Below are 115,343 nucleotides of genomic sequence, written 5' to 3' on the forward strand. Positions count from 1 at the left end.
TAGGATCAGCTGTCGGTGATTTCCACCAGAGTTCGTGATCGATGACCACTGAGAATGGAAGACCTAACATGTTAGATACAAAGATGTACATAATCAATGTTATACCGAGGATATGGAACCTTCCTCCGGTTTTCCAGTCCATATTGCTTTTGATGATATTTTTGACGAAGTCCATGATCCATTCCATGAAATTTTGAATACCAGTTGGTTTCATGGCCATTCGCCGGGTTGATACAACGGCAAGCAGGAACACTATCGCACTTGCTACTGTGATCATTAATACATTTGCCAAGTTAAAGGTTAGTCCCAGAAACTCAGCAGTAGGATTTTCATGATGCAATGAAATTCACCTCTCTTCCCCGCTATTTATGAAGTTGAAGCTGCTGAATCAAATAATCTATCATAATGACAAGATAGGATGTCATTAATCCAATAACAACGCTCAGAAGATGAAATGTGTCCGGGTATTCCATCGCAACGATCACTGCGAAAGCCGCGCCGGCCATGCGTGAAAACGTTCCCAAAGAACGAACTTTTTCTCCTGCCAGGACCTTATCCCCGAATCTGACTGTCCTTTTGACCATGACCCAGTGATTGAACAAGCTGATGCCAGTCCCGAGTATGAGTCCGAGGAAGACTGATTGATAGTCTGTGAATCCCCAGCCAAGAACATAGATAGAGAGCAGGAAGAGTATGTACTTGCGATGTCTGATGAACATCTGTTGAATTTCCGGCATATTAGTCTCCTGAAAAGTAAGTACGGACTGTACGGAGCATTGCATATATTCCTGTTGCTAGTCCAAGGAGTAGTCCGATTACTAAAAAAAGTGGTGCGGTATCCAGGTAGCTGTCGAGCCATCTTCCTCCGAAGATACCAATCAGCATGGATCCGACAAGTTGCGAGAGAATGGCTGTGTATAAAGCCATGGCTTGTAACGGGCGTCTATTACGTTGACGCATAGGCATCCCTACATTTCCGGGGATTTGCGGTAAATCTTTTACACTGGCAAAGCTAGAATAAAAGACCTTATTGAATATGGTGATGGTTGTGAAAACCCTATCATTTCATATCCTTTGTAAGCATACAATAGGGTAGAAATGATGTCAATGAGTTAGAGTGAAAAAGTTCACAACCTTGCCACGCGTTCCTGAATTGTTCACAAAATCATCAAATTTGTGAAAAAACACTGAATTCATGTGACTATTTCATTATATAGGAATAGGATGAATGTTTTAAAGAATAAGTTGGATTGTAAAAAATTCCACTTATGCTGTTCGGTGGAAGATTTAGCGGAGGATTGCCTGTTCCAGGATCCTTAGTGATAAAAAATTTCATAAAAATAATTAACTGTTATCGCATAGATTCCCCATAGGTGCTACAAGTTCTCACACTCACCAGGGAGAGTAGTTCTTTTCTTTCCCAAATAAAATGGAAGCAGATTGCCTACTTCCATTACCGGTACCATTCTATCAAGTTCTTCTGATAATCCTCCTCACCGCTTTCCCTTACAAATGCGACGGCGTAGAAAGGCTTCCCTTTTATATAAGAAGGAAGTTTTATTTGGTTGCTGTTCATTCCGTGGCCAGCCTGGCGTCTTTGTTCCAGGATCGTTAGCAGCTGCATGGTTTCCTGATCATATAGCGCGAGTGTGAACTCTTCCGCACCGCCTGGCAGATAGGCTTCGTATCGCAGCGTATCGGGAGCATCACCCGGGACAGCAGCGAATCCCATGATCCGGGGGTAATCCGGTGTACCTGCTGCAATGAGATAGGGAAGTGAATATTCATTGCTCCCTTCTTCAAGTAAGAGCCTTCCTTCCCACAGAGCATGTTCTTCCGGGAGTTTTTTTACGATTGCCCGCACTGTTACGATTTTTTCCTCACCAGGCTTTAAGTCGAAGCTTAAAGGCAGTTCCCAGCGCAGGGGAGTTCTGGACTCAGCAGGTTTTAACGAATAGGTTTTTGTTTCGTTTCCTTTATTGATGATCGTCAGCTGCTTTTCTAGAAACTTTTTCTTTTTGCCTTCAAGTACGCCCATGGAAATGGTTGATGGAAAGACGAAGGTCTCCAGTCCCAGGGCCTTATCCACTTGTATCCTCCCCGCCCCCTGTTCATATACCTTGTAGGGAACGCCTTTTTCGTTTGTGATTTCTTTCGAGGTCAGCATGAGGGCCGTTTTAAGTTCTTCAGCTCCCCAATCCGGATGCGCCTGTTTTAAAATCGCTGCGGCTCCGCTTACATGGGGAGCAGCCATGCTGGTTCCTTGCAGGGACATATATCCATCGGGAATCGTGCTTTTGATGTCCACCCCCGGCGCAGTCAAGTCCGGCTTGATCGACCAGTTCACAGTGACAGGACCTTTTGAACTGAAGGGGGCGAGCTTATCCTGCTCCATTTTAATACTGATGGAAATAGGCTTTTTGGTCTTCAAGAGTTTCTTCCCGTCTTCCATGGAGACCACAGCGCCAGGGATCCCTTTCTCTGCCTGGATCATCGCGGCAAACAGATCCTTCGTATTGTTGTAGAGGATCACCCCTCTGGCCCCAGCTTTTTCGGCGTTATCGATTTTTTCGTCAAACGTAAAATGGCCTCTTTGGATGACTGCTATTTTGCCGAAGCTGCCTTGCAATTCTTCAGGGGAGCCCAGTCCCCCATCGAATATATCTATATTTCTTTTTTGCCTCCACCTTTCTGTCTTAGCTATAGAAAGAAGAGGGATTTTTTCTTTCCCTATGGAGAGGTAAGGAACTTCTGTTGGAGGGGTTGAAGCTCCTACAGCCAATGCTTTTGCAGAAGTAGCGGGTGTGCCGATCGTCCAGTCCCCCGGTCCGGAGTTTCCGCTTGCCACAACAGGAAGGATCCCTTTTTCAGCTACCTTGTCCAATGCTTTACTCAAGGGCAGATCCGGTCCGTTTACTTCACTTCCCAGAGAAAGATTGATAATGTCGACTTTATCTTTGATGGCGGCTTCAATGGCAGCAAGGACCTGGTCTGTCGATCCACGGCCGCCTGGACCGAGGGCACGGTATATATACAGGTCAGCATTGGGCGCCATTCCCTGGAGAGAGCCGTTGGCACCGATGATCCCTGCGACATGGGTTCCATGGATGGTTGAATAGCCTTGTGCAGACTGGGTTTCCATCGGTTCTTCATCACCGTCGACAACATCCTTTCCTCCTTTGAAGTTGCGTGCAAGATCGCGGTGATGGAGGTCCATTCCGGTGTCAATGATTCCAACCTTCACTCCTTCCCCGGTAAGACGTCGTTCGTTTTCATCGAAGTACCCCCTGGTCTTTTCGGCTCCAACGAACGGGATGGACGTGTCTCTTTTGATTGTGTAGGTTTGTGCTTTTGAGGTAGTGATGGGTTTTGTTTCGGGATGGGAGGCAATGAAGTCTGCTAGTTCTGCTTTCCGACCCTGGATGGAGTAACCGCTTATGACTTCAGAGAAGGTATATCTTAACTTGATGCCGTGATGCTTCTTTAGCTCTTTTGTTATTTCGGCGGACTGGACAGGTTCTGCCGTCTCGATGATCAGGATCTCCTGTTGGTTTGGATTTTCTTTTAGCGGCGGCATCTTGAAATTCTGTGCTTCAACCGGCTGGGAAATGAATAAAAATAGAATGAGGACGATTAATTTCCGCATTTCGCTGCTCCCTCCTTTTCCCGTTAGCTTATCTCGCGGGTGGGGAAGGTATGCATGGCGGTGGGATTGGAGGTTGGAGAATGTGTGCGCTTTAGCGCTTTAAAGCAGCCGGGGACAGTCCCCGGTTGCTTTAAAGCACTAAAGAAGCCCGCCTCTAGGCGAGCTTCTTAGGTTATTATTGAGGTTCGAAGGATAATGGCCTTTCTTCAAGCTCATTGAAGTAGTAACGGATGGCTTCTGTGATTCTTAAGGAAGCGTAACCGTCACCATACGGGTTGGCCGCTTTGGACATTTTTTCATAAGCTGATGGGTCTGTTAATAATTCTTTGGCCAAAATATAGATGTCCTCTTCTTCTATACCGGCAAGTTTAAGTGTTCCTGCCGCGATTCCTTCAGGTCTTTCGGTCGTATCCCGAAGTACCAGAACCGGCACTCCAAGAGATGGAGCTTCTTCCTGGACTCCGCCTGAATCAGTTAGGATAAGATGGGAACGGGAAGCGAAGTTATGAAAATCTATAACATCAAGGGGTTCAATCAAATGAATTCTTGGATCATTACCCAATACCTCCTCAGCCACTTCACGAACAGCAGGGTTAAGATGCACCGGGTACACAACCTGAACATCATCATGCTCTTCCACCAGACGCTTGATGGCACGGAACATGTTTCTCATCGGCTGACCAAGATTTTCACGGCGGTGGGCAGTCAATAAGATCAACCTGTCATCTCCCACTTTGTCCAGTACTTCGTGAGAGTACTCCCCTTTTACAGTGGTTCTAAGTGCATCGATTGCTGTATTACCCGTAATAAAGATGCTGTCCTCCTTTTTATTTTCGTTTAAAAGATTCTGCGCTGACTTCTCTGTAGGTGAAAAATGCAAATCTGCCATTATTCCAGTTAATTGACGGTTCATCTCTTCAGGGAACGGAGAATATTTATTCCACGTACGAAGGCCCGCTTCAACATGTCCAACTGCAATTTGATTGTAGAACGCAGCAAGGCTGGCGATAAAGGTTGTCGTTGTGTCACCATGGACAAGTACAATATCCGGCTTGACTTCTTTCATTACTTTATCGAGACCTTCTAGGCCCCGTGTCGTTACATCTACAAGAGTCTGCCTGTCCTTCATAATGTTCAAATCATGGTCTGGGTTCACACCAAATATTTCAAGCACCTGGTCCAGCATTTGGCGGTGCTGTGCAGTCACTGCTACCACGGTTTCAAATTGCTCTGGATATTTTTTAAGTTCCAGTACGAGAGGGGCCATCTTAATTGCCTCAGGTCTTGTACCAAAGATCGTCATTACTTTTATCGGCTTTTTCATAATTTCACCTACTTTTCGTTATTTTGTTCCATACAAACGGTCGCCAGCATCGCCAAGACCAGGAACGATGTAGCCTTTTTCGTTCAGCTTTTCATCAAGGGCTGCGATGTAGATATCAACATCCGGATGCGCACTCTTAATCGCGTCCACACCTTCAGGACATGCCACTAAGCACATGAACTTGATGTTTTTGGCACCTCGCTTTTTAATGGAGTTGATCGCTTCGACAGCTGACCCGCCTGTAGCAAGCATCGGATCGACGACGATGAAATCACGCTCTTCGACATCGGTTGGAAGTTTTACATAGTATTCTACCGGCTGAAGTGTTTCCGGATCACGGTACAAACCGACATGTCCCACTTTTGCAGCTGGGATCAGCTTGAGGATTCCATCCACCATCCCGAGTCCTGCACGAAGAATGGGTACGATTCCCAGTTTTTTACCAGCCAGTGTCTTTGTCACTGCTTTGCTTACTGGTGTATCGATTTCAATTTCCTCTAGAGGAAGATCACGGGTGATTTCAAAGGCCATCAGGGAAGCGACCTCATCTACAAGTTCGCGGAATTCTTTTGTTCCCGTTTCTTTTTGCCTGATGAATGTCAGCTTATGCTGGATTAACGGATGGTCGAACACGTATACTTTTCCCACTTTAATCTCTCCTTTTTATGTAAAGATTACGTACTTTTTCATTTCACACTCCGTCCTATTTTACCTAAAAGAACATTGAGTGGCAACGTTTGTACAGAGATGTCATTATCTCGTAAAAAAACCGCCAAATGTGCCGGCGGTTTTTCGATTAAACATTATTTATCAGCATATAAAGGGAATCTGGCAGTCAGTGCTTCCACACGTTTCTGTGCTTCTTCAAGCTTCTGCCCATCTTCCTGGTTTTTAAGTGTGAATGCAATGATGGATGCAATTTCGTCCATCTCTTCTGGCCCAAATCCACGCGATGTCACAGCTGCCGTACCGATGCGGATACCGCTTGTGACAAATGGGCTTTCAGGATCGAATGGGATTGTGTTTTTATTTGTCGTGATGCCGATTTCATCCAACACTTTTTCAGCGACTTTTCCTGTAAGATTCATCGAACGCAGGTCGATCAGCAGAAGGTGGTTATCCGTTCCGCCCGATACAAGCTGCAATCCTTCCTTTACAAGGCCTTCACCGAGACGTTTCGCATTATCAATGACATTTTGGGCGTATGTCTTAAAATCATCCTGGAGAGCTTCTCCGAAGGCAACCGCTTTAGCGGCAATGACATGCATCAGAGGTCCGCCCTGGATTCCCGGGAAGATCGATTTATCAATTTTCTTCGCATACTCTTCCTTGCAAAGGATCATACCGCCGCGGGGTCCGCGAAGTGTTTTGTGAGTCGTCGTTGTGACAAAGTCCGCGTGCGGAACCGGATTTGGATGGAGTCCGGCTGCGACAAGGCCTGCAATATGAGCCATATCGACCATTAAATATGCTCCGACTTCATCCGCAATTTCACGGAACTTGGCAAAGTCAATTTGTCTCGGATACGCAGAAGCACCGGCGACAATCAATTTCGGCTTATGCTCGATCGCTTTTTGGCGCACGTCATCATAGTCGATGACCTGCTTGTCTTTATCAACACCATACTCAACAAAGTTATATTGGATTCCGCTGAAGTTCACGTGGCTTCCGTGAGTCAAGTGGCCGCCGTGAGACAAGTTCATTCCAAGGACTGTATCCCCTTGCTCCAAAATTGTGAAGTAAACCGCCATGTTTGCCTGTGCACCAGAGTGCGGCTGAACGTTGGCATGTTCTGCACCGAAGATTTTCTTGGCACGGTCACGGGCAAGGTTCTCAGCAACGTCGACATATTCACATCCGCCATAATAGCGGCGTCCAGGATAGCCTTCAGCATATTTATTTGTTAAAACCGAACCCTGTGCTTCCATGACAGCTTCGCTTACGAAGTTCTCTGAAGCAATCAGTTCGATTTTCGTCTGCTGGCGATGCAATTCATCTTGAATAGCTTGGTATAATTCTTGATCTTGTGCTGCAATCTTGCTCATACGGATCCCCCTTCAAATTACGGAAACGTTAACCATCCCGTTTCGTTTCTATCAAACTCGAAAAATTTCAAATTCCTTCTATATTCTAACATGATTCTACAGGAGAATACACGTGAAAAATGGCGTGTTTCGCGTGTGGAGGCTTTAACGCGGTGAAGCAGTGGGGGACAGTCCCCCGGCGCTTTAACGCGGTGAAGCAACCGGGGACTGTCCCCGGTTGAGTTAGTGTGTTAAAGCATTAGTCAATAGGCATCCCAGTTCCAGTATTCCATCCGGCCGACCTGTGCACCGTGGATTCCTTCAATTTCTTTTAGTTTCAACAGTTCTTTTACAGGACCTGTCACAACCGCTCCATATACAGTGAAGCCTTCCTTTTTTAGATAATTATATCTTTCCTGCAAATGGTCAAGACCAAGGAAGCTTTCATAATAGCTTTTACTCTCTTTTTCAAGCAAGTCATTCATATTTTGAAGCATTGCCTCTTGCAGTTCATCCATATGTCTGGAACTCAGCAGCATTTGCGATTGGGACATATAATCTTTATCGTGCTCCCTGCCGCTGGATAGTCCGTAAATCCCGGACAATTGCCTATCATTCCCTGACGATCCATACCCCGCTTTGAATTCCTTCATTTCCCCTGTATACAGAGGCATCCACAAGACTTGCAAATCATAGTTTTCAAGGACCTTTTGGAGTTCCAACGGTTCCATAAATTCTGTCATGGAGAAGGCCATCTCAGCAACTGTTCCTTCATGCACTTTTTCCAAAGAAGACCAGGCAGGATCAGAATTTTGGGGGCTGTATTTTTTTCCCGAAACAGGGTCCTTCGGCAAGTAGAATCTGAAATGCTCATCCGGCTGGTCCACGTTCCAATCAAATTGAAGATAAGAGCTTAACGGCAGTATTCCTTTTTTCATATCGATGATTCCTGTTGAGTAGTCCTCCTTGCCCACCTGCTCGAACAGGGGCACCTCCATCCTCTGCGTCCACAGAGCGTCCGTTGCACTGATGGGTGATTCCATAGGCGTTTTCACATTAGGGAACTTCCAATCCAGCATCAGGCTGATATTATAAAGATGTTTCCGATCCCATTTCAACGTATCTGCAATGATATTTACCCCCATCATATAAAAAGTATAAAGTAAAAAAATCACAATGATCACCTGGACAATCCGGGCAGTGAATTTAAAACGGTAATTTTTCATGATTTTATTTTCCAACCCTTTATTCCATTCAGCCACGGTCATCACTCCCTTCCTTTTTCACGTAGATATCTTTCAATCTTGTTCTTGCCCTGAACAGCTCTGATTTCACCTGGGATTCCGATAAGTCCAATGCAGATTGAAGTTCCTTATAGGAGAACTGTTCATATTCCCGCAAGTATAAAAGAGTTCTCTGTTTCTCAGGAAGATGTGACAGCAGTTCATTCATCTCTCTCACGTCAGATTGCTGGATGGCTTCCTCTTCCGGCAAACCATACGGACTGATCATTTCCCTTTCCTTCATTAATCTTGATAAGAACGGAATCTTTTCTCTCCTTTTCCGCTTCCTCCATTCATCAAGGTATACATTTCTGGCTACCTTATACAACCAGGCCTTCGCATTATCTGTCTTTGAAAATTCCAGGGAGACCGTGGCACGGATGAACGTCTCCTGGACGAGGTCTTCTGCGGTTTCCCTGCTTCCGGACAGTTTTACGAGAAAATAGTATAACTGCTCGGCATAGTTCCGATATAAAGTGTCCAGGTTATGCCTCTTTTCATCATGCACCAGCTCCCCTCCTTTTTCTCTCTAGTAACACAACGTCTGAGTTTCTGGAATGTTGCAGATTTTTTATAGAAATTTTGGTTATTCGCTTTACCGCTTTAAAGCAGCCGGGGACTGTCCCCGGATGCTTTAAAGCGGTAAAGTGCTACCTCACTGCATATAAAAAATGACGGACGAGTTGTCCGCCATTTTGCTTCTTCAGCATGATTTATTTTCGGGTTTGGGTTCATAGACTGCGCGGGTGCCGCCGATCAGTTTCGGTCTTGTTTTTGCCAGGGTAACATGTGCTTCCCCAAGCCATTTTTGCGAAACCCGGATTGGCACGGCTACATGCTTCAGATGCATTCCAATGAATGTTTGTCCGATATCGATTCCGGCTTCTGCTTTGATGAATTCGACGACCACGGGATCCTCGAATTTTTCATAGGCATGGGTAGCCATTGCCCCGCCGGCTGTTCTCACAGGAATGACAGAGACTTCTTCGTACCCTCGCTTTTCCGCCCAGGCCCTTTCCATGACCAATGCACGGTTGAGATGTTCACAGCATTGGAAAGCCACCCCTGCCTCCAGCTCATCAGCAAAATTCTTCATCTTTTCGAAGATGATTTCTGCTGCTTCTGAGGTGCCAGCCGTTCCAATCCTCCTGCCGATCACTTCTGATGTTGAACAGCCGACCACCAGCAGGTTTCCTTTTTTCAAAGGCGACTGCTCTTTAAACTCTGCTAAGATAGATTCCAATTGGTTATTGAGAACTTCGACATCCATGGCTGCTGCCTCCTTCTCTAATTTGTATTATCTATGTTTCTCTTCATATTCAGCAATTTTCCCAATACGGCGTTCGTGTCGTCCGCCTTCGTATTCCGTTTCCAGCCAAACCTTCGCGATTTCCCTTGCCAGGCCGGGGCCGATCACTCTCTCTCCCATTGTCAGCACATTGGTGTTATTATGTTGGCGGGTCGCTTTGGCACTAAACAAATCGTGTACGAGCGCACAGCGGATCCCCTTCACTTTATTTGCGGAAATGCTCATGCCAATTCCTGTTCCGCATATCAAGATTCCACGGTCATACTCGCCGCTTGCCACTTTTTCTGCGACTGGCTGAGCGTAATCAGGGTAATCGACAGATGCATCACATTCACATCCAAAATCATCGAATTCAATTCCTAATTCATTGAGCAAATCTTTTATTTCTTCACGAATATTCATACCGCCATGATCTGATGCAATCGCGACTTTCATGCCGTATTCCTCCTGCCATATTGTGTGTTATAGTTTAATTTTTACATACCCTCAAAATATTATAAAGTTTATCGTCTATCTTTTATATAAAAGTTTTTTGTGGAACTGATAAAGCGCAGAAGAAGGTATTCTTACGTTCCGCAAAGAATTCAGTAAAAAAAACAATTTGTTAGGAGAATAGTATGCCCGAGAAGAATCATCTACGAGTAGTAATAGGTAGTGGTGAACACAATAACAATCCTGATTGGCTGCAAACACAGGAATCGGATTTGAACCTGCTCCATCGGACCGACTGGGAAAACTCGTTCCCCCCTCACTCCCTGGAAGCCATCCTCGCTGAACATGTTTGGGAGCATTTAAGCTTTGAAGAAGGAGTTCAGGCAGCAAAAATATGTTTTAGCTTTTTACAGTCTGGCGGTTACATCCGCTGTGCCGTTCCTGACGGGCACTTTCCGGATAAGGATTATCAAAAGGTAGTGCAAGTAGGTGGACCGGGGCATGCCGATCATCCGGCTTCCAGCCATAAAATTGTCCATACGTATAAAACGATCATCTCGATGTTTGAAGAAGCGGGATTCCAAGTAAACCTGCTTGAGTTCTGTGATGAAGACGGGGAATTCCATTACAATGACTGGGATGAGAAGGCTGGGTTTATCTACCGTTCAATGCGTTTTGATCATCGAAACAAGGGGGCAGATTTGAGATTTGTATCCCTTATTGTGGATGCAGTCAAGCCAAAGCAATAAACTGATTTACCTTGATTACCCATAAAAAAATCCGCCATCCAATCTGGCGGATTTCTTTTTTATAAGTGAAAACGTGTAATTGTATTTTTCAAACTCTCTGCCTGCTTTTGCAGATCACAGGCAAGCTGTTCGACATTCTCCATGACTGTTGCCTGGCCTTTGGTGGCAGCTGCCACTTCTACTGCTCCTGCTGATGTTTCTTCTGCGATGGCGGCTACTTCCTGAGACTGCATGGAAGTAGATTCAATGTACTCCATCTGCTCGTCCACAAGACCTGAAATCTGCTGAACGGATTCAGCCATTTCGTTGATCGTCACGGTCATTTCCTCAATGACCGTATTGGTTTGTGTTCCTTTTTTCACTTCATTATTGGCACTCTCGACCTGTGTTGTAATCCTGCCGACGACATTACCAACTTCTGATTGAATGTTTTTAATCAGCTCAGATATACCCTGAACGGCTTTTCCGCTTTCATCCGCAAGTTTCCGCACCTCTTCCGCCACGACAGCAAAGCCTTTTCCGTGCTCACCGGCTCTTGCTGCTTCAATTGAAGCGTTCAGTGCAAGCAAATTCGTCTGCGCCGCAATATCCCCGACGAGCTGGATGATCTGCTCTACTTTTTTTGCGTTGTCTTCTAAACGGCGGACAGCTTCTAGAGAGTCCTCATTATCTTTTGCCAGCCCCTCAATCCCTTCAACAAGGGAATTGATGACCTTTTTGCTTTCGGTAAGATCCTTCAGCATTTCAGTTGAAATGGTTTCTGAAGATTTGGAGCGGTTTTGCACTTCCTGCGCGATCCTGATTACATCATCAACCGATTCTGCCGTCGATTGGATCGAAACAGCAGAACTTTCGGCGCCTGCAGAGATTTCATTGATTGTCACTGCGATGCCTTCCGCTTGTTTGGAGGCTTTGGATGAAGCACTTGAAATGCTGATCACGGTATCATTCGTTTTATTAAAATTATCATCAATGTTATGGACCATTTCCCTGAGGTTCGCAAGCATAGAATTGAACGCGGCGCCTAACGAGCGTATCTCATCATCGGATTTCGGCAGCAGCACATCATCATGGATATTTCCTTGTGATGCCTGGATTGCTGCTCTTTCCAGGTTTTGCAGCGGCTTGGTGATAAAACTAGCCACAAAAAACGCTAATACCCCTGACCAAAATATCCCTAATGCCAATGTCGCCGTCGTAAAGACTGCTTCGTTCATATCAGCTGCAAATGCGGGCCGGATATAATAAATGAAAAATGCACTGGTGGAGTAGGTTATAACTGCCAGCAGTGTGATAAATAAGACCAGTTTCTTCCTCAACCCGAATTTGTAGCTTTTTTTCTTTTCCCTTTCCATGCCTAGTTCCCCTTCCATACTGCTCATGAATTCTTGAGTTTTTCAATCAGCCTGTCGATCAGTTCATCCAGCTCCTGATAGGTTCCACGGTAGATTTCAAGGCTGCCGCCAAATGGGTCTGTCACATCACGGTCAAAGCCGTGTCCTGTGACATACTCTTTTAATGTAAACATCTTGTCCGCTGCCTGAGGATGCATTGCCGCAATCGTCTGTTTATGTCCCTCTGTCATGGTAAAAATATATTCTGCCCACTGAATATCTACAGGGGTCAGCGAACTGGATTTGTGCTCATGTATTATATCGTTCTCTTTTAGAACTTCTTGAGTCTGAATCGAGGGTTTTTGTCCATCTGCCGCAAAAACACCGGCCGACTTCACCTTGAAGCGGTCTTTTCCTTTATGTCTTAAAATCGCTTCCGCCATGGGGCTCCGGCATGTATTTCCCGTACAAACAAATAAAATATTCATAAATACCATCTCCTTACCCCTATTATAAGCCATTATTCGACAACTCTATAGCCGGGGTCCGGAAAAAAATTCAAAACAATCCTTCAGCGCTTTAAAGCCCTGGGGGACAGTCCCCACTTGCATTAACGCATTAACGCGGTGGGGGACTGTCCCCCACCGCGCTAAAGTACTAAAGGGCCTCTGCCTCTTAGAATGGCAGCAGCAGTTTAATTCCAAAGGCAAAAAGGATGCAGCCTCCCAGCGCCTCACTGTAGGAACCGAGCCATCCCTGCACTCTCCGGCCGACCAACAGGCCGCACCATGTCAAAATCGTTGCTGCCACTCCAAAGCAAATCACCGCCGCAGCTGTCCGAGCGCCGAATATCCCCAAAGTCAGTCCAACCGAAAAACTGTCCAGGCTGACACTTAATGCAAACAACAGAAGCCCGAATCCGACCGGGGTCATCACCGGCCCTTCATCACTTTTAAAGCTGGCCAGCACCATCTGGATCCCAAGCACGATCAACAGAATCCCGCCTGCATAAGCTGCGAATGAACCGAACTTTTCAGAAAGGAACTTTCCTGTCATCATCCCCAGCAGCGGCATCCATACATGAAATAATCCGACCGTGATACCTATGTAGAAAATCTGCCGCAGCCGCAGCTTTACCATTCCCATTCCGATTCCTATCGAAAAGGCATCCATCCCGAGGGCAAATGCCATCAACATCAACGTGAACAATTCCGCTAAAACCGCCGTCATTTCAATTCCTCCCTTGGACGTGCCTTCATCAAACTCTATGCAGCTCCAAAGGAGAATATTTCATTTTATTAAAGACTCTCTTCTTAAACTTTTTTGCCCTCCCAAAAAAGAAGGGCGGCCATTCACCAGTTTTCGCATTGATTGTTGCTTTCGAAAAAAATCACAAGGTTTCCCTGACTGAGCCCCAGTCACTTTCACAGGAAGAGCACCTCTTCTCCTTCCAGCCATTAAGAAAGAGCAGCAGTCCTCAAAACTGCCGCTCTTTCTAACTTTCTTTTATCACATTATGTCCTGCCGCTTTCTGGAGCCTGTTCATGACTGCCATCCCGACCCCTTCCGTCGGAAACGTCTCGGAAAAAATAATATCTACATTACTTTCATTGAAAGAACGCAGAACATCGTACAACGAATGGGCAACAGAGCTGAGGTCCAAACGTGAGCCGCAAACAAGAATTTTATCTGCTTGATAAAAATTCTTGTTTTCTTCCGTTGTCAGCATGCCGACTTTCAATCCATCACTTCTTTTACCATCAATCACCGATTGGATCCATTCTTTTTTGCCTTCTGCTAAAATTAATGGCGCGTCCGGCGCATAATGGGTGTATTTCATCCCCGGTGATTTTGGGGCTCCTTCCCCTTCAGCCAGAGACGGGTCGACTGCCACAGGACCTGCAGCCTCTTCCAGCTGCTCCCTGGTGACACCTCCCGGCCTCAAGATGACAGGAATTTCAGACGTACAGTCGATCACAGTTGACTCTACACCGACGCCTGTTTCTCCGCCATCAATGATTCCGCTGATTTTCCCATCCAAATCGTGGGCCACATGATGGGCGGTTGTCGGGCTCGGTCTCCCTGAAACGTTCGCACTCGGTGCAGCAATTGGAAGGTCCGCCGCTTCTATCAGTGCCAGAGCCACTGGATGGTCGGGCATTCTGATCCCCACAGAATCAAGCCCTGCCGTCACCCTTTCCGAAAGTACCCCTTCTTTTTTATTTAAAATGATCGTCAAAGGACCCGGCCAGAATTGTTTCATGAAAGTCTGAGCAGCAGCAGGGATATCCCTGACCAGCTCATTCAATTGCTCCTTGTTGGCAATGTGGACAATCAGGGGATTATCGCTCGGCCTTCCTTTTGCGGTAAAAATTTTATCCACCGCCTCATCCGATTTTGCATTGGCCCCAAGCCCATAAACCGTCTCTGTTGGAAACGCAATAACTTCATTCTTCCTTAAATATTGAGATGCTTCCACAATTTGTGGACAACTTTTTTTAATATCCACATTGTTCTCCACAGTCCAGTAATTCATCTTCATTGTGATCCACCTTTATCTTTTCGAACAAGATTTATGTCGAGAAAGCTCGTTTCCCGCTGAAATTTAACTATCCTATATCATTTCTACTTTTGCAAGTATATAAAAACTGAGCCACTTATTCAAACCTTATCCACAAAATGTGTATAACTCTACTAATAATGTGCATAACTATGTGTACATCTTGGGTAAATTACTTTAATACATTAAAGCAGTGAAAGGGACAGTCCCTTTCACCGCTTTACAGCGTTAGTTTAGTAAAGTTCAATAGTCAAACTTCATGATTGTACAGTTATCCACTGTGGATAAGGCTCTTGCATGTGTAAAGTGTTCAAGTTCTTCAGGATATTCCGACTTATCCACTTGTGTAAAGCCGAGCAGGTGGAAAAACTGAACGGATGCCTGTTTATTGGAGACGAGAAAAAGAGTGGATAACTGCTTATCCCTGCCCAATTGAAGTATATCCTGAAATAGGGCATATAAATCCTCTTCACCCACAGTTGGTTTAACCACAAGAGATCTCAGCAATCCTGTACGCTCCTGAATCTCCAGTCCGAGAGTCCCGTCGAGCTCACCTTTTTCATTCTCCACAAATAAAAAGTTATCAACAGTTTCTTCGACTCCCAGTGAACTTAATCCCGCCAGTTCGAGAAACCCCTTAATGGTTTGTACATCTTTTTCCACAGCTCTTCTGATTGTTTTCACTGCCCACTGTACCCCTCTCGTTTTTTTCTTTATGTTTAATAGATATGTATTGAGAGAGTAAATAGAACAAAAAAAGAGATTCTTTTTGTTGAAAGAATCCCTTTTCAGTACAGGTGTTAAGGAATCAGCTTTTTGAAGAAGTCTACTACAAAGAACCTGACTTCCACTTCAGCTTCTTCTTCTTCCTCTTCCACAAACAGCTTTTCATCCGCAGCGGCTGCCTCAGTTTCTATTGTTGCATCCCTATTATCCACAACTTGCCCACTTACTGTTTTTTCAGAACCTCCTTCCATCCCCTGAGCCTCTCTGACTTCGACCGTTTTGTCTGAAGCAGACTCCGTACCCTCGCCCTCTTCTTCAAGTGGAAGAGCATCCGCTTCGCTTACTGCAGGTTCAACTGATTCTTCCTCTACTTCACTAGCTTCTGCCGTAGTTTCAAAGCCCGGGCTCCTCACTGCTGTCCCGCTAGAGAAATCAAGGAAACATAACGGCGGGTAAAGGACACACCACCAGTTGGCACCTTTGCCGCTGCCCAGAGTGATCAGAATCGCTTCATATTCGCCGGCAGGATATAAAAACTGTCCATAAAGCTTTGTAGGGAAATCGACCTTCCCAAACTCTACATTCACCGATTGTGACAGGCCTTCCTCTTCCATTACAGTTTCTGCGATTTCTTGGAGCTCCGGCAATCCCGCTTTGATTGTCGAACGCGCTTCTTCAACAGAAGTCAGTTTTTCAACCCAGGCAGTAATTTCTTCATTGACTCGGTCACGGATTAAGCGTTTGACAGCCTGATCCTCTTCCCTGTCGCTGTCTGCCAGGATTCTCAACCGGATCGCTTCATTTGGAATGACCTGTACCTCCTGCTGTGCAGAGATAGATTCCTGTTTCGGTATATATAAACTTAAGATAGTTCCAATGCTCAAAGTGATAATGTACATCCAAGCTAATTTAGTTGATTTCATTTCCTCCACCGTCCCTTCAGTAAAACAGTGTGGACAGAAATGCGCTTTCTTAAACTAGCAAAATCAAATAAATTACAAAATGACATACTACTAGAATCATAGCTTTACTCTGCTGCGTTAAAGTAACAGGGGACTGTCCCCGGGTGCGATAACGCGTTAATGCGTCACCGCACTAAGAGGGACAGTCCCTTTTAGTGCGGCAGTGTACGAAAGCAGCCGCCGCAGCATCAGCCTTTCGTACAGAATACCATCCTGTCTTTGCCATTAATGTCATGGATGATTTCCGTATTGGCATCCGGGAACGCAGCCCGCAGCATCTCTGCCACGGCTTCCCCCTGTCCAGCTCCGATTTCGAATCCAACCACAAATCGGTCTTTCATGACAAGCGGAAGCTCTTCCATAAAGCGCTGATAAAATTCCAACCCGCTCTCACCGCCGAAAAGGGCCGAATGAGGTTCATGATCTTTCACGACTTCCGATAAAGAAGGCAAATCGCCCAAAGGAATATATGGTGGATTGGATACCAGAACATCCACCTTCAATCCCTGGGAAATCAATGGCTCCAGCAAATCACCCTCAAAAAATGCCACTTCCGCTTGAAGTTCCTCCGCATTCTTCCAGGCAATGCCCAAGGCCTCTCCTGAAATATCCACTGCATAAACAGACAAATCAGGTTCCTCCGATTTCAATGTAACGGCAATTGCACCGCTCCCGGTTCCGATATCCGCCAGCTGAAGCTCATCCGCCGCCTCAAAATGCTTCCGGATTTTCTCCAGCGTATGATACACCAGTTCCTCAGTTTCCGGACGCGGAATCAATACATGTTCATTGACCGAAAATCTTCTGCCGTAGAATTCCTCTGAACCGATAATATGCTGAATCGGCGTGCCGTGAATATGATCGGTGACACCGCGGACAAACTCCAGTTTCACTTCATCTTTCAGCACCAGCCTCTGATTCGCAAGCAGCTGCGACCTATCCATCTTCAAAAGATGCCTCATCAACAGTTCTCCCGCATTTTCATCCCGCTTATTTTCTTTCAAAAAAGAAGAAGCCCATTTAAGGGCTTCAAAAACAGTGTTGCAACTGCTCATTATTCTTCCAATCTTTCAAGCAGCTTAGATTGGTCTTCAAGGATGAGTGCGTCGATGACTTCATCCATCTTACCTTCTAAGATCTGGTCGAGTTTTTGGATTGTCAAGCCGATGCGGTGATCCGTTACGCGGTTTTGCGGGAAGTTGTACGTACGGATACGCTCGGAGCGGTCACCAGTACCGACTGCAGATTTACGGTTTGCATCGTATTCTGCCTGTACCTCTCTCTGGAACTTATCATATACACGGGCACGAAGGACTTTCATCGCTTTCTCTTTGTTCTTGATCTGGGATTTTTCATCCTGACAAGAAACAACAACACCTGTCGGCATATGCGTTAGACGTACAGCTGACATGGTCGTGTTAACGCTCTGTCCACCCGGTCCGCTGGATGCGAATGTGTCAACACGGATATCTTTTTCATGAATATCAATTTCCACTTCTTCTGCTTCCGGAAGACACGCAACGGTTGCTGTTGACGTATGGATACGTCCGCCGGATTCTGTTTCTGGAACACGCTGGACACGGTGGGCGCCATTCTCATATTTCATTTTCGAATAAGCGCCATTTCCAGTAATCATAAAGATGATCTCTTTATAACCGCCGACACCAGTAGAATTGGCTTCCATGACTTCTGTCTTCCAGCCCTGTGCCTCAGCGAAACGGCTGTACATACGGTAAAGATCGCCGGCAAACAAAGCGGCCTCGTCTCCGCCTGCTGCTCCGCGGACCTCCATAATAACGTTCTTGTCATCATTCGGGTCTTTCGGGATAAGAAGAATCTTCATTCTCTCTTCCAGCTTCTCAATTTGCTCTTCCAATTCGGAAACTTCCTCTTTGACCATTTCACGCATCTCCGCATCAAGCTTTTCTTCAAGCATTGATTTGGCGTCTTTGAACTGGGAAGTCGCTTCCTTATATTCTCGATATGCTTCAACAGTTTCCTGGATGTTAGATTGTTCTTTTGAATATTCTCTTAGCTTCTTTGGGTCATTCACAATTTCCGGGTCGCTCAAAAGCTCATTCAGCTTTTCATAACGATCTTCAACTGCTTGTAAACGATCGAACACAGCTATTCACCTCAATTTTAATCCATAACAGTCTAATTATATTATATGCACGCCTTAAACACAAGAAGCGGTAAAAGGGGCTGATCCCTTTTACCGCTCTTGGATTTTGACATTGATTTTATATCTTGGAAGTGCCCTCGTCAGGCGCTTACGGAGTTCTGCTTCTTTATCATCCCTCTTGTCCTGAGACAATTCGTCATGGGTGTAAGCTGTGACCCACATCTGCTGGCCGTTCACCCATACCTGGCCGGGCTCATAATCTGTATAGACATTTATGACTTCCCTTGCTTTATCGACATCCGTGCCTTTATTTGGCTGTGTCTCCGATAAATCGATAAAGTTCGGGTTTTGATTGGTCTCCATCGGCTGGTCGACATTCTGATTAGTGTCCACGTCGTTTAAGTCATTGTTAACGAACCTTCTGCCGTTTTGATCCTCATCCTGCACGTAAAGATTATCGCCATCTTGCACACCGCAGGCTGCCAATAAAGTAGTCAGTGCAACTAAACTTAAGACTTTTTTCATCTCAAAACACCTCCTGACCATAGGTTGTCCTATGGATTCGGGGTTATTCAGATGATTTTCCCTTCAAATCTGCCAGACCAAAAAACCGAGAACCATAAGGTTCCCGGCATATATCATATTTTCTTTACGATCGATTCCTGACTGACGCTGACACCCTTCGGCACCTGATGATGGTGGCGGCATCTTGGTTCATACGCCTCGGAAGCCCCCACAAGGATGATTGGATCATCGTATCCTGCAGGCTTACCATCAATCAGGCGCTGAGTACGGCTTGCCGGCGACCCGCAAACAGAACAGACCGCCTGAAGCTTTGTCACTTGTTCAGCGGCAGCCATCAGTTTGGGCATTGGACCAAATGGTTCTCCACGGAAGTCCTGGTCAAGTCCTGCAGTGACGACCCGATGACCGCTGTCAGCAAGCTTTTGCACAACTTCCACGATACCCTCGTCAAAAAATTGAACTTCATCAATGGCAACGATATCAACACTTGCAGTCACTTCTTCAAGTATATCCAAAGATGATTCCACTGGCCTGGCAATGACAGACGCTCCATTATGGGAAACCACGGCTTCCTCGCTGTAACGGTTATCTAATTTTGGTTTGAAAACCATGATTTCCTGTTTGGCAAATTGCGCTCTTCTGACGCGACGAATCAATTCTTCTGATTTCCCTGAGAACATGCTTCCGCAAATTACTTCCAACCAACCGGTCTGTTTCATGATATACATGAAATTAGCCCTCTCCTTCCTCGATCGTACTGAATTTCATCATGCATTCTATGTAATAATCCTCACCTGGTATAATAAGAAAAAATAAGTGCCATTACGTGGTGATTTGCTTAAAAAGAATGCTTCGATACGTTTTATTTCAGAAAAAAAGTGGCACAGTCCTAATCGTACTGCTCCACTAATTTCTTACTTATTTTCTCATAAAAGAGAAATTAAAAACAGGCAAGCATAATTCCTTGCCTGTTTTCTTTAAAACTTAGAAAGGGGCACAGAACCCGAAATCTGTTAAGCACAGAGCTTACAGGTCACCGGACTCAAGCAGCCGCTTTTCTAAAAGGTTTATTGATTGTTGTTTTTAAGGCCGTATTTCTTGTTGAAACGATCAACACGTCCGCCGGCATCAGCGAATTTTTGACGACCAGTGTAGAAAGGATGGCACTCAGAGCAAACCTCTACTTTCACTTCGTTCTCAACAGAACCTGTTTCGAACTCGTTACCGCAAGCACATGTAACCATCACTTTTTTGTATTCTGGATGAATTCCTTGTTTCATTCTTTTTCAGCTCCTTCCGCCCTGAATCATCTGAGACAGAGTTATATATTCCATCAATATGCGATATGAGCATTAGCCGTTTGACCAGCCCCTTACCGCATCCACTTTAAAAACACATTGACAATATTATAACAAGTCCAGCCCCCAAATGCAACCTGGTTTTTGAGCTGGATGGGATTCCCTTTACCGCTCTAAAGCAATAGGGGACTGTCCCCACATGCTTTAAAGGGGTAAAGCGTCAGCCCCTTTTTCCTTTGGATTCTTCGTGCAACACCTCGAAGAACTCATCATTGGTCTTCGACTTTTTCAGCTTGCGCAGGAATTTCTCAGCGAAATCAGGCGCATCCGACATCGCTTTGCGGATTGCCCAAAGTTTATCAAGATTTTCAGCTGGGATAAGGAGCTCTTCCTTCCTTGTTCCGGAACGTCGGATATCGATTGCAGGGAAAATTCTTCTTTCCGCAAGCGCACGATCAAGGTGAAGCTCCATGTTTCCAGTTCCTTTGAATTCCTCATAAATCACATCATCCATACGGGAGCCTGTGTCAACAAGTGCAGTTGCAAGAACTGTCAAGCTTCCACCCTCTTCAATATTACGTGCAGCACCGAAGAAGCGTTTTGGACGGTGGAACGCAGCCGGATCGATACCGCCTGACAGGGTTCTTCCGCTTGGCGGGATGACAAGGTTATAAGCACGGGCCAAACGAGTGATACTATCCATAAGGATGATGACATCACGCTTGTGCTCAACCAAACGCATCGCTCGTTCCAATACCAATTCCGCAACCTTGATATGATTTTCAGGCACTTCATCGAAAGTCGAGCTGACCACTTCCGCTTCAACTGAACGTTCGATATCCGTTACTTCCTCAGGACGCTCATCAATCAACAGGATGATTAATTCAGCTTCAGGGTTATTGGTTGTAATCGAATTGGCGATCTCTTTCAAGAGCATTGTTTTACCTGCTTTAGGAGGTGCTACAATCAAACCACGCTGTCCAAATCCAACAGGGGAGATAAGATCCATGATTCGCGTGGAAATTTTGTTTGGTGTTGTTTCCAGTTTGATCTGGCGGTCCGGATATAAAGGCGTCAGTGCCGGAAAATGAACGCGTTCCTTGGAAGCTTCCGGCTCCTCGCCATTAACCATCTCTACATGGAGGAGCCCGAAATAGCGCTCGTTTTCTTTCGGCGGACGTACCTTACCGGATACCTTGTCCCCGTTTCTGAGATCAAAACGGCGGATTTGTGAAGCAGAAATATAGATATCTTCAGCACTTGGTGAATAATTGATCGGGCGCAGGAATCCAAATCCTTCTGACTGGATGATTTCCAATACACCTTCCATAAAGAAATAGCCTTCTTTTTCAGCTCTCACTTTTAAAATCGCAAAGATAAGTTCTTTTTTTGTCAGCTTGCTGTAATAGGAAATTTTGTACTCTCTGGCTAATTCATATAGTTCTTTCAGTTTCATGTTTTCTAGACTTTTAATCGTTAGTTCCATAATGACACCACTCTTCAATTATTTGAAATCTACCATATGGAGAACGTTATGATAGGAAAAATTGCTGGAAAATGTAAATAGAAGAAATAAGAAGCAATTTCTTGTGAAGTTTTTATACTATAGACGAAAATAAAACAACTACTATCTAATCATATTTTTCTGTTGAAATCAACAAAGGAATTTAAAGGGAAGGTAAAAGTCCGCGGGCAGAGGAATACCCGGGTTAATTTTCTCTCTGTATACAGGAAATGTCAGCTTCAAGGGACCGAAACCATTGAAGCTGACTTGAAATTCATGTTCACTTAAAAACTTACAAATAGGCATTTCCACTTGAAAACACGCAGACCCTCGGAACCAGCGTAGAGCCCAGCCGGCTGTTCAGCCCCCTGCAGATTGGCGGGCTCTTCCAAGAAATCAAGAAAGGCACTCAATGCGTACGGACTGGACCGGCTCCGCCTTGAGATAAAGAAAACCCAACGAACATGAGGGTTGAGATTAACTTATCTAAAGAAAAGGCCGGAAAGTACGCTCTCCTTTGGGCTTTGCAGCTTGATTCATAAGGAAAGAGCCTGAACCCTGCCAGTTGCTGGCTGCTGGAGCCCGATTGGCATGTAGGGTTGGGGTTCCAGTGGTTACGCAGCCCTGATACCTGCGGGAAGTCACGACCTTCCGTTTCATCCAGTTCTTTGAAAAAATTTTACTTCATAACCAAATTAGGTTTCTTTTGCAAGCTGTGGCGGCCATCGATGAATCTTACAGTTCCGGACTTGGCTCTCATGACGATGGAATGTGTCAGGCCGTGGGTGCCCTTCAGTTGGACACCGCGTAATAGCTCACCATCTGTCACACCGGTTGCCGCAAAGATGGCGTCATCTCCAGTCACCAGGTCTTCCATACGGAGGATTTTGCTGCAATCAAGTCCCATACTTTCACATCGTTCCGCTTCTTCTTCGTTCTGCGGCAGAAGTTTTCCTTGGATCTCTCCTCCGAGACATTTCAGCGCAACAGCTGCCAGTACGCCTTCAGGAGCACCACCCGAACCGAAAAGGATATCCACACCTGTATGATCAAATGCTGTATTCATTGCTCCTGCAACATCACCGTCATTGATCAGCTTGATCCTTGCCCCCGCTTCTCTCAACTGGGCAATGATATGGGCATGGCGTTCACGGTTCAGTACTGTTGCCACCACGTCTTCGATGTCTTTATTTTTCGCACGCGCAACGGCTTTAAGGTTATCCAGCACGGACGCATTTATATCGATCTGGCCCACCGCTTCTGGTCCAACCGCGATTTTGTCCATATACATATCCGGTGCATTCAGCAGATTGCCATGGTCAGCAACAGCCAAAACGGCAAGGGCATTCCAGCCGCCCGAAGCAACGATATTGGTACCTTCCAAAGGGTCTACTGCCACGTCTACACGCGGACCATAGCCTGTCCCTAATTTTTCACCGATGTAGAGCATTGGGGCTTCATCCATTTCCCCTTCCCCAATCACTACGGTTCCTTTCATCGGTACTGTATCAAAAACGTCTCTCATCGCAGAAGTTGCAGCGTCATCCGCTTCGTTTTTCTTTCCTCTTCCCATCCAGCGGGCTGATGCAAGTGCTGCACCTTCTGTTACGCGTACAAGTTCCATTGATAAACTTCTTTCCATCGATTTCTGCCTCCTGTGTCACAAATATATTTTTATATGCGAATGGTATAACATAATAATGAATATATTGTAACACATTAAGCGTTAAGCGACAGGATTATTTTAAAAGTTGTTTGATGACCGATCTAGGTATACCTCTCAGCGGGCAGTTTCGATGAATTAAAAGCAGAATCTGCCTTTCAGTCTCATTTCAGATGTGATTCAATGATGGATTGATCGCATGCAGCCAGCCCGATAACAGCTGGGCACTGGACGTTGGAGCTGGATCGACCGTCGCCATAGGGATTAATCTCACCTATTCCCGCATTTCCTGCAAAAGGTTCCTCAACCTTCGGCTACATCAAACCTCTATCTGTTTTGCTCGAAGAATATTAGGAATATCAGGAACTTTTCAACTGCTCTAGTTCTTCAGCCGTCATCTTTTCACGCCAGATTGTCGCGCCGAGGCCTTCCAGTTTTTCAACCAGGTTGCTGTAGCCGCGATCAATATGCTCAAGGCCCGTTACTTCAGTAACACCTTCAGCCATAAGCCCCGCTACCACAAGGGCGGCTCCGGCTCTCAAGTCACTTGCTTTCACTTTTGCCCCCTGCAGCTGGATTGGCCCGTTGACGATGGCAGAACGGCCTTCCACTTTAATGTTGGCATTCATCCGGCGCAGTTCATCAATATGCTTGAAACGTGCAGAATAAATGGTATCCGTCACGACAGCAGACCCTTTCGCTTTGGTTAAAAGCGATGTGAACGGCTGCTGTAAGTCCGTCGGAAATCCTGGATACACCAGGGTTTTGATATCGACCGCGTTCAGGTTTTCAGCCTTGCCGATGAAGATTTCATCATCACCTGTTTCTATCGGAACACCCATCTCACGCAATTTTGCAATCAAGGATTCCATATGAAGCGGAATGACATTATCAATCAGCACACCTTCACCTGCGGCAGCGCCCAAAATCATGAATGTACCCGCTTCTATGCGGTCAGGGATGATGGTATGGCGGCACCCACTCAGATTATCGACCCCATCAATACGGATGACATCCGTTCCAGCACCTTTGATCCTGGCTCCCATATTCGTGAGCAATGTAGCGACATCAATGATTTCAGGTTCTTTTGCTGCATTTTCTATTATGGTCTGGCCTTTTGCCCTGACAGCAGCCAGCATAATGTTGATTGTTGCCCCTACGCTGACAACATCCAGATAGATGCGTGCCCCGCGCAGTTCTTCGGCTCTCAAGTAAATTGCGCCCTGCTCATTGGTCACTTCAGCACCTAATGCCTCAAAGCCTTTAATGTGCTGGTCAATCGGACGCGGACCAAGATGGCAGCCGCCAGGAAGTCCGATGGCTGCCTTTTTGAAGCGCCCAAGCATAGCACCCATCAAATAATAGGAGGCTCTTAATTTCTTTACTTTTCCGCTTGGCAAAGGCATCGAAATCATTTGGGACGGGTCGACTCTCATTTCTCCGTCTTCACCAAAAGAGACTTCACCGCCGATTTCCTCAAGAAGAGACTTCAGCGTCTGTACATCCGATATATCAGGTAGACCTTCGATTGTTACTGGAGAGTCGGCAAGAATGGTTGCCGGGATAAGGGCCACAGCGCTGTTTTTCGCTCCACTTACCTTAATTGTGCCTTTAAGTGGATAACCGCCTGCAATTTTTAGCTTTTCCATTTTAGACTCCCTTCCATTGTTTCTTGATGAATTTTTCATAAACTAAGAGACAATTTATCTGGATGATCATTTATGGTTATTTTTACCAATAAAAATGGTTCTAAGAAGTATTGTCTACTAGTTTAAACATAATTCGTCAAAACATGTATAGGTTGATAGATTTTTTTATAAATTATACCATTTTTACTATATAAAGCGGAAGCGGCCGCTCAGCTCCGTACAGATTGGAGGGCTCTCGCATGAGATATAGGAATCACGAAGAGCGACAGCGATTCGATGATGACTAATCGCAAGGAGAGAGACCGAAATCTGCTAGGCGCTGGCCGCTGGAGCTGGATTGACTATAAAGCGCATGCGCCTTGTTCAGCCCCGACAGGCATAAGACGAGCCGGCGGGAAGGTTGCTCTTTAACCTTCTTGACGGATTGGCTTATGACCCCGAGGGGCTAGGCGCTGGAGCTGGATTGATATAAAGCGGAATGGCCCCGCTCAGCGGCGTACAAACTGGAAGGCTTCCGCATGAGATATAGGAAACACAACGAACAACGTGAGTTGATGTTGACTAATCGCAAGGAGGAAGTCTGAAGTTTGATAGCCGCTGGGGCCATGAAGCTGGATTAATATAAAGCGCAAGCGGCCGCTTAACACCGTACAGATTGAGGGCTCTCGCATGAGATAAAGGAAACACCGCAAGCGAAGCGAGCCGATGACTTATCGCAAGGAGAAGCCGGGAAGTACGCTAGCCGCTGGGCCTTGAAGCTGGATTCGCAAGAAGAGAGACCGAAACTGATAGATGCTAAGGCCGTGCCAGCAGTTACCGCTCCTTGGCGGCTCGAACAGGACTGAATCTCCTCAGCTGCCTCCCGCAAGAGGTTCGCAACTCCCGCCCCAATCGACAAAAGAGCATGTCGATAAGGACAAATCTATTGGTTCCTTACTTTGCTGATGAAAAAATCATTGCCCTGTGCGCTTGCCCCAGTCATCTAGGAACGCCTGGATCCCCTTGTCTGTCAGCGGATGCTTAAACATCTGGCTCAAGACTTTGAATGGTGTTGTCGAAATATGCGCGCCCCTTAGTGCCGCATCTGTAATATGCTGCGGATGTCTGATGGAAGCTGCGATGATTTCTGTTTCTATGCCGTGAATGGCAAAGATTTCAGCGATTTTTTCAATCAGTTCCATTCCGTCATGGCCGATATCATCCAATCTTCCAAGGAAAGGAGAAACATATGTCGCACCTGCTCTCGCTGCCAGCAATGCCTGGTTGGCGCTGAAGATAAGGGTTACGTTTGTTTTGATTCCTTCTTTGGCGAATACAGCAACGGCTTTCAGGCCATCTGGAGTCATCGGTACTTTCACCGTGATATTTGGAGCGATTGCTGCCAGCTCGCGTCCTTCCTTAATCATGCCTTCTGCATCAAGAGCAATGACTTCACCGGATATGGATCCCGGTACAAGATTGGCAATTTCCTTTAAACGGTCGTGAAAAGAAATCCCTTCTTCTTTGGCAACCAGTGAAGGATTTGTTGTCACTCCTGAAAGGATGCCCCATTCAAATGCTTCGCGAATTTCTTCCATGTTTGCTGTATCAATAAAAAATTTCATCATAACTTCCCCTTTTTCGACTAAATTTTCAAAACAGTTAAAATGAACGGAAACCGCCTTATAGTGTAAGGCGGTTTCTATAATGGTTTATTTAATTCTAAAGGAAATGGTAGAGCTTTGTAAAATTAAGCTTGGTTTGAAGAACCAAATTCACGCATTTTTCCGATTACGGTCTGCTTGATTGCTTCACGTGCAGGTCCAAGATATTTACGTGGATCGTACACTTCTGCATCCTCTGCAAGGACTTCGCGAACTTTCTTAGCAGAAGCAATTTGGTTTTCAGTGTTTACATTGATTTTGGCAGTACCATAAGAAACGGCTCTTTGGATATCTTTTGTCGGGATACCAGTACCGCCGTGAAGTACAAGAGGTACTCCAGTAGCTGCGCCGATTTCTTCCATTTCTTTGAATCCAAGGTTTGGCTCGCCTTTGTAAGGTCCGTGAACAGAACCAAGTGCAGGTGCCAATGTATCGATACCAGTGCGCTCAACAAGCTCCTGGCATTCTTTAGGGTCAGCATAGATAACGCCGTCAGCCACTACATCGTCTTCTTGTCCGCCGACTACACCAAGTTCAGCTTCAACTGAAACGCCTTTGGAGTGAGCATACTCAACCACTTTTGAAGTGATTTCAATGTTTTCCTCGAAAGGACCATGGGAAGCGTCGATCATGACAGAAGTGAATCCTGCGTCGATTGCTTCTTTACATTTATCATAGCTTGAACCGTGGTCAAGGTGGATGGCAACAGGAACAGTGATATTGTAGTCTTCCATAAGGCCTTCTACTATCTTAACAACTGTCTTGAATCCACCCATGTAACGTCCTGCTCCTTCAGAGACACCAAGGATTACCGGTGATTTCTCTTCTTCTGCAGCCTGAAGGATTGCTTGAGTGAACTCAAGGTTATTTAGGTTAAATTGCCCAACAGCATAGCTGTTTTCTTTTGCTTTAATAAGCATTTCTTTCATTGAAACTAAAGGCATAGTGTATTTCCTCCTTTTATTGAGTCAGTATGTAACTGTTTACCCGTTATCAGTGTTTGCAATTTCATCTGTATAATACCAAAAAGGTCAACAATTTACCAACTGACCGGCCTCATTTCATAAAAAGAAGTACTATTCCGTATTTTCAAATTTATGGAAGGGGTTACATCGTCGCGTACTGTTTCACCGCCTGTCTAATATCATCAATATCGAACGGCTTGGCAAAGTGAGTAATCGCACCCAGGTCTTTCGCCTCCTGAATCATATCCAATTCACCATATGCCGTCATGATGATGACGCGGATATCCGGTTCCTTTTCTTTCATTCTTTTTAATATTTCAATACCGTCCATTCCCGGTATTTTCATATCAAGCAATACCAGATCAAGGTCATGCTTATCCACGATATCAAGGGCTTGAATTCCATTGGCCGCTTGAAACGTGTTGTACCCTTCCTTCTGCAATACTTCGTTCAATAAAATCCGGATCCCAAATTGATCATCAACAATGAGGATTTTTTCCTTCATCTAACCCACCTCTTCCCCTCTTATTCTTACGTGAAACGTGGTAAAAGCTTCCGCTGACGGCAGCTCTTCTCCACGGTTTTTGCTGTCTTATCTTTCTTCCGGACTTATCCGGGGTTTGTTACAGGAAATGATTAGTAAATGATATATTAATCCAAAAGTATACTTCAACATAGGACAGGCAAATTCCTTCTTTTCACGATAATTTTACATCATGCGCTGTGGGAATTATAATTTAAAGTGACCTAAATTGTAAATTCTCATAACACCTTTTTACTAGAAAGGAGTACCTACCATGATTAAAATGTTCACAACCCAGCTTTCGGGTCTTTTTAACCGGATTGCTGATAAGGAGGAGTTTTCTATAGAGGATGGTGCCCGTCTTCTTGCTCAAGCTTCTGTCGGTGAAGGGGATATTTATATAAAAGGGTTTCAGGAAATGGAAAGCATCACTCTTGAAGCACTGTATGGGCAGGAGCCGCTGAACACTGCTAAGGCACTGGATAATTCGGATACATTGACGGAAGCTGACCGCGTCCTTTTGGTTACCCGTTTTTCTAATGATGAAGAACCGCTGGCACTGGCAAAGCAGCTTATTGATAAAGGAATACCCTTTACCGCGGTTTCAGGGGTGGCGGCTGGTGAAGGGGAAAGCCTTGCAGAGCTCGCCGATATCCACATTGATACAAGGCTGGTCAAAGGCATGCTGCCGGGAGAGGAATTGGGCGAACGTGTCGGGTTCCCCTCCAGTATTGCGGCTTTATATATTTATCACCTGCTTAAGTTTTCGCTTGAGGAAATGCTCCAGGAATATTGAGGTTGCAAGGAAGTCCCGGTTTTATTCTGGGACTTTTCATTTTGGTTCCATGAGCGCTCCATGAGGCACCCTGATCCTCCTAATCACTACAGAATTCGGTCCATGAACACTTCATGTGTCACCCTGACTCTCATAATCACCACAAAATTGGTTCCATGATTTCCTCATTGAGCCAGTAGATGCACTGTTCGACGTTTTACCGCCCCGCAAATACACAAAAAGAGCTGCTCCGCACTAACGGATCAGCTCTTCTTTGTATTTCAAACTCTTATTTTGCCTTTTCCAAAGACGCCTGGATGAAGTCGCGGAATAGCGGCTGCGGACGTGTTGGACGAGAAGTGAACTCCGGATGGAATTGTGATGCCACAAACCATGGATGATCAGCGAGCTCGATGATTTCAACCAATCGGCCGTCAGGGCTTGTCCCGGAGAAAATGAAGCCTGCTGCTTCCATTTCTTCTCTGAAATGATTGTTGAATTCATAACGGTGGCGGTGGCGTTCGTACACTACCTCGCCAGCGTAAGCTTCGTATGCTTTTGTTCCCGGGATGAGTTTACAAGGATAAAGGCCAAGACGAAGTGTTCCGCCAAGGTCTTCTATATCTTTTTGCTCAGGAAGCAAGTCGATCACCGGATATGGTGTTTCAGGGTTCAACTCAGCGGAGTGAGCCGTTTCATACCCCAACACGTTGCGGGCATATTCTACTGATGCCAGCTGCATGCCAAGACAGATTCCCAGGAAAGGTACTTTGTTCTCACGGGCATATTTCGTCACAAGGATTTTACCTTCTACCCCCCGGTCCCCGAAACCACCTGGTACAAGGATACCGTCTACATCACTCATCAATTCGTCAACATTCTCTGTTGTCACCAACTCTGAGTTCAGCCACTTCACTTCGACGTCAGCATCGAAATTGTAGCCGGCATGTCTCATCGCTTCTACTACTGAAATATAGGCATCTTGCAGCTCAACATATTTTCCGACAAGGGCAATCTTCGTCTTCTTGCTTAAGTTGCGGACTTTATGGATAAGTTCATTCCACTCCGTCATATCCGGCTCTCTGCAATCAAGCTTCAGGTGGTCGCAAGTAAGCTGATCAAGCTTTTGATCTTGAAGCGCCACAGGAACTGCATATAGTGTATCTGCATCGATCGCTTCAATGACCGCGCGCGGGTCAATGTCACAGAACAAAGCTATTTTATCTTTCATATCCTGAGTCATCGGCATTTCCGCACGTACCACGATAACTGTTGGCTGGATGCCGAGACTGCGAAGTTCTTTTACACTGTGCTGAGTCGGTTTGGTTTTCATTTCTCCGGCAGCTTTGATGTAAGGAACAAGTGTACAGTGGATGTACATAACATTGTCACGGCCGACATCGCTCTTGATTTGGCGGATGGCTTCCAGGAATGGAAGGGATTCAATATCACCGACAGTTCCGCCAATTTCTGTGATCACGATATCTGCATTCGTTTCACGGCCGGCACGGAAAACTCTTTCCTTGATTTCATTTGTAATGTGGGGGATGACCTGAACCGTTCCGCCCAGATAATCACCGCGTCGCTCTTTTTTCAAAACAGTTGAATATATTTTACCTGTTGTCACAGAGCTGTATTTTGTAAGATTTATATCAATGAAACGCTCATAGTGTCCTAAATCAAGGTCCGTTTCCGCACCATCATCTGTTACGAAAACTTCCCCGTGCTGGTAAGGGCTCATTGTACCCGGGTCAACGTTTATATAAGGATCAAACTTTTGGATTGTCACTTTCAATCCTCGATTTTTTAATAATCTTCCAAGTGATGCAGCTGTGATTCCTTTACCCAGCGAGGAAACCACACCGCCTGTTACAAAAATATACTTTGTCATGCAAAGTACCCCCTTCTTCAAGTTAGTTGTCTAAAAAAAGTATGTTCAGCAGTGCTGAACATTAGTCTCTTATGATGAAATTAATACTGAATTTATTTTAATGATGCTTCCTATGTACTGCAGCAGCAGTATGAGAAACAGTGAAAGCTTGCCATCATAAATACAGCATCAAAGGGGTGCAAAAAATAAAAAACGCCCCCGCTTACCGAAGTAAGGGGAGCGTTGGATTCATAATCTGATCCTTTTTTAAGGAGCCCAAATAACATACTACCTTCCTCGACATAAGATGTCAAGAAATGATTATTTGTCTTCTTTGTCCGAATTTTCTTCTTCTTCGTCGGAGTCTTCTTCCTCGTCGTCAAGATCATATTCGTCTTCATCGATCAGTTCCTCATCAATTTCTTCATCATCTGAATCGTCGTCATCATCCAGATCTTCTTCATCATCTGTCAGATCCTCTTCATCCAAGTCATCAAGGTCATCGAAGTCCAAATCTTCTTCATCGAAGTCTTCTTCCAGATCCTCTTCGTCCTTTTTCTTGGCTTTTTTCTTGCGAGGTTTGATTGTCGGAACCGTTTCTTCTTCAATCTGGTCAACCGGGTACCACGCTCTGATTCCCCAGCGGTTTTCTCCCAGCGCAATAAAACGTCCATCTACATTCAAGTCCGTGTAGAACTGGACCATACGGGAACGGACTTCTTCTTTAGATAAACCCAGCATGCCGCCGATCTCTTTTAATAAATCATCGAAGGTCAGAGCCTGCTTTCTATCTACCAGCAATTCATGTGCTAATTCTATGAAAGACATTTGACGCAATTCTTCTGTCGATAATTGCTTTAAACTCATCTAACGCACTTCCTTTCTCTATTTCACATTCTATTAAAAGATGCTATTTTCACATCTATTGCTTACTAAATCGATTTCTGCTCAAGGCACTCGCATTCCCAGGGGCCGGTGAACTTTCTCGGCTGAATAAAGAGCAGACGCGGCAGATCAGCGCTGTACGGATTGGAACGCTCCTGCAAGAGGCTCAACGAACATAAGGGAGTTGATGATGACTTATCGCAAGAAAGGAGACTGAAATCCGCCAGCCGCCATAGCCGGATTCGCCTGCAGAGTTACGTCCAGCAGGCACGTAACCTCAGGCTCACGTTTCACACTAATCCCCGGCGGGCCGAATGCCTTGCGCTCCTAAAATGAGGGCTCCTGCCAAGAGCTTTTCATAGAGGAGACTATTAAATAAAAAAAGATACATTCGTACTCTTTCCCTCATTTATGTAAGAACAAGCAGGGAATCTAAATAAAACAACAATTATGAAAGCAGCCTAAAAGAATGATAAAAGGGCATAATTCACGAATTTGCCTAAAACCATATTATTCATTATAAACAATATGCAGAGGTTTATGCTAGATTTAAGCGGTTTTTCTTTTATTTTTTTCCACAGCTGGGTTCTTGCAAATCTGGATTTTCAGAAGGAATATGAAGAAGGTAAGAGATGAGGGGTCCTATCGCAGGGAATTGCCGGTTCGGCTTACACAAATCGGTGGTCAGGGCAATTCCCCTTTTTCTAAATCAGCATGGCGCTGTTTCATTGCATTTTGGTATATTTCACTAAAAGCCTCGTAAAAGAAGTAAGAAGCCAATAGTAAGAGCGGGATCGCTCCCAGGAGTTTCTGATAAAGATAAAACGATAAGATGAACCCTCCCAAGATCAGGGCATATTTTATAACAACCTTCACACTATTCACTCCTTGCCTATGTCCGATACATATGAAAAATTTCAGTACTCTTTTCCTATTATAGAGGAAATTAACACTATATAATATTAAATCTATGTTAAAAAACAGGAAAATCGATTTAATTCCAGCGTATCACACTTTACTCCTTTAAAGCAGCGGGGGACTGTCCCCCGCTGCTTTAAAGGGGTAAAGTGCTTCGAAAGAAATAAAACGGGTCCGATGCTTCCATCTGGACCCGTTTTGATGGTTACATATTTCTTCTGTACTGGCCGCCCACTTCGTAAAGTGCTCTGGTAATTTGGCCCAGGCTTGCGACTTTGACGGTTTCCATCAGTTCGGCAAAGATGTTTCCGTCATTCACAGCCGCTTCTTTCAGTCTCTTCAATGCTTCGTCTGTGCTGTCCTCATTGCGTCCTTGGAAGCTGCGAAGGTTCGTGATCTGTGTTTCTTTTTCTTCCTTTGTCGCACGTGCGAGTTCCATGGTATCCATCTGTTCTTCGGATGGAGGATTCGGGTTCAGGTAGGTGTTGACCCCGACAATTGGCAGCTCACCGTTATGTTTCTTCATTTCATAGTACATGGACTCTTCCTGTATCTTCCCGCGCTGATACTGGGTTTCCATCGCACCTAACACACCTCCGCGGTCATTGATGCGGTCAAACTCCGCCAGCACCATTTCTTCCACAAGGTCTGTCAATTCCTCCACGATGAAAGAACCTTGAAGCGGGTTCTCATTTTTAGATAATCCATGTTCTTTTGTAATGATCATTTGGATCGCCATCGCTCTTCGGACTGATTCCTCTGTAGGCGTCGTAATCGCTTCGTCATAAGCATTCGTATGGAGGGAATTACAGTTATCCTGCAGCGCCATCAATGCCTGCAGAGTCGTGCGGATATCGTTAAAATCGATTTCCTGGGCATGCAGGGAGCGTCCGGATGTCTGAATGTGATACTTCAGCTTCTGGCTTCGCTCATTTGCACCATACTTATCTCTCATGACTGTCGCCCAAATACGGCGGGCCACCCTTCCAATCACTGTATACTCCGGATCAAGGCCATTCGAGAAGAAGAATGATAGATTCGGCGCAAAGTCATTGATGTCCATGCCTCTGCTTAAGTAATACTCAACATACGTAAATCCATTGGCCAACGTAAAGGCAAGCTGTGAAATCGGGTTTGCCCCCGCTTCCGCGATATGGTAGCCGGAAATCGATACAGAGTAATAGTTTCTGACTTTATGATCAATGAAGTACTGCTGGATATCCCCCATCATACGTAATGCGAATTCAGTCGAGAAGATACATGTATTTTGTCCCTGATCTTCTTTTAAAATATCCGCCTGGACAGTCCCGCGAACGACATTAAGAGTCGCTTCTTTTACATCAGTGAACTCTTCAAGAGTCAGCGTCCTTCCCAGGTCCTCTTCTTTCTTTTTCACCTGCTGGTCGATGGCTGTGTTCATGAACATTGCCAGAATGATCGGCGCCGGTCCGTTGATTGTCATGGAAACGGACGTCGACGGAGCACAGAGGTCAAAACCCGCATACAACTTTTTCATATCATCCAATGTACAGATGCTGACGCCGCTCTCCCCGACTTTTCCGTATATATCCGGACGGTGGTCAGGGTCTTCTCCATACAAAGTGACAGAGTCAAAGGCTGTACTTAAACGCTTGGCATCGTCATCTTTGGACAAGTAATGGAAACGGCGGTTCGTTCGTTCCGGTGTACCTTCTCCGGCAAATTGGCGTTTCGGATCTTCTCCTTTACGCTTGAACGGAAATACCCCTCCTGTATAAGGAAACGCACCAGGTACGTTTTCTTTGTAGACCCAGCCAAGGATTTCACCGAAGTCCTTATAGTTTGGCAGTGCCACTTTGGGGATATCAAGACCTGAAAGGCTCTTTGTCTTCAGCTCGGTGATAATTTCTTTATCCCTGATTTTTGTGATGTACTGGTCAGCCCTGTACTTCTCTTTGAATTCTCCCCATCCATCAAGGACTTTTCTGGATCCAGGCGTCAGTTTTTCCTCTACATTCTTCTTAAGATTCTCAAGGGAAGCAAGTACATCTTCGTTGGTTTCCTGTTCCTTGACCATTTCAATTGCACCTTGAAGCTGGAACAATTTGCGTGCAAGGCGGGCCTGCTCTTCCGCCTTTCTATGGTAATTCCTCACCGTTTCTGAGATTTCCCTCAGGTAATAACGGCGGTCATTCGGAATGATGACATTCTGCTTTTCAACATCCACGTCTTTTGAAAAAGAGGTTGACCATTCCACATCCAATTTGCTGTTGATTTTATCAACGAGTGCGGCAAACAAAGCATTTGTTCCTGGATCGTTGAATTGGCTGGCAATCGTTCCGTATACAGGCATGACATCGAGGTCTTTATCAAACAGCATATGGCTGCGCTGATACTGCTTCTGCACCTGGCGCCTGGCATCTTCTGACCCTTTTCGCTCAAACTTGTTAATGACGATCAAATCGGCATAGTCGATCATATCAATTTTTTCAAGCTGAGAAGGTGCACCGAATTCGCTTGTCATGACATACATCGACAGATCACAGATCTCGGCGATTTCGGCATCCCCCTGGCCGATACCGGATGTTTCAACAATGACCAGGTCATAACCTGCAGCTTTTACCACGTTGATGGAGTCCTGGATTGCTAAGGAAAGCTCTGTTTTCGATCCGCGTGTGGCCAAACTTCTCATAAACACACGATTGTTGAAGATGGCATTCATGCGGATACGGTCACCCAAAAGGGCCCCGCCGGTTTTCTGCTTTGTCGGGTCGATCGACAGGATGGCCACTTTTTTCTCAGGAATTTCATTCAGGAAGCGGCGGATCAATTCATCTGTAAGGGAACTTTTCCCGGCACCGCCTGTACCTGTGATTCCCAGAACAGGGACGGTGGCAGCCATTGACTTCACTTCTGTGAGAACGGATTGTGCGGTTGCAGCAGCTTCTTCGTTGGTGTTGATCTGATATTCAGCAAGGGAGATCATCTTAGAGACGGTGTTGATGTCTCCTGCCTGCAATTTTTCCAGCTGCTCGCCTACTGAAGAAGTGACGGTAGGGAAATCACACTCTTCAATCATTTTGTTGATCATTCCCTGCAGACCGTGCGTCCGGCCGTCTTCAGGAGAAAAGATCCGGGCAATCCCATAATTATGAAGCTCCTTGATTTCACGAGGGATGATCACCCCGCCCCCGCCGCCATAAATGCGGATATGGGAAGCTCCTCTTTCCTGTAAAAGATCATACATATATTTAAAGTATTCAACATGTCCGCCCTGATATGAAGAGATTGCGATTCCCTGTACATCTTCCTGGATTGCGGCATTGACGACTTCTTCAACCGACCGGTTATGACCGAGGTGGATGACCTCTGCCCCGCTGGCCTGAATGATTCTTCTCATGATATTAATGGAAGCGTCATGTCCATCGAACAAGCTGGATGCTGTCACAAAGCGGACATGGTGCTTGGGTTTGTAAATTTCAACCGTGCTCATATTTCTCCCCCTGTTCGTAAATAATTCGTGATTTGCGATCAAGGCGAACGGCCCCGCAGGCGGGTATTCTGTGCTATCCCGCCAGTTCGAGTCCATTAACCCCTTCGTTCCATTCGTAAAAACAACACCTGATTACAGGAAACAGCCTATTCTAAAAACCCAGTGACACCTGAAAAAAGCAGGTCTGTCTGAATTTCGATATATTGTTCCAATGTGTATTTTTTCTGAAGTGCCCAGCGGCGGAACCCCCACATCTGCCCCTGGACGAAGATGTTCTGGGCGAGAAGGTGGATTCTTGGTTCATCCAGCACCAGCTCGCCGTTTTCACAGCATCTTTTAATCAATGTCTCAAACATGCCCACCATCTCAAGTTCCTTTTGCAGTACATATGGAAGGGCATCCTTCGAAAGGGATTTGGCTTCCTGATACATGACCAGGACCTCATCCTGCAGGTTATCCATGACACGGAAATAATGATCGATGCCCAATTTCAGGCTGACCAGTGTTCCCTGTTCGGTGTCCATCGCCTGCAGCTGTGAGCGCACCTGTTCATAGATGCTGTCACAAACGAGGTACAGGACGTCTTCCTTTGTCCTGATATATTCATACAGTGTGCCGATACTGAAACCGGCCGCTTTGGCAATCTCTCTAGTCGTTGTCCGATGAAACCCCTTAAGCTTGAAGAGAGAGACAGCCCCGCGGACCATTTCATCGCGGCGCCTTTCTACAAGCCTTTCATCTTTGACAGAAGCATGGACTTCCCTCTTTTTATTCACTTTAACCGACCGCCTTTTTTGACCACCTTTTCTCCCTTAAAAAAATTCCCCTTTGAACTTTGTTGCTTTTGGATGAATGGTTGATTTTTGCTTTTGGGTTGCGACTACGCGGGGGCTGGCGGTTGACCTCTTTGACTGCGCCCGCCTGTATGGCCTCACCTGACCCGCAGGAAGTCTCCCACCTTACGCTCCAATCAACGCTTATAAAAGCAAAATCTAAAATACAAGTGATAGTACTACTGCATTTTAGTCTATAGGCAAGTCTTTCAAGCTGCCTTTATCTTTTTGAGAATTTACTTCGTCACCATACGAGAGATTACGAGACGCTGGATTTCCTGTGTTCCTTCGTAGATCTGCGTGATTTTCGCATCGCGCATGTAGCGTTCGACTGGATAATCTTTTGTATAGCCGTAGCCGCCGAAGACCTGGACTGCTTCTGTCGTCACTTTCATTGCTGTATCACCGGCCATCAGCTTGGACATTGCTGATTCCTTGCCGTAAGGAAGGCCTTCCGATTCCAGCCAGGCAGCCTGGTACGTCAATAAGCGGGAAGCTTCAATGCTTGTTGCCATATCTGCAATTTTGAAGGAAATCCCCTGGTTGGCTGCAATCGGCTTCCCGAACTGCTCACGCTCCTTCGCATATGCGATGGAAGCGTCCAATGCACCCTGTGCGATTCCGACTGCCTGTGCAGCAATTCCATTCCGGCCGCCGTCAAGTGTCATCATCGCGATCTTGAAGCCTTCTCCTTCTTTGCCGAGCATGTTTTCTTTTGGCACGCGGCAGTTATCGAATACAATTTCAGTTGTTGGTGATGAACGGATGCCGAGTTTCTTTTCCTTCTTGCCGACCGAGAAGCCTTCAAATCCGCTTTCAATGATGAATGCTGAGGTTCCTCTTTGGCGTTGAGATGGGTCTGTCAAAGCAAAGACAACATAGATATCAGCAATGCCGCCGTTTGTGATGAAGATCTTGGAGCCATTTAAAACATAGTGGCCGCCGTCAAGCTTCGCCGTTGTTTTCATTCCGCCTGCATCAGAGCCTGAAGCTGGTTCTGTCAAACCATAGCCGCCGATTTTCTCCCCTTGCGCCATCGGCTTCAGATACTTTTGCTTTTGTTCTTCATTACCAAATTTGAAGATCGGCCATCCAGCTAATGAAGTGTGGGCAGATAACGTTACACCCGTTGAAGCACAAACCCTGGACAGCTCTTCTACTGCGATACAGTAAGCAAGGTAGTCACTGCCGATCCCGCCGTACTCTTCCGGCCAAGGTATACCCGTCAGGCCAAGCTCCGCCATCTTGTCGAAAAGTTCACGGTCAAAGCGCTCTTCCTCATCACGCTCAGCAGCCGTCGGTTCCACTTCGTTTTTCGCAAAATCGCGGACCATCTTACGGATCATTTCATGTTCTTCTGAAAGTTTAAAATTCATTTCTCTTCCCCCATTTGTCTGTTTAGTAGGATATATTGTTTGCAGCGCGCTTTAATACTTTAAAGTAACAGGGGGACTGTCCCCACTTGCTTTAGAGTGGTAAAGCACATCCGGATTTATTTCAAGAGTTGTTTGCCTATGACAACCCGTTGGATTTCGCTTGTTCCTTCGTAAATCTCGGTTACCTTAGCGTCACGGAAAAGCCTTTCAACGGGATATTCTTCGGTATAGCCGTATCCGCCATAGACCTGGATGGCTTCTGTGGTCACCTCTACAGCTGTTTTGGATGCAAAGAGCTTGGCGATGGAGGCTTCTTTTCCACAATTCACACCTTCGCTTCTCATATTGGCTGCACGATAGACTAATAGTTTTGAGGCTTCAACACCAGTAGCCATATCAGCCAGCTTGAAGCCGATACCCTGCTGAGCTGCAATCGGTTTGCCGAACTGGACACGCTCTTTTGCATAAGCCGTTGAATGTTCCAATGCAGCTTCGGCAATTCCAAGTGCCTGTGCAGCAATCCCGATCCTGCCGACATCAAGGTTCGCCATCGCAATCTTAAAGCCCTGTCCTTCTTCACCTAAGAGGTTCTCTGCAGGAACCTTCATATCTTCGAAAGTCAGCTGGACCGTCCTTGAGCCATGAAGACCCATTTTTTGTTCATCTTTTCCGATAACGAGTCCGGGTGTATCTTTTTCAACAATAAATGCAGAAACTCCGCGGCCGCCTTTTTCCGGATCTGTCGAGGCGAAGACGATATAGACATCTGCCTCTCCCCCGTTTGTTATAAAGACCTTGGCCCCATTTATCACATAATGGTCATCTTTTTTGACCGCACGTGATTTCAATCCGCCTGCATCTGACCCGGCTCCGGGTTCCGTCAGGCAGAATGCACCGAGATATTCTCCGGATGCCAGCTTCGTCACATAATTTTGCTTTTGTTCTTCTGTACCGAAGTAAAGGATTGGATTCGTTCCCACCGATGTATGCACCGACAAGATGACTCCCACCGTTGCACTTACCTTGGATAATTCATGAATTGCACTGATATAGGAAGTGAAATCCATCTCTGATCCGCCGTACTTCTCAGGAATCGTGATTCCCATCAATCCGAGGTCTGCCATCTTTTTAAGAATTCCCCTCGGAAACTCGCCTGCTTCCATTCTTTCAACAAATGGAGCTATCTCGGTCTGCGCAAAGTCGCGGACCATCTTCCTCATCATTTGCTGTTCCTCTGTAAACCGTAAATCCATCCTGATTCCTCCCTGATGTTTGGTAAAGAAAAGCGTAAGCACCCTGTTCAACGGCATATGGACCAGACCGGCTCCGCATGAGATAAAGGAAACACAACAAACAGATGAGTTGATGTTGACTTATCGCCAGGAGGAGCCTTGTAGTACCCCAGTCTCCAGGATGATTGGAGCCAGACACTATTCCCTTCAAGAACTTATACTGTTTTTTCCTTTAAAAAAGGATTGCCGGATGCCCGTGTAAGTTGCGGCTGCACCCTAATCTGACACAAGCTTCCCCACACTTGTTCTTATTCGTACGTATAGAATCCACGGCCGGTCTTTTTGCCGAGCCACCCAGCTTTCACGTACTTGCGAAGCAGCGGACATGGGCGGTATTTGTCGTCGCCGAACCCTTCGTGAAGGGTTTCCATGATGTACAAGCAAGTATCCAGTCCGATAAAATCAGCCAATGTGATCGGTCCCATTGGATGGTTCATCCCAAGCTTCATCACTTCATCAATCGCTTCTTTTGTCGCAACCCCTTCGTAAAGTGTATAGATTGCTTCGTTGATCATCGGCATTAATACACGGTTGGAGACGAATCCAGGGAAGTCTTCCACTTCGACGCCGACTTTGTTCAAGGTCTTCGTCATATCTTCAATTTCCTGGTAGACTTCGTCTGATGTTGCAAGCCCACGGATAATTTCAACCAGCTTCATCACCGGGACCGGATTCATGAAATGCATGCCGATTACTTTTTGCGGTCTGTTGGTCGCCGCGGCCACTTCCGTAATTGGTAGAGAAGAGGTGTTCGTGGCCAGGATTGTGTGTTCTGGAGCGATGTCATCCAGCTGTTTAAAAATGTTTGTCTTGACTTCCATATTTTCAATTGCCGCTTCGATGACAAGGTCAACATTGCTTGCGTCCTGCAAGTCCGTTGACTGAGTCAGATTTGATAAAACCTTCTCTTTGTCTTCTTCGGTCATCCTGCCTTTTTCGACGGAGCGGGAGAGGTTCTTAGTGATGACGCCCATTCCCCTTTGGACAAAATCTTCTTTCAAATCGTTGAGTTTTACCTTGAATCCTGCTTGGGCGCAGACCTGGGCGATTCCCGATCCCATTTGTCCTGCCCCTATGACCATTACACTTTTGATACTCATATTTTTTTCTCCCCTTTGTTTGGATCATTGAGTGGTGATTTTGATTTATCGGCGTTTTTGTGGTGTTTATCGGCGTTTCCGAGTGGTTTTTCGGCGTTTTTGCATTGTTTATCGGCGATAATTGAATTCTATCGACCAAGCGACAAATTCCGACACCACTGCGCCCATCATCACATCAGGCTCAGCATTTTAATTATTTCTTCGGGACCTCGATCATGATGGCGTCTCCCTGGCCGCCTCCTGAACAGATGGATGCGATACCAATTCCACCGCCGCGTCTCTTCAGTTCGTATGCGAGCGTCAAGATGATTCTCGCTCCGCTTGCCCCGATTGGATGTCCAATCGCAACAGCACCGCCATTTACATTCACTTTATCTTCATCGAGGTTGGCAATCTTCCCGCTCGTCAATGCTACTGCGGCAAAGGCTTCATTTATTTCAAATAGATCAATTTCTTCTAATGTTTTTCCTGTCTTTTTCAACAGTTCATTGATGACTAATCCTGGAGTTTGCGGAAAATCTTCAGCTTCCAAAGCAATGGCCGTATGGCCGAGAATGTAGGCTAATGGTTCTTTCCCTTCTTTAGAGGCGCGTTCTTCACTCATCAGGACCATTGCTGCCGCTCCATCATTTACTCCTGGTGCGTTGCCGGCTGTAATCGTCCCGTCCGAGCCAAAAACAGGGGACAGTTTTGATAGTTTTACTATGGATGTGTCTTTTCTAGGTGCTTCATCACGGTCAACTGTGATTGGATCTCCCTTCCGCTGTGGTACTTGAACCGGCAGAATTTCATCTGAAAGAATGCCTTCTTCTGTGGCTTTTACCGCCAACCTATGGCTGCGTTCTGACCAGCGGTCCTGGTCTTCACGGGATATCTCGAATTCAGTTGCTGTGCTGTTTCCATATGTCCCCATGTGGACATTGTTAAAGCTGCAAGTCAACCCATCATGAACCATCATGTCCTTGACTTGAGAATCACCCATTCGCAATCCCCAGCGGGCCTTTGGCAAAATATATGGCGCGTTGGACATGGACTCCATTCCGCCGGCTACAATGACTTCACCATCTCCAGCACGAATGATCTGATCGGCCATCGTCACACTGCGCATACCGGAGGCGCAGACTTTGTTGATGGTTTCTGTCCTAACATTCCAAGGAAGACCCGCATGGCGGGATGCCTGCCGGGATGGAAGCTGCCCCTGGCCCCCCTGAAGAACTGAACCAAGGATGAGCTCTTCGACTTCATTTCCGTCTACTCCCGCTCTTTTTAATGCTTCTTTTACAGCGAACCCGCCAAGTTCGGAGGCAGTAAATGTACTTAAGCTTCCGCCAAATTTACCAAAAGGTGTACGAGCACCATCAAGAATGACTGTTTTTCCCATTACACTCTCTCCTTTTCTATGGTTCTATCATTTTCAATAAATGTTACCGCTTTCAAAATTTCGACTGAACGCTCGCTCAAATTCACGAAGTAAAGAAAAGGCCTGGCAGCCATAACATCGAATCGATACTATTTGGGACCAGACCCTTTTTTTCTTGAAAAAGCTATTGGTTGATTTCTGCTCCAGATGTCCGACTCCGCGGGGCGGGCGGTGAGCTTCCTCGGCTTCATAAAAAGCGAAGCGGCCGTTCAGCGACGTACAGATTGGATGGCTCTCGTATGAGATAAAGGAAACACGACGAACATAGTTGAGTCGATGCTGACTTATCGCAAGAAGAAAGACCGGCATCTGCTAGTCGCTGGCCGCTGGAGCTGGCTTCGCCTTGCGGGGTTACGTTCCAGTGGGTACGTAACCTTGGTCTCACCTATCAAATGCAGAAGCGGCGTTCAACGACGTACAGATTGGAGGGCTCCTGTATGAGATAAAGGAATCACAACGAACGAAGTGAGTTGATGATGACTTATCGGAAGGAGGGAGTCTGAAATCTGCTAGTCGTTGGCCGCTGAAGCTAGACGAGTCCCGCTAGTCCCGCAGGAGGTCGGACACCTTCCGCTCCAAACAAACGAGCATTTGCTAATGGCTTCAATAAAATTCTTACTAAAAAATTCATTAAAATAATATTTTGTAAGCCTTTACCATTCTATTTTAATGCAAAAATAGTATGAATGGAATGACTAAACTGAAAATTATCACTTTTGAAATATCCGTTATACAGGGTTGTTGAGTTCACCGGGGGACAGCCGCCCCTTTATAACAATAAACAAAAAATTTCGTTACTACTTCATATGAAATGGCTCTTTACTATTCATTAAGACGCAATCGTTGTATCTTTCGGATCACCGCAGACTGCTTTTTCAAGCAATTCGGCCACATCCAGCGTGGATACGTTTTCTTCCACTTCTTTCGCTTTCGTACCATCTGAGAGCATCGTCAGACAGTAAGGGCATCCGGAACTGATGACAGACGGGCTTGTTTCCAGTGCCTGTTCGGTTCTGGCGACGTTGACGCGGTGGCCTTTGTCTTCTTCCATCCACATCAAGCCTCCGCCGGCGCCGCAGCACATGCCGTTTTGTCTGTTCCGCTCCATCTCAACAAGGTTGACACCTGAAATCGCTTTAAGGATTTCACGCGGCGGTTCATAGACTTCGTTATATCTGCCAAGGTAGCAGGAGTCATGGAACGTGATGGTTTCATTGACCTCGTATTTCGGCTTCAAACGGCCATCCCTCACAAGCTCAGCCAGCACCTCGGTGTGGTGATATACGTCTGCTTCAAGGCCAAAATCCGGATACTCATTTTTAAAAATATTATAAGCATGCGGATCGATCGTGATGATCTTCTTGACTTCATTCTTCTCAAACTCCGCAATATTGGCTGTTGCAAGCTCTTGGAATAAGAATTCATTACCAAGTCTGCGCGGTGTATCTCCGGAGTTCTTCTCTTTGTTTCCGAGAATCGCAAATTTGACGCCGGCTTCGTTCATAAGCTTGGCAAAGGAAAGGGCGATTTTCTGGCTTCGGTTATCAAAGGAGCCCATGGAGCCTACCCAGAACAGGTATTCAAATTCTTCTCCGGCTTTTTTCATTTCTTTTACTGTCGGGATATGAACATCTTCACGTCCCTCGCGCCAGTTTTCGCGTTCTTTACGGTTAAGCCCCCAAGGATTTCCTTGGCGCTCGATGTTCTGCATAGCGCGTTGTGCATCGGCATCCATTTTTCCTTCTGTCAGCACCAGGTAACGGCGAAGGTCGATGATTTTATCGACGTGCTCGTTCATGACCGGACATTGGTCTTCACAGTTACGGCATGTCGTACATGCCCAGATTTCTTCTTCTGTAATGACATCGCCAATCAGGCTTGGACTGTAAGCGGCTGAGGCTGCAGATTCCTGAGCCCCCTGCCCTGCAGCAGCCATTGCCAGCTGGTTGCCCTGCGTATTGTTGAACGCCATCGTTGGCACCCAAGGTTTCCTGGATGTGACGGCTGCTCCATGATTTGTTAAATGGTCTCGAAGCTTTACAATCAAGTCCATCGGGGAAAGCATTTTCCCTGTCCCTGTTGCCGGACACATATTGGTACAGCGGCCGCACTCGACACATGCATAGAAATCGATCATCTGCAGCTGATTGAACTCTTCAATCTTGCCCACCCCGAAGCTTTCAGCTGTTTCGTCCTCAAAATCAATCGGCTTCAACTTCCCTGGATTGTCCAGGCGGTTAAAGTACACATTCGCCGGCCCTGCAATCAAGTGAGCATGCTTGGATTGCGGTACATAAACAAGGAATGCCAGCAGGAACAGCAAGTGAATCCACCAGGCAACATAGAAGATGGCAATGGATGCCGTCTCACCGATCCAGCCAAGCCCGCCAGCAACCAGCGAGGCAATCGGTTCGGTCCAGCCAAGCTCTTCACCATGCCAGATCAGCCCCATGCCGTTACCAACAAGGACGGAAAGCATCAATCCACCGATAAAAAGAAGGACAAGCCCTGATTTGAATCCTCTTTTTAAACGGACAAGCTTTTCAACATAACGGCGGTGGAACGCCCATACGACGGCTACCAGAATCGTCAGTGTAACGATTTCCTGGAAGAACGTGAATCCCGCATACAACGGTCCCAACGGCAAATGCGATCCAGGTGCTAGCCCTTTCCAAATAAAATCGATCGCCCCGAACTGGACCAGAATAAATCCATAGAAGAACATGACATGTATGGCACCGCTCTTCTTATCCTTCAAGAGCTTCTTTTGGCCAAACACGTTTACGGCGATCTTCTTCATTCTTTCTTTGACGTTATTATCAAATTCTGCCTTTTTACCTAATTTGATGTATTCAATCCGTGTCTTGACAACATATACAAATAAACCGACTGCGTAAGCGGTTACAAGAATGAATGCAATCCAGTTTATCCACAACAAAACGCCCATCTTTCAGACTCTCCCTTCTTTATTCCGTGATTTCTCCCTTTGTTGCAAATTTTAAAAAGGAAATAATATTCAGAATGTTCCTTACTTCCATTATATACTGAATGAGCATTCAGTCAATCCTTTTCAGCTATTTTTTCCGTAAATTCGGACAGGTTCTCAGGGACTAATTCATCTAAAAAGCCGGCTATCTGCCGCACTCCGTTTCCCAACCGGTTTCAAAGGGAAGATGAATAATGATTAATTGGACATACTATGATGTACCAGTAGTGAAAGAGTGATAATTATGTGGATTGTAACCATTTTATTGATTTTGGCTGTACTGATTGCATGGTGTATTGCCGACTTCCATTTCGGGCGCAAAAATTTTGTCAGGAATGCTTACAGAAGGGACTACCAGAAAAGGTACAGTGACATGGAGCTGATTTCTACCGGCCCTGCTTTTTTTGAAAGAATGTTTTCGGATATCAAGAACGCATCCTCCTCGATTCACAGCCTGTTTTATATAGTGGAAAATGACCACCTCGGCCGGCAGTTCTTTGACCTGCTGATTCAAAAGGCCAAAGAGGGGGTTGAAGTGAGGCTCCTTATGGATAGGATCGGCAGTTTCAAAATCCGCACAAAACAGGTAAAAGAGCTGCAGGAATACGGCATTCAAGTATATTTCGCGGAAAAGCCCAAGCTTCCTTTTCTTTTCTTCTCAACACAGCAGCGTAACCATCGAAAAATCACCATCATTGATGGAAAGGTCGGTTACCTGGGAGGCTACAACGTCGGCAAGGCCTATATCGATGAAGATCCGAAGCTGTCTCCTTGGAGAGATTACCATATGAGAATGGACGGGGAAGGCACCGCTGATTTACAAAAGGAATTCTGCATCGATTGGAAGCGGGCTTCAGGAGAGGATATTTTAAACAAACCATTCTATTTCCCTGAACTTGAAAAAGGAGCCGTTGAACACCGCTTCTTCCCGTCAGAAGGATTTAAAATCGAGAGCCAGTTTGTCAGTTTCATCACCAATGCTAAGAAGTCGATCTTTATCGGCACTCCCTATTTCATTCCTTCAGATGAAGTGATGGATGCCCTGGTCAAAGCCCTGAAGCGGGGAATAAAGGTTACCATCATAACACCTGAACGTCCGGATCATCCACTCGTGAAGGAAGCAGCATTTAAATATTTCCGCAGGATCATCCCCTTGGGAGCAGAGGTTTATCATTACCAGAACGGATTTTACCATTCCAAGCTGATCATCCTGGATGATGAATTTTGTGACCTGGGAACAGCCAATTTCGACTTGAGAAGTTTTTATGTCAATTTGGAATTGAACAATTTCACGTATACCCAGTCATTTGTGGATGAAGTCCGTGTCGAAGTTCAAAAGGACCTTGAAGGGTCTACATTAGTGGAGCTGCATAAGCTTAACTCTGTCAGCATATTCACCAGATTTAAAGAAGGCATCGCGTCTATGATTTCGATATTATTATAATAACCCCTTCTCCTGAGGGGACATATTTTTTTACGGGAGTGAAACGATGCAATTACGACTTGGATTTGTCGCAAACGCCCTTGCTTTGTGGGATGCAAGCCCCTCGAAAACGATGACATTCAAACGATACAGTGAACTTCCTGAAGATGAACGGGATCAGAAGCTGCGGGATGTCACATCGATCAACCTGGAGCACACAAAGCGGATCCTTTATTATCTTGCCGCCCATGAAATCCCTCTTTACCGGATGTCGAGTTCCATGGTCCCTCTTGCGACCCACCCGGATGTGAAGTGGGATTTCGTCACGCCTTTTCGCAGTGAATGGGAGGAACTTGGCCGCCTTATCAAGAAGTTCAATATCAGGACAAGCTACCACCCGAATCAGTTCACCCTGTTTACAAGCCCGAAGGATTCAGTAACGGACAATGCCGTTGAAGATATGATCTTTCATTATAAAATGCTTGAGGCAATGGATGTCCATGAGGAGTCTCTGATCAATATTCATATTGGCGGCACTTATGGGAATAAAGAAGAAGCATTAGCACGGTTTCATGAAAATCTGCGGAAGCTGCCCGCTCATGTAAAAAAAATCATGACCCTTGAGAATGATGATAAAACCTATACAGTAAAAGAAACCCTTGAGGTGTGTGAAAAAGAGGGAATTCCCATGATCCTTGACGTTCACCATCATGAAGCGAATCCAAGCCCGGAGCCGCTTGAACAGTACTTGCCGAGAATTTGGGATACTTGGAAACACCGCAGCCTGCGCCCGAAAATCCATGTATCCTCGCCGAAATCGGAAAAAACTTTTCGCTCCCATGCTGATAATGTCGATATTGACTTTGTGCTTCCCTATCTCAAAATGTTGAAGGAATTGGATAAAGACATTGATATAATGATTGAAGCGAAAAACAAGGATCTTGCCATGCTGAAATTGACGGAGGAGATTGCCAAAATCCGCGGGGTCAAAAGGCTGAGCGGAGGCATGTTGAACTGGTAGCAGAAAGGAATGCATATGAAAAAGAAGATATGTTTATCGTGGAGCGGCGGACGCGACAGCATGGTGATGCTCGACCGGCTTTACGCTTCATCTGAATGGAAGCCGGCAGCACTCTTGACCACGGTGGCCGAAGAGGAACAGAGGGTCATGATGCACGACGTCCCGCTTTCACTGTTGAAAAAACAGGCAGAGTCATTAAAGCTGCCGATTCTGCCTGTCCTGATGAAACACGGAGTAAACAATAAGGAATACGAAGCAGGATTGAAATCAGCATTGGGCTCTCTTTCGGACCAAGGGATCGAAACTATTGCCTTTGGGGATATTTTTCTGGAAGATATTAAAGCTTACCGTGAAGAGCAGATGAAACAGACATCGCTTCAGCCCGTATTCCCTCTCTGGGGAGATTCCACTGCATCGTTAAGCAGGGAATTCATCAGCAAAGGCTACAAAGCGATTTTGGTCTGCGTTGACAGTTCCCAGCTCGATTCCTCCTTTCTTGGACGGGAATTTGACGATGAGCTGCTGCAGGACCTTCCCGAGGGAGTGGATCCATGCGGTGAGAACGGGGAGTTTCATACATTTGTCTACAATGGCCCGCTGTTTGAGCAGCCAGTGGATTTTCAACTTGAAGAAACCGTTGAGAAGTTCGAGAGATTCCATTATTTGCATATTAAATAAACACAACCCGGCAGACGCAGTGTCTGCCGGGTTGTGTTTGGACTTTTTGGGGTGTCTGGGTACAAAACGGGCTTTTTATACCACACAAATCACCGGTTTTTTACCAGGCATCCGCTGTTACTTCATCATGGATTCAATCATCGGCTGCACCCAGGCATACACTCTGAAACCCAGATAGATGCCGATAATGCCCGCGACTCCTGCAAACGCAGGGGGAGCAGGTATCGGCAATTTTAAAAGAGCAAAAATGAAGCCGGCAATAAATCCGGTTAAAATAGCTAATAATACCATCTTCATGATCGATAGAACCTCCCCTGTCATCGTCGAATTGTTTATAGGTTACCCTTTAAAAAGCAAACTATTTTCCACTCTGTATCCTGCTGCTTTTTTTAGGTGCAAAAAAGACGGCGAAGCCCTGAACTTCAGCCGCCTTTTAGCTGCTTACATTCTTTCAGGTGCGGCAACACCGATCAATTCCAGCGCATTCTTCATCGTGATGCGGACTGCTTTAATCAACGATAAGCGTGCTTTCGTCAATTCGATGTTCTCCATATCCAATACTTTTTCAGCATTATAAAAGCTGTGGAATGTGGAAGCCAGCTCATTGATATAGTTCGCTACGCGGTGAGGCGTTCTCTTTGCAGCGGCATCCGCAACGATTCCCGGGAAGTCCCCAAGTTTCTTCAGCATCTCAATTGTTTTTTCTGCCTTCAGCAGCGAGTAATCTGCACCGTCTTCAAAGCTGATGCCCTGCTCTTCTGCCTGGCGCAGGATGCTGCAGATACGGGCATGCGCATACTGTGCATAGTAAACCGGATTTTCGTTCGACTGAGATACAGCCAGGTCAAGGTCAAAATCCATATGCGTGTCGGCACTTCTCATCGCGAAGAAGTAACGGACGGCATCCAGTCCAACTTCATCCACCAGGTCACGCATTGTGACCGCTTTACCAGTACGTTTACTCATCTTCATCTTCTCACCGTTCTTGAACAGGTGAACAAGCTGAATGACTTCGACTTCCAGTTTCTCACGGTCATAGCCAAGAGCTTCAATGGCGGCTTTCATACGCGGGATGTATCCGTGATGGTCAGCACCCCAAATGTTAATCAGGATATCGTGTCCGCGTTCAAATTTGTCGCGGTGATAAGAAATATCCGGTGTCAGGTATGTGTAAGTTCCGTCATTCTTGATCAGGACCCGGTCTTTGTCATCTCCTAACTCAGTAGAACGGAACCAGGTAGCTCCACCTTCTTCGTACACATGGTCATTGTCTTTTAACGCTTTTAGCGCATCATCGATTTTCCCATTCTCATAGAGAGATGTTTCTGAATACCAGACATTGAAAGGAACCCGGAAATCCTCAAGGTCTTTCTTCAGTTTAGCCATCTCATATTTCAATCCGTACTCACGGAAAAATTGGTAGCGCTCTTCTTCCGGTGCGTCAATGTATTTGTCGCCATACTCATCAGCAAGTTTCTGGCCGATCCCAATGATATCCGCTCCCTGATAGCCGTCTTCAGGAACAGGCTTGTCATGGCCCAGTGCCTGGAAGTAACGTGCTTCTACCGAAAGAGCAAGATTATGGATCTGATTGCCTGCATCATTGATGTAGTATTCACGTGTAACTTTATATCCTGCTTTATCCAGTACATTGCAGAGTGAATCTCCTACGGAAGCACCGCGGGCATGTCCAAGGTGCAGGTCACCGGTAGGATTGGCGGAAACGAACTCAACATTAATTCTTTCCCCATTGCCGGCATCGGAACGGCCGTATTCATCGCCTGCTTCCAAAATGTTGGATACCAGTTCTGTCAGGTACTCATTCTTCATAAAAAAGTTAATGAATCCAGGTCCGGCAATATCGACCTTTTCAATTGAAGCTGCACCTTGGTCAATGTTGGCCGCAATATCATCGGCAATCATTCTTGGCGCTTTTTTCGCAACACGCGCAAGCTGCATCGCCATGTTGGTGGAGTAATCCCCATGTGATTTTTCCTTCGGTGTTTCAAGGATGACGTCCGGCAGTTGATCTTCCGTTGCCAATCCGGCCTTTAGGACCGCTGACTTAATCTCCGCCTTTAATTTGTCTTGTACTTGTTCTGCAATATTCATTATTTTAATCCTTCCTCCTTGTACGAAATGTCCATCTCATACTTTCCGACCGGGCTTCCCTGCATATATAACTGGTAGGATAAGTTGATTTCACCGTCATTCCTGTTTCGGTCTGCGGTGTGTGTAAACTTCGAAGTCTTTGTCGTGATCATCAGGGTTCCAAGCTGGCTTTCATAGGAACCGGCATGTTCTTCGCCTTGTTTAAAAACCATCCTCATCTTCACAGCACCACTGCGAAGGATCAAGGCTTCCTCGTCTCTCTTGATCTTCACAATCGTATGTATCGTTCCTTCTTCTTGTACTTCGTCATATTTCAGATAAAAAGAATCCCCTTTTTCATAGTATCTTCCATTTGAGAACAATTCAAAAGAGTCTTTTTCATCGCCGTGCTGTATGCGGGTTTTCAAGTGAATTTTGACATCCGTCTTTTCAGTTCCTCCACCTCTCAAACCTCTCACATCCTTTGTATGATTTCTGCGTTTCCTAAACGTACATTCTTAACTAACTAAGTATAAAAATAATCAGCTTAAAATGCAATGAAACGGCAGGAATTCGGTTATTTCAGATTGTTTTGGATTAGTCTTGAGGAGTTTGGTCTGCAGGCAGCTGAGTTTGGGCGTTCTGTTTGGGATTGGTTGGGATGGGGTGCTATCGACGACTTTGGCCCTTCTATCGACGACTTTTATAGTTCTATCGACGACTTCCCGCTTTCTATCAACGGAAATGCCCTTTCTATCGACGACCGACATGATCCGGCAAAACCCGGGTAGTGACTGTCACCAAAACAAAAAAACCGCCCCATGGAATCTGTTTTCTCCGGGGCAGTTACATTCAATCAAAACTATTATTTCACCCAGCCCAGCATCATTTCACGGATGAGCTTGCTGGCGGTGTTGGCCGTTTGCTCAGATGCGTCATAGATCGGTGCAACTTCAACGAGGTCGGCCCCGACTACATTCACTTCTGAATGGGCAATCTCATGGATCGATGCCAAAAGTTCACGGGATGTGATCCCTCCTGCATCCACCGTACCTGTTCCAGGTGCGTGAGCCGGATCAAGCACATCGATATCGATTGTTACATAAACCGGGCGCCCCGCAAGTTTAGGAAGGATTTCTTTCAGCGGCTCGAGCACTTCAAACTTGGAAATGTGCATACCGTTTTCCTTCGCCCACTGAAACTCCTCTTTCATACCGGAACGGATTCCGAATGAATACACATTTTCAGGTCCGATATGTTCAGCAATCTTCCTGATCGGTGTGGAGTGTGACAAAGGCTCCCCTTCATAGTTCTCGCGCAGGTCTGTGTGGGCATCAAAGTGGATGATCGCCAAATCTTTATATTTCTTATAAACAGCCTTCATGACAGGCCAGGACACTAAATGCTCCCCGCCCATGCCAAAAGGAATTTTGTCATCTTTCATTAATCCATCAATGTAGTCTTCGATAGTATCGATACTTTTTTGCGGATTACCGAACGGAAGCGGGATATCCCCGGCATCAAAGTAGTTGATTTCTTCCAATTCGCGGTCAAGGTAAGGACTGTACTCTTCAAGCCCGATGGATACCTCGCGGATGCGGGTGGGACCGAAACGGGAACCCGGACGGTAGCTCACTGTCCAGTCCATCGGCATGCCGTACAGCACAATCCGGCTGTCTTCATAAGAAGGATGGCTGCCGATAAAAACATTTCCTGAATAAGCTTCATCAAAGCGCATATTTCATGACTCCTTCCAAGATAAATATTGACATAACAACGTTAAACAGTTGATGCATTGCGCTTTAGCACTGTAAAGCACTAAGAGGGACAGTCCCTCTTAGTGCTTTAACGCAATAAAGGGGAAAGCTTCTTTTACTCTGTAAGATCCTTAACGAACTTAGGCAGTACGAAGCTGGCTTTATGAAGCTCTTTTGTATAATATTTTGTCTCGATTTCATGAAAACGGTCGTCGCTTACTTCCAGCGGGTCATGCTTTTTAGAACCTACCGTGAATGCCCACAGACCGCTTGGATAAGTCGGAATGTTTGCCGTGTACAGGCGTGTGATAGGGAAAATTTCTTTTACATCGCTTTGCACCTGGCGGATCAGATCCGCTTTGAACCACGGGTTATCACTTTGCGCAACGAAGATGCCGTCTTCTTTCAATGCTTTTGAAATGCCTGCGTAGAAGCCTTTTGTGAACAGGTTGACCGCCGGGCCTACTGGCTCAGTGGAGTCGACCATGATGACGTCATATTCGTTTTCACTTTTGGCAATATGCATGAAGCCGTCGCCGACCTGCACTTCGACTCTTTCATTCTCAAGCTCTCCTGCAATTTCAGGAAGGTACTTTTTGGAGTACTCAATGACTTTGCCGTCGATTTCAGCAAGTACCGCTTTTTTAACAGACGGGTGCTTCAACACTTCACGGATAACGCCTCCGTCTCCGCCGCCGACAACAAGAACCGTCTCAGGGTTTGGATGAGTGAATAATGGTACATGCGCCACCATTTCATGATATACGAACTCATCTTTTTGAGAAGTCATGACCATATCATCAAGAAGCAGCATGTTCCCCCACTCTTCTGTCTCGACCATATCAAGCTTTTGAAATTCCGTTTGCTCTGTATGTAAAGTTTTGTTGATTTTCATTGTAATTCCGAAGTTTTCCGTTTGTTTCTCTGTAAACCAGAATCCACCCATTTTATCTTCATTCCTTTTCTAATTAATTCTCGGGGCCAGGCACAAACCTCATCATAAATATCCTTCCCCAACACCATAAATACAAACATGAGAAAAAGTATAGTCTAATTTGGCGAAAATACAAGAATAATTTTTAATTTCTTCCTATACGTTTAAAAAATTCTTCCCCTTTCCATAATGAATACTACCTAGAAAGGCGGAAACAGCCGTATGGATTGGGGGGCTTCTGCATGAGGTAAGGGAATCATGAAGAGGAATGGCAATTCGATGATGATTTATCGCAAGATAGAAGACCGAAATCCGCTTGGTGCTGGCCGCTGGAGCTAAACATTACTGTCCTTCAAAATATTTACTTTCTTATTGAATAAATAAACTAGAATTATAGGAAAAGAGGGATTAACTTGGAAGTGATCACAAGTTCCCGTATACAAAAAACCAAAAAATACGTGCGTGCCGCTATCATTCTCGGACTGTTTTCGACTTTGTTGATCCTTGTGGGGCTTGCAGGCTTGTTCACCTATGCAAAAATCCAGGGACCGCCGCCCATTGCTGTTCCTCAGTCCACTCTTTTTTATGGAGCAGACGGTTCAATTATTGGCGAAAGCAACAACGGGGAAAAAAGGTACTGGGTCCACCTTAAAGATATATCGCCTGATTTGATTGACGCTACCCTTGCCATTGAGGATAAAGGGTTTTACTCCCATCACGGTTTTGATTTCAAACGAATCACAGCCGCTGCCCTTGCCGATATGAAGGCAATGGCAAAAGTCCAGGGAGCTTCGACGATCTCACAGCAATATGCCCGCAACCTGTTTCTCACCCATGATAAAACCTGGAAAAGAAAGATCTCCGAGGCGCTGTACACCTTCAGGCTGGAGATGAATTATACAAAAGAGCAGATTCTCGAAGGATACCTGAACACGATTTATTATGGCCACGGTGCATATGGTGTCCAGGCGGCAAGCCAGTTTTATTTTGGGAAAAATTCCGATGAACTGACGATTGCTGAATCTGCGATGCTTGCGGGGATCCCGAAAGGACCGAGCTTATATTCACCACTTGATTCCTTTCAGTCAGCCAAAGACCGCCAGGAAATCGTCCTGAATGCCCTGAAAGAGGATAAAATCATTTCTGAAGAGGTTGCTTCCGGGGCAAAAACAGACAGACTGGAGATCGTCGGAAAATACCCTCACCAAACAATTGAAACGGCTCCTTATTTTCAGGATGTGGTCAAAAATATTCTTCGAAATCAACTGGGCATCGACGAGCGGACGATCGAACTAGGCGGACTAAAGGTGTATACCACCCTGAACCCGAAACACCAGAAGGCTGCAGAAGAAGTCATTGAACGGGAAATCAAACCGGCTTCGGATATCCAGATCGGATTCACAGCCATCAATCCTCAAAATGGATATGTAACAGCCATGGTCGGGGGCCGAAATTATGAAGAAAGCCCCTTTAACCGGGCCGTCCAGGCTGTCAGGCAGCCAGGCTCTACCATCAAGCCGCTGCTTTATTACGCAGCCGTTGAAAAAGGGTTCACCCCTTCCACAACCATGAGGAGTGAGCTGACGACATTTACGTTTGACGATGGACAGAGTGAGTACTCTCCGCATAATTTCAATAATAAATATGCGGACGATGACATCACCCTGGCTCAGGCGATCGCCATTTCGGACAATGTCTATGCCGTCAAAACCCACCTCTTCCTTGGAGAAGAAACATTGGTGGATACGGCGAAGAAGTTCGGCCTCTCCACAGCCATAAAAAAAGTTCCTTCGTCCGCTCTTGGGACTTCAGGTGCCAAGGTTGTCGATATGGTGAATGCTTACGGAATGTTTGCCAACGGCGGTTACAAAATCAGCCCTGTGTTCATTACGAAAGTAGAAGGCTTCGACGGGGAAACCATCTACGAAAATAAGCTCGAAAAGGAGCAGGTGCTCGATCCGGATGCAGCTTACGTCATGACCCATATGCTGAGCGGGATATTCGATCCAAAGTTGAATGACTACTCGACAGTCACCGGGATCACCATCAAAAAGCATACAACACGTCCATATGCCGGAAAGTCTGGGACGACCAATTCGGATAACTGGATGATCGGCTTCGCTCCGCAGCTGACAGCCGGAGTCTGGACAGGATATGATAAAGGAAAAGAAATATCATTGGTTGAGGATAAATATTACGCGAAGAATATCTGGGTGCACTTCATGGAAGAAGCATTGAAGGATGAGCCGGTCAAATCATTCAAACCGACAAAGAATGTAAAAGGGTATCTCGTCAATCCCCATAACGGCAAGCTGGCCACAAAGGACTGCCCGGTCCAGCGCTTCACCTATTTCGTAAAAGGCACCGAACCGACCGAATACTGCGACGAACACCTTACAGAAGAAGCACCGACCAAGCAGCCAGCAGCAGAGCCAAAGGAAAAAGAGACTCCTTGGTATAAGAAGTGGACGCAGTGGTTTTGACATAAAGAGCGGGATGGTCCCGGCCAGCCGTGTACAGATTGGCGGGCTTCGCATAAAATATTAGAATCACAATGAACATAGTGACTTGATAATGACTTATCGCAAGGAGAAAGATTGAAGTCCGCTAGCCGCTGGTGTCTTGGAGCTGGATTGAATAAAAAGCGGAAGCGGCCGGTCAGCGCCGTACTGTTTGGAGCGCTTTCGCATGAGATATAGGAATCACGAAGAGCCCCGTAATTCGATGATGCCTTATCCTAGAGGGTGGGAGAGCTCGGTCAGCTGCGTACGGACTGAACTGATTCCGTATGAAATATTGGGAACACGGCAAGCGTAGCGATCCGAAGTTGACTTATCTCGAGGAGGTGTCAGGAAGTCTGCTAGCAGCTGGGCCGTGGAGCTGGATTCTCAAGGTGAGAGATTGAAGTCACTAGCAGCTTGGTCCGGGGAGCTGGGTTGATAAAGAGCTGAAGCGGCTTGCTTGTAGGTGGATTTTTGTTAATCTGGCCACTTCACCGAGAATCCCGTCCCTTAGTGGTACATTTCTTTGCTGTTCTTATCTCTTCATGCAGGATTCAGCCCTTGAAAGGAGACTATTTTTAATCATCACCCCATTACTCGACGATCCCTCTTTTATAATAGGGTGTTTTCCTCTTAATCACCCCATTACTCGACTGATCCACCTTTATAGCAGGGTGTTTCTCTCTTAATCACCCCATTACTCGACTGATCCACCTTTATAGCAGGGTGTTTCTCTCCTAATCACCCCATTACTCGATTGATTCTCTTTTATAACAGGGTGTTCCTCTCTTAATCACCCCATTACTCGACTGATTCTCTTTTATAACAGGGTGTTTTCCTCTTAATCACCCCATTACTCGACTGATTCTCTTTTATAACAGGGTGTTCCTCTCTTAATCACCCCATTACTCGACTGATCCACCTTTATAGCAGGGTGTTTCTCTCCTAATCACCCTATTACTCGACAACCCCTCTTTTATAACAGGGTGTTTTCCTCTCAATCACCCCATTACTCGACGATCCCTCTTTTATAACAGGGTGTTCCTCTCTTAATCACCCCATTACTCGACGACCCGCCTTCAGAACACGGGTTTTCTCCACCGAATTACCAACATAGATCAAAACGAAGGTACAGTCCCCAGGCGCCGCCGGAAGTCGCTTACCCTCAGCGCATGTCGAAGGAAACTATCTATAAAAACATACGAAAAACCCCGGGTTTGTGCGAACCCGGGGTCTTTCATGTCCTAGTTTGTTTTGTGCAAACTGTGATTTAAGTTTACTTTTTTTTAGAAGATTGAGCAAGGTATGAACGATTGTTTCGAACAAATGTCACAATTCGTTCATAGTATTGTCATTTACTGTAAACGGATATCAGACAGACAAACCTTGTTTTAATTTATCTTCAGAGCGCTCCCACATGCCTTCATCATGTTTGATGAGGAAGTCTCTCAATATGCCTTTTGAACGGTCATCCATCACCTCTACGATGATGTGGCGCTTAATCGACTTATCCATCCTGTTCACGTGCTCAGGAAGCGATTTATAGCCTCTTCGCTTTTCCGTATTGACAACCATCTCACAAGCTGTCACACCAGCATAATACGGACCGTTCTCTTTGCGGTCGATGGTTACCCAGACCAGCCAGTACGGCTTGCCGCCTTCTGAATCCTCGCGATTATTGGTGAACTTGATTCTTTTTTCGACGGCGCTCCGGGCATGCATGGCGCCGATGTCCACAAATGCCTCTCCCTCTTCGATATCGACGAATACCGGTGAGACATTATCAAGGCTCAGCGATCCGATTCCGAAGCCGCCATGCCCGTCAGTCGGGTCGCTCTTGATGATATTGAAGCCGACACTTTGTTTCTTTTTATCTTCCATTTATAACAGCTCCTTCTGCTTTATGAAAATAACGAAAAGATACCATAGTAAATTGTATTGAATGCCTGCCCCACTGCATTCATCCCGCCGTTAATCACCGGCCAGATCGTGTAGCGGTCAAGCGGTGTGATGACTAGTATCAGGAACAGTAAAACCCCATACTGCTCGTATTGGGACATTTTCGAACGAATGCGCGGCGGCGAAAGGTCCTCAATGATCCGGTATCCATCCAGAGGAGGAAACGGCAATAGATTAAATATGAACAAAAGAATGTTCAGGTATACAATCATATTGAACAGGTCGATGAAAAATTGCGGAACGACCGTACCGAACCCGAATGTAATAATGAAGTAGAAAAATCCATAGGCGATGAAAGCAATCAGGAAATTGCTCAGCGGCCCGGCAATGGAAACGAGCACTCCCGCAAGCTTTGGATTTTTAAAATTGAAGCGGTTCACCGGCACGGGCCTTGCCCAGCCGAACCCGGCAATCAAAATAAAAAGCGTGCCGATCGGATCCAGGTGCTGAATCGGATTCAATGTCAGCCTGCCCTGCTTCTTTGCTGTGTCATCCCCAAATTTGTGCGCAACGTAAGCATGAGCATATTCATGGAATGTAAATGCCAGGATCAAGGCAATCACCACGAACGGGAGCTCTTCTAAATTAAAGGCTAGAAAGTTCAATGTCTGTTCTCCTTATACATAAATGAATTTTTTATAAAATTAATGTCTATTCATCAATATTCTCTATCGTCCGGACTTGCTCCTTCTGGAAAATACGATAAAATTTAAACTGGAAGGCTGTATCGACCTTATCCTTCCTTATGATTGTAACAAAATTATAGAACAGGAGCGAAATCCATGCCTTATGTAACTGTAAAGATGCTTGAAGGACGCAGCGAGGGCCAAAAGAAAGCATTGGTTGAAAAAGTCACATCGGCTGTCAGTGAAACGACAGGTGCCTCTGAAGACAAAATCGTTGTATTCATAGAAGAAATGACCAAGAATCATTATGCTGTTGGCGGAAAGCGTTTGAGTGACGAAGCATAATCCTTTCGCATGCCCGGCTGATGAGCCGCTGATCTATTTGAGATCGGCGGTTTTCTTTATGAGCAGGAGCAGCTGGGGGGTATCAGCCAAACCACTAATTCCGACACTGGATCCCCGTTCCACCCTGCAGTCACTGCTGTTTTTCGACTGAAGTTTGTCGGAAAACGGCAAACTCATGTCGAATTTTGATTATAACGTGTCGTTTATCAGCCAAACTTTGTCGAATATCGACCCATATGTGTCTTTTATCGGCCAAACATCAAAACGCTGCCAGCCAGGACACCACCATCGGTTTTATTTTAAGGCTGTTTTCGCATGTATTGTTGCTTCCGAAAAAATCCCAATGGCCGGATTTTTCCCTTGCATACTATGGTTTTCGCTCTGAACAAAGGGAGAAGCTCTTTTCTCTCTTGCTAAACAGGGGTTTATCCGGTTCATTACTCCACTATCTTTCGGAATTATTATCAACTAGCAACAACGTTTACGAAAAGAGCCTATTTTAAAGAAAACAAAAACCCGCCACAGCTAGTGACAGGCTCATCTATTAATTCACAATCTTCTTTTTTAAACCCTCTATATATTCATAAGCAGTGTCGATTTCTTCCACCGTATACTTCTGTTTGCTTTTCAGTGTGAAAACTTTCTCTTCCACTTCTTCGCGGGATAGATTATCGAAATACAGCACTGTCGACACCAGTTCAAGGAATCGCGAAGGCTGCTCATTCATGTCATCCAGGCAGTCCTTCAAGAACGGCATGTCTGTTTCATACATTTTTAAAAAGCCCTGGCCTTCTTCTGTCACAGTATATCGGTATTGGAAGTAGCCGCCTTTCTTCTCTTTCAGCTCGCTGATAAAGCCCATGTTGCAGAGTTCTTCCACACGAAGGGTCAGCTCCTCGGAGTATGGACCATAGAAATGAAACTGAAATTTTTCCTGAAAAGGGAATGATAATTTCTTTGCGATATAGATCATTTTCTGCAGTTTCTTTCTGCCCGTGATTTCACCGGAAGCCAAAAAAGCACTCATTAATTTAGCGTGGTCCTTTAACACGTTCCTTCATCTCCTACTTCAAAAAAATTACTCGGTGTTCCGTCATTGGGTGCAGGAAGGCTGTCCCAGAAGATGCGCCCGGCAAACCATTGGCCATTGACTTTTGAGACAGCCTCGAGTTTATTGGTCGAGTTCTAAAATTGAACGAATTTGTCTTTTGATATTTCTTTTGGACGATTCATCATATAAAAAGTCAGCAGGATAATAGAGTTTGTGGTCCGTTCTTCTCTTTCCTGAAATCGCATCTACAATATCCGACTGCCTGGACAATTCCTTCAGTTCATTGTTCGGCATCTGCAAGTGAATCGGGAGGCGCTCCTCCTCTTCCCCCGGCCGGTAAAAGTCGTAAGGGAGATCCGATGATGAATCGACGACCAGGTAATACTCCGGGTCGATTCCGGCTTTTTTGAATAAGCCCTCCAGCTCGCTGTGTTTCTTATATTCTTTCGCCGGATCAAATTCCGCATATTTGAATAGATTCCTATTCATAAAGCGCCGGCAGAGATCGCTGAGAACAGGGTCATCTTCCTCTTCCCACGTCTGGAAGTAAAACATGATGACCGCTTCATCCAGCTTTAAATAATCTTCAAGCGAAACGTTTCCTTCAAAGAGGGAGTAAAAATGGAGAGGATCATATTTGAAAGAATACGATTGTTCATGAAGTTCTTTTGCACGATGAAGGATTTTCGTCAGAATGACCTCGGCACTTCGTGTCACAGGGTGGAAATACACTTGCCAGTACATTTGGTAACGGCTCATTATGTAATCTTCAACAGCATGCATCCCGCTGGATTTAATGACGACCTGGTCTTCGCGCGGCCTCATGACACGCAATATCCGTTCCATATCGAAGTGGCCGTAGCTGACCCCCGTAAAGTAAGCATCACGCTGCAGATAATCCATACGGTCCGCATCGATCTGGCTCGAAATCAGGCTGACCACCTGTTTGTTTGCATAGGTTTTGGCTATGACTTCGGCAACGTGTTTAGGGAAGTCCTTACCCACTTTTGAAAGGACCTGGTTGACCTCTGTATCTCCAAGGATGATTTCCTGCGTAAAGTGCTCATGATCAAGGTGAAACACCTTTTCAAATGAATGGGAAAACGGCCCATGGCCTAAATCATGCAGCAACGCAGCACATAAAGACAACAACCGCTCATCCTGGCTCCACTCGGGACGGCCCTGGAAGACGTCATCTACAATCCGGCGCACAATTTCATAGACACCGAGAGAATGATTCAGCCGGCTGTGTTCAGCTCCATGGAAGGTTAAGTAGGTGGTTCCGAGCTGCCTGATACGTCTCAGCCTCTGAAACTCCTTCGTCCCGATTAAATCCCAAATGACCTGATCCTTCACATGTACATAACGATGAACAGGGTCTTTAAACACTTTTTCCTCATGCAGCTTCATTTTGGAATATTCCATTCTTTACCCTCTTCCTGTCTAACATATTTCTATTATAGACGGTTTTTCTCCTAAAAACATCTCGAAGCATGTCGAAAAATAAATAGAAATGTTGGAAATTGTTTATTCTCCAAGGGTTGAAAAAAACCGAAAATTTTTTTATCCAGTGAAGCTCTTGACAGCCTCACCCATATCGTTCCCACGCGTCATGACAACGAAACTAGTAGAAAAAAATAATTTTAACATATTCGTATAGATTCCCATATTTTTGTACAGACTTCTAGTAAGAAAAGTTACTCATAAAAGGGAGTTGGAAAGAATGAAATCCAGACAGGATGCATGGACCGAAGAAGATGATTTGCTATTGGCCGAAACCGTATTGCGCCATGTAAGAGAGGGCAGCACCCAGTTGAACGCATTTGAAGAGGTAGGAGACAAATTGAACCGGACTTCTGCAGCATGCGGCTTCAGATGGAATGCCGTGGTCCGCCACCAATATGAAAAAGCACTGGGGCTTGCCAAGAAACAACGCAAGCAGCGTCAGCGCCTGCTCGGCAAAGATCAGGGCGGCAAGAAAAAGCTGTTGTATCAGCCTCCAGCCCCGTCTTATGATGAAATCGATGCTATGTCTCTATCGATGTCAACGGAAATGGGCGATGAAAAAGAAGAGTATACTAGCCCGGTAATGGAAACACTGGAAATGATGGAGGCCTCAGAGGCAGCGGATACTGAATTTGCGGAAGAAGCATTGGAAAAGATGGAAGTAAGCAGCACTGCCGTTTCAACACCGCCGGCTCAAGCACCAGCCATTCAGAGTGTGCCGGTTCAAGGCAAGATGGAAATGTCCCTAGAAAAAGTCATTGCCTACTTGCAAAGCCTTGCGCACTCCAACTTCAGTTCTGATATTCTAAAAAGTGAGAATCAGAGATTGAAGCACGAGAACGCCGAGATCAGACGCCAAAATGCCGAGCTTGAGAAAAAGATTGCCAAGCTCGAGAAAAATACTGTGACCATGCAGGAAGATTACGAAACATTGATGCAGATCATGAACCGTGCAAGAAAGCTCGTCCTGTTTGAAGATGAAGAAGGCAAAGCGCCAAGGTTTAAAATGGATCGCAATGGAAATCTTGAAAAAGTAGCAGAATAATTCAAATATCACTGGCCGACTTACGGCCAGTGTTTCATCTTGTAGACAAAGTCCAATGTATTGATTGAAGGTGATTTCCATTACAGGGAAATGCCTCCGCGTGAACTAAAAAGCGGACGTTCAGCGTCATAAAGAATTGGAGGGCTCCTGCCTGAGATAAAGGGAACACAACGAACAATGGGAATTGATGTTGACTTATCGCAAGGAAGGCGACCGAAATCCGATAGGGGCTGTCCGCCGATCAAGGAGAAAAGAGCAAGCAGTCAGAGCGTCCGGTGTTTTTTAGTCTGGCATTTCGGCAGGGACGGTCACAGCGGGGAAAAAACCCAGGGAATGGACCAGATTTATAGGGGTGAACTAAAAAATTGGGGCAATAAGTAAAAGAAAGGACCAACTTTTGAAGAACACACTAAGTTATTGGTTCAATAACTAATGAAATACACCGATTTCTTAAGACACCCAGGAAAAATTGGTGCCCTAATCAAGGGAATGGACCAATTTTTTCGGGACACACTTGAATGTTGGTCTACTATTAAAAAGATTGGACCAAAACAAAGATACAACCATGGTTCAATACGCAGCTGTCTCCAGCATTGCGCTCCTAACCAAAAAAGCCGGAAGCCAAAACGGCAGCCGACTCTGAATGCAGGATCATCTCTCCAGCACTTTCTCATTCCTTTGATGGACCCTGTCCAAATAGTTCTCATACAAAGAGAGCTCCTCACCCTCCAACTGGCTTGCAAAAATCTTCCCGCCGAACCCTTTCAGCGACTGCAGAAACCGCAGCATTGTATCCTGAATCGTCAGTTCAGTGCCCAGAAGCTCTGACAGGGACGCCATGACTTCCGGATGAATTTCCGGAAAGACAAACTTCCTGCTCTCTTCTCTTTTACCACCCTGATAAAAGTCTCTTATGACCCGTGCCCGTTCCGAACCGCTGCCATTTACACAAAGATATATTTGCACCGCTACGCCGTTCCGGATTCTTCTTTGGGAAATGCCCGCAAATTTTTTGCCGTTTATGCTGAGGTCATAACTTCCCGGGCAGTAGGAATTAGTGATTTCCTTTGCTTCAATATCGACCGGGAAGTCTTTGAACATGTCCTTTGACAGCTGAAGCATTGCATCGTACCCGCGATTGATATCAATTCCTTTTTCCGAATCGGGGAAAACCAGGGAGAGATTGAGGACACCTTCATCCAGAACAACCGCCAAACCGCCGGAGTTCCTGACTATGTAACGATATCCACGGTCTTCCAGTACGTTCAATCCTGCTTCCAATGCCGGAAGCTTTGTATCCTGGATACCGAGAACGATTGTCTTATGGTGGACCCATGATCTTGCTGTTGACGGCGAATTCCCGGCACCGACCGAGGTACAGAGGGTATCGTCCATGGCAAAGGATTGAAGGGCGTCAAACATCGGCCCCAGGCTGGACTGGTCAATGATCCTCCATTCCGGCTGTATTAACAATGATTCATTTTTTTGCGATTCCATCGATATTTCTCCTTCAATTATCATGGGGATTATTATACCACATCCCCGAAAAGGAATACGAAGCAAGAAAAACAAGGGCAGATGCCCCTGTTTCCTATAACTCATCCAATCTGTTATTCAAAGCCTGCTTTTGCTGCTCAAGCTCCCCAATTGAATTGGTGAGCATCTGTTTATAAATGCCAATGATGCTTTCACCATAGTTTGTACCCGGGACTGCCCATCTTCCATTGAGGGCTGTCCAATATCTGGCGACTCCTCTGGTGACTAAATTGAAACGCGGGTCGACTTGCTGAAGACCTTCCGGAATACTTCCCGTGGACGCATATGCATATAGATGCTGGATATGTGCATGTACACCAGTTTCAGGAGTTGAAAAGCTTGCCCCTGGAGAACCAGGTCCAGTTGCACCGATTCCGGCAAAATTATTCTGCTCTTTTTTCACGATCCCTGTAAAGCGGAAGTAATTCGTCTCATGAATCGCTTGTGCGTAAGCAACGTCCCCTCTGATCCCGTACCTTTGTCCATAAGCTGTATAAAACCGGCCGAGCTCAGGGGCTTCGGGATTCACAGTTCTGACGTAGTCATCAAGCTGATGAGGATGAAGAAGAGTATTCCCGCTGATTGTAAAAAGTTCTTCAGGCGCCGGCTCGGGCGGCTTAGTGGGGACAGTTCCTTCTTCTCCATCAATGATGATGAAGGCTCCTGGAATGCCTGCCTGCTTGACCTTATCTACCTGCGCTTCCGCATTTGCTTTCACTCCATACGCACCCGCCTGCACCCTGTAATATTGCCTGCCTGAAATCACAGCAGGAACAATAAAAGATGCTATCCCTTTGGAGGTTAAGAAGTCCACTCTTGCCTCAGCGTTGTCACGGTCAGTGAAGGAACCAGCAATTACTTTATATATGGCTCCCCCCGGTGAATCTTTTGCAGGAAGAGACAGCGCTTTGGCAACTCCTTCTGCAATAGCCGCCGAGACGTCATTGATAAAGGCAGGATTGTTAAGAATTTTCAGGTCAGCTGGATTGTCGACAAATAAGACTTCGAGTAGCAGTGAAGGCATTTCCGTTTCGCGGAGAACATGGAAGTTTGCCCGTTTCTTTCCTCTATCTGTGATGCTGTATTTTTGCCTCACTGAGGACATGATTTCATTGTGGATGGTATTTTGGTAGCTTATTGTTTGCTGGGGGACTGTTCCGTTATATATATAACTTTCAAATCCTCTTCCTCCAGCTGCATTGTTGTGGATTGATAGGTAAAAATCTGCATTCCTGGAGTTCGCAAAGGCTGATCTTTGGCTTAGTGACATCGTGGTATCACCTGTTCTGGTCATTAAAATGGTTCCATTGTAATTTTTTTGCAGGTGATCGCGCACTTTCAAAGCAATGGATAGATTATAGTTCTTTTCCTTGGCATTGCCATAGGTCGCACCAGGGTCATTTCCTCCATGACCTGGGTCAATAATGATTGTACTCATACTATTCATCCCTCCTTTTACTACTTTATTCCAAAAGGGACAACCTGTGTGGACACGAGTCATGATGATATAACACATTTTCCACACAAAAAAACGGCCCCCGGAGGAGACCGCCTTTATTTTCTTATAGAGCCTGGGCAGCCGTAATCAGTGCCAGTTTATATACGTCTTCTTCATTACATCCGCGGGAAAGGTCATTGACCGGGGCATTCAATCCTTGTAGGATCGGGCCTACCGCTTCGAAGTTCCCAAGGCGCTGGGCGATTTTGTATCCAATGTTACCCGCTTCAAGGCTTGGGAACACAAATACATTGGCATCACCTTTGATATCAGAATCCGGAGCTTTCTTGCTAGCAACGGAAGGGACAAAGGCTGCATCAAACTGGAATTCACCATCCAATGGTAGCTGAGGCGCCTTTTCCTTCGCGATGTTCACAGCTTCCGTTACCTTTTCGGTTTCTGGTGATTTTGCTGATCCTTTTGTTGAAAAACTCAACATTGCAACACGCGGGTCGATATCGAACATTTCCGCTGTTTTCGCACTTTCAATAGCGATTTCAGCTAAGTCCTGGCCGTCAGGGGAAATATTGATGGCACAGTCTGCAAAAACATACTTCTCATCTTCACGTACCATGATGAATACGCCGGAAGTTTTGCGGACACCCTCTTTTGTTTTGATGATTTGAAGTGCCGGACGAACAGTATCTGCAGTGGAATGTGCCGCGCCGCTGACCAGACCATGTGCTTTTCCTGTATAGACAAGCATTGTCCCGAAATAGTTTTCATCTAAAAGAATTTTCTTTGCATCTTCTTCGGTCGCTTTGCCTTTTCTTCTTTCCACAAAAGAGTGAACAAGCTCATCCATGAACTCGTTATCTGATGGATCAAGAATCTCACAGCCTTCAAGGGAAGCATTGACCTCTTGGGCCTTTGCCTGCACGCTGCCTGCATTTCCGATGATGACCGGCGTAAGAATTCCGTCTGCAGCCAGACGTGAAGCAGCTGTTAAAATTCGCTCATCTTGGCCTTCTGGAAAAACAATTTTTAAATTTTTTCCTGTGACTTTCGCTTTTAGTGATTCAAATAGGTTGCTCATGACTAAAGCCCTCCTTCATATATCCACTTTTAGCATACTCTTCTGCGGAAAGATTTCAAGAATAACCGACAGTGGCAGCGTTTCCATTGGAAATGTTTTTGTTTTTCGAAAATTTCATCCTTTTTAACCTGCTTTATTGTTCCCTTCAGGCTGTCCGGATATGCAATTCTGCTGAAAACCCTATTAAAAATTGTCGTTTTTCAGTCAAGATTCTAATTCAGGTTATTTGGCCAAACTATGATATAGTAAGGGTGCATATAAGTTTAGAAGGAGTGATATACATGAGTGAACCGGCTCAAACGTTAGATGGCTGGTATTCTTTGCATGACTTCCGTTCAATGGACTGGACTTCTTGGAAAATGCTGTCCAGCGATGAAAGACAAACGGCAATCAAGGAGTTTCATGGATTCCTGGAAAAATTAAATCATACACAAAGTAAAGAAGAAGGAAGCCACGCTCTTTACACAATCGTCGGGCAAAAAGCGGACTTCATGATGATGATCGTCCGTCCGACGATGGAAGAACTGAATGAGCTTGAGACGGAATTCAATAAACTGACAATCGCTGAGTACACTGTACCGACATTTTCGTACGTGTCAGTGGTAGAGTTGAGCAACTATCTCGCGGATGGGGAAGATCCATACGAGAATCCGCATGTACGCGCGCGCCTTTACCCGATCCTTCCAAAAGCTAAGCATGTCTGCTTCTATCCGATGGACAAGCGCCGCCAGGGCAACGATAACTGGTATATGCTTCCCATGGAGGAACGCCGCAGCATGATGCGCAGCCACGGCATGATCGGCCGCCAGTATGCAGGAAAAGTAAAGCAGATCATCACCGGTTCTGTCGGTTTTGATGATTATGAGTGGGGCGTTACATTGTTTGCTGATGATGTCCTTCAATTCAAAAAGCTTGTATACGAAATGCGCTTTGATGAAGTCAGCGCACGTTACGGTGATTTCGGCACTTTCTTCGTTGGTAACCTTCTTGAAGAAGAAAAGATTGCCACGTTCTTGCAAGTATAATTTCTTCAAAAAGACCAAGCAGGTGTTCTGCTTGGTCTTTTCTAATTCGTTCGGCGGAAAACAGTCAAAATAAAAGGCTGTTTTCTAAAAGATTATTGCTTTTTGATGCTTTATTATCCGTCTCCCCATTTTCACGTAGGAGGATTGGAGCGGAAGGCGTGGACCTCCTGCGGGATTAGCGGGACAGGTGAGACCCCGTGGAGTCGTGCGCCTGGAGCGGAAATCCATTACTTTTAAAATAACCACAATCTATGCGAAAACAGCCAAATAAAAAAAGGAAACTAGATAGCAGCGACAGCAGGAGCTGAAAGAACTATTTTTGAAGTTTTTATGAGTCACCATAATCTTCTTTTTCACTTTTTTTGGTCACATGAAGCTTTCATGAGACACCCTACTCTTCTTTTTTTCTACTTTTTCTGGTCCCATGAAGCTTTCATGACACACCCTAACCTTCTTTTTCTACTTTTTCTTGTCCCATGAAACTTCATGACAAACCTCAATCTTCTTTTAACCCCTTTTCTGGTCTTATCATCAAATGGCCGCTTTGCGTTTTTATGGAATATTTCGTCCCCCTCCTACATAAAAATGAAATAGTGAAAATAGGCACACTCTCTTTAACATTTCTTCTTTTATTTTCGGGAAGGGGAGTTTCAGCAGTGTAACCTTAGCTTTTTGTGAATCAGCAGTGAAACACCTTCATTATGAAGGATTTTCGATTAATTAAGGAGGTCTGTATTGTGAAACACTCAAGCGGTTCAAACCCTTATGGATATGGCTACAGCCAGCCATATTACGGCCAGCCCGGAACATATTCAGGAGGGCAGTACTACAGCGGCCAAGGCATGCAGGTTCCACAGTCCGGCGGTGCTCCTAACCCGGCACAAAACCTTCCCGGCCAGCTGCCTTTAGAAGAATCTTATATTGAAAACATTCTCCGCCTCAACAAAGGCAAAGTAGCCACAGTCTATATGACTTTTGAAAACAACAGGGAGTGGAATGCCAAAGTATTCAAAGGGATCATTGAAGCAGCCGGTCGTGACCACCTTGTCCTTAGTGATCCCCAAACAGGGATGCGTTATCTGCTGCCGATGATTTATCTCGATTACATCACATTCGATGAAGAAATCGAATATGAATATCCGTTCGGTTCAGGAGCAGGGCCTGCTGCCTCCTATCCGCCAAGGTAACCTATTAATCTGCGAAAACGAAAAGACTGCATGCCGATTTGGCATGCAGTCTTTTTATTTAGGCTGTTTTCGCATATATTGTTGCTTTCAGAAAGTTCCCAAAAGTCGGATTTCCCCCTGCATACTAAGTTTTTCTCTGAACGAAGAGAGAAGCTCTTTTCTCTCTTCCTTTTTGATTCATTACTCCAGTATCTTTCGGAATTATGATCAGATAGCAACAAAGTTTACGAAAAGACTTATTTACATTGATTTTACAGCTGTGATGATCAGCAGAACCCAGGCAATCAGGAATGCTACTCCGCCTAAAGGTGTTATCGCCCCAAGGACTTTGATTCCAGATAGGCTCAAGACATACAAGCTTCCCGAGAATAACACAATTCCGATAAGCATTAACCAGCCAGACCAGTTAAGCATTGAACTGGCAGCGATATTTCCAGCCAGTACCCCGACGATGAGGATTCCAATCGAATGGAACATCTGGTACAGTACCCCTGTGTTCCATGTGTCGATATACTTCTGTGAGATTTTCCCTTCTAATGCATGGGCCCCAAAAGCTCCCAGTGCCACTGAAAGAAAAGCATTGATGGCTCCAATTATGATAAATGTCTTCATTCCCTAACACTCCCGGTTATAAAAATTTAAAATTCAAACAGCGAGTCTCCGTTTGCCCCATCTTCCGTTTCCAGCTTGCTTTCTTCACTGATTCTTACAGGTTGGGATTGTTGGCTGCTGACCGGCATTGACATTTGCTGTGCCGGCATTTGGCTGGAGAAAACAGGTTGGCTGGAGCTGGCGTTTTCGGTTTCCAGCATGACTTCGCATAAAGCCTTGATGGAGTTGATATGTTCACGAATGTTTTGCGGTCTTTCTGCCTTCTTGGCTTTTAGCAGTTCCTGTTCCATTTTATTGATCAATGAGACATGGGATATATTCATCGTGTCCCTCCTTTGCGATTTTCATATAAAAAAACATACTCTTTCGAGGACTGGGTAATCATTTCCGCTCCCCTCAATAATATGCAAAGACGAAGCCGCCCCTCTTAACAAAAGAAAACTCTATGAATCCTGCTACAATTAGCTATATAGGCTTCTAGAGGTATTGAAAACCATACCATTCATTTCTTCCCTTTCGGTGTAAACCTCAGACAGTTCTCCCCTGATGAACGTAATACGACCAGGGAGGGCATGGCTTTGGTTTTGAATCCATATGCTTTACAGCCTCGTGGATGGGCCGGTTGCCAAGTTGTATAAAAATATTGACATTGAAAACAACTGATTTTCTTATTATCTGGCAATTCTCTCGTCTCCCTATCCAGTCATTCTTCCCTATTCTATCAAACTTATATCCATTTTGCTTGTTACAAACCAGCCTTACTTCTGGAGAATTTTCATTTGGATTTAAGCGGGCCAGAGGCGGATTCAGAATGATTTAGCCGCAGGTGCTCACCCTCCATTCCTTTTGATTCATATCGCCGTTATCTCTCAAGGAAAGAATTCTCTTGGCCTCATCACCTTTTGTCTGATATAAATCGAGTAGGAGGGGGTGACTAACCCCCGACCTCTCACACCACCGTACGTACGGTTCCGTATACGGCGGTTTCACTTAAGTCTGACGCTTGAATTGATATCGATCATATAGGCTCTTCAACCCTTGGTTATCCCAGTATCGGTTTCCAAGGGCATTATGCAGGATTGGGCTACTGGCGACTCGCCAGTAGCCTTTCCTTGTATTTGCCCACTCCCACGCTTTCGTTTCCTTCACTCCGTACTTTCTTAGATTCTTGTACTTTGTTTTGACTTTCTTCCATTCTTTCCATCGTATCATTCGGAGTCTTCTTCGAATCCATTGGTCTAAATTCTTAAATATCGTTGGTGTGTCTGCTAGTTGGTAATAACCTAGCCATCCAACTAGATACCTGTTCAATTTCTCGATTCGGTCTTTCATATTCATGGATTTTCTTCTTGAAGTTAATTCACGAATACGTTGTTTACACCGTTTGATACTCTCTTGAGAGACCCGTATTTTCGGGTTCTTATGAAAAGTGAAAGAAAACCCTAGGAATCTTCGTTTCCATGGGCGATCTACCGCACTTTTCTTTTCGTTTACTTTTAGCTTTAGCGTTCTTTCAATAAATCTCGTGATGTTTTCCATCACTCGTACCCCAGCCCTCTTAGAGCGTACGTAAATGTTACAGTCATCTGCGTAGCGGACGAAACAGAGCCCTCTTTTCTCCAGCTCTTTGTCCAGTTCGTCTAACACAATGTTAGACAGTAAAGGACTTAAAGGTCCACCTTGTGGTGTTCCCTCCGTATTGGGGCGAACCAAACCATCTTCCAAAATCCCTGCCTGCAGGTATCTTCGAATCAGTCTTAGTAGGTTCGGGTCCTTGATTCTTTTACTTAATGTACGCATAAGGCGGTCGTGATTCACTTTATCGAAGAACTTTTCTAAATCCATATCAACAACCCAACGATACCCTTGTTTCATGTAGCTTCTGGCTTCCCTTACTGCGTCATGTCCCCGTTTATTTGGACGGAACCCATAACTGTGTGTAGAGAAGGTTGGGTCATATTCTGTGGTAAGAATTTGTGCGATGGCCTGTTGGATAAATCGATCCACCACGGTGGGAATACCTAGCTTCCTTTTGCCTCCGTTCGGTTTCGGGATTTCGACACGACGGACGGGTTGAGGTTGATAGGCCCCACTTTGAATTTCTTCTCGCAGAGAAACCCAGTGTGTTAGGAGATACGCTCGTAGGTTTTGTACGGGCATCCCGTCGACACCGTGGCTTCCTTTATTGCGTTCTACGCGTTTTATGGCGAGAGTTAGATTTTCTCGTGATAAGATTCTTTCCAACATGATATCGAACTCCTACGTGAATGGTCTGTCTCGTTGTGTGACAACATCTTTCCGCCCTTCTAAATGTCCCCCGCGGACTTCACCGCTCCCTTCATTCAGGAAGGTTGTCATGTTTCTGCTTCATCAAGTGTTGTGTACTCAAAGTGACCATTCTTCTTAAATGATTCGGTCCTTCATGGGAATTCTAGAAGTTCCCATTACTATGACCTCGGCTGACTTCTGGTCGTTCAGCGGACATTCACATGTCCGGTTACGATGAGAGCACCGCATATCGACCAGACCTCCCAGGGTAAGCACACATTCTTCCTCTCCATGTCCCCTCTTCATTTACTCCATACACCCTTCGGCAGTAAGGACTTTGACTTGTTTTGCAGTCTCATCCAAGTGTACGTAGCCTGATGAAGTTCGTGTTCCTAGGGGCGGAGATTTGCCTCCGACTTCCTTCAGATTCTGGGTCGCCCCAGACACCTTTGTCTTTAGCTAACCGCTACTACTGCCTTCACGGATCGGGACTTGAACCCTATAGACTGTGCGCATGCCTGGCACACAAAACGAAGCAAAGCGTCTTCCGCCTTGCTTCGCCTAAAATCTGCAATGTTTCACGTGAAACAAGGATTTATTTGTCAGAATATGAACCCTCTTACTCTATACACCAGTCAATTTCTTTCCCGCCATTCTTTTTCAGCCATTCATTGGCTCTGGAAAAAGGCTTGCTTCCAAAGAAGCCTTTACGGGCAGAGAATGGACTAGGATGTGGAGACTGGATGACAAAGTGTTTGCTGATGTCGATCAGCTTCAGCTTTTCCTGTGCCGGACGTCCCCAAAGCATGAAGACAAGCGGCTTTTCCCTGTTATTCAGTTGCTCGATCACCTTATCTGTGAAGGTTTCCCAGCCTTTGCCTTTATGGGAATGTGCCTTGCCTTCCCTGACTGTCAGCACAGTATTCAGCAGAAGGACTCCCTGTTCTGTCCATTTACTTAGGTTTCCATGATCCGGAATGCGGCATCCGATATCCTCATGAAGCTCTTTATAGATGTTTTTTAAGGAAGGTGGAACTCTCACACCTTTTCTTACTGAAAAGCTTAACCCATGCGCCTGTCCTTCTCCATGATAAGGATCCTGGCCGAGCAGGACCACTTTCACCTCGCTAAAGGGCGTTGAATTAAGCGCATGGAATATATTCTGCTTCTCGGGAAATATTTTTTCTGTCTGGTACTCCTTCTCAAGAAACCCTTGTAATTCATCAAAATACGTTTTTTCCATTTCGGTTTTTAATACATTGTTCCAATCGTTTTTAAGAATCCCAGCCACGATTTACACCCTTTCATGCTAATTCTTATATTCAATTGTTACTTTGTAGCCAAGATGCTGAAAGAACTCCTTCAAGGATTTTTCTGCGTTCTTTTCAGCTGTCTGCAGCAGCCCCTGTTCAACAGCTTCCTGCTGAATCAAGTCTTTGGCCACTTCAGCAAAGGCATACCCTTCTTCCCAATCGACTTCACTCCGGAAGATTCCTTCCACAGAAAACGCTTTAATGTTTTCCATATCAATCGAAGGCGATTGCAGAATCTCTGCTCTAGGCAGTTCTATCGTCATTTCTTTTCCCTCTTCATCTATTGAAATATCATTTTCAGTCACTTTTTTTAAATCAACCCCGGCTAACACAGAGCCCGGCACCACCAACAACAGGTTCCGTTTGGTCCCTGGAATATCAGCGGAAATTTCCTTCCCGAAGATTTTATTATCTTCCTGCTCGATCACTGCTTTGGTGAAAGCCTGTGCTGTTGCCAATGAGTTCATGTCTTTGATCTGCTCGACAAACGATCCCTGTTCCTGCTGGAATGTACTTCCCGAAAGCCATGAATAGATGCCTATCGATAATCCCGATATAACCAGTATCACGATGAGCAGCATAATCAGGAACTTACTCTTCCACACGCTGAATAATGCTTTCCCCGCCTTTAAAAAAGGCAGTCTGACTCTTCCTTTATCTAAAGCGGCCGTGGCACTTGCCTGCTGGCTGCTATCCTTTATTTCTGCTAAAAGAGACTCTATTTCTCTTATTCTAGCTTCATTATTTTTCAATTCATCCACCATCCTCCTTCATATTATAGAAAATATTGTCGTAAGTTGGAATACATAATTCCGAAAACGGGTAAAGTACTCATTACTATTAAATGGAGGAAAAACCCATGAAACCCTTGAAAAACCGGGGTAAAAAGAGACCTGTTCTCCTTACGCTCCTTATTTTGGTATATTTTGGAACAGTCATGTTCTATCAAACTCATAAGCCTCTTCCTGAAGGGCTCTCCTATGAGGGTAAGGTCTTCCGTACAAATGATATCGACTTCATGTACGATCTCTCCTATAAGGACCCCGCCGGACATTTTTCCCACGAATCAAGGATATTTGAACGAATCAATCAAATGATCGCAGAAGCAAAAGACTTTGTCGTCATTGATCTGTTTCTTTTCAACAGCTATTATGACGGAAAATACGATATGCCGGATTTAGCAGGAAACCTGACACAGGCTTTACTAGAAAAAAAGCGGCAGGATCCTGATATCGAAATGGTGTTTATCACCGATCATATCAATACCACTTACGGCTCCCATCTTGCTCCTGAAGTGGAACAGCTCAGGAAGAACGGAATCAGCGTCATGTACACCGACCTGGAACCCTTGAGGGATTCGAACTTTGTCTATAGTTCCATATGGCGGACATTCTTTCAATGGTTTCAGTCGGAACCCGAAGATGAGGGCTGGCTGCCGAACCCCTTGGCCTCCACTGCCCCGAAAGTGACGGTCCGGTCCTACTTGGAGCTATTAAATGTGAAGGCAAACCATCGAAAAGTGGTGGTGACAGACCAGTCCGCTCTCATTACATCAGCAAACCCCCACAATGCGAGCGGTCTCCACTCGAATATTGCCTTTGAAGTCAAGGGCCCGATCATCGGGGATATCCTTAAGACCGAGAAAGCTGCAGCAAGGTATTCAAACGGTCCATCGCTGCCTGATTACAGCAGAAACGGGGAAACCGGGGGCAGCATTAAGGCACAGGTGCTGACAGAGGGTAAAATCTTCGAGAGGGCATTGGAAGAACTGGATAAGGCAGGAAAGGGAGATACCGTCTGGCTGGGAATGTTTTACCTCGCTGAACGGAAAGTCATTAACAGGCTTGTCGGTGCAGCCAGCCGCGGAGCCGATGTAAGAATCATTTTGGATCCGAACACAAATGCCTTCGGCCAGCAGAAAATGGGGCTCCCGAATATCCCGGTTGCTTCAGAACTCCAGCGCCGCGGCGAGGAAAACATCCATATCCGGTGGTACAATACAAAAATGGAACAATATCACACCAAGCTTCTTTATATCAAAAAGAAAGACAGATCCATCATTCTTGGCGGGTCGACAAATTACACCACAAGGAATTTTGAAGATCTCAATTTAGAGACCAATCTCTGGATAGACACTCCCCTCAATAAGGAAATAAACAAAGAAGTTTCCGCATATTTCACTAGATTATGGGAGAACGAAGATGGACTTTATACAGAGAAGTTCAAGGAAAAGGGTTATGAGATCCCATGGTTGAAATACATTGGATATAGAATTCAGAAACTGCTTAATTTTACCACTTACTGAGTTTGTTTAGCTCTCTGAAATCCGGGTAAATAGTAGATATAACGCTTCAGCAAACAATTAGAGGAGGCAGTTACTATGTATGAAGTACACACTGTAGAAAATGGAGTACATGCAACAAAAGTAATTGAGGAATTGAATTCTCTTGGCTATGACAAAGATAACATTTATATCTTTGCTCATGACAAAGAGCGCTCCAAAGACCTTACTGAAGGAACCCATACGGAAAGTGTCAGCATGAGTGAACAAGGCATGTTTGATTCCCTTGGCAACACATTCAAGAAGCGCGGAGATGAGCTTCGTTCCAAAATGGGTTCCCTTGGATTGACCGACTCAGAAGCAGATCATTATGAAGAAGAGTTGGACAAAGGGAAAGTAGTCGTTGTCGGAAGCAAATCCGAATAATCTCCCCGAGATGACTATTTTTTATCTTAACCTTTAACAGCTTTTTATCTTAACCTTAATTGGCTCCCGAATGGGGGCCATTTTTTATGGAAATAGTAAAAAAAGTGCCAGCACACGGTTGAGCGGCTGGTTTGTTTCATTCTTTTAAGGGCTCACGAAAAACGTTGTTTTCGCAATCGGGCGGGGAATTTAGTAAAATGGGAAGTAATCCAGATTTATAACCGGATAAGGAGGCCGAAGTATGGAACCTATTACGCTGGCAAAGGTTCAGGGGTTGATCAATGACTTTGCCCGGAAAGACGTTTATATACATTTAGAAACCACGAATGGAGCTTATGCTTCTCACTTTAATGAAGACTTTTTCTCTGCAGGCGCCTACATACGCAATGCACGAGTGAACTATGAACACGGTAAGATCATCGGCGATGGACCCTTCAGAGCGGGGCTTAAGCTTGAGATCGGCTGGATATATGCTGAAGGCCTGACCCACTTTGAGAAGACAGATAAAAATCAGCTGCTGCTTGCAGGACATGATCATAATGGCAAGCTGGCTGTTGCACTTCAGATCAGTCCGACACCTTTTTAATCGAACTCCCTTTGAATTCTAGGAGGTTACAGTATGCAAAAAGAAAAACAAGTTCTTGTTATATTCCCCCACCCCGATGATGAAGCATTCGGGGTTTCAGGGACGATTTCAAAACATATAAAAGAAGGCACACCTGTGACGTATGCCTGCCTGACACTTGGAGAGATGGGACGCAACCTGGGGAATCCGCCATTTGCAACCCGGGAATCCCTCCCGCTCATCCGTGAAAAAGAACTGAAAAGAGCGGCTGAAGTCATGGGAATCACGGACTTGCGGATGATGGGGTACCGTGATAAGACGCTGGAATTTGAAAATGATGAAAAACTGGCCAATATGGTGACAGAACTCATCGCGGAATTGGATCCTTCACTGATCATCACTTTCTATCCGGGATACTCAGTCCACCCAGACCATGAGGCGACAGCGCGTGCTGTGGTAAGGGCCGTCCGCCGCCTTCCAAAATCCTCCCGTCCAAAGCTGCATTGTCTGGCATTCTCAAATGACTGCAAAGAACATTTGGGCCAGCCGGACATTACGAATGATATCTCAGATGTAAAGGATCAAAAAATCCAGGCAATGAAGGCGCACAGTTCACAGACTGCATGGATGCTTCCGCAAATCGAGGAAGGAATCGCCTCCCAAGACCCGGAAGCCCTCAAATGGGTGACCATTGAACATTTTTGGACGTACAACTGGGAAAACGATCAGGTAGAATAAGGTAATACCGCGACAAGGCGCCGGAACTCTTTCCAGGCGCCTTGTCTATTTTGGCTCCTTTTTTGATAGATAAACCTTCAGTGTTTCCATGAGAATCTGCCGGTCATAGCCTGTCTTCTTATCCAGTCTCCCTGCCCTTTCTTCAACTGTTCTCAAAGGTTCATCATACTATTTTCCTTCACTGGTACTGAGAAAACTTCCCCCTCACCGAACTCCCAATGAGCCACTTCGTATCCATAAGGAACCCTTATCTGCAGCAGCGGATCAGGCTTGAAAAGATTCTGTGAAAAGCTGCAGCCTCCATAAAGGCTTTTAGTTCAACGGGAGCAAGTTCATACACCTGAGTGGATACTTTTCCATCAGCACGGTGATACCGTACTACCACTTCCCCACCCGAGGCAGGATTTGGACTTCGGCAGCAGGAAAATAACCAGTCAGCTTTGCCCTGGTGAAATCCGGCTGCTCCTTCTCTATCATAACCAGCTGAAGCCATTAAACTCTCAAATCACATAATAGCGGTTTTCATGGTTGTCTTGGGCAATGACAGCCACATGCGCTTTCTCTGATTTCAAATCGTATCCGATTGGATAGGCCATAATTTCCGCTTTTTTGAATTCTTCGAGCAGCCAAAGGGCCAAATCAAAGCAATTTTCTGTCATTCCATATTGAGCTCTATTTTTTCCTAAAGTCGCTACATCCTTCTGTGTTCCACTCTTGCCCCTCCTATGAAACTATACTCTTGGCAATGTCTCCATGGGAAAACGGTCAAATTCCTTCCAATCTTTTAAAATACCTTCCGCTCCCTTCCTATGTATCAACTATTTTGCATCCGTGTATTCCTGCATGGCCATTGGATATTTCCACCAACATGATGCTATACTTTATGAAAGACTCAATTCAGGAGGACAAGCTTTGATTAAAAGTATACTGCCTATAAGTGAACAAAGCTCTACTATCATGGATTTCTTAAAGAATGCCATCTTAATCCTTGATGCCGGCTACTGTATCGTTTATTTGAATCCTGCATGCGAAAGATTGTTGAAAGTCAAAAAAGATGATGTCCTTCATATGAATGCATATGAGCTGTTCCCGGATGCCCCGGAAGATGTCCGCCATATCGAAAACACTGTAAAGTATGGAAAGTCTGTAAAGGTCAGAAGAATGCCTTATCAGTTTGGAAAGTTCAATAGTTACTTCAATCTGGAAACTCATGTTCTGGAAGAAGACGGGAAGGTAATTGGAGCAGTCGCTGAATTCTCGGATGTGACGGAGTTTGTCCAAGAAGAAGAAAAATTCAAGTTAAACCTGGAACAAATGGCATCCAATATTATTCTCCTCCCGGAAGGAAAAGGGATCCTCCCACTTAATCAAACGATAATTGACGACTTGGAAATCGAACTGATTACTGAAAAAGTGCTAATCAGTGTTTCTGAGAAAAAGCTTTCTTCCCTGATTGTTGACCTGTCCTCCATCATTGAAGCCAATCACCGCTTTTTCCATTCCATCAGCGGACTCCTGAACGCCCTCAGGCTTCTCGGTGTCAATGTCATTATCACAGGCATGAGGCCCGTGGTTGCGCAGAATATGGTGACTTCAGGTATCTCTTTGGATCAATATAATATTCAGGTCATCCGGTCAATAAGGGATGCCTTTTAGGAAGGGATATCCTTCCTCTTTATTTTTTATTTATAATGAGTGATTACTCACTTTACAATCTTTGGTTTCCATTTTATTATAAGAGTGAGTAATCACTCATTAATATGGAGGTGTTCATTTTGGAATCGATCATCCATTTGAAAACTATTTATAAATCCTTCGGCAAACAAGAAGTCCTCAAGGATATTTCGTTGAAAGTGCCGCCGGGTGAAATTTTCGGTTTAATCGGCCCTTCAGGATCGGGAAAGACGACCCTGGTAAAAATGCTTATCGGGTTGGAATCACCCGATTCCGGAACTGTTGAATTTAAAGGCCAGCCTTTAAAAGCCTCCTCCCTCTATGAAGCTGTAGGGTATATGGCTCAGGCTGATGCTTTATACACCGAACTGACTGCAAAAGAGAATTTGAACTTTTTCGCTTCTCTTTACAGCTTAAAAAAGAAAGATAAAGAGGAACGGATCCGCAGCGTCATGGATACAGTCGATCTCCTCGACCACCTCGACAAGCCTGTTGCCTTGTATTCAGGAGGAATGAAACGAAGGCTTTCGCTTGCCATAGCCCTTCTGCATGACCCGGAAGTTCTGATACTGGATGAACCGACAGTCGGCATCGATCCTTTATTGAGGAAGCAAATCTGGGAGCAGTTTCAAGAGCTGAAAGCAAGGGGGCGGACGTTGCTGATCACCACCCATGTCATGGATGAGGCAGAACGCTGTGACAGACTTGGGCTGCTAAGGAATGGAACACTGCTGGAGAGTGAGGAGCCTTCCTCGATCAAAGTAAAATACGGTGTCTCATCAATCGAAGAAGTTTTTTTATCGACGGAGGTGGATTAACATGCTAAGAATCACTGGTTTTGTCATCAGGATCATCAAACAGCTTTTCAGGGACAAACGGACACTGGCGTTAATGTTTCTTGCACCGGTACTAATTTTGACGATGATGTGGCTCATCTTTGATTCAGATCCATACGTCCCTGAGGTCGGGATAGTGGCAGAGAATGAAAAGATGGTGCAAACAATGGATACAGACGGGTTTATCCTGTTCGACAGCCAAAAGAAAGCTGAAGAATCCATTAGAGAGGGTGACCTTGACGGGTATCTTTCCATTAAGCACGGAGCATCCCCGGTACTTGTACTGGAGGGAAGTGATCCTTCGATCAATCAAAGTGTCATGAAAGCCGTTCAGGCTGTTTTCTCCAATCAGGAGGATAATCCAAGCCTCGATGTTGAATATATCCACGGAGAAAAGGATATGGGCATGTTCGATTCCTTTGGCCCTGTATTGCTGGGATTCTTCATCTTCTTCTTTGTCTTCCTGATCAGCGGGGTATCCTTTTTACGGGAAAGAACGAGCGGGACTCTTGAGCGACTGCTGGCAAGTCCATTAAAAACCTGGGAAATGGTCGTGAGTTATGTACTTGGATTTGGTATATTCGCCGTCCTTCAGGCAGCTTTTATATCCTGGTATGCCATCTATATACTCGATATGCTGATGCTGGGAAGCTTCACCAATGTGCTCATCATCATAGCGTTACTAGCCTTAACGGCATTGACACTTGGCATCCTTTTATCTGCATTTGCACAGAATGAACTGCAAATGATGCAATTCATCCCAATTGTCGTGATACCGCAAATATTTTTTTCCGGACTCTTCAACTTGGACACGGTCACGGATTGGCTGAGCTGGATTGGTCCCTTCACCCCGTTGTATTATGCTGCAGACGGGTTACGGGATATCATGATCAGAGGTGCTTCACTCGGTGATTTAACCGGAAAAATTTCCTACTTGTGCGGATTCTCCCTGCTGTTCATCCTCCTGAATGTTGCAGCATTGAGAAAATACCGTAAAATATAAGATAACTCAATCTTATAAGGAGTTTTCCATGACTGAACAAAATGATATGCTCGATATTTTATTGAACAGTGAAGAAAAGCTGACGGAAAAGCAGCAGAAAATTCTTGAGGCGGCATTGGAGATATTTGCAGAAAAAGGCTTCTCAGCAACCTCGACAAGTGAAATCGCCAAAAAAGCAGGAGTGGCTGAAGGGACGATCTTCCGCCATTATAAAACCAAAAAGGACCTATTGCTTTCGATTGTGGCGCCGACCATGGCTAAACTTATCGCTCCCTTTATCATCCGGGATATCAATAAGGTCCTGAACACGAAATACGAAAGGTATGAAGACTTTCTGAAAGCAATGATCCTGAACCGCCAGGCTTTTTTAAAGGAAAATATGTCTTCCTTCAGGATTCTTATACAGGAAATCCCCTTTCATCCAGAGCTGAAGGAGCAATTCAAGGAACATGTTGCCAGCAAGGTATTGGAACGCTTCAAGCACCTGGTCGAATTTTATAAAGACAAAGGCCAGATCATCGACCTGCCGACCGAAGCTGTCATCCGCTTTACGGCTTCGAGTGTATTCGGCTTCCTGCTCATCCGGCATCTATTCCTCCCTGAAGCCGACTGGGATGATGAAAAAGAAATCGACAGGACGATCCGGATGGTCATGAATGGGATCAGTGCCAAAGAGTAGGTTTAGTTATCGGGGAAAGAAAATAAAAGGAAAAATCGAGGGCGGAATCGTTTATGATTTCGTCCTCGAATTTGATTGATAATCCTTTATGGCAGATGGAGCTGGACGAGTTCCGTTAGGAGATCTCACATCTTCCGCTCCAGTCACTACTGTTTTGAAAATTTTGGACAACACTCTTTCAGGAAAAAAGTCTTTTTACCCATCCCTGTTATGCTGGAATTGTAATTAATTATTTATTCCTTTCCATTTAGATAAATGCAATCATTAAATCTGATACAAATCTTAAGAGCCATCATCTTTTCAGGGTGCACGTTGGAGGACGTTTGAACCAATTCATCGGAAAAATACGTTAAAAATCAAGAAAAAAGGAGTGACAAGATCAATGTGATTTGGCACTCCTTTTGATGTGATATTTTGCATTTTGTACTCGCATACAGAACCTATCAGCTTTTCATTTAAAAAACAGACAAAGGATCCTGCCTTCCTTTCAGCTGCTCTATTTCCCCTCCTGCTCCAGCTTCCTCTCCAGAAACTCTTCTTTGATGGCTGAGAGGAGCTGGTGGTCTGTCAGCAATTCCAGCCCTGTCAGCGCAAGAGCCTTAGCGCCTTTGATCAGTGCTTCATCTCCTTGAGGGGAAGCAGCTGCTTCCCTGAACGGAACGGTATGGGCGACAAGATTATCGGCTCCAATTTTTATATAAGGATGGATTGTCGGCACCACCTGGCTGATGTTTCCTGCATCCGTTGAACCAAGGCCTTCCCTGTCGTTGAGATCCACCGTTTCACCAAATTCCTCAATAGCTCTTTTAAAGGCACCGTCAAACGTTTTATTCAAGAGAAGATTATCAACCTCGTTCTGGAAGGCAATGACGTTCAACTCGGCTCCTGTCGCCAAGGCTGCTCCTTCTGCCACAGCTTTTACCTTCTTGGTCACTTCATTCAAGGTGGCTCTTGTGGCTGCCCGGATGAAGAAACGTGCTTTTGCATATTCAGGAATGATGTTGGGCGCGTCTCCTCCGTGAGTAATGATGCCATGAATCCGGACATCGTCTGTCAGCTGCTGCCGCAATGAATTGATTCCATTGAAGAGCTGAATGACAGCATCCAACGCATTCACCCCTTCATGAGGAGAAGCTGCTGCATGGGCAGGGACACCCCGGTATTCAAAATCAAGCGGATCGACGGCAAGGGAAGTCGAGGTCACTCTTGTAGAATTGGCGGGATGGACCATCAATGCCGCATCTATCCCTTTCAGCAGGCCATCTTTGACGAAGCTTCCTTTGGCGCTGCCATTCGGTCCGCCTTCTTCTGCAGGTGTCCCCAATACTACGACCTCGCCGCCTGTAGTTTCAATGACCTTGCTAAGTGCAATGGCCGCTCCGACACTTGTTGTGCCGATGATGTTGTGTCCGCAGGCATGCCCAAGGCCGGGCAGGGCATCATACTCAGCCAAAAAGGCCACTGCAGGTCCAGGCTTTGCGGACTTTTTTCTTGCCAGGAAGGACGTTTCGTGGCCGGCAACAGCTCTTTCTACCTCGAAGCCTTCTACTTCCAAAATCCCTGAAAGAAGCTTTGATGCGAAATATTCTTCATTACCGATCTCCGGTTTTTCATGGATGCTGTGGCTGGTGCTGATGTATTTCTCTCTCTGGCTTTCGACATTCTCAATAATTACACTTTTTAATCCTGTATTGATTTCTGTTACTGAAGTCATTTTTATTCCTCCTGATTACTTTAATTTTTTGAAGCAGTCTGCCTTACTGGGGCTGATCAATCTCAGTTAATACTTTGGGGTGCGGACGTTATTCGACACTGTTTCGCCGATATTTGACATGGGTTGGTCGGTATTCGACACGGATCGGTTGTTATCCGACAAAGGCCGGCTGTTTTTCGACACTCCCCCCGGCAAGTTCCAGCACAAGTCGGTCGATAGAATTCGCCTGGTACTGGGAAGCGTTAACTGGCAGGGTTTGGCCGATTAACGACATGTGTGATTGATATTCGACATAACTAAGTTGATATTCGACACTGTTTGGTCGATATTCGACATAACTAAGTTGATATTCGACACTGTTTGGTCGATATTCGACACAACTTGGTTGATATTCGACACAAACCAGTCGATATACGACACTATTTCGTTGATTGGCCGTGGTTATCGGCGTTTTTGGATATTTATCAGCTTTTTTCCGAAGTTTATCGGGGATTTTCAAAATTCATCAGCGATTCCCAAAAATCACCTGTGTCTCCGGACTTGGTCCTTTACTCTCCACTGTCACTAAGCGGTACAAATGTAGGGATCGTGCTGCCTTTGTATTCTTTTTCGATGAATTCTTTAACGTCATCCTGTTGATAAAGGTCAGCCAGTTTTTGGAGTGTCTCGTTTTCTTTGTCTTCTGTGCGGACCGCAATGATGTTGATATATGGCGTAGCGGTTTCGCTTTCATGGAAGATGGAGTCCTCTGTTGGATTGAATCCGGCGTCAACGGCGATACCGTTGTTGATGATGGATGCGGCTACGTCCGGCAGTACCCGCGGTGTCTGTCCTGCTACCACCGGGACAATTTCAAGATTTCTAGGGTTGTCGACGATTTTATCCACTGAACCATTTCCATCAAAATTTTCCGGCAGCGTGATCAGGCCCGCTTCCTGCAGCAGCAGTAATGCCCTTCCCATGTTTGTTGCTTCGTTCGGCACAGCGATTTTTCCGCCTTCAGGGATTTCGTCTGCTGTTTTGTATTTTTCAGAGTAAATTCCCATTGGGGCAATGACGGTTGTGGCGATTGGCGTTAAATCCAGGTCATGTTCTTTCTTGAAGGCGTTAAAGTAAGAGATTGTTTGGAATGCGTTCGCATCCAGTTCACCTTCTGCAAGGGCGATGTTCGGTTGGACATAATCGGAGAAACGGACGATTTCGACTTCGATGCCTTCTTTTTCTGCTTTCTCTGATATGTAATCCCAAATGCGGTTATCGGAACCGCTGACACCTACCTTGACTTTCACTGTTTCTTCTCCGCTTGTTGAGCTGGAGCAGGCAGCTCCCGTGACTGCCAACGCTAAAATGAGTCCTGCCAAAAATAGTTTTTTCATAGATGATTCCTCCTCTTATCTTCTTCTGATTTTTTTAGATGTGATGTTTCCTAGAGTTTGAAGGCCCTGGACCATGATGACCAGTATGCCGACCGTAATCAGCATGACGGTTGTATCAAAACGCTGGTAACCGTATGTGATGGCAAGATCGCCCAGTCCTCCGCCTCCGACTGCACCGGCCATAGCGGAGGCACCGACAAGACCGACCGTGGCTATGGTGAGGGCAAGCACCAACGAACTGAGCGCTTCTGGGATCAGGAATTTAAAAACAATCTGCCATGGGGTTGCGCCCATGGACTCTGCCGCTTCGATGACGCCCGGCTCTACCTCAAGCAATGAATTTTCTATTAACCTGGCAATATACGGTCCTGCATAAAAGACCAGCGGAACGACAGCTGCGGCCGTGCCGATGGACGTTCCGACAATCAACCTTGTTACCGGGATGATTGCCACCATCAGGATGATGAACGGAATCGACCTGAACACATTGATGATTCCATTTAAAACATTAAACACCGGCAGGTTCTCCATGAGATGCCCTTTGCGGGTGACAACCAGCAGGATCCCCAGCGGCAATCCAAGAAGGGCTGAAAACAATAGTGAAAATGCGACCATCTGGATGGTTTCAATGAGTGCTTCGATGATTTGCTCCTGATCAACTAGCATTTGCTTCAACCTCCTTGATTCTGACTTTTTCCTGGTTGATATACATCAACGCTCGCTTGATCTCACTATCGCTTCCGATGAATTCGACAATCAAGTTGCCGAATGGTACGCCTTGAAGTTCCGTGATATTTCCAAATAATACATTCGTATCGATATCGAATTTCTTTGCAACTTTGGAGAGAAGCGGCTGCCCGGCAGACTCCCCGACAAAATTGATTCTGAAGATTTTTTGCAAACCGGCATTGTACCGGACGATTTCTTTGATTGTTTCCGGCAATGCATCATTCATCACAGTGCTGACAAAATTCTTCGCTGTCGTTGTTTGCGGTTCAGAGAAGACATTGAAGACGGATCCTTCTTCGATGATCTTTCCTGCTTCGATGACTGCCACCCTATCGCAGATTTCCCGGATGACCGTCATTTCATGGGTGATGATGAGTATGGTGATGTTGTATTCTTTGTTGACCTTTCTCAACAGCTGCAGGATCGAGTTTGTTGTCTGTGGATCCAGGGCCGATGTTGCTTCATCACAAAGCAAAATGGCAGGCTTTGTGGCAAGTGCCCTCGCAATCCCGACTCTCTGCTTCTGCCCGCCTGACAGCTGATCCGGATAGTAGTCCGCCTTATCACCCAGCCCGACGAATTCAAGAAGTTCCGTTACACGTTCCTTGACTTCATTGTTTGGAACTTTCCCGAGCTTCAGCGGCATGGCAACATTGGCAAACACCGTCTTGGAATTCAACAAGTTGAAATGTTGAAAAATCATGCCAATATTTCGTTTGACCTCCCTGATTTCTTTTGGAGACAGTTTGGTAAGGTCTTTCCCATTCACGACCACGCTTCCTGAGGTCGGCTTCTCCAGCCAGTTGACACAGCGGATCAAGGAGCTTTTCCCTGCTCCGCTGAAGCCGATGACACCAAAGATCTCCCCTTCGTTTATCTTCATATCGATTCCGTCCAGTGCCCTGACTGGCTGGTCCCCACTCTCATAAATTTTTGTCAGTCCTTGGAATTCAATCATTGTGTATATGGCTCCCTTCTTTAGCTGTATTAAAAAAACCTCTTCCAGGAGATGGAAGAGGTTTTTGGCACGCGGGCAAAAAGGACTCTTCTTATCTCCCAAGCTAAAAGCTTGCTGGATTTGGCACAGTACTAAAAAAATAGTCCGCTGCCGAGGCTTCACAGGGCCAGTCCCTCTGCCTCTCTTGATAAGAAACTTTATTATTTTTATCAAATTACTCAGATTAAAATGTAAAAACCGCCCTGATTTTCCTCCTTTATGCCATTATTTTAAAAAAAAATAAAAAACCCTCTTCTTGAAAGCGAAGAGGGCATGATTATGTAATCCGGCCTCTTCTCATCTTTCAAGCAATGCTTGCTGGATTTGGCACGGTACTAAAATAGTCCGCTGCCGAGGCTTCACAGGGCCAGTCCCTCTGCCTCTCTTGATAAGAAGTATGGAAATTTATTCTGTTTTTTTAACTTGAGTTACACTTTACAACGTCATTTCAAAAGTGTCAATACATAAAAAAATAAATTTTCAAAAATGAGTACTTGATCCTCTTTTGGGTTTGATAGGTTTCATAGGCTATACTTGGAGAAAACAGCAGCAAGTCGGGTATGAAAAATTTTATTCCAAACCATTTGACCATGTGGTGCACCCCATGGTTTATGATAAAAAGCAGGTGCAGGGGGAGAAATATGTATAAAATCAGTGAGTTTGCCAAGATTACCGGTCTCAGCAAAGAAACGCTGCGGTATTATTCAGAGATAAAACTGCTCGAACCGGCATATATTGATCCAAAAAATCACTATCGCTATTATGATGACGGATCTTATTTTCTAGCCATTCTTCTCGTCAAGCTCCGGGACTTCGGGCTTACCATTCAGGAAATGCAAGGAGTAATGAATGATGAGTCCTTCTTTAACCTTGAAGCACTTTTGCTCGAAAAAAGAAGAAATCTCCAAAAGCAAGTGAGCGAGTTACAGGGAAAAATGAGTGAAATTGATCATTTTATTAAATCGGGAAGGGAGCAATCAAATTGATCCAATGGAAAGATGAGACAATCATCTCCGCCAATATTGAAAAGGTATGGAACCTTTTTCTGGAGGAAAACATGCCAAGAATCATGCCAAAAGTCATTGAGAATAAGCCTGTTCATGTTACCGAGGAAGTGACAGGGTCCCGGTATCAGCAAAAATATCAGGAGGGCAAACGAGTCGAAACCTACATTGTTGAGACTCTTGGATACGAGAATACTGAGAACAAAAAGGTTAAACAGATTGGATTTGTCATTGCCAAAGCTTTTGAAATCAATCTCTCCTTCACCCTTGAAAAAATAGATGAGGCACATACCAGATTTATTTATGAAGGTTATAATAAAGGCAAAAATTTTGTCGGACGTGCCATGTTGAAACTTGGGGGAGACAAGAATAATAATAAAGCTGTAGACGATTTTATGGAGCTAGTGAGAAAAGAATCCATGAAATAAGAGACTGTCTATTGAAATGACAGTCTCTCTTGGAGGCTTGCCCCTATGCATAAACATCCATTATCCTGTATGAAATAACTGAAAACTCGTCATTCCTCACTTCGGCCGCTGTTCAATTCCGAAAGAGTAATCTTATACAGTTTGTCATCATCCTCTGCAGGATTTCCCCTGCCGTCCGTGTTATTACTGATGAAATACAGTGTTTCTTTCTCAATATAGACATCCCTTACCCTTCCATACCCTGACAGAACTTCCTCGACTTCGCCCGTGTCCACGGAAAATCTCTTTACCCCTTCACCTCTAAGAGCCGCAAAGTATATCCGCCCATCATAAAAGTCAGCTCCGGACGGTGCCCAAGCAGGCTCGCCCGAATGAACCAGTGGCGGCTGCATCCCTTGGTGTTTTTCACCACCTGTTATCAGGGGCCAGCCATAATTCTTTCCAGCTTGGATCAAGTTGATCTCATCAAAGCCGGATGGACCATGTTCTGTACTGTAAAAATCGCCGTTTTCATTCCAGGCAAGACCTTGGGGATTACGATGTCCGTAACTGTAGACGTAGGAATTTTGGAATGGATTATCAGCCGGAATTGAACCATTCAGGTTCATTCGGAGAATTTTTCCGCCAAGGGAACCTAAGTCTTGTGCATTTTCCTTTACAGTCGCATCTCCAGTGGTAATATAAAGCTTTTCATCCGGACCGATAGTAAGACGGCCGCCATGATGATACTGCCCGCTCGGAATGCCATCCAGCAAGACGGTTCCTTCTTCCCAGACCTCACCATCCAAGTTCAATGTCACAACACGGTTATGCGGCTGGCTGCTGTTTTGGTAAGTGTAATAGGCATATGCAGATGGCCTATCAGGAAAGTCGGGGTGCAGGGCGAACCCGAGAAAGCCAGCTTCGGGCACCTGTGCCAAGGGCTCCTTCAGCTTCACGTTCATTCTGGTGGCCTCTCCATCCGACACCTTTACAATCCCTCCTGTCCGTTCATTGACATAAAAGGTATTCCCGGCCTTATTTATGGACCAGGGCACTTCCAAGTTATCTGCCAGTACTTCAGCGACACGATTCTCCTTTGCTGCAGTTTCCTCATCTTCCTGCGGCTCTTCAGGTTCAGAAGGTGCACTGGAACAAGCGGCAAGAAGCAGGAGACACACAACGGAAGTAAGCTTAAAGCGGCTTTTCATACAGCATTCCCCTTTCAATCATCCTTAAAAAGACTGTTTTGGTATAGATGGTTGCTTTCGGTCAATCCCCAAGCCGGATTCCCCCCCTGAATACAAAGACTTTCTCTTTGAACAGGAAGAGCAGCTCTTTTCTTTTTTATTATCTGATATTTCAAGGTGAGCAGAGTGATCTCTTTCGACATTCTTAGCGAAAGGAGACAAAGTCAAAGAATAGAGACTTAAAAAACACCTCCTTTTTGAATTCTCAGGAGGTGTCAGTCTATTCAGTATGTACCCGTAATAACGAGTTTAATCCACTATCGCACCTTTATTTTCCAAGGCTTCGTATATGGCTCTTGCCACTCCATCTTCTTCGTTGCTGGACGTTTTGTAACGACAGAAATCCAGGATTTCCTCGGCCGCATTCTCCATGGCAACCGGTCTTCCTACAACTTGCATCATGGAAAGATCATTAAGGTTATCACCGACAGCCAATGCTTCTTCAGTCCTAAGCCCTTTTTCTTCAATCAGTTTCTTCAAGGCGATTCCTTTTTGTGCATTAACACTGGTCACTTCAAGATTCTCCCGTCCAGATGCACTGATGGCGAGCCCGCCTGCACGCTCCAGCTGGTCCTTTGCTGTTTGCAACAGGCCTTCATCAAAGGAAAAGACGAGGAATTTATATACAACGTTATCATTTGAGAATGCCTCGCTGTAATCATCGACTACCTTTATATGTCCTTTCTCGAATCGCTCCTGTGCAGCATCCCTGATGGCCTGCTCAGATGTTTCGGGATTGGCTGTCTTAAAGATATCGATAATTGACTGGATGCCTCTTTCATAATCCTCTGTATAAACACCCTTGTTTGTGTATAATTCGAAATAAATGCCTAGGTCCTTTAAAATCCGCATAATATCAAGAGCCTTTTCCTCCTCGATGGAGTTCGTATCCACTACCCGTCCTTCCTCATTTCGGACTTCTGCACCATTCACACAGATAATTGGACAAGTAATTCCCGCCTCCTTGAGGACGTATCTTGCTTCTTCATAAGATCTTCCTGTCGCTACCACAACCTGGACTCCTCTTTCCTGAGCCTCAAGGAGGGCTTTGCGGTTTCCTTCACTTACTTCTTGTTTTCCATTTAAAAGAGTTCCGTCCATATCACTCGCAATTATTGATATCATTTCTTTGTACCTTCTTTCTAAAGGAGATTAAATCCATTGATGCAAGACAAGTTCCTTCCTGCCTAAAGGCATTTTAACATTCCAATGCAAATTTATTGTAAAGATAGACTCAGAGTTATCTTACCCTTATCAGGGTTCCTTATCTAAAAACCGTAAATAAAAAAAGAAGCCCCTTATTTAAGGCTGCTTCACTAGCTTTTCCATCAGGCCGCGTCTGTTGATTTCCTTTTTTACCATTTCTGTAAATTCCACCACAACATCCTCTTCTACCGAACGCTGATATATTTCCATGACTTCATTATCCGTTAGGCCAAAAAGAGAATTCATCCCGTTCACCTGCTGCTTTCGATTGACATTGCTGGCTGTTTACCCTGTTTTACCTATTACTAAACCTTTATTCCTAATTTTTTTCATTTTTTATATGAATTTCAAGATTGATTTACAGAAGTCAAACAGAAGACTCTATCGAATTCGCCAGACTTGATATAAAATTTTGAATATATCTTCTTTTGTTTTTATAATAGAAGAAAGGGGAATGGAAGGGAGGGAAACTTGCTTGGCAGCTTGGTATTTTAAGGTATGTCTGGACAGTTGAATAAATATAAATTATCATGTATTTTATTACGTTGTTGAGGTGAAGTCAAATGGACAAAGGACAATCGAAAGTCAAAGCTAAGGCGAGTACGGGAAATGTGCTTCTATTTCTGATCCCGTCTCTTTTAGGAATAATTTTATTTATGATCCCAATCCCGCAGGATGATGCGGTTACGATTCCGATTGCAATTCTTTCCGGATTCGTTCAGGACACGATTGGGGAATATGTCCCAGCCATCATGACCGGATTAATTATCGTGACGGTTTTGGGTTCTTTTGCAGCTAAAATCTTTAAACCCGATATTATTATGAATAATGCCTTCTTAAATAACTTATTTGCTGTCAATACGGTATGGCTGATCATTCGGCTTTTCGGGGGAATCTATGCCGTAATGACGCTATTCCAAGTTGGACCTGAATGGGTCTGGTCTGATGCTACGGGCGGATTACTGTTGAGTGTGGACGGGCTGCTGACCATCCTCTTCTCAGTCTTTCTCTTTGCCGGCCTGTTCCTGCCGCTCCTGTTAAATTTCGGCTTGCTGGAACTGCTGGGTGCCCTGATGACCAAGGTGATGAGACCGCTGTTCGGACTGCCTGGGCGTTCATCGATTGACGCTCTTGCCTCCTGGCTTGGTGATGGAACCATCGGGGTGCTTCTGACGAACAAACAGTATGAAGACGGCTATTATACTAAAAAGGAAGCCGCCATCATCGGGACGACATTCTCTGTTGTATCCATTACCTTCAGCCTTGTCGTCATTTCTGAAGTAGGACTCGGAGATTACTTCTTGCCATTCTATGGAGCCGTTGTGCTGTCAGGGGTTGTAGCAGCCCTTATCATGCCGAGGATTCCACCGCTCTCGCGAAAGCCGAATACTTATTATAACGGCCAGGAAGGCGAGGATACAATGGAACTGATCCCAGAAGGATACTCACGACTGGGATATGGTTTCGAGCAGGCGCTGGTACAGGCCCGCAAAAATAATAACCTGGGAAAATTCTTTGCAGATGGATTTAAAAATGTATTGGATATGTGGCTTGGGGTTGCACCTATTGTCATGGCCATCGGGACAACCGCATTAATCATCGCTGAAAACACACCTGTCTTCAGCTGGATCGGAATGCCTTTCATCCCGATTCTTGAACTATTGCAGGTTCCTGAAGCTGCGGCTGCATCCGAAAGCATCCTTGTCGGTTTCGCAGACATGTTCCTCCCGGCAATCTTCGGGTCAGGGATTGAAAGTGAACTGACACGCTTTGTCATTGCCAGCCTTTCCGTGACACAGCTGATCTATTTATCAGAAGTAGGCGGATTGCTGCTGGGCTCAAAAATCCCAGTCAACTTTAAAGACCTGGTATTCATTTTCTTGGAAAGAACGATCATTACCTTGCCGATTATTGTAGTAATCGGGCATATCATTTTCTAACGTTGATTCGTCCCCCGCAAACCATCTGGGCTGCGGGGGTTTTTATTATCCGGGGGACTATATTTAACGCAATAATGTTGTCCATGGGCACAATCAACCTGAAAGTTGGAGCAAAAGCGTCTTTTAGACATAATCCCCAGTGAAACTGGACATTTAAAAAAGCGGATGCACCAGGCATCCGCTCATTCAATCCTACTTTTTCAATTTGTTCAGCATATCTTCTGTCATACGCGCAAGATCATATTCTGCCTTGAATCCCCACTCTTCAGCCGCAGCAGAAGCATCAATTGAGTTCGGCCAGCTTTCAGCGATTCTTTGTCTGACCGGGTCTACGTCATAGTCGAGTTTAAAATCCGGAATGTGCTTGCGGATTGCTGCCGCCACCATTTCCGGTTCTACGCTCATAGCTGTGACGTTGAATGAGTTTCTGTGTTTCAGCTTGGATGGATCTGCTTCCATCAAATTAATGATGGCATTCAGTGCATCCGGCATGTACATCATGTCCATATACGTGCTTTTGTCGATATAAGAAGTATAAGAGCCGTTTTCAATTGCTTTATAATAGATATCGACTGCATAATCGGTTGTGCCGCCGCCCGGTGGTGTCGCATAGGAAATCAACCCGGGGAAACGCAAACCGCGGGTATCCACGCCAAATTTATTATAGTAATAGTCACAAAGCAGCTCACCAGATACTTTGTTGACACCATACATTGTGGTCGGACGCTGGATGGTGTCCTGCGGAGTTTGATCCTTTGGAGTTGACGGTCCGAATGCTCCGATTGAACTTGGTGTAAAGAACTTGCAATTAAGTTCTCTCGCCACTTCAAGTGCATTCACAAGCCCGCCCATATTCAGGTTCCATGCCAAAAGCGGTTTTGCTTCTGCTGTCGCGGATAATAGTGCCGCTAAATGGATGATCGTATCCACTTGATGCTTCTTGGCTATATCAAGCATCTTTTCTCCATCAGTCACGTCAAGGATTTCAAACGGTCCTCCTGTGACCACTTCACTATCGATTGTGCGGATATCCGTAGCAATGACATTGTCTGTGCCATAGATTTCGCGCATCTTAAGGACAAGCTCCGACCCGATCTGGCCAAGAGCCCCCGTTACTAAAATCTTCTTCATCTTTTGCAACCTCCTGTATATAAAGCGCAAGCGGCCGTTCAGCGCCGTACAGATTGGAGGGCTTCCGCATGAGATAAAGGAAACACGGCAAGCAGAGCGAGCCGATGTTGACTTATCGCAAGGAGGAAGACCGAAATCTGCCAGGCGCTGGCCGCTGGAGCTGGATTGACTATAAAGCGCATGCGCCTTGTTCAGCCCCGACAGGCATAAGACGAGCCGGCGGGAAGGTTGCTCTTTAACCTTCTTGACGGATGGGCTTATGACCCCGAGGGGCTAGGCGCTGGAGCTGGATTAACTATAAAGCGCATGCGGCCGTTCAGCGCCGTACAGATTGGAGGGCTCTCGCATGAGATATAGGAATCACGAAGAGCGACAGCGATTCGATGATGACTAATCGCAAGGAGAGAGACCGAAATCTGCTAGGCGCTGGCCGCTGGAGCTGGATTGACTATAAAGCGCAAGCGGCCGTTCAGCGCCGTACAGATTGGAGGGCTCTCGCATGAGATATAGGAATCACGAAGAGCGACAGCGATTCGATGATGACTAATCGCAAGGAGAGAGACCGAAATCTGCTAGGCGCTGGCCGCTGGAGCTGGATTGACTATAAAGCGCCTTGTTCAGCCCCGAAGGCATAAGACGAGCCGGCGGGAAGGTTGCTCTTTAACCTTCTTGACGGATTGGCTTATGATCCCGAGGGGCTAGGCGCTGGAGCTGGATTGACTATAAAGCGGAATGGCCCCGCTCAGCGGCGTACAAACTGGAAGGCTTCCGCATAAGATATAGGAAACACAACGAACACCGTGAGTTGATGTTGGATTTTTTCCAGGACAACTCTTAGGCTCTTCGTCCGTTCCGGTGGGTACGAATCCTCGGCAGCTGGACTGCGGGATTACATTCATTGGGTACGTAATCCCGCAGGAGCCGCTCACCTTCCGCTCCAGCAATCCCTTTATAAAACGCTTCTATTTTCAAAAAGTATCCTGATAAAAACTCTTTTTAGATCAGGTCCATCTCTTTTCCGACTTTTTCATAAATGGCAAGTGCATCATCGAGCATCTCTTTTGTATGGGCAGCTGTCGGCATATTTCTTACACGGCCCGTCCCGCGCGGCACTGTAGGGAAGACGATGGATTTTGCATAGACGCCTTCTTCGTTCAGGCGCTTGCTGAACTGCTGAGTCGTTTTTTCATCACCGACGATGCAAGGTGTGATTGGTGTTTCACTTTTGCCGATATCAAAACCGAGTTTCTTTAAGCCTTCTTTCAGATATGTGCTGTTTTCCCACATTTTATCTTGAAGTTCTGTGCTGTTTAAGATCAGCTCGAGTGCTTTTGTTGTCGCTGCTACATCTGCAGGTGTCAAAGCAGTGGAGAACAAGAATGGCCTTGATGCGACTTTCAGCCAGTCAATCAGGTTCTGCTTACCAGCAACGTAGCCGCCGATGACCCCGATGGCTTTTGACAGCGTACCAATTTGGAAGTCCACCCGGTCAGACAATCCGAAATGTTTAACCGTACCGGAACCTTTTCCAAGGACACCGGAACCATGGGCATCATCCACATACGTCATGATGTCGAATTTTTCGGCGATTTCCACAATTTCCGGAAGCTTCGCAACATCACCGTCCATAGAGAATACACCATCCGTAATCACCATTACTTTATTGTATTGGCCCGATTCAACCGCTTCTTTTGCTTTGGCATGAAGATCTTCCATGTCAGAGTGGTTATAGCGGATCACTTTCGCGCGGGAAAGCCGGCATCCGTCGATGATGGAAGCATGGTTCAATTCATCAGATAGGATGGCGTCATGCTTATTCATGACAGCAGAAATGGCTGCCATATTACAGTTGAAGCCAGATTGGTAAGCAATCGCTGCTTCCGTTCCTTTAAACTCTGCTATTTTACTTTCAAGCTCCAGGTGGATGTCGAGGGTACCATTGATGGTACGCACTGCTCCTGCACCGACACCGTATTTTTCAACGGCTGTGATTGCTTCTTTCTTCAGTCTCTCATCGGTTGCCAGTCCAAGGTAGTTGTTGGAAGAAAGATTGATCAACTCTCTTCCGCCGATTTTAATGATTGGGCCGTTTGCGCTTTCGACTGGATCGATCTCGTTATAAAGACCGCGGTCTTTTAAATCGTTCAGGTTTTCACTTAAAAACTGATCTAATTTTTTGCTCGTCATATTATTGAACCCTCCATTATAAAATAGTGAGAAATGTAAACGCTTCAAAAACAATTGTACGCCCCAGACGTACATTATTATCAAGCTAATCTATAGTGGTCAGCTATATTTCATCCTAATTCATTCTAACATGTTTACGTGTGACGGACAAAGTTATTATGCTTAAATGTCCTCTCACTCAAAGTAAGCACCAGCAGAGTAAGCATGATTATTAAACCAAATCGTGATAATCAGAAATAAAAAAATGATACTGACAAAGATCAAGGCAAATTTTCTTGAGTTATTGGCCCTTTGGATTTCATCATATTTGATTGGCCGGATCCCGGACAGGTTAAAAACGACCACCGCTGACAGGAGAATACTATTAATATTCACTGACAACAGTAAAAAGGACGGAAGGACATGCTCCCATAAGGCTGCTCCGATTGTCACTCCAAGGACAATGGCTGGAGGAAGCAAAGCCACTGCCACCATTACCCCGACTATTGAGCTGGGAGAACCTCTCAAGATGGCCAGCGCACCCGCTGCACCTGAAGCGAGGGCCAGGATTCCATCTAAATAATCGACCTTCATCCTCGATAAAAACTCTTCGCTTTCCACTGGGACAGGCAGCAAGAGCCCTGACAATATCGCAATAAGCAAGGAAATCCCGACCCCTGTCAGAACAGTAAGCAAGGCCTGCCTGACAAGTTTGAAATCGCCCAGGATCGAGCCGAAAGCCAGCGAAATCACCGGTCCGAGCAGAGGAGCGATCACCATCCCCCCGATGACAATGGCCGAACTGTTCTTGATGATTCCAATCGTCACCACAATGGAAGAAAGGATGACGAATAATAAATAGTTCAGATGAATATTGCTCATCGACTCAATCTTCACATACAACTCGTGCCTGCTCGCCCGTTGAATCGAATTGCGTTCTTCTTCCTTTTCCTTTTTTTCGTCTTTTATTTCCTCTTCCGTTTTGCGCCTGATGTGGCTCTGGACAGGAAACAATGTAGCTTCGAAGCCGTCGACTACATTGATGATGCTTTCGAGATAATTCAGGATTTCCTCTGAATCGTTGGTTTTGACAATCATCCTGACAAGGCATTTTTCTTTTGAATGATCGCGCACCACGTAAGAAGTAGAATAGAATTTTCGAAGCTTTTCATCCACTTTTTTGAAATGTTTCTTAGGGATGTAGGCTTCAATTAACTGCAATGACATGCTTTCACCCTCTATCGGCTAAACTTTCAGTTGCACCTAGTATTGCTAAGAGTTGGGAAGTTTACTCCAATCGACAAATTCCGGGTTGTGACTGTCACCAGGGAAGTGTGTTATACTGAAGCCAAAAGGAGGCGGTCATTGTGACGACCAATAAGGCATTGCTGGAGCACGGAGAGTTCACCCCTGAACGAATCGCATTTTACAGGGATATCGCTTTTGTTGAAGCAGTCAATTCCCAACACGAACTTCATTACCTATTTTTCTATAAAGAACAATTCCTGACTTATAAAAAAGCCTTGAAGCTCAAACGCAGCTCATTTATCGAACAGGCTTTTAAAGAGGGAATTGTTTTTTTATGTCCGCATCCCCTTGCAGATGAGCTGATCAAGCAGAACATAAAATCAAAGGTGATCAGCTTCAATGAGCTTCACAAAAAACTGCAAGCTGCAATGCCCCCCCAGGAAACATCCTATATATTCAGTGCCCTGGATGCCTTCATCCCACATGAAAAAATCTTCAAACTGATCCGGAACCATTACTATCAGTACCGCCGAAACGGGCAGTTCCTTCACGCTTATAAAATTTTGAAAATCCTGGCTGAAACCGCTCCTGAAAATGCATGGGTACGCCAAACCTCAGCCGATTTAAACTTCCGTCAGTATGAAAAAATGTATATGCAGCAACCGATTAAACTAATAGAAAAAGACCCTCTTTATGCAGCCTCAGAGCTTTGGAAAAGCAGGCATGAACAAAATAGCAGCGAAACACTTCAACAACTGGTGCTTAAAAAGAACCAGAAGCTCACTGTCACGGCCCTGATGATTGAAAGCGTGCAGAGAAACCCTTGCCGTGAAACCCTTCAACCGTTGACCTTATGGTTACGCACCCACTTCAATAAAGATGACTATCGTGAACTGTTATATGCTCTCGCAAAAGAAATTCCGACTAATCATGAATTTGTGCAGCAGCTCCTCCAAGAACTGAAAGAAGCGGGGGAACATGAGAAAGCTCTGGAACTGCTATGCCGCGCACCTGAGAGCGCCAGCAGGATTAACACTGACTTTATGACGGACCTCTTTGAAAAAATACACTGGCAGCAGGCTTCCATTCCCATAGAAAAACTCAACACTATTCTCATTCCAGCTCTCCAAACAGAGCCGGCAAAACTGGATAGAATCTTAAATTCCTGTGTCCAATCTCTGCTAAAGGGGCATGATGTACCGTTTGTAGCTGAGTGGATGTCCCCCCTTCAATCAGAAAATATTTCGCTGCCGATAGCGGAGAAAATCAAAAAGATGAATACACTGCTGGACGATCCCGACCATCAGTCTCAATTAGGCGAGTTCTACTATCAATTCAATGTCATCGACCGTGCGATCGACTGCTTCAGCTGGGACATGGAGCTGCGTCCCCATGACCCCGCGCCGGTCAAATGGCTGTCCCGCTTATACCAGGAGAAAGGGATGGCAAACGAAGCAAAGGCCTACCAGCAGGTATTGATGGAGATGCAGAAGAGGGCATAGAAAAAAGGCTGCTTTTAAAGCAGCCTTACCTATTTCAATTGTATGATTTAGAGCATTTACCTTTTATAGCGATCCAGCCCGATCTTGGATGCGTTTCCGCAAGACGGCCTCATCCATCCTTTGCAATGCCAGGGACAGCCTTTCACGCGGACAGGCAATGTTCATCCGGACAAACCTGCTGCCGCTTGGTCCAAATTTGTATCCTTCATCAAACTTGATCTTGGCTTCCACCAAAAAGAATTCAAACAGTTCTTCATGTTCCATACCTAATGCTGAGCAGTCCAGCCAGATAAGGTGAGTGGCTTCAGGTATGACCGCCTTAACTGAAGGGATGTTTTCCTGTAGATAATGGACGGCAAACCGGCGGTTCTCTTCCAGATACATCAGCAGCTCATTCAGCCATGGTTCTCCCTGCTCGTAGGCCGCTATCGTCCCCTCGACACCGAACGCATTTGGACGGGCCATTCCAAAACTCAGCAGCTTCTGCTCATATTTCTCCTTCAATTCTTTATTTGGGATCATCAAGATCGATGTCTGAAGCCCGGCAATATTGAAGGTCTTACTCGGAGCCGCACAAAGGATGCTGTTCTGTTTAAGTTTCTCATCAATGCTGAATAACGAATGATGAGCAGATCCTTCAAAGACAAGGTCGCCATGCATCTCATCCGAAATGATCCAGACATCATGCTGAAGGCATATTTCCGCAACACGCTCCAGCTCGTCCTTTGTCCAGACCCGGCCGACAGGGTTATGCGGACTGCAAAGAATCAGCACTCTCGTTTTAGGATCTGCCGCTTTCGCCTCTAAATCATCAAAATCCATTTGATAATGGCCATTTTTATATGTAAGAGTATTTTTCAAGACTGTACAACAATTGTTTTCAATTGTGCTGTAGAACGGATAATAAACAGGATCCTGTACAATGACAGCCTCTCCCGGTTGAGTTAACAGTCCAAGCAGGATGTTCATTCCCGGAATGATCCCCGGACTGAATGCAATCCATTCCCTTCCCACCTCCAGGCCATGGCGTTTTTCCCACCACATCTGGATGGCACGGAAATACCGCTCGCTGAACGTCGTATATCCATAGATACCATGCTTCGCCTTTTCCTTCATTGCTTCTGTTATGGCCCCTGATACTTGAAAATCCATATCAGCTATGCACATCGGGATGATCTCTTCATCGGAAAAGGACCATTTGACCGAGTGGGTGTTATGCCGCTCAATGCAGTCATTCCAATTCATCGTTAATTCCCCCTTTTCTCCCTTTACTTTGTATCCCCTATTTACCACTATACCATGAATTTAAAAACGGTTTGCATTGGGATACTGCTGCCAAAACGCGTGTCTTTAACACGTTAAACTACTAAAAGGGACAGTCCCTCTCAGCAGTTTAACGTGTTAACGCAAAAAAGGATAACCCGTATTCCGGATTATCCTTTCCGCTTCTACTTCTTCTGAGACAATTGCTCCAGTTCTGCCTGGATGGTGTTCTTCAGGTCTTCGACTACATCAAAGTTCATAGCTTCGATATAATACGCTTCAAGTTCATCATGAAGGGCCTTGGCTGCTGCCAGATGAGATGTGGCTTCTTTCATTTTAGCTGCATAGTTCTTGCCGATTCCCTTGGTCTCATAGGCGAATTTTTCATCCGTTCCCGGCGTGACGGCCCTTTCATACACATCAACGATTTCATCTCCGCTGCGTTCAGGAAAATACTCATGCGGAGCTGTGCTGTCAAAAATCGCAAAACCAAGTTCACGGACAATCACCATATCGAGGCTGTTCGGGTCGAAACCGCAATGATAGATTTCCACATCAAGTCCCCTGTCCTCGGCAGCCTGTGCGAGTCTTTTGAGCATCGTCGATTTCCCTGTTCCCGGCCTGCCTTTGATGAAGTAGCGCTTTGGCAGGTCCTCGGTCAGATTGCCGATGAAATCACGTGGCCCTTTAGGAGTTGCTGCTCCAAGGAAGCGGTGCCTTACCTGGCCTTTTTTATTTAAGTATATATGGGAGAAGAAAGTTTCCATCAGCTCAGCAGTCAAAGCATCGCATTTTTCAAAGCTCATATTTCCAATATAAATTTTTTCCCAGTCATCATGAATTTTCAAAGCCTCGGCAAATGTGCTGTAGGCTGTCTGAAATGCAGTGGAAATTTTCGCCGTCAGGGCTGTAATCTCTTCCTTATGGTTTCTAAGAATATTTGAATCCCAAGCAGAACCAAGGTTGATATATTCCTCGACAACACCTGGAATATTCGGTTCAATGACATGAGGGGCCGTTCCGTCGACGATACCTGCATTCAACGCTGGAATGATCAAGCCGTCTATGCTTTCATTATCAGAAGAACAGTGCAGGTACTCCACGTCCCATCCTTCTGCGCTCCAGTGGCTGCCAATCGCTTTCATCAAGGATGACTTTCCGGTCCCCGGTCCGCCTTTCAAGATGAACAGCCGGTCCAGCCCCTGCAAGTTTGATGCATACAAGCTGTGGAAGCCCCGCGCTGTATTTCCGCCCGCATAATAATTACGTACTTTTCCGCTCACCGCAAACACTCCTTTTCGGATACTGATAAAATAGGAGAACACATTCTATCTTATGCAGAGCTTCCTGCTGGGTGAATGCCCAATGTAAAAAGTACAAGCAGCCGGTCAGCGACTTGCGGGTTGGAGGGCTTGCACATATATAGAATTCAAAAAAAGTGAAACCGGTGAAGGCCTTGCTCGATTCCAAGGAAGGAGTCACTGGGCGCTGGTCCGTGTTCCCGTTTCATTTAATTCTAATGATTTTTCAAGTACTTCAATCCTTCCCGCTTGCTCAGCGGGCGCAGATCTTCTTTTTCAATGAACCGGATGACAGGCTCCGGAGCCGTTTTCGAATACTCCCTTAATGCCCATCCTATCGCTTTTTCTATAAAAAATTCCTTTGACGGAGAATGCTGCCTGATATATGAAAACAGCTTTTCTTCATTGGTATCTCCTTTATAACTCAACTGATGAAGAATCGCTGTTCTGTTCAGCCATAAATCATCGGCGGCAATCCATTTCTCCAAGTATCGGTCCCCTTCTTGCGGGTATTTTTTGATCACAAAGCCCGCAAGCCGGGAAGCAATTGTATCAATCGTATCCCACCAGGATTTCCTGGCAATCAGCTCCTCAAGCAGTGAAAGATGCTCAGGAGTGAGCTTCTTTCTTTCCTTATCCAAAAGGGTAAGAGCCAGGTACTGAAATTCCCGTTCAGGCTGATCCCAAAGTGTCCGTACAACTTCTGGAAGTACATCCAGCGCCGGTATTCCGTTTTCTTTTATAAAATCTCGAAGCAGCGCTTTTCTTTCAGGCGTTCTAATTCCCAGAAATTCAAACTGATTCCGCATATAAGCTTCCATTGGGCCGGCATTTTCTTCATTTCCATGCTGTCTGAAAAAATTGATCAGTGACTGTGCATACGTCATTTGTCATCCTCCTCTTGGGTTTCTACACACTCAAAACAAGTAATGGTATCCGCATCATGGACACCATTGAAAAAACCATCCAGGCAATAAACAGGCTTACCGCACCTCCGGCAGTCTCCAATATACTCTTTCATCGGTCCATCGCCCTCAAGAAATAGATATAATCCGTGGAATGCCCCTGGTGTCCCTGCTGACGGAGCATGGCGCTGATATTTCCCCGGTGATAAGTGCCATGATCCATACGATTGGTGAAGTCTTCCCCAGACGAAATACGGTAGTGGACCGGGATAGTTAAATCCGGACGGCCTGCAATGAATCCCTTGATCTCCCCATGTAATTCCTGAAACGCCTTCCGGTATGCCCCAGGAGACGAAAGTGTCTTGTACTCCCCCTGGAACTCTTTGTTCATTCTGCCATACCACAAGAGATCCACTTCCAATTGATGCTGGAAGGTTTCCTCAATCGATGGAAACACACTTTTCATTTGAGCTGAAAAGGCACCTGGCACCTCCTGTTCTATGTAACCAAGCAACTTATCCGTTGCCCAGGCATGATAATCAAAAAGCTGGGATAGTTTCTCCATCATCTTCCTCCAATTTGTAGGTTTTGTTATCTCCTTCTTCAACAAGGCAGGTTTCACCTTCTTTCCTACACGCTCTTTCCTTATCTTTGTTGGAATTTTCCCATACTACACCTGATAATCCCTGGGTACCAGGGTTTTTACGAAAGCAGCAATGTACACAAAGCCTTCCACTAATAAATGGCTGTTTTCGCATTAATTGTAGCTTCGGAAGAATCCCTCCTGTATTCCATGGATAACCCGTTCAGTGCAGAGGGAGAAACCAATAAATTGAAAGGGAATTTGCGGTACAATTTGCATAGCATTTTGTATCGCCTTTTTTATCGGCATATCAATGGTTTCGGTGTTTTTTCACTTATTGCTGCATACTGATTTGCAGGCCAATTTGCACTACCGCATAAATGTATGTGGTGTTGCAAACTGGTCTGCATTTTATGTTACAACTTTGTCCGCGGATTCGTTATTGTCAGATACACTAGATGGGAAGAGAAAGGGGGAGTAACGAGTGATAGAAAAATAAGGGGAGATTTTACCGTTAGATGTAGAGTAGACGTGGTTTTTGCGGAAAATAAGGGGAGTTTTTCCCTTTATTCAAAGCAAATCTGCCTATCTTCACGTTTTTTGAGTCAAATAATAGGAATTTCTCCCTCTATTTAAGCTGTTTTCAATACTATTTGCTGATTAAGGGGAATTTTTCCCTCTATAAACCTCAATCAGCAGAGAACCTTGTTTCATTGCTGAAGAATGCAAAGTTTAACGGGAAACCCGCTGTTCAACCGATCTGGGGCTTAACTAAATAACGCATAATAGAAGTGAGGAGCTGCAAGGTCGTTGGCAGCTCCTCTTTTTTGTGCAATTTTTCATACATATTACACTTCAAAACAGCCTGCAAATTTTAACCCGCAAAACCACCAGCAAATAGGCATTTTCTCCCTCTCAACCGAACGGGTTAATTCCATGGATTCCCCATCGAGAAAGGAAGAGCAGCTCTTTCTTTCCTGCTTACAGGGGTTACCCGGTGAAGGACCAAAATAGTAATTGACATTCATATGGACTAGCAACAAAGGTTACGAAAAGGGCCAAATAAAAAGACACATCAACAATGATATGCCTTTTTAGAAAAACTATATTTTTGTAGAAACCGTTTCTGTACTGGCCCCTCTTTCAATCATGTTACGCAGGAGGCGCTGGCATTGCGGCAGGGAGATCCCGACAACCGATCCAAGGAAGAAAGCGATGATAATCGTCCCGATCCCGACAGGACCGCCCAACAACCACCCCAGCAGGAACACCGCCACTTCAATACCGTTTCTCACCCACTGAATCTTCCAGCCTGTTTTCTCTACAATGAGAAGCATCACACTGTCACGCGGGCCGGCACCAAAGTCAGCAGATACATAAAGACCGATACCATATCCAAGGATAATCGTCCCGGCCGCAAATAAGATGCTCTGAATCACGATAGACGAAGGATCGGGAATGATAAAATTGAAAAAATCTATGAATAAACCGATTAACAGCATGTTCAGAAATGCGCCTATTTTAGGAAACGTCTTGGTTGCGAGTCCGGTCACCAATAGAAGGATAAGACCGGCAATGATGGACCAGGTTCCGATCGTCAGACCAAACTTCAGGAACAGACCATAATGGAAAACATCCCAAGGGCCGATGCCCAAGTCTTTTCCCTTAATTGTTAACGTAATTCCGAATGCCAGGACTAATAATCCGATGGTAAAGAACGACCAGCGCAATCTATATTCTCTGTTCATGAAAAATCCCATCCTAATTGTTAGTTTGTCACCCGAAATACTTTATCATATATTGCTAGTTTAATAAACACCTCAACTCCGGGAAACAAGCTCAATCACTTCCCCGTCAGGGCCTTTGTAAAAAATGACAGTCATCCCGCCATCTACATGATATGGACCATCAACAGGATTCAGACCGGACTCTTCCAGATGCTCCCTCCACCCGGAAAGATCCTCTACCTCCCAGGCAAAGTGAAGGTCTGAGGGGCCGAGCTGATTCTCCTCACCCTTAATCAACTCAAGGGTGACCTTCCCGTGGTTCAGGAAAATTATTTTTTCATCATCCAGGACCAGGCATTCCTGTACTTCAAATCGGAAAAGATTCTCATAAAAGGCGGACGATGTCTCCAGGCTTCTGACCTCAATCCCCCCATGGTGCCACTTCATGGTTGTGAATCCCCTGTTAAAATCAGGTTCATATCACCGAACTCATGCCAAAGGTAGCGCCTTTTCAACGCTTGTCGGTAGGCAGCAAAAAGCCGATGTTCGTGAGTGAACGCCATGAGCATTTCCAAGTGGGTCGCTTCCGGTTCATGGAGACCCGTGACCAATCCGTCAACGGTCTTCAATTGATGTTCTTTTTTGATATATAGGTTGGTGATACCCTCAACCTCCGTTAGAATCCCATGTTCATCAGCAGCTGTCTCTAATGCTCTGACCACCGTTGTTCCGACTGCGATTACCCGGGCGTTGGCTTTTTTTACCGAATGGATGAGGTCGACCGTTTCTTTCGGGATATGATAAGCCTCGGGATGTTTATCCGGATTTGGCCAGCGGTCATTTCCGTAATAACTCAAGCCGGTATGCAGTGTCAAAAAAGCCATCTTGATTCCTTTTCTCTTTAGATTTTCGAACAGCTTCCAGGAAAACGCACGCCCTGCGGATGCCATCTCAACGGAACCGGGAACAGATGCATAGGCAGTTTGATAAGCATCGAGTGGCCAGTCTGAATCAATATATTCATAGCGGATCGGTTCCCCCCAGCTGTATATATAGTCCATCAGCTCGACACCGCTTATGGAAAAGGTGAGGATGATCAGCGGTTTTTCTTTGCCAGCGCCTGTGACCTCAGCCTTCACTCCATTGTTCATGAGCAATTCATCTCCAGCTGAAAACAGACCGCCCCAAAGCAATGCTTCCCAGCGTTGATCATCCAGCTGTCTGGATAACCTTATCTCCACTTCATGATGACACACAGTTGCCTTTAAGACCGCCGGAATCGTACGGCTGTTGTTAAAGACGAGAAGATCTTCCTCATTGAGAAAGTCTGCGAGAGAGGAGAATCGTTCATGAAGAACGTCCTCCCCGTCCATGACCATCAACCTGACATCATCCCTCCCTTTTCCCCGCCGTTCAGCCGGAACTTTAGCGTTAAGTGATTGCGGTATCTCAAAGGCATTTTTGATGGCTGCCATTAGTGTGCCTCCTCACTTACATTGAAATTTTGCGCTTCAAACCTCTGCCCGTTTACACCTGACGCTTGATCGGAAGCAAGATATAAAAAGATGCCAACAACATCTGCCGGATCGGCAAGCTCATAGTCGCAGTCAGGCACCGCTTTGTCATGCATTTCCGTATCCATTTCCCCGGGATCGACCATATTCATCCGTACACCCGTCCCACTGAGTTCATCAGCCCATGTCTGGGTCAATCCTTCCACCGCAAATTTACTGATACCATACGCACCCCACTCAGCAAACCCAGTTTTACCTGCTTCCGAAGTCAGATTGATCACTGAACCTGTTCCACGTGAAACCATCCCCGGAAGAACACGTTTGGTCATGATGAACGGATTCATTGTGTTGACCTTCACTACTTTCTCAAACTCCTCATCTGTGTAATCAAGCAGCAGGCATGGTCCTTTGCCGAACATGGATGCATTATTGATTAACACATCAACACGTCCATAAACGCTTTCCGTGATAGAAACGAACCGGTCTGCATCCCTGGAATTTGATACATCGGCTGCCACTGCTAGCACCTCCGCTCCCATTCTTTCCATTTCCCTTTGCACTTCCTTCAGCTTTTCCTCACCTCGCGCACAGATCGCAAGCTTGGCTCCCTCTCTGGCAAAAGCAAATGCAAGCTCTTTCCCTAATCCTTTGGATGCACCCGTAATCATAACCACTGCTTTATTTTGATTCATTTTATAATCCCCTTTCGTTCAGTTGTACTTTTATTATATTGAGAGATCCTCTTAAACTAATCGGGTATAAGGGAGAGAACGCTTTCACTAATTAGCCGGATGGCAGTCTGCGACTTTTGGATGAAAAAGTGCAGTTGCAGCAAATATAGCTTCATCGTTAATTGTTCAAAAACGAACATTATGGGTAGAAATTATTTTTATATTCGTGTTATACTGTATTTAACAATTAAAACGATAAAGGCAGTGACTGGCGAAAATGTGGAACCAACCACAAGGGAGCTGCTTTTTTAAGCTTAATAGCCGTTCGCCTGGGCTGAGGCTGATTTGCAGGACCACTCTTTTTAGGGAGAAGCATGTTCTGTAGATCAGTCTCTTTTCTTGTTCTGAAATCAAAACCCAAAGACATTAACCAGGAGGGAATAGAATGATCGTGAACGAAAAGGTAATTCTGGATGGCAGCCGTGTCGCAACTGCCGTAAAGGACAGTCTGAAGCCAAGAGTCGAAAAACTGAAAGAGAATGGAATCACACCTTGTCTTGCCACAATCCTAGTCGGTGATGACCCTTCTTCGGCCACTTATGTAAAAATGAAAGGAAATGCCTGTGAACGTCTCGGCATCCTTTCAAAGAAAATCGAATTGGCTAATGACACAACGACAGAAGAATTATTAAACACAATTCAATCACTAAACGAGGATGAAGGTGTCCATGGAATCCTTCTTCAGCATCCTGTTCCCCCTCAGATTGATGAACGAGCAGCTTTTGAAGCCATTGCGATTGAAAAAGATGTGGATGGAGTCACGTCACTTGGATTCGGACAGACTTCACTTGGATTCGGCACATATCCTTCCTGCACACCAGCAGCAATCCTTGAGATCATGGATTTTTACGAACTGCCGATTGAAGGAAAACATGCTGTCGTCATTGGCAGAAGTCCGATCCTCGGCAAACCAGTCTCCATGATGCTGTTAAACCGCAATGCTACGGTCACGACCTGCCATTCCTATACAGAGAATCTAGCAGACATTGTAAGCAGCGCAGATATCGTAATAGCAGCTGTCGGCAAGCCGAATTTTGTAAAAGGAGCCTGGATCAAAGAGGGAGCAATGGTCCTGGATGCCGGTTATAACAAAGGCAATATCGGTGATGTTGACTATGAAGAATGCCTTGAACGTGCAGGTGCCATCACACCTGTTCCAGGCGGTGTCGGCCCGGTAACCATATCCATGCTTCTGAAACAAACCGTCAAAGCGGCAGAAAAGTTGATCTAATGGCAAGTATGACTCTGCACTTGTGCAGAGTCTTTTTTTGTTGCTTATCGATTTGGTACCTCGAATCCCCTTTAGCACTTTAAAGCAGCGGGGGACAGTCCCCCACTGCTTTAAAGTGGTAAAGCCCTATAACCAAAGCATAATTACCCTCTTTTTGGAAAATATAGTTCTATCAGGATATTTAGGAGGTCTATTATGTCACCAGAAGATAAGAAACAGGCTATGAATAAAGCCCCCGAACCTTACTGGAGGGAAACCGTCAGCTTTGAAAACTACCCGGCACTCAACCAGGATGCAGAAGTGGATATTGCCATTGTCGGCGGCGGTATCGCCGGGCTTACCGCAGGCTACGAACTAGCCAAGCAAGGAAAGAATGTAGCGATTATAGAAGCGAATAATATCCTTAATGGCACAACCGGCCATACGACGGCCAAAATCACCGCTCAGCACGGGCTTATTTATGATGAGCTCATCCAGCATTTCGGCGTTGACCTCACAAAGACGTACTACCAGGCAAATGATGATGCCCTGCAATACATAAAGAAGAATGTCAGCGATCTGCAAATCGACTGTGATCTGACAGAAGAAGATGCATATGTCTACGCCATCACGGAAAAGTACGATCAGAAGGTGCGAAAGGAATTCACAGCTTATACTAAACTCGGGATCAACGGGGAATTGGTTGAGCAACTGCCAATCGATCTCCCTATCAAATCGGCTGTGGTCATGAAGAACCAAGCTCAATATCATCCGTTAAAATACTTGAAAGTACTTGTTGAGGAGTTCACCAAAAATGGCGGTACCCTATATGAAAACACAACCGCCGTTGATATCCAGGAAGGAAACAAACCAGTCGTTGTGACAAGAGACGGCCACAAAGTGACTTGCAGCAATGTCCTGATTTGTTCGCACTTTCCTTTCTTTGATGGCATGGGATTTTATTTTGCAAAGATGTATGCAAGCCGATCCTATATTCTCGGTATCAAGGCGAAAAAGGAGTTTCCGGGGGGTATGTACCTGAACGCAGAAAGTCCATCGCGATCACTCAGGTTTACCAATACAAGTGGAGAGAAATTGATACTGGTCGGCGGGGATGACCATAAAACGGGCCAGGGCAAAGAAACTGTCAAACATTACGAAGCCCTTGAGGAATATGCAGAATCTGTCCTTGGCATTGAGCAGATCTCCTACCGGTGGTCCGCCCAGGACTTAATATCAGTCGATAAAGTTCCCTATATCGGCCAACTTACTTCCTCCCATAAAAATATCTTTGTCGCAACAGGTTTCAAGAAGTGGGGTATGACATCAGGGACTGCAGCAGGTATGATTCTATCCGATTTAATTGTAAAAAAAGCCAGCCCTTACGAAGAAATATTCAGCCCGTCCCGATTTGCTGCGGATCCGAGCATCAAGCACTTCCTTCAGCAAAATGGCGACGTTGCCAAACACCTGATCAAAGGCAAAATCACGCCTGCTTCAACATCGCCGGAAGACTTGAAAGAAGGAGAAGCCGGGCATGTAACGGTCAACGGGCAAAAAGGCGGTGCCTTCAGAGATGACGAAGGCCAACTTCATATCGTTGATACGACTTGTACACATATGGGATGTGAAGTTCATTGGAACCATGGAGAACGCACATGGGACTGCCCTTGCCACGGCTCCAGATTCTCTATTGATGGGGAAGTCTTGGAAGGGCCGGCTAAGAAACCTTTGAAGAAACTGGATTAATGATTCAGGTTAGTCAGCATAGCCTGTAAAACAGTTATTGTTGATTTTAGCAGCGATTTTGCTGTTCTCATCGACTCATTTACAATTTTCGTGATCCAGCTTGGCTTAAAATGCCAAAAAGCAGCCACACAAAAGGGCACCTCACTAAGAGATGCCCTTTTTATTAGTCCTGGAATCGATTCTTTTTCTTCTTCACGTCACCTGTTGTGAATTCAACCATTTCGGTGCTCGTCCGGTTCCCTTTTTTCTGGTTATCATTACGCTGTGCGTTCCCGTTGCCAGACTTCGTGCGTCCCATGCTCATCTCTCCTTTGTTTTCTTTCACCTATAGTATGAAGAGACCCTCACGGAATTATACAAGCCGGAACAGAGACCGTTTCTATCTTGACCTGATCGCGATAGAAAAGCAGTGACTCCTCAATAATTCCATGAATGAAGTTGCTGTCGAGGTCGGGAATCAGATCTTTCGCTATGCACCAGGCATTTTCTTCAATCCGCAAAGCAATCCGCTTTCGTTCATAATCGTCGGCCACATCCATTCTGTCGGCCAATCCCTCAAGTTCGTCATCCTCGGCATGACCTAGTTCATGAGCGAAAACAACGGTAAAGTATTCGTAAAAACAGTCCAGTGTCTTGAAGAGCATCTTACATTGCCTTTTGATTTCATCGACATACATCGTGATTGTGTGTGTGCCCATATTGTACTTTCCGCCGGCAATCCGTTTTCCGGGAAAATTTTTCTCGAGAATCACATGAACACTGCTGCCTGCTCTTGCTTGCAAGGTACTTGTGATTTGCTGCAAATTACTGTCCACTTCCAAATCAAACACACCTTTTCTAAGTATTCAGGTAGAACCTGAGCCCTTTACGTTTAGTGTATTCCTGAATTCATTAAACATGAGTTTCTCATGGCAAAATGCCGCTTTCCTAATACATTAGCCGGTAATGAAAAAAAAAAACGTATTAGACATTGAGATGCCTAATACGTTGACCATGCTTTTTCATATTTTTGAATCAAAACGGGGTTCATCAAGGTGTTGATTTCAAGTTCAACTGACCGGCCATCCTTATCGGTAATCGAAGAATCAATATCTTTTCCGAATGTACCCAAGCCTTTCAAGACTGTGTCAGTTAAAAATTTTGTTTCTTTTTTCAAATCAAGGTTGGATAAAGAGATGTCTTCCCGTCCTGCCAAGACAAATCCCCAATCCCCGAAACTAGGGACATCCACATGCAGATTTTCTGTCTTAAGACCTGCAGATTGAATGGTTTTATCGATTGTCCAGTACACTTCGGTTGCAAACGTCGGACTTGTACTCTGCACCATAATCGCTCCGCCTGGAGGAAGATGGTTGCGCAGTAACTGGTAAAATTCCAGTGTGTACAGCTTGTTTAACGATTCATTATTGGGGTCAGGCAAGTCCACCAGAATGGCATCATAAAACTCATCAGCCTTTTCCAAAAAGGTAAAGGCATCCTGATTGATCACCTCCACCCGCTCATCCTCGAAAGCATGCTCGTTAAGCGCCGATATGGATGGATTCGTCCGGGCAAGCTCAACAACTTTTGGATCAAGATCCACCAGGGTGATCTCTTTGACCTCGTCATATTTCCTCAATTCCCTGATGGCTAGTCCATCACCGCCGCCTAGAATCAATACTTTCTCTTTCCTCTCGGCAGCCGCCATTGTGGGATGTACCAGTGTTTCATGATATCGATACTCATCTGATGAACTGAACTGCAGCTGCCCATCCAAAAACAGCCGTAAGTCACCTTGCTCTTTCGTCAAGATGATCTGCTGATAGTTTGTGTTCTCAGAATGGATGATGGGATCGCGATACAGCTTTTGTTCAAAAGAAAAGGCCATTTCCTCCCCCCAAAATACCCCTGTAAACAGAAAGAGCATGACCAGAACCCCCGCTGTTCCATGTTTTTTTAGCGAGGTGATTTCATCTCTAAAATAAAACATCAGCCAAAGAGCCACGATAACATTCACCAGTGCCACAACAAAGGCTGTCTTTACAAGACCCAGCTGCGGCCTTAATAAGAATACAAACAGCAGTCCGCCGATAAGACCGCCTGCATAGTCAGAAAAAAGCACCCTGGCCGTACTGCGATTCAGGGTTTCGCCAATCTCATTGGCCTTTCGGATTAAAATCGGCAGCTCCACTCCTGTCAATGCTCCCACAATCGCTGTCACCGCATAAAGGAAAAAGGCATCCGATCCCTCACCGAAAAAAGCAGTGACGCCGAATAAAGTGAATATGGAGAGCCCGCCAATCAGTCCAATGAGCAGTTCAATCCAGATAAACGAGATAATAAGATTCCTGGTTACCTTCTCACTGACTGAAGCTCCGATTCCCATTCCTGTCAAAAAGAGTGAAATGGTGAGCGTGTATTGCTTGACACCATCTCCGAGGATGTAGGAGCCAGCTGCACCAAACAAGACTTCAAAGATGATCCCGCAAATCGAGACAATCCCTGAAGCCCAATAAATTGCTTTTGTTTTTCGAATTCCGTCGTTTTCCACTAATAGGTCCCCTCTTTCGTTGATGTCCGCGCTAGGATGAACGACTCGGCAGGGTGGGCGGTGAGCCTTCCCAGCTGTGCTTGCGGAGTTACTCTTCGGGAGAATTCGCAACTTTGGTCACACCTGTCCCGCTGGTTCCGCAAAAAAATCTCGCATCCTTCCGCTCGATCAACTACAAAAAACAAATTCTGGCTGAAATGTTGTTATAGCATAACCTTTATTAGGCTCTTTTCGTAAGCTTTACTGATATTAAATATAAATGCGAAATATATTGCCCTATTCACCCGAAACAACGCAAAAGGGTTGAAACAAAGAGCGGCTCTTCCATTCAGATAGAAAGGCTCCTCTAGTATCCAAGGGAAAAACCCATACGGAAACAGACTATTATTAAAGCCATGCCCGTTTAGTCATCCAGCCTATTGCCCTTTCCGCTTTTTAGTCAATCCAGCTTCAAGGTCCCAGCGGCTATCGTACTTCAGTCTTCCTCCTTGCGATAAGTCATCATCAACTCACATTCGCTCGTTGTGATTCCTTTATCTCATGCGGAAGCCTTCCAGTCCGTACGCCGCTGAGCGGGACCTTTCCGCTTTTTAGTCAATCCAGCTTCAAGGCCCCAGCGGCTATCGTACTTCAGTCTTCCTCCTTGCGATAAGTCATCATCAACTCACATTCGCTCGTTGTGATTCCTTTATCTCATGCGGAAGCCTTCCAGTCCGTACGCCGCTGAGCGGGACCTTTCCGCTTTTTAGTCAATCCAGCTTCAAGGCCCCAGCGGCTATCGTACTTCAGTCTTCCCCCTTGCGATAAGTCATCATCAACTCGCATTCGCTCGTTGTGATTCCTTTATCTCCTGCGGAAGCCTTCCAGTCCGTACGCCGCTGAGCGGGACCTTTCCGCTTTTTAGGTAATCCAGCTTCAAGGCCCCAGCAGCTATCGTACTTCAGTCTTCCTCCTTGCGATAAGTCATCATCAACTCGCACTCGCTCGTTGTGATTCCTTTATCTCATGCGGAAGCCTTCCAGTCCGTACGCCGCTGAGCGGGACCTTACCGCTTTTTAGGTAATAGACGCCCCAATGACGAACGCCAGTCCCACTGATACGGCAAAGGTGATGATTCCCACTGCAATGTTTCCTTTGTGGAGCTGCTCTTCGACTGAGAATTTTCTTGTGAGCAGTTCAAACAGCAAATACGCCACCATTTGTAAGATGACACCGAATACTCCCCAAATCAGTGTGTCTGTTAAAGCGGAGCTGTGATAAATTGAAAAAGCCAGGATGATGCAGATTCCGATGATTTTACCGCTGATGGAAAGGGCCACTGCATTGTTCCCTTTGAGCACCTCATCCCAATCCTTATATTTTTTTGTCAGCAGTTCAAAGATATAAAGCCCGAACAGGACGATGATTATCGCTACTGCAAAATACATAACTGTTAAAATAAATGGTTCCATTTCTTCTTCCCCCTTCTCAATTGATTATTTTCCTGCACCCGGACCGCCGCCCCTTACCGAAGAGGATCCGCCGCGGATAGGTGACTTATTGTATCCCTTGAAACTTCCTCCCGAGGAGCTGTATCCGCCATAGCATGAATCAGGGTTATTCCTGCATTTCAACCGCTGTTTTTTGCCCCAGTCATCGACATCGAGCACTTCATCCAATACCCAGAGGAGCAGCAAGCCATCAAAGAAATCAGGGCTGTAGTTGTTGCGGACAAACTGGTCATTGGCCACTTCAATCATAGTGTCGGCACTGTTTTGCTCATCTGCTGTCAGGATGACAAATAACTGGTCATAGACGAGCACCTGCTTATTGTCTTTCTTTTCACTGACCTTTGCCGGTTTCTGATGGTCCTGAATCGCTTGGGACACCTCATCTATTGATTGATTTTCTGCTATGTACACTTCTGAATAATTGCTGTTTTCCGTGGCACTGGCTACCGTATCCGAAAAGGTATAATTATTATTGATAAAATCGGCGACACCTTCTTTAAATATCGAACCGCCCCCTGATCCAGCACTTGGACCACAGCCGGCCAGCATAACCATTAAAAGGATCAAGACCGCTAACGGCTTCTTCATTCTCTCACCTCTTTCATATTGGATTTTTCATATCCATTGGCTTCCCTTGATTCATTAGTCCTCATGTTTTTTAAAGACCACTCTGGTTTTCATCCCATCCAGCACAAGCTTTACACAAACATAATCAGGAACCGCTGTAGAGTGCGGTCCCTGATGAACTATTTATTCTTTGCCTAATTGTTTCTTCAGCGCTGCCAATTCATCATCAATATCGTTGTTTTTGTCGAGTGCATCCAATTCATCATCGAGGCTGCGGCTGGAAGATCTCATGTCATCGCTGGTTTCAGCTTCCGCTTCATATTGGAGGACCTTTTCCTCCATGCGTTCGAATCCTTTTCGTGAGTCATCCCCACCAATAGAAGACATCGCACGATTCATTTTCGTACGGGTTTTTGCTGACTCCGCACGGGCTTTTAGCGAATCTTTTTTCAACTTCATCTGGTTGTATTCATTTTTCATTTCATCTAGCTTGGAACGCAGATTGTCTGCATCGGCCTTGGCTCTTTCATAGGACTCGCGCAAAGTATCAGCTTGGGAACTATGGGTCTTCTTGTCTTCGAGAGCCCTTCTGGCAAGATCATCATTTCCTGCTTCCAATGCCTTGACTGCCTGCTGCTGGCGTTTTTCAGCCATTTTATCAGCATCTTCGTATTTTCTTTGAAGCATCTTTTCATTAGCAATCTGTTTTGCAACGGCTGCCTCCGCATCGCGGATATCCGCCTCCATCTCACGCATGAACTGATCTAGCATTTTAACCGGGTCTTCAGCTTTATCAAGCATGGCATTCAGTTCAGAACCTACTAGTGTCTTCACTCTTTTAAATAATTGAAACATAATTCAACCTCCATTTAATTAATTGCTGGCGATGATTTTGATTTCATATTCGTTGATTTCGTACCCGCTGCTGACCTCTATCTCACTTCCCCAGATTTCAACGGATAAATACTTTTCTTCGTCGTCATCTTCATAATCGAAGTATCGGCAGTTCATACCATCTACATTTTTCCCGCGGCCTTCCCCTTTTACTCTTGCCGTTCCGGCCTCATCAAGAAAATAGCGAATCCCTTCATACTCGATTTCTTCAGGGATCGGCTCACTCAGCTTCAGCTTTGCTTTTTCATATATCCCCAGGTAAACCTGATCGTCCATTTCGGCACTAAGCCAGACGGTCTTGCCGGGACTTTCAAGCTGATAGGCAAGCCATTCAAATCCATGGTCATTATATGTAAGCTTGTTGACCACCTCATAGTCTTCAAGGTCATAAGCCACAATATCCCCGACTTCAATTGTGAAAACATTTCTATCTTTCACGACCGGCACATTTTTCTCTTTTTTACCGAAGAGCCTTTTTAGAATACTCATGTTTCCACCTCCGCCTTAATGTAACTTGTTCTTATTAACATATACGTTGCATCTTCTGAAAAGTTTCAGATAATCTATGTACGTTTCATAAAAAAGTTGTTCCCTATTTTGGTTCCCGCTCCATCCGAGTCGATTGCGGGGCGTCGAAACAAACAGCGTACGTGCTGAACTGCCTCCGCATGATATAAAGGAGACACTAGGGATCCCGTGCCAAATCTGCTTTCTCAGCCTGCCTGCAGAACCTCACCTGTCCCTCATGAGATCTCCTGTTTCCGCTTCAATAAATACTACTTTTCATTCATCTTCGTAAATAAACTACACTTTTTTGAAATAGCCTCATAAATTCAAACCACTTAAATACTTCCAGACCGACAGCCTGATTCCTTCATTTTTCTGTTACAAAAAGGACTTTTTTGTGCAAATAAAGAAGTAGGTAAGGAAATTATGCAGGAGGTGGCTTCAAAATGGACGATTCCCAACTATTTAAACAGCTTGATTTTATCCGGCTGAGAACCATTGCGGCATTGGATAATACCACAGAAGAGATGGCAGATTTTGTTCCAGGCGGCTTCAAAAATTCAATCCGCTGGAATCTCGGGCACATTTACTTTTCTCATGAAAACCTCATCCATTCATTTGCCGGAAAGAAAGGAGTTATTCCTGATGGATTCAACGAATTATTTGGCTTTAATACAAGCCCCGGCCAATGGGAAGCAGCGGCTCCATCATTGAAAGATTTAAGAAAGCTTCTTTCCTCACAGCCGGGAAGGTTGAGAGATACATTTATGGGAAGGCTGTCCGACAAGGGGGAAAAGCCATTCAGAATGACAAGGGACATTGCTTTTGAAACGTTGGCTGAAGTCGTATCATTTGCCAATTGGCATGAAGGCCTGCATCAGGGAGCCATCACCACGATTAAACGGGCCCAGGGGATT

General features: G+C 45.4%; 106 protein-coding genes and 3 riboswitches (2 of these 109 cut by a window edge). Of the genes, 25 read left to right on the forward strand and 81 right to left on the reverse strand.

The features are described 5' to 3' along the window. From atpB to rpiB, 11 genes are all read right to left on the reverse strand, one after another. On the reverse strand, positions 1 to 340 hold the 5' portion of the coding sequence (gene atpB / locus AC4E8A_RS22185) for a F0F1 ATP synthase subunit A (protein ID WP_490195968.1). 371 nt of this gene lie to the left of the window's left edge; only the first 340 of its 711 coding nucleotides appear in the window; it begins with the start codon at positions 338 to 340; its stop codon lies off the left edge, out of view. A 22-nt stretch (positions 341 to 362) separates the two neighbouring features. Next, on the reverse strand, positions 363 to 737 hold the full coding sequence (locus AC4E8A_RS22190) for an ATP synthase subunit I (protein WP_490195970.1): 375 nt from the start codon (positions 735 to 737) through the stop codon (positions 363 to 365). A 1-nt stretch (position 738) separates the two neighbouring features. Next, positions 739 to 960 (reverse strand): AtpZ/AtpI family protein, encoded by a 222-nt coding sequence (locus tag AC4E8A_RS22195; protein WP_421382075.1) that lies wholly within the window; start codon positions 958 to 960, stop codon positions 739 to 741. Positions 961 to 1,453: 493 nt separating this feature from the next. Next, on the reverse strand, positions 1,454 to 3,646 hold the full coding sequence (locus AC4E8A_RS22200) for a S8 family serine peptidase (protein ID WP_490195971.1): 2,193 nt from the start codon (positions 3,644 to 3,646) through the stop codon (positions 1,454 to 1,456). Positions 3,647 to 3,821: 175 nt separating this feature from the next. Continuing rightward, positions 3,822 to 4,970, reverse strand: coding sequence for a non-hydrolyzing UDP-N-acetylglucosamine 2-epimerase (wecB, locus tag AC4E8A_RS22205; protein ID WP_490195972.1), 1,149 nt, complete (start codon positions 4,968 to 4,970; stop codon positions 3,822 to 3,824). Between the two features lie 18 nt (positions 4,971 to 4,988). Further along, positions 4,989 to 5,618 carry a uracil phosphoribosyltransferase gene (gene upp / locus AC4E8A_RS22210; protein WP_490195974.1) on the reverse strand — a complete coding sequence of 210 codons (630 nt, stop codon included), beginning with the start codon at positions 5,616 to 5,618 and terminating at the stop codon, positions 4,989 to 4,991. Positions 5,619 to 5,773: 155 nt separating this feature from the next. Next, positions 5,774 to 7,015 carry a serine hydroxymethyltransferase gene (glyA, locus tag AC4E8A_RS22215; RefSeq protein ID WP_490195975.1) on the reverse strand — a complete coding sequence of 414 codons (1,242 nt, stop codon included), beginning with the start codon at positions 7,013 to 7,015 and terminating at the stop codon, positions 5,774 to 5,776. Positions 7,016 to 7,257: 242 nt separating this feature from the next. Continuing rightward, positions 7,258 to 8,256, reverse strand: coding sequence for an anti-sigma factor (locus AC4E8A_RS22220; RefSeq protein ID WP_490195976.1), 999 nt, complete (start codon positions 8,254 to 8,256; stop codon positions 7,258 to 7,260). Further along, positions 8,249 to 8,785, reverse strand: coding sequence for an RNA polymerase sigma factor (locus tag AC4E8A_RS22225; protein ID WP_490195977.1), 537 nt, complete (start codon positions 8,783 to 8,785; stop codon positions 8,249 to 8,251). The genes AC4E8A_RS22220 and AC4E8A_RS22225 overlap by 8 nt, the downstream gene beginning before the upstream one ends. Positions 8,786 to 8,980: 195 nt before the next feature. Next, entirely contained in the window at positions 8,981 to 9,547 is a 567-nt protein-coding gene (locus AC4E8A_RS22230) for a TIGR01440 family protein (RefSeq protein WP_490195979.1), read from the reverse strand. A 27-nt stretch (positions 9,548 to 9,574) separates the two neighbouring features. Further along, on the reverse strand, positions 9,575 to 10,021 hold the full coding sequence (gene rpiB, locus AC4E8A_RS22235) for a ribose 5-phosphate isomerase B (RefSeq protein WP_490195980.1): 447 nt from the start codon (positions 10,019 to 10,021) through the stop codon (positions 9,575 to 9,577). A 182-nt stretch (positions 10,022 to 10,203) separates the two neighbouring features. Here rpiB and AC4E8A_RS22240 point away from each other — a divergent pair, with 182 nt between their 5' ends. Next, on the forward strand, positions 10,204 to 10,767 hold the full coding sequence (locus AC4E8A_RS22240; protein WP_490195981.1) for a class I SAM-dependent methyltransferase: 564 nt from the start codon (positions 10,204 to 10,206) through the stop codon (positions 10,765 to 10,767). Between the two features lie 59 nt (positions 10,768 to 10,826). Here the strand turns inward: AC4E8A_RS22240 and AC4E8A_RS22245 are convergent, their stop codons facing one another. The 17 genes from AC4E8A_RS22245 to AC4E8A_RS22325 form a co-directional block, all read right to left on the reverse strand. Then, the gene (locus AC4E8A_RS22245) at positions 10,827 to 12,122 is read right to left on the reverse strand and encodes a methyl-accepting chemotaxis protein (protein WP_490195982.1); all 1,296 of its coding nucleotides are present in this window, start codon (positions 12,120 to 12,122) and stop codon (positions 10,827 to 10,829) included. Positions 12,123 to 12,145: 23 nt separating this feature from the next. Continuing rightward, a complete protein-coding gene (locus AC4E8A_RS22250; RefSeq protein ID WP_490195983.1) occupies positions 12,146 to 12,589 on the reverse strand; it encodes a low molecular weight protein arginine phosphatase in 444 nt (147 codons plus the stop codon). A 187-nt stretch (positions 12,590 to 12,776) separates the two neighbouring features. Further along, the gene (locus AC4E8A_RS22255) at positions 12,777 to 13,331 is read right to left on the reverse strand and encodes a manganese efflux pump MntP (RefSeq protein ID WP_490195984.1); all 555 of its coding nucleotides are present in this window, start codon (positions 13,329 to 13,331) and stop codon (positions 12,777 to 12,779) included. Positions 13,332 to 13,596: 265 nt separating this feature from the next. Continuing rightward, positions 13,597 to 14,643, reverse strand: coding sequence for an L-threonylcarbamoyladenylate synthase (locus AC4E8A_RS22260; RefSeq protein ID WP_490195985.1), 1,047 nt, complete (start codon positions 14,641 to 14,643; stop codon positions 13,597 to 13,599). A 261-nt stretch (positions 14,644 to 14,904) separates the two neighbouring features. Next, entirely contained in the window at positions 14,905 to 15,345 is a 441-nt protein-coding gene (locus tag AC4E8A_RS22265) for a GNAT family N-acetyltransferase (protein ID WP_490195986.1), read from the reverse strand. A gap of 116 nt (positions 15,346 to 15,461) precedes the next feature. Continuing rightward, positions 15,462 to 16,310 (reverse strand): stage II sporulation protein R, encoded by an 849-nt coding sequence (spoIIR, locus tag AC4E8A_RS22270; RefSeq protein ID WP_490195987.1) that lies wholly within the window; start codon positions 16,308 to 16,310, stop codon positions 15,462 to 15,464. Between the two features lie 227 nt (positions 16,311 to 16,537). Further along, entirely contained in the window at positions 16,538 to 17,404 is an 867-nt protein-coding gene (prmC, locus tag AC4E8A_RS22275; RefSeq protein ID WP_490195988.1) for a peptide chain release factor N(5)-glutamine methyltransferase, read from the reverse strand. Continuing rightward, positions 17,404 to 18,474, reverse strand: coding sequence for a peptide chain release factor 1 (gene prfA / locus AC4E8A_RS22280; RefSeq protein WP_490195989.1), 1,071 nt, complete (start codon positions 18,472 to 18,474; stop codon positions 17,404 to 17,406). Before prfA ends, prmC begins: the two co-directional genes overlap by 1 nt. Before the next feature lie 90 nt (positions 18,475 to 18,564). After that, positions 18,565 to 18,999: a hypothetical protein gene (locus AC4E8A_RS22285; RefSeq protein WP_490195990.1), complete on the reverse strand. Its 435-nt coding sequence runs from the start codon at positions 18,997 to 18,999 to the stop codon at positions 18,565 to 18,567. A 113-nt stretch (positions 19,000 to 19,112) separates the two neighbouring features. Continuing rightward, entirely contained in the window at positions 19,113 to 19,727 is a 615-nt protein-coding gene (locus AC4E8A_RS22290; RefSeq protein ID WP_490195991.1) for a thymidine kinase, read from the reverse strand. Between the two features lie 339 nt (positions 19,728 to 20,066). Beyond that, positions 20,067 to 20,279 carry a 50S ribosomal protein L31 gene (gene rpmE / locus AC4E8A_RS22295; RefSeq protein WP_490195992.1) on the reverse strand — a complete coding sequence of 71 codons (213 nt, stop codon included), beginning with the start codon at positions 20,277 to 20,279 and terminating at the stop codon, positions 20,067 to 20,069. A gap of 238 nt (positions 20,280 to 20,517) precedes the next feature. Further along, entirely contained in the window at positions 20,518 to 21,783 is a 1,266-nt protein-coding gene (gene rho, locus AC4E8A_RS22300) for a transcription termination factor Rho (RefSeq protein WP_490195993.1), read from the reverse strand. 697 nt (positions 21,784 to 22,480) lie between these two features. Beyond that, on the reverse strand, positions 22,481 to 23,443 hold the full coding sequence (gene glpX, locus AC4E8A_RS22305) for a class II fructose-bisphosphatase (protein WP_490195994.1): 963 nt from the start codon (positions 23,441 to 23,443) through the stop codon (positions 22,481 to 22,483). 380 nt (positions 23,444 to 23,823) lie between these two features. Further along, positions 23,824 to 25,113: a UDP-N-acetylglucosamine 1-carboxyvinyltransferase gene (gene murA / locus AC4E8A_RS22310; protein ID WP_490195995.1), complete on the reverse strand. Its 1,290-nt coding sequence runs from the start codon at positions 25,111 to 25,113 to the stop codon at positions 23,824 to 23,826. Positions 25,114 to 26,066: 953 nt separating this feature from the next. Further along, a complete protein-coding gene (gene fsa, locus AC4E8A_RS22315; protein WP_490198962.1) occupies positions 26,067 to 26,717 on the reverse strand; it encodes a fructose-6-phosphate aldolase in 651 nt (216 codons plus the stop codon). Positions 26,718 to 26,842: 125 nt separating this feature from the next. After that, a complete protein-coding gene (locus AC4E8A_RS22320) occupies positions 26,843 to 27,700 on the reverse strand; it encodes a class II fructose-bisphosphate aldolase (RefSeq protein ID WP_490195996.1) in 858 nt (285 codons plus the stop codon). Between the two features lie 163 nt (positions 27,701 to 27,863). Then, positions 27,864 to 28,226 carry a response regulator gene (locus AC4E8A_RS22325; RefSeq protein WP_490195997.1) on the reverse strand — a complete coding sequence of 121 codons (363 nt, stop codon included), beginning with the start codon at positions 28,224 to 28,226 and terminating at the stop codon, positions 27,864 to 27,866. A gap of 292 nt (positions 28,227 to 28,518) precedes the next feature. Between AC4E8A_RS22325 and AC4E8A_RS22330 the strand changes: the two genes are divergently transcribed. Continuing rightward, positions 28,519 to 29,040 carry a DUF2529 domain-containing protein gene (locus tag AC4E8A_RS22330; RefSeq protein WP_490195998.1) on the forward strand — a complete coding sequence of 174 codons (522 nt, stop codon included), beginning with the start codon at positions 28,519 to 28,521 and terminating at the stop codon, positions 29,038 to 29,040. Between the two features lie 268 nt (positions 29,041 to 29,308). Here AC4E8A_RS22330 and pyrG read toward each other — a convergent pair whose 3' ends face one another. The 10 genes from pyrG to AC4E8A_RS22380 all read right to left on the reverse strand — a co-directional run bounded on the left by pyrG (position 29,309) and on the right by AC4E8A_RS22380 (position 45,132). Beyond that, positions 29,309 to 30,910 carry a CTP synthase gene (gene pyrG, locus AC4E8A_RS22335; RefSeq protein WP_490195999.1) on the reverse strand — a complete coding sequence of 534 codons (1,602 nt, stop codon included), beginning with the start codon at positions 30,908 to 30,910 and terminating at the stop codon, positions 29,309 to 29,311. A 300-nt stretch (positions 30,911 to 31,210) separates the two neighbouring features. Then, entirely contained in the window at positions 31,211 to 31,756 is a 546-nt protein-coding gene (gene rpoE / locus AC4E8A_RS22340; RefSeq protein WP_490196000.1) for a DNA-directed RNA polymerase subunit delta, read from the reverse strand. 702 nt (positions 31,757 to 32,458) lie between these two features. Further along, complete coding sequence (locus AC4E8A_RS22345) at positions 32,459 to 32,650, reverse strand: hypothetical protein (protein ID WP_490196001.1); 192 nt, start codon at positions 32,648 to 32,650, stop codon at positions 32,459 to 32,461. 247 nt (positions 32,651 to 32,897) lie between these two features. After that, on the reverse strand, positions 32,898 to 36,164 hold the full coding sequence (gene icmF / locus AC4E8A_RS22350; protein WP_490196002.1) for a fused isobutyryl-CoA mutase/GTPase IcmF: 3,267 nt from the start codon (positions 36,162 to 36,164) through the stop codon (positions 32,898 to 32,900). 146 nt (positions 36,165 to 36,310) lie between these two features. After that, positions 36,311 to 36,940, reverse strand: a complete 630-nt coding sequence (locus AC4E8A_RS22355) for a TetR/AcrR family transcriptional regulator (RefSeq protein WP_490196003.1) — start codon at positions 36,938 to 36,940, stop codon at positions 36,311 to 36,313. Positions 36,941 to 37,233: 293 nt separating this feature from the next. Next, entirely contained in the window at positions 37,234 to 38,373 is a 1,140-nt protein-coding gene (locus tag AC4E8A_RS22360; RefSeq protein WP_490196004.1) for an acyl-CoA dehydrogenase, read from the reverse strand. Positions 38,374 to 38,489: 116 nt separating this feature from the next. Continuing rightward, positions 38,490 to 39,626, reverse strand: coding sequence for an acyl-CoA dehydrogenase (locus AC4E8A_RS22365; RefSeq protein ID WP_490196006.1), 1,137 nt, complete (start codon positions 39,624 to 39,626; stop codon positions 38,490 to 38,492). 287 nt (positions 39,627 to 39,913) lie between these two features. Beyond that, a complete protein-coding gene (locus AC4E8A_RS22370) occupies positions 39,914 to 40,765 on the reverse strand; it encodes a 3-hydroxybutyryl-CoA dehydrogenase (RefSeq protein ID WP_490196007.1) in 852 nt (283 codons plus the stop codon). A 193-nt stretch (positions 40,766 to 40,958) separates the two neighbouring features. Then, positions 40,959 to 42,146 (reverse strand): acetyl-CoA C-acetyltransferase, encoded by a 1,188-nt coding sequence (locus AC4E8A_RS22375; RefSeq protein WP_490196009.1) that lies wholly within the window; start codon positions 42,144 to 42,146, stop codon positions 40,959 to 40,961. 868 nt (positions 42,147 to 43,014) lie between these two features. Continuing rightward, positions 43,015 to 45,132, reverse strand: a complete 2,118-nt coding sequence (locus AC4E8A_RS22380) for a 4Fe-4S dicluster domain-containing protein (RefSeq protein ID WP_490196010.1) — start codon at positions 45,130 to 45,132, stop codon at positions 43,015 to 43,017. A gap of 283 nt (positions 45,133 to 45,415) precedes the next feature. Between AC4E8A_RS22380 and cls the strand changes: the two genes are divergently transcribed. Genes cls through AC4E8A_RS22395 form a run of 3 tightly spaced genes read left to right on the forward strand, consistent with a single transcriptional unit; the run spans position 45,416 to position 48,293 of the window. After that, the gene (gene cls / locus AC4E8A_RS22385) at positions 45,416 to 46,615 is read left to right on the forward strand and encodes a cardiolipin synthase (RefSeq protein WP_490196011.1); all 1,200 of its coding nucleotides are present in this window, start codon (positions 45,416 to 45,418) and stop codon (positions 46,613 to 46,615) included. A gap of 46 nt (positions 46,616 to 46,661) precedes the next feature. Continuing rightward, positions 46,662 to 47,615, forward strand: a complete 954-nt coding sequence (gene uvsE / locus AC4E8A_RS22390; protein ID WP_490196012.1) for a UV DNA damage repair endonuclease UvsE — start codon at positions 46,662 to 46,664, stop codon at positions 47,613 to 47,615. A 15-nt stretch (positions 47,616 to 47,630) separates the two neighbouring features. Further along, positions 47,631 to 48,293: a Dph6-related ATP pyrophosphatase gene (locus tag AC4E8A_RS22395; protein WP_490196013.1), complete on the forward strand. Its 663-nt coding sequence runs from the start codon at positions 47,631 to 47,633 to the stop codon at positions 48,291 to 48,293. Positions 48,294 to 48,410: 117 nt separating this feature from the next. On the opposite strand, the gene AC4E8A_RS22400 is transcribed toward AC4E8A_RS22395, so the two are convergent. From AC4E8A_RS22400 to speE, 5 genes are all read right to left on the reverse strand, one after another. After that, entirely contained in the window at positions 48,411 to 48,590 is a 180-nt protein-coding gene (locus tag AC4E8A_RS22400; protein WP_490196014.1) for a XapX domain-containing protein, read from the reverse strand. 144 nt (positions 48,591 to 48,734) lie between these two features. Continuing rightward, on the reverse strand, positions 48,735 to 50,405 hold the full coding sequence (gene argS / locus AC4E8A_RS22405; RefSeq protein ID WP_490196016.1) for an arginine--tRNA ligase: 1,671 nt from the start codon (positions 50,403 to 50,405) through the stop codon (positions 48,735 to 48,737). Continuing rightward, a complete protein-coding gene (locus AC4E8A_RS22410) occupies positions 50,405 to 50,863 on the reverse strand; it encodes a YwiB family protein (RefSeq protein WP_490196017.1) in 459 nt (152 codons plus the stop codon). Before AC4E8A_RS22410 ends, argS begins: the two co-directional genes overlap by 1 nt. Positions 50,864 to 51,249: 386 nt before the next feature. Further along, positions 51,250 to 52,122 (reverse strand): agmatinase, encoded by an 873-nt coding sequence (gene speB / locus AC4E8A_RS22415; RefSeq protein ID WP_490196018.1) that lies wholly within the window; start codon positions 52,120 to 52,122, stop codon positions 51,250 to 51,252. A gap of 134 nt (positions 52,123 to 52,256) precedes the next feature. Continuing rightward, positions 52,257 to 53,087 (reverse strand): polyamine aminopropyltransferase, encoded by an 831-nt coding sequence (speE, locus tag AC4E8A_RS22420; protein ID WP_490196020.1) that lies wholly within the window; start codon positions 53,085 to 53,087, stop codon positions 52,257 to 52,259. A gap of 401 nt (positions 53,088 to 53,488) precedes the next feature. Here speE and AC4E8A_RS22425 point away from each other — a divergent pair, with 401 nt between their 5' ends. Beyond that, positions 53,489 to 55,558, forward strand: a complete 2,070-nt coding sequence (locus AC4E8A_RS22425; protein ID WP_490196021.1) for a transglycosylase domain-containing protein — start codon at positions 53,489 to 53,491, stop codon at positions 55,556 to 55,558. Positions 55,559 to 56,947: 1,389 nt separating this feature from the next. Here the strand turns inward: AC4E8A_RS22425 and AC4E8A_RS22430 are convergent. Next, positions 56,948 to 57,457 (reverse strand): YwhD family protein, encoded by a 510-nt coding sequence (locus AC4E8A_RS22430; RefSeq protein ID WP_490196022.1) that lies wholly within the window; start codon positions 57,455 to 57,457, stop codon positions 56,948 to 56,950. Between the two features lie 20 nt (positions 57,458 to 57,477). Beyond that, positions 57,478 to 58,140 carry a site-2 protease family protein gene (locus AC4E8A_RS22435; protein WP_490196023.1) on the reverse strand — a complete coding sequence of 221 codons (663 nt, stop codon included), beginning with the start codon at positions 58,138 to 58,140 and terminating at the stop codon, positions 57,478 to 57,480. A 177-nt stretch (positions 58,141 to 58,317) separates the two neighbouring features. On the opposite strand from AC4E8A_RS22435, the gene thmT reads away from it, so the two are divergent. Continuing rightward, positions 58,318 to 58,506 (forward strand): 2-hydroxymuconate tautomerase, encoded by a 189-nt coding sequence (gene thmT / locus AC4E8A_RS22440; protein WP_490196024.1) that lies wholly within the window; start codon positions 58,318 to 58,320, stop codon positions 58,504 to 58,506. A gap of 544 nt (positions 58,507 to 59,050) precedes the next feature. On the opposite strand, the gene AC4E8A_RS22445 is transcribed toward thmT, so the two are convergent. Both AC4E8A_RS22445 and AC4E8A_RS22450 read right to left on the reverse strand, forming a co-directional pair. Next, positions 59,051 to 59,557, reverse strand: a complete 507-nt coding sequence (locus AC4E8A_RS22445) for a YwgA family protein (protein WP_490196026.1) — start codon at positions 59,555 to 59,557, stop codon at positions 59,051 to 59,053. A gap of 120 nt (positions 59,558 to 59,677) precedes the next feature. Beyond that, positions 59,678 to 60,982 (reverse strand): HD domain-containing protein, encoded by a 1,305-nt coding sequence (locus tag AC4E8A_RS22450; RefSeq protein ID WP_490196028.1) that lies wholly within the window; start codon positions 60,980 to 60,982, stop codon positions 59,678 to 59,680. Positions 60,983 to 61,280: 298 nt separating this feature from the next. Between AC4E8A_RS22450 and AC4E8A_RS22455 the strand changes: the two genes are divergently transcribed. Beyond that, positions 61,281 to 62,108 (forward strand): RsfA family transcriptional regulator, encoded by an 828-nt coding sequence (locus AC4E8A_RS22455; protein WP_490196030.1) that lies wholly within the window; start codon positions 61,281 to 61,283, stop codon positions 62,106 to 62,108. A 651-nt stretch (positions 62,109 to 62,759) separates the two neighbouring features. On the opposite strand, the gene lipL is transcribed toward AC4E8A_RS22455, so the two are convergent. The 3 genes from lipL to pta form a co-directional block, all read right to left on the reverse strand. After that, on the reverse strand, positions 62,760 to 63,605 hold the full coding sequence (gene lipL / locus AC4E8A_RS22460; RefSeq protein WP_490196032.1) for an octanoyl-[GcvH]:protein N-octanoyltransferase: 846 nt from the start codon (positions 63,603 to 63,605) through the stop codon (positions 62,760 to 62,762). A gap of 94 nt (positions 63,606 to 63,699) precedes the next feature. Next, on the reverse strand, positions 63,700 to 65,082 hold the full coding sequence (locus tag AC4E8A_RS22465) for an N-acetylmuramoyl-L-alanine amidase (RefSeq protein WP_490196033.1): 1,383 nt from the start codon (positions 65,080 to 65,082) through the stop codon (positions 63,700 to 63,702). A 124-nt stretch (positions 65,083 to 65,206) separates the two neighbouring features. After that, complete coding sequence (gene pta / locus AC4E8A_RS22470; RefSeq protein WP_490196034.1) at positions 65,207 to 66,178, reverse strand: phosphate acetyltransferase; 972 nt, start codon at positions 66,176 to 66,178, stop codon at positions 65,207 to 65,209. Between the two features lie 281 nt (positions 66,179 to 66,459). Here pta and hemQ point away from each other — a divergent pair, with 281 nt between their 5' ends. Next, a complete protein-coding gene (hemQ, locus tag AC4E8A_RS22475; protein ID WP_490196035.1) occupies positions 66,460 to 67,203 on the forward strand; it encodes a hydrogen peroxide-dependent heme synthase in 744 nt (247 codons plus the stop codon). A 701-nt stretch (positions 67,204 to 67,904) separates the two neighbouring features. Then, complete coding sequence (gene gerQ / locus AC4E8A_RS22480; protein ID WP_490196036.1) at positions 67,905 to 68,390, forward strand: spore coat protein GerQ; 486 nt, start codon at positions 67,905 to 67,907, stop codon at positions 68,388 to 68,390. Positions 68,391 to 68,630: 240 nt separating this feature from the next. On the opposite strand, the gene AC4E8A_RS22485 is transcribed toward gerQ, so the two are convergent. From AC4E8A_RS22485 to AC4E8A_RS22505, 5 genes are all read right to left on the reverse strand, one after another. After that, on the reverse strand, positions 68,631 to 69,002 hold the full coding sequence (locus AC4E8A_RS22485) for a DUF423 domain-containing protein (protein ID WP_490196037.1): 372 nt from the start codon (positions 69,000 to 69,002) through the stop codon (positions 68,631 to 68,633). Between the two features lie 26 nt (positions 69,003 to 69,028). Next, on the reverse strand, positions 69,029 to 69,325 hold the full coding sequence (locus AC4E8A_RS22490) for a YwdI family protein (protein WP_490196038.1): 297 nt from the start codon (positions 69,323 to 69,325) through the stop codon (positions 69,029 to 69,031). A gap of 667 nt (positions 69,326 to 69,992) precedes the next feature. Further along, positions 69,993 to 71,252 carry a group II intron reverse transcriptase/maturase gene (ltrA, locus tag AC4E8A_RS22495; protein ID WP_490198963.1) on the reverse strand — a complete coding sequence of 420 codons (1,260 nt, stop codon included), beginning with the start codon at positions 71,250 to 71,252 and terminating at the stop codon, positions 69,993 to 69,995. A 637-nt stretch (positions 71,253 to 71,889) separates the two neighbouring features. Further along, positions 71,890 to 72,561 carry a uracil-DNA glycosylase gene (locus tag AC4E8A_RS22500; RefSeq protein WP_490196040.1) on the reverse strand — a complete coding sequence of 224 codons (672 nt, stop codon included), beginning with the start codon at positions 72,559 to 72,561 and terminating at the stop codon, positions 71,890 to 71,892. Between the two features lie 18 nt (positions 72,562 to 72,579). Continuing rightward, positions 72,580 to 73,347 (reverse strand): DUF4230 domain-containing protein, encoded by a 768-nt coding sequence (locus AC4E8A_RS22505; protein WP_490196041.1) that lies wholly within the window; start codon positions 73,345 to 73,347, stop codon positions 72,580 to 72,582. A 95-nt stretch (positions 73,348 to 73,442) separates the two neighbouring features. On the opposite strand from AC4E8A_RS22505, the gene AC4E8A_RS22510 reads away from it, so the two are divergent. The 4 genes from AC4E8A_RS22510 (at position 73,443) to bshB2 (ending at position 76,593) form a co-directional block, all read left to right on the forward strand. Further along, positions 73,443 to 74,888, forward strand: a complete 1,446-nt coding sequence (locus tag AC4E8A_RS22510) for a phospholipase D family protein (RefSeq protein WP_490196043.1) — start codon at positions 73,443 to 73,445, stop codon at positions 74,886 to 74,888. Between the two features lie 75 nt (positions 74,889 to 74,963). Further along, positions 74,964 to 75,290 (forward strand): YflT domain-containing protein, encoded by a 327-nt coding sequence (locus AC4E8A_RS22515; protein WP_490196044.1) that lies wholly within the window; start codon positions 74,964 to 74,966, stop codon positions 75,288 to 75,290. A gap of 241 nt (positions 75,291 to 75,531) precedes the next feature. Further along, positions 75,532 to 75,876, forward strand: coding sequence for a YojF family protein (locus AC4E8A_RS22520; RefSeq protein ID WP_490196045.1), 345 nt, complete (start codon positions 75,532 to 75,534; stop codon positions 75,874 to 75,876). A gap of 33 nt (positions 75,877 to 75,909) precedes the next feature. After that, complete coding sequence (bshB2, locus tag AC4E8A_RS22525; RefSeq protein WP_490196047.1) at positions 75,910 to 76,593, forward strand: bacillithiol biosynthesis deacetylase BshB2; 684 nt, start codon at positions 75,910 to 75,912, stop codon at positions 76,591 to 76,593. A 500-nt stretch (positions 76,594 to 77,093) separates the two neighbouring features. Here bshB2 and AC4E8A_RS22530 read toward each other — a convergent pair whose 3' ends face one another. After that, entirely contained in the window at positions 77,094 to 77,252 is a 159-nt protein-coding gene (locus AC4E8A_RS22530) for a hypothetical protein (RefSeq protein ID WP_490196048.1), read from the reverse strand. A gap of 253 nt (positions 77,253 to 77,505) precedes the next feature. Here AC4E8A_RS22530 and AC4E8A_RS22535 point away from each other — a divergent pair, with 253 nt between their 5' ends. The 4 genes from AC4E8A_RS22535 (at position 77,506) to AC4E8A_RS22550 (ending at position 80,785) form a co-directional block, all read left to right on the forward strand. After that, complete coding sequence (locus tag AC4E8A_RS22535) at positions 77,506 to 78,249, forward strand: PAS domain-containing protein (RefSeq protein WP_490196050.1); 744 nt, start codon at positions 77,506 to 77,508, stop codon at positions 78,247 to 78,249. A gap of 110 nt (positions 78,250 to 78,359) precedes the next feature. Then, positions 78,360 to 79,085, forward strand: a complete 726-nt coding sequence (locus AC4E8A_RS22540; RefSeq protein WP_490198964.1) for an ABC transporter ATP-binding protein — start codon at positions 78,360 to 78,362, stop codon at positions 79,083 to 79,085. A 1-nt stretch (position 79,086) separates the two neighbouring features. After that, a complete protein-coding gene (locus tag AC4E8A_RS22545) occupies positions 79,087 to 80,106 on the forward strand; it encodes an ABC transporter permease (RefSeq protein ID WP_490196051.1) in 1,020 nt (339 codons plus the stop codon). 28 nt (positions 80,107 to 80,134) lie between these two features. Beyond that, complete coding sequence (locus AC4E8A_RS22550) at positions 80,135 to 80,785, forward strand: TetR/AcrR family transcriptional regulator (protein ID WP_490196052.1); 651 nt, start codon at positions 80,135 to 80,137, stop codon at positions 80,783 to 80,785. Positions 80,786 to 81,281: 496 nt separating this feature from the next. Here the strand turns inward: AC4E8A_RS22550 and AC4E8A_RS22555 are convergent, their stop codons facing one another. From AC4E8A_RS22555 to AC4E8A_RS22570, 4 genes are all read right to left on the reverse strand, one after another. After that, entirely contained in the window at positions 81,282 to 82,499 is a 1,218-nt protein-coding gene (locus AC4E8A_RS22555) for a M20 family metallopeptidase (RefSeq protein WP_490196053.1), read from the reverse strand. A gap of 548 nt (positions 82,500 to 83,047) precedes the next feature. Next, positions 83,048 to 83,875 carry a MetQ/NlpA family ABC transporter substrate-binding protein gene (locus AC4E8A_RS22560; RefSeq protein WP_490196054.1) on the reverse strand — a complete coding sequence of 276 codons (828 nt, stop codon included), beginning with the start codon at positions 83,873 to 83,875 and terminating at the stop codon, positions 83,048 to 83,050. A gap of 15 nt (positions 83,876 to 83,890) precedes the next feature. Next, entirely contained in the window at positions 83,891 to 84,541 is a 651-nt protein-coding gene (locus tag AC4E8A_RS22565; protein WP_490196055.1) for a methionine ABC transporter permease, read from the reverse strand. Further along, positions 84,531 to 85,562, reverse strand: coding sequence for a methionine ABC transporter ATP-binding protein (locus tag AC4E8A_RS22570; RefSeq protein WP_490196056.1), 1,032 nt, complete (start codon positions 85,560 to 85,562; stop codon positions 84,531 to 84,533). The genes AC4E8A_RS22565 and AC4E8A_RS22570 overlap by 11 nt, the downstream gene beginning before the upstream one ends. Positions 85,563 to 85,650: 88 nt before the next feature. Continuing rightward, positions 85,651 to 85,756, reverse strand: a riboswitch (SAM riboswitch). Positions 85,757 to 85,895: 139 nt separating this feature from the next. Next, positions 85,896 to 85,996: riboswitch (SAM riboswitch) on the reverse strand. A 246-nt stretch (positions 85,997 to 86,242) separates the two neighbouring features. Here AC4E8A_RS22570 and AC4E8A_RS22575 point away from each other — a divergent pair. Both AC4E8A_RS22575 and AC4E8A_RS22580 read left to right on the forward strand, forming a co-directional pair. Next, the gene (locus tag AC4E8A_RS22575; protein WP_490196057.1) at positions 86,243 to 86,587 is read left to right on the forward strand and encodes a MerR family transcriptional regulator; all 345 of its coding nucleotides are present in this window, start codon (positions 86,243 to 86,245) and stop codon (positions 86,585 to 86,587) included. After that, positions 86,584 to 87,033 carry an SRPBCC family protein gene (locus AC4E8A_RS22580; protein WP_490196058.1) on the forward strand — a complete coding sequence of 150 codons (450 nt, stop codon included), beginning with the start codon at positions 86,584 to 86,586 and terminating at the stop codon, positions 87,031 to 87,033. The genes AC4E8A_RS22575 and AC4E8A_RS22580 overlap by 4 nt, the downstream gene beginning before the upstream one ends. Before the next feature lie 89 nt (positions 87,034 to 87,122). On the opposite strand, the gene AC4E8A_RS22585 is transcribed toward AC4E8A_RS22580, so the two are convergent. The 3 genes from AC4E8A_RS22585 to sda form a co-directional block, all read right to left on the reverse strand. After that, positions 87,123 to 88,223, reverse strand: coding sequence for a PQQ-dependent sugar dehydrogenase (locus tag AC4E8A_RS22585; RefSeq protein WP_490196059.1), 1,101 nt, complete (start codon positions 88,221 to 88,223; stop codon positions 87,123 to 87,125). A gap of 288 nt (positions 88,224 to 88,511) precedes the next feature. After that, positions 88,512 to 89,387, reverse strand: a complete 876-nt coding sequence (locus tag AC4E8A_RS22590; RefSeq protein WP_490196060.1) for an HAD family hydrolase — start codon at positions 89,385 to 89,387, stop codon at positions 88,512 to 88,514. Positions 89,388 to 89,564: 177 nt separating this feature from the next. Next, entirely contained in the window at positions 89,565 to 89,714 is a 150-nt protein-coding gene (gene sda, locus AC4E8A_RS22595; RefSeq protein ID WP_490196061.1) for a sporulation histidine kinase inhibitor Sda, read from the reverse strand. 317 nt (positions 89,715 to 90,031) lie between these two features. On the opposite strand from sda, the gene AC4E8A_RS22600 reads away from it, so the two are divergent. Then, complete coding sequence (locus AC4E8A_RS22600) at positions 90,032 to 91,408, forward strand: YjiH family protein (RefSeq protein WP_490196062.1); 1,377 nt, start codon at positions 90,032 to 90,034, stop codon at positions 91,406 to 91,408. A 192-nt stretch (positions 91,409 to 91,600) separates the two neighbouring features. Here AC4E8A_RS22600 and AC4E8A_RS22605 read toward each other — a convergent pair whose 3' ends face one another. The 3 genes from AC4E8A_RS22605 to AC4E8A_RS22615 form a co-directional block, all read right to left on the reverse strand. Further along, positions 91,601 to 92,539 carry an L-threonine 3-dehydrogenase gene (locus tag AC4E8A_RS22605; RefSeq protein WP_490196063.1) on the reverse strand — a complete coding sequence of 313 codons (939 nt, stop codon included), beginning with the start codon at positions 92,537 to 92,539 and terminating at the stop codon, positions 91,601 to 91,603. 996 nt (positions 92,540 to 93,535) lie between these two features. Further along, entirely contained in the window at positions 93,536 to 94,726 is a 1,191-nt protein-coding gene (locus AC4E8A_RS22610) for a glycine C-acetyltransferase (protein WP_490196064.1), read from the reverse strand. 174 nt (positions 94,727 to 94,900) lie between these two features. Continuing rightward, entirely contained in the window at positions 94,901 to 95,932 is a 1,032-nt protein-coding gene (locus AC4E8A_RS22615) for a TIGR00341 family protein (protein ID WP_490196065.1), read from the reverse strand. A 140-nt stretch (positions 95,933 to 96,072) separates the two neighbouring features. Here AC4E8A_RS22615 and AC4E8A_RS22620 point away from each other — a divergent pair, with 140 nt between their 5' ends. Continuing rightward, entirely contained in the window at positions 96,073 to 97,455 is a 1,383-nt protein-coding gene (locus AC4E8A_RS22620) for a hypothetical protein (RefSeq protein ID WP_490196066.1), read from the forward strand. A 63-nt stretch (positions 97,456 to 97,518) separates the two neighbouring features. On the opposite strand, the gene AC4E8A_RS22625 is transcribed toward AC4E8A_RS22620, so the two are convergent. The 8 genes from AC4E8A_RS22625 to AC4E8A_RS22660 form a co-directional block, all read right to left on the reverse strand. Then, a complete protein-coding gene (locus tag AC4E8A_RS22625) occupies positions 97,519 to 98,700 on the reverse strand; it encodes a MalY/PatB family protein (protein ID WP_490196067.1) in 1,182 nt (393 codons plus the stop codon). Between the two features lie 203 nt (positions 98,701 to 98,903). Continuing rightward, positions 98,904 to 100,001, reverse strand: coding sequence for a PRK06851 family protein (locus tag AC4E8A_RS22630; RefSeq protein WP_490196069.1), 1,098 nt, complete (start codon positions 99,999 to 100,001; stop codon positions 98,904 to 98,906). 233 nt (positions 100,002 to 100,234) lie between these two features. Further along, positions 100,235 to 100,906, reverse strand: a complete 672-nt coding sequence (locus tag AC4E8A_RS22635; protein WP_490196070.1) for a DNA alkylation repair protein — start codon at positions 100,904 to 100,906, stop codon at positions 100,235 to 100,237. A gap of 130 nt (positions 100,907 to 101,036) precedes the next feature. Continuing rightward, positions 101,037 to 101,492 (reverse strand): DinB family protein, encoded by a 456-nt coding sequence (locus AC4E8A_RS22640; RefSeq protein ID WP_490196071.1) that lies wholly within the window; start codon positions 101,490 to 101,492, stop codon positions 101,037 to 101,039. A 1,118-nt stretch (positions 101,493 to 102,610) separates the two neighbouring features. Continuing rightward, positions 102,611 to 103,255, reverse strand: a complete 645-nt coding sequence (locus AC4E8A_RS22645) for a YczE/YyaS/YitT family protein (RefSeq protein WP_490196072.1) — start codon at positions 103,253 to 103,255, stop codon at positions 102,611 to 102,613. Positions 103,256 to 103,327: 72 nt separating this feature from the next. Then, positions 103,328 to 103,681 (reverse strand): VOC family protein, encoded by a 354-nt coding sequence (locus tag AC4E8A_RS22650; RefSeq protein ID WP_490196074.1) that lies wholly within the window; start codon positions 103,679 to 103,681, stop codon positions 103,328 to 103,330. After that, entirely contained in the window at positions 103,678 to 104,709 is a 1,032-nt protein-coding gene (locus AC4E8A_RS22655) for an S-adenosylmethionine:tRNA ribosyltransferase-isomerase (RefSeq protein WP_490196075.1), read from the reverse strand. Before AC4E8A_RS22655 ends, AC4E8A_RS22650 begins: the two co-directional genes overlap by 4 nt. Next, on the reverse strand, positions 104,709 to 105,440 hold the full coding sequence (locus AC4E8A_RS22660) for an SDR family NAD(P)-dependent oxidoreductase (protein ID WP_490196077.1): 732 nt from the start codon (positions 105,438 to 105,440) through the stop codon (positions 104,709 to 104,711). Before AC4E8A_RS22660 ends, AC4E8A_RS22655 begins: the two co-directional genes overlap by 1 nt. A 233-nt stretch (positions 105,441 to 105,673) precedes the next feature. Then, positions 105,674 to 105,761: riboswitch (ZMP/ZTP riboswitch) on the forward strand. A 103-nt stretch (positions 105,762 to 105,864) separates the two neighbouring features. On the opposite strand from AC4E8A_RS22660, the gene AC4E8A_RS22665 reads away from it, so the two are divergent. Then, positions 105,865 to 106,710, forward strand: a complete 846-nt coding sequence (locus AC4E8A_RS22665; RefSeq protein WP_490196078.1) for a bifunctional 5,10-methylenetetrahydrofolate dehydrogenase/5,10-methenyltetrahydrofolate cyclohydrolase — start codon at positions 105,865 to 105,867, stop codon at positions 106,708 to 106,710. A 195-nt stretch (positions 106,711 to 106,905) separates the two neighbouring features. Further along, complete coding sequence (locus tag AC4E8A_RS22670) at positions 106,906 to 108,438, forward strand: FAD-dependent oxidoreductase (protein ID WP_490196079.1); 1,533 nt, start codon at positions 106,906 to 106,908, stop codon at positions 108,436 to 108,438. Between the two features lie 163 nt (positions 108,439 to 108,601). Here AC4E8A_RS22670 and AC4E8A_RS22675 read toward each other — a convergent pair whose 3' ends face one another. The 7 genes from AC4E8A_RS22675 to AC4E8A_RS22705 form a co-directional block, all read right to left on the reverse strand. Continuing rightward, on the reverse strand, positions 108,602 to 108,736 hold the full coding sequence (locus tag AC4E8A_RS22675; protein ID WP_276310266.1) for a hypothetical protein: 135 nt from the start codon (positions 108,734 to 108,736) through the stop codon (positions 108,602 to 108,604). A gap of 46 nt (positions 108,737 to 108,782) precedes the next feature. After that, positions 108,783 to 109,253 carry a hypothetical protein gene (locus AC4E8A_RS22680; protein ID WP_490198965.1) on the reverse strand — a complete coding sequence of 157 codons (471 nt, stop codon included), beginning with the start codon at positions 109,251 to 109,253 and terminating at the stop codon, positions 108,783 to 108,785. Between the two features lie 164 nt (positions 109,254 to 109,417). Then, on the reverse strand, positions 109,418 to 110,968 hold the full coding sequence (locus tag AC4E8A_RS22685) for a polyamine aminopropyltransferase (protein ID WP_490196080.1): 1,551 nt from the start codon (positions 110,966 to 110,968) through the stop codon (positions 109,418 to 109,420). Between the two features lie 1,055 nt (positions 110,969 to 112,023). Continuing rightward, complete coding sequence (locus AC4E8A_RS22690) at positions 112,024 to 112,419, reverse strand: DUF350 domain-containing protein (protein WP_490196081.1); 396 nt, start codon at positions 112,417 to 112,419, stop codon at positions 112,024 to 112,026. A gap of 24 nt (positions 112,420 to 112,443) precedes the next feature. Next, a complete protein-coding gene (locus AC4E8A_RS22695) occupies positions 112,444 to 113,046 on the reverse strand; it encodes a DUF4247 domain-containing protein (protein WP_490196082.1) in 603 nt (200 codons plus the stop codon). Between the two features lie 162 nt (positions 113,047 to 113,208). Next, on the reverse strand, positions 113,209 to 113,880 hold the full coding sequence (locus tag AC4E8A_RS22700; RefSeq protein ID WP_490196083.1) for a PspA/IM30 family protein: 672 nt from the start codon (positions 113,878 to 113,880) through the stop codon (positions 113,209 to 113,211). A gap of 18 nt (positions 113,881 to 113,898) precedes the next feature. Further along, complete coding sequence (locus tag AC4E8A_RS22705; RefSeq protein ID WP_490196084.1) at positions 113,899 to 114,408, reverse strand: DUF4178 domain-containing protein; 510 nt, start codon at positions 114,406 to 114,408, stop codon at positions 113,899 to 113,901. 464 nt (positions 114,409 to 114,872) lie between these two features. Between AC4E8A_RS22705 and AC4E8A_RS22710 the strand changes: the two genes are divergently transcribed. Beyond that, positions 114,873 to 115,343 carry the 5' portion of a DinB family protein gene (locus tag AC4E8A_RS22710; RefSeq protein ID WP_490196085.1) on the forward strand. The gene runs 24 nt beyond the window's last position, so the window shows 471 of its 495 coding nt (coding positions 1-471); the start codon lies at positions 114,873 to 114,875; its stop codon lies beyond the right edge, outside the window.

It is taken from the genome of Bacillus sp. SRL337 (assembly GCF_984799155.1).

What these genes read in the sequence shown, in the direction of transcription:
- AC4E8A_RS22190 (WP_490195970.1), bottom strand. Translation starts at nt 737, where the DNA reads ATGCCGGAAATTCAACAGATGTTCATCAGACATCGCAAGTACATACTC.
- AC4E8A_RS22195 (WP_421382075.1), bottom strand. Translation starts at nt 960, where the DNA reads ATGCGTCAACGTAATAGACGCCCGTTACAAGCCATGGCTTTATACACA.
- AC4E8A_RS22200 (WP_490195971.1), bottom strand. Translation starts at nt 3,646, where the DNA reads ATGCGGAAATTAATCGTCCTCATTCTATTTTTATTCATTTCCCAGCCG.
- wecB (WP_490195972.1), bottom strand. Translation starts at nt 4,970, where the DNA reads ATGAAAAAGCCGATAAAAGTAATGACGATCTTTGGTACAAGACCTGAG.
- glyA (WP_490195975.1), bottom strand. Translation starts at nt 7,015, where the DNA reads ATGAGCAAGATTGCAGCACAAGATCAAGAATTATACCAAGCTATTCAA.
- AC4E8A_RS22230 (WP_490195979.1), bottom strand. Translation starts at nt 9,547, where the DNA reads ATGGATGTCGAAGTTCTCAATAACCAATTGGAATCTATCTTAGCAGAG.
- rpiB (WP_490195980.1), bottom strand. Translation starts at nt 10,021, where the DNA reads ATGAAAGTCGCGATTGCATCAGATCATGGCGGTATGAATATTCGTGAA.
- AC4E8A_RS22240 (WP_490195981.1), top strand. Translation starts at nt 10,204, where the DNA reads ATGCCCGAGAAGAATCATCTACGAGTAGTAATAGGTAGTGGTGAACAC.
- AC4E8A_RS22245 (WP_490195982.1), bottom strand. Translation starts at nt 12,122, where the DNA reads ATGGAAAGGGAAAAGAAAAAAAGCTACAAATTCGGGTTGAGGAAGAAA.
- AC4E8A_RS22250 (WP_490195983.1), bottom strand. Translation starts at nt 12,589, where the DNA reads ATGAATATTTTATTTGTTTGTACGGGAAATACATGCCGGAGCCCCATG.
- AC4E8A_RS22255 (WP_490195984.1), bottom strand. Translation starts at nt 13,331, where the DNA reads ATGACGGCGGTTTTAGCGGAATTGTTCACGTTGATGTTGATGGCATTT.
- AC4E8A_RS22260 (WP_490195985.1), bottom strand. Translation starts at nt 14,643, where the DNA reads ATGAAGATGAATTACTGGACTGTGGAGAACAATGTGGATATTAAAAAA.
- spoIIR (WP_490195987.1), bottom strand. Translation starts at nt 16,310, where the DNA reads ATGAAATCAACTAAATTAGCTTGGATGTACATTATCACTTTGAGCATT.
- prmC (WP_490195988.1), bottom strand. Translation starts at nt 17,404, where the DNA reads ATGAGCAGTTGCAACACTGTTTTTGAAGCCCTTAAATGGGCTTCTTCT.
- AC4E8A_RS22285 (WP_490195990.1), bottom strand. Translation starts at nt 18,999, where the DNA reads ATGAAAAAAGTCTTAAGTTTAGTTGCACTGACTACTTTATTGGCAGCC.
- AC4E8A_RS22290 (WP_490195991.1), bottom strand. Translation starts at nt 19,727, where the DNA reads ATGTATATCATGAAACAGACCGGTTGGTTGGAAGTAATTTGCGGAAGC.
- rpmE (WP_490195992.1), bottom strand. Translation starts at nt 20,279, where the DNA reads ATGAAACAAGGAATTCATCCAGAATACAAAAAAGTGATGGTTACATGT.
- rho (WP_490195993.1), bottom strand. Translation starts at nt 21,783, where the DNA reads ATGGAACTAACGATTAAAAGTCTAGAAAACATGAAACTGAAAGAACTA.
- glpX (WP_490195994.1), bottom strand. Translation starts at nt 23,443, where the DNA reads ATGGAAAGAAGTTTATCAATGGAACTTGTACGCGTAACAGAAGGTGCA.
- murA (WP_490195995.1), bottom strand. Translation starts at nt 25,113, where the DNA reads ATGGAAAAGCTAAAAATTGCAGGCGGTTATCCACTTAAAGGCACAATT.
- fsa (WP_490198962.1), bottom strand. Translation starts at nt 26,717, where the DNA reads ATGAAATTTTTTATTGATACAGCAAACATGGAAGAAATTCGCGAAGCA.
- AC4E8A_RS22320 (WP_490195996.1), bottom strand. Translation starts at nt 27,700, where the DNA reads ATGCCTTTAGTTTCAATGAAAGAAATGCTTATTAAAGCAAAAGAAAAC.
- AC4E8A_RS22325 (WP_490195997.1), bottom strand. Translation starts at nt 28,226, where the DNA reads ATGAAGGAAAAAATCCTCATTGTTGATGATCAATTTGGGATCCGGATT.
- AC4E8A_RS22330 (WP_490195998.1), top strand. Translation starts at nt 28,519, where the DNA reads ATGATTAAAATGTTCACAACCCAGCTTTCGGGTCTTTTTAACCGGATT.
- pyrG (WP_490195999.1), bottom strand. Translation starts at nt 30,910, where the DNA reads ATGACAAAGTATATTTTTGTAACAGGCGGTGTGGTTTCCTCGCTGGGT.
- rpoE (WP_490196000.1), bottom strand. Translation starts at nt 31,756, where the DNA reads ATGAGTTTAAAGCAATTATCGACAGAAGAATTGCGTCAAATGTCTTTC.
- icmF (WP_490196002.1), bottom strand. Translation starts at nt 36,164, where the DNA reads ATGAGCACGGTTGAAATTTACAAACCCAAGCACCATGTCCGCTTTGTG.
- AC4E8A_RS22360 (WP_490196004.1), bottom strand. Translation starts at nt 38,373, where the DNA reads ATGAATTTTAAACTTTCAGAAGAACATGAAATGATCCGTAAGATGGTC.
- AC4E8A_RS22365 (WP_490196006.1), bottom strand. Translation starts at nt 39,626, where the DNA reads ATGGATTTACGGTTTACAGAGGAACAGCAAATGATGAGGAAGATGGTC.
- AC4E8A_RS22370 (WP_490196007.1), bottom strand. Translation starts at nt 40,765, where the DNA reads ATGAGTATCAAAAGTGTAATGGTCATAGGGGCAGGACAAATGGGATCG.
- AC4E8A_RS22375 (WP_490196009.1), bottom strand. Translation starts at nt 42,146, where the DNA reads ATGGGAAAAACAGTCATTCTTGATGGTGCTCGTACACCTTTTGGTAAA.
- AC4E8A_RS22380 (WP_490196010.1), bottom strand. Translation starts at nt 45,132, where the DNA reads ATGGGCGTTTTGTTGTGGATAAACTGGATTGCATTCATTCTTGTAACC.
- cls (WP_490196011.1), top strand. Translation starts at nt 45,416, where the DNA reads ATGTGGATTGTAACCATTTTATTGATTTTGGCTGTACTGATTGCATGG.
- uvsE (WP_490196012.1), top strand. Translation starts at nt 46,662, where the DNA reads ATGCAATTACGACTTGGATTTGTCGCAAACGCCCTTGCTTTGTGGGAT.
- AC4E8A_RS22395 (WP_490196013.1), top strand. Translation starts at nt 47,631, where the DNA reads ATGAAAAAGAAGATATGTTTATCGTGGAGCGGCGGACGCGACAGCATG.
- AC4E8A_RS22400 (WP_490196014.1), bottom strand. Translation starts at nt 48,590, where the DNA reads ATGAAGATGGTATTATTAGCTATTTTAACCGGATTTATTGCCGGCTTC.
- argS (WP_490196016.1), bottom strand. Translation starts at nt 50,405, where the DNA reads ATGAATATTGCAGAACAAGTACAAGACAAATTAAAGGCGGAGATTAAG.
- speB (WP_490196018.1), bottom strand. Translation starts at nt 52,122, where the DNA reads ATGCGCTTTGATGAAGCTTATTCAGGAAATGTTTTTATCGGCAGCCAT.
- speE (WP_490196020.1), bottom strand. Translation starts at nt 53,087, where the DNA reads ATGGGTGGATTCTGGTTTACAGAGAAACAAACGGAAAACTTCGGAATT.
- AC4E8A_RS22430 (WP_490196022.1), bottom strand. Translation starts at nt 57,457, where the DNA reads ATGGAAGATAAAAAGAAACAAAGTGTCGGCTTCAATATCATCAAGAGC.
- thmT (WP_490196024.1), top strand. Translation starts at nt 58,318, where the DNA reads ATGCCTTATGTAACTGTAAAGATGCTTGAAGGACGCAGCGAGGGCCAA.
- AC4E8A_RS22450 (WP_490196028.1), bottom strand. Translation starts at nt 60,982, where the DNA reads ATGGAATATTCCAAAATGAAGCTGCATGAGGAAAAAGTGTTTAAAGAC.
- AC4E8A_RS22455 (WP_490196030.1), top strand. Translation starts at nt 61,281, where the DNA reads ATGAAATCCAGACAGGATGCATGGACCGAAGAAGATGATTTGCTATTG.
- lipL (WP_490196032.1), bottom strand. Translation starts at nt 63,605, where the DNA reads ATGGAATCGCAAAAAAATGAATCATTGTTAATACAGCCGGAATGGAGG.
- AC4E8A_RS22465 (WP_490196033.1), bottom strand. Translation starts at nt 65,082, where the DNA reads ATGAGTACAATCATTATTGACCCAGGTCATGGAGGAAATGACCCTGGT.
- pta (WP_490196034.1), bottom strand. Translation starts at nt 66,178, where the DNA reads ATGAGCAACCTATTTGAATCACTAAAAGCGAAAGTCACAGGAAAAAAT.
- hemQ (WP_490196035.1), top strand. Translation starts at nt 66,460, where the DNA reads ATGAGTGAACCGGCTCAAACGTTAGATGGCTGGTATTCTTTGCATGAC.
- gerQ (WP_490196036.1), top strand. Translation starts at nt 67,905, where the DNA reads ATGAAGGATTTTCGATTAATTAAGGAGGTCTGTATTGTGAAACACTCA.
- AC4E8A_RS22485 (WP_490196037.1), bottom strand. Translation starts at nt 69,002, where the DNA reads ATGAAGACATTTATCATAATTGGAGCCATCAATGCTTTTCTTTCAGTG.
- AC4E8A_RS22490 (WP_490196038.1), bottom strand. Translation starts at nt 69,325, where the DNA reads ATGAATATATCCCATGTCTCATTGATCAATAAAATGGAACAGGAACTG.
- AC4E8A_RS22505 (WP_490196041.1), bottom strand. Translation starts at nt 73,347, where the DNA reads ATGGTGGATGAATTGAAAAATAATGAAGCTAGAATAAGAGAAATAGAG.
- AC4E8A_RS22510 (WP_490196043.1), top strand. Translation starts at nt 73,443, where the DNA reads ATGAAACCCTTGAAAAACCGGGGTAAAAAGAGACCTGTTCTCCTTACG.
- AC4E8A_RS22515 (WP_490196044.1), top strand. Translation starts at nt 74,964, where the DNA reads ATGTATGAAGTACACACTGTAGAAAATGGAGTACATGCAACAAAAGTA.
- AC4E8A_RS22520 (WP_490196045.1), top strand. Translation starts at nt 75,532, where the DNA reads ATGGAACCTATTACGCTGGCAAAGGTTCAGGGGTTGATCAATGACTTT.
- bshB2 (WP_490196047.1), top strand. Translation starts at nt 75,910, where the DNA reads ATGCAAAAAGAAAAACAAGTTCTTGTTATATTCCCCCACCCCGATGAT.
- AC4E8A_RS22530 (WP_490196048.1), bottom strand. Translation starts at nt 77,252, where the DNA reads ATGACAGAAAATTGCTTTGATTTGGCCCTTTGGCTGCTCGAAGAATTC.
- AC4E8A_RS22545 (WP_490196051.1), top strand. Translation starts at nt 79,087, where the DNA reads ATGCTAAGAATCACTGGTTTTGTCATCAGGATCATCAAACAGCTTTTC.
- AC4E8A_RS22550 (WP_490196052.1), top strand. Translation starts at nt 80,135, where the DNA reads ATGACTGAACAAAATGATATGCTCGATATTTTATTGAACAGTGAAGAA.
- AC4E8A_RS22555 (WP_490196053.1), bottom strand. Translation starts at nt 82,499, where the DNA reads ATGACTTCAGTAACAGAAATCAATACAGGATTAAAAAGTGTAATTATT.
- AC4E8A_RS22560 (WP_490196054.1), bottom strand. Translation starts at nt 83,875, where the DNA reads ATGAAAAAACTATTTTTGGCAGGACTCATTTTAGCGTTGGCAGTCACG.
- AC4E8A_RS22565 (WP_490196055.1), bottom strand. Translation starts at nt 84,541, where the DNA reads ATGCTAGTTGATCAGGAGCAAATCATCGAAGCACTCATTGAAACCATC.
- AC4E8A_RS22570 (WP_490196056.1), bottom strand. Translation starts at nt 85,562, where the DNA reads ATGATTGAATTCCAAGGACTGACAAAAATTTATGAGAGTGGGGACCAG.
- AC4E8A_RS22575 (WP_490196057.1), top strand. Translation starts at nt 86,243, where the DNA reads ATGTATAAAATCAGTGAGTTTGCCAAGATTACCGGTCTCAGCAAAGAA.
- AC4E8A_RS22585 (WP_490196059.1), bottom strand. Translation starts at nt 88,223, where the DNA reads ATGAAAAGCCGCTTTAAGCTTACTTCCGTTGTGTGTCTCCTGCTTCTT.
- AC4E8A_RS22590 (WP_490196060.1), bottom strand. Translation starts at nt 89,387, where the DNA reads ATGATATCAATAATTGCGAGTGATATGGACGGAACTCTTTTAAATGGA.
- sda (WP_490196061.1), bottom strand. Translation starts at nt 89,714, where the DNA reads ATGAATTCTCTTTTTGGCCTAACGGATAATGAAGTCATGGAAATATAT.
- AC4E8A_RS22600 (WP_490196062.1), top strand. Translation starts at nt 90,032, where the DNA reads ATGGACAAAGGACAATCGAAAGTCAAAGCTAAGGCGAGTACGGGAAAT.
- AC4E8A_RS22605 (WP_490196063.1), bottom strand. Translation starts at nt 92,539, where the DNA reads ATGAAGAAGATTTTAGTAACGGGGGCTCTTGGCCAGATCGGGTCGGAG.
- AC4E8A_RS22610 (WP_490196064.1), bottom strand. Translation starts at nt 94,726, where the DNA reads ATGACGAGCAAAAAATTAGATCAGTTTTTAAGTGAAAACCTGAACGAT.
- AC4E8A_RS22615 (WP_490196065.1), bottom strand. Translation starts at nt 95,932, where the DNA reads ATGTCATTGCAGTTAATTGAAGCCTACATCCCTAAGAAACATTTCAAA.
- AC4E8A_RS22625 (WP_490196067.1), bottom strand. Translation starts at nt 98,700, where the DNA reads ATGAATTGGAATGACTGCATTGAGCGGCATAACACCCACTCGGTCAAA.
- AC4E8A_RS22635 (WP_490196070.1), bottom strand. Translation starts at nt 100,906, where the DNA reads ATGACGTATGCACAGTCACTGATCAATTTTTTCAGACAGCATGGAAAT.
- AC4E8A_RS22640 (WP_490196071.1), bottom strand. Translation starts at nt 101,492, where the DNA reads ATGATGGAGAAACTATCCCAGCTTTTTGATTATCATGCCTGGGCAACG.
- AC4E8A_RS22645 (WP_490196072.1), bottom strand. Translation starts at nt 103,255, where the DNA reads ATGAACAGAGAATATAGATTGCGCTGGTCGTTCTTTACCATCGGATTA.
- AC4E8A_RS22650 (WP_490196074.1), bottom strand. Translation starts at nt 103,681, where the DNA reads ATGAAGTGGCACCATGGGGGGATTGAGGTCAGAAGCCTGGAGACATCG.
- AC4E8A_RS22655 (WP_490196075.1), bottom strand. Translation starts at nt 104,709, where the DNA reads ATGGCAGCCATCAAAAATGCCTTTGAGATACCGCAATCACTTAACGCT.
- AC4E8A_RS22660 (WP_490196077.1), bottom strand. Translation starts at nt 105,440, where the DNA reads ATGAATCAAAATAAAGCAGTGGTTATGATTACGGGTGCATCCAAAGGA.
- AC4E8A_RS22665 (WP_490196078.1), top strand. Translation starts at nt 105,865, where the DNA reads ATGATCGTGAACGAAAAGGTAATTCTGGATGGCAGCCGTGTCGCAACT.
- AC4E8A_RS22670 (WP_490196079.1), top strand. Translation starts at nt 106,906, where the DNA reads ATGTCACCAGAAGATAAGAAACAGGCTATGAATAAAGCCCCCGAACCT.
- AC4E8A_RS22675 (WP_276310266.1), bottom strand. Translation starts at nt 108,736, where the DNA reads ATGGGACGCACGAAGTCTGGCAACGGGAACGCACAGCGTAATGATAAC.
- AC4E8A_RS22690 (WP_490196081.1), bottom strand. Translation starts at nt 112,419, where the DNA reads ATGGAACCATTTATTTTAACAGTTATGTATTTTGCAGTAGCGATAATC.
- AC4E8A_RS22695 (WP_490196082.1), bottom strand. Translation starts at nt 113,046, where the DNA reads ATGAAGAAGCCGTTAGCGGTCTTGATCCTTTTAATGGTTATGCTGGCC.
- AC4E8A_RS22700 (WP_490196083.1), bottom strand. Translation starts at nt 113,880, where the DNA reads ATGTTTCAATTATTTAAAAGAGTGAAGACACTAGTAGGTTCTGAACTG.
- AC4E8A_RS22705 (WP_490196084.1), bottom strand. Translation starts at nt 114,408, where the DNA reads ATGAGTATTCTAAAAAGGCTCTTCGGTAAAAAAGAGAAAAATGTGCCG.